Consider the following 114,213-nt stretch of genomic DNA (forward strand, 5'->3'; position numbering starts at 1 on the left):
GCGCTCGGCCTCGGCTGGCTGATCGCCTACGGCTCGCGCAAGTTGACCCCGGCGGAGTCGAAGTGGGCCGTCCTCGTCCTGCCGGGACTGTCCGCCACGGCCGGGATCGTCTGGCTCTGGGGCCGTTCGAACGGCCGCTGGGGCACCCCCGTCGCCGAGGGCCACATGAACGAGGCGATGGCCCAGACCTGGCCCTTCGTCGTCCGCGGCGCGGCGATCGCCTCGGCCCTCTACCTGGTCTGGCGCTCCCAGCGCACCCGCTGAGGCCCGGCACGGTCCCTGACCCGGGTTCCGGCGAAGGCGCTCGGCGCCGCCCCGGCGAAAAGGCCTGGACCGGTCCCCCGGCGGCCTGGGCACAATGGCCCATATGACCTCACCTGCGCTGACCGTCGGCTTCGACCTCGACATGACCCTGATCGACTCCCGCCCCGGGATCCACGCCTGCTTCACGGCGCTGTCGGCACGGACCGGGACGTCCATCGACGCCGATCTCGTGGTCACGCGGCTCGGGCCGCCGCTGGAGGAGGAACTCGCCCACTGGTTCCCGGCCGAGCGGATAGAGGAGATGACCGGCCTCTACCGCGAGATGTACCCCGAGTACGCGATCACCGGCTCGCTCGCGATGCCCGGCGCGCGCGAGGCCGTCACGGCGGTGCGGGCGGCGGGCGGCCGCGCGGTCGTCGTGACCGCGAAGTGGGAGCCCAACGCCAGGCTGCACCTGGGCCACCTGGGCATCGACGCGGACGAGGTCGTCGGCAGCCTGTGGGCCGAGCAGAAGGCGGTGGCGCTGCGCGAGCACGGCGCGAGCGTGTACGTCGGCGACCACACCGGCGACGTCCGCGGGGCACGCACCGCGCGGGCGTACAGCGTGGCCGTGGCGACCGGGCCGTGCGACGCCGACGAACTGCGCGCGGCGGGCGCGGACGTCGTCCTCGCCGACCTCACGGAGTTCCCGGCGTGGCTGGAGAACCACCGCTGAGGGCACGGCGGTTCCCGGCGGGGCCCGCCGCGGCGCGTGCCGTCGGCGACGGCCCCGCGGGACGAGCGCCCTCCGTGGCGTCCTCCGTGGCGTCCGCCGTCAGGAACGGGCGGCGCGGGCCCGGCGGCGGCCCTCGGCGGCGGACCGGAGCACTCCCGCCGCGGCCAGCAGGAATCCGACGCCCATGAGCATGCTCAGACCGAACATGTAGAACGGAAAAGGTTTCGTACCGAGGAACAGCGGTGCCACGGTGACCAGTGTGGCCAACGTTCCGATGAAGAAAACGATGGCACCGGCACGGATCAGCCGGTCGCCGGCTTCAGGGGAATTCGCTTGGGTTTTGTCACGCACTCCACCAGGGTAGTTCCCTGCCCGAAGGAACAATCCAGCGACGTCTTGTCACGAGCCGACGGACCATTAGCCTTGGTACCGGCGGGTCGGCTGACCCGCTGTAGTGCTATCCAGAGGCGTTTCCCGGACAGTTGCCGCCGCAACCGCCCGAGCCGTTCCCAGAGAAGTTTCCGACGAGTACGAGGACGAGGACAGACGTGCCCACCGGCAAAGTCAAGTGGTTCAACACTGAGAAGGGCTTCGGCTTTCTCTCCCGTGACGACGGCGGCGACGTCTTCGTCCATTCCTCGGTCCTGCCCGCCGGAGTAGACGCCCTCAAGCCCGGCCAGCGTGTCGAGTTCGGTGTCGTCGCCGGTCAGCGCGGCGATCAGGCCCTCTCGGTGACCCTTCTGGAACCGACCCCCTCGGTCGCGGCCGCCCAGCGCCGCAAGCCGGACGAACTGGCTTCCATCGTCCAGGACCTGACGACCCTCCTCGAGAACATCACGCCCACCCTGGAAAAGGGCCGCTACCCCGAGAAGACCTCCGGCAAGAAGATCGCGGGCCTGTTGCGCGCGGTCGCCGACCAGCTCGACGTATGACCGGCCGTCAGCGGCCGGAGGCCACCGTGTCCCGGTGGAATCCGGCCGGGCCCGGGCGGGAACCGGACATCAGGGAAACGCCAGCGCGTCCGGCCCGAGGGGCGGCACCAGCCCCTCGGCCGCCGCACGCGTGAGCAGTCCGCGGACCGCCGCGTATCCGGGCTCGCCCAGATCGGCCGTGAACTCGTTGACGTACAGGCCGATGTGCTGGTCCGCGACACGCGGGTCCATCTCCTGGGCGTGCTCCAGGACGTAGGGGCGGGAGGCCTCCGGGTCGTCCCAGGCGGCGCGCACCGAGGCGCGGGCGGCCTCGGCGAGCTCCAGGAGCCGCTCCGCTCCCAGCGACCGCCTGGCGATGATCGCGCCCAGCGGGATCGGCAGCCCGGTGGTGTGCTCCCAGTGCTCGCCCATGTCGGCGAGCTTGTGCAGTCCGTAGTCCTGGTACGTGAAACGCGCCTCGTGGATGACGAGCCCCGCGTCGACCTTCCCGTCCCGCACGGCCGGCATGATCTCGTGGAACGGCATGACCACGATCTCGCCGACCCCGCCGGGAACCATGTCCGCGGCCCACAGCCGGAACAGCAGATACGCCGTCGACCGCTCGCTCGGCACGGCGACGGTACGGCCGACGAGGTCGGCCCCCGCCTCCCGCGTCAGCACGAGGGGACCGCAGCCCCGCCCGAGCGCGCCGCCGCAGGGCAGCAGCGCGTAGTCGTCGAGGACGTAGGGCAGTACGGCGTACGACACCTTCAGCACGTCGAACTCGCCGCGCTCGGCCATGCCGTTGGTGATGTCGATGTCCGCGAAGGTCACGTCCAGCGAGGGCGCGCCCGGGACGCGGCCGTGCGCCCAGGCGTCGAACACGAAGGTGTCGTTGGGGCAGGGCGAGTAGGCGATCCGCAGGGCTTCGGCGGAATCAGTCGGTGCGCTCATGAGTGTTCCAACTCTCCAGGAGGGGCCCCAGCTTCCCGAAGGCGTCCGTGAGGGCCGCGAGGGCGTCGCCGATGCGCCACGCGGCGCGGTCGCGCGGGCCGACGGGATTGGACACCGCGCGGATCTCCAGCACCGGCACACCGTGCGCGCCGGCCGCCTCGGCGACCCCGAAGCCCTCCATCGCCTCGGCGAGGGCGCGCGGGTGCCGGGTACGCAGTTCGTCCGCGCGTGCGGCGCTGCCGGTCACGGTCGACACCGTGAGGACCGTTCCGACGCTGCCGCCGGTGACGGCGGCGACTTCTCGTACGAGTGATTCCGGAGGCCGGTGGCTGACGGTCCCGAAGCCGAGTTCGGTGACCGGCAGGAACCCCTCCGGCGCCTCGGCGCCCAGGTCCGCCGCGACGATGTCGTCGGCGACCACGAGCGATCCCACGGGCGCGCCGGGCTGGAATCCGCCGGCGATGCCCGCGCAGACGACGAGGCCGTAGGGCGTGCCGTTGAGGGCGGCCCTCGTCAGCGCGGCGGAGACGGAGGCGGCGGCGAGGGCGGGGCCGACACCGGCGGCGAGCAGATCGAGCCCGCCGGTCCGGTGGAGCGTCGCCCCCGGAAGCCGTATCTCCCGCGCCGTGCCGGACGACGCCGCGGCCACCGCTTCCCTCTCCGCGGAGACGGCGGTGGCCACGAGCACCCTCGGCCCGGCGGCGGCGATCAGTTGTCCGAGTCCTTCTTGAACTTGAAGGACCACAGCCCCTTGACCGTCTTGTCACCCATCTTGACGGAGATGACGTTCGAGGTGGCGTTGGCGCCGTACTGCTGGTTGAAGAAGACGCTGCCCGGAATCGTCAGGTAGGTCTTGTCGCTGTACGTGGGGAGCAGCTGCTGCCCGTTCATCAGGATCGTCCACTTGCTGTCGGCGATCTTCGGGTCCACGCCGAACCGGACGGTCTCGTCGGGGTCGATGGTGATGGACTTGATGTCCTTGGACCGCAGGCAGCTCGTCAGGTCCGCGGTCTTCACCGGGTCGCCGTCGTTGTAGCAGCCGGCCTCGGAGCTCACCGACTTGGTTCCGACCGTGACGGTGGCGATCGGGGTCGGCTTGTCACAGGCGGACAGGGCGAGGAGTCCGGCGGAAACGGCGCCGACCGTGGCGACGGCGCGGCGACGGCGCGCAGCGCGTTGTCCATTAGCGGCTCTGCCGCGGGGCAGGGAGGTCATGACCGAAGGCTATCGGGCACGCCCACCCGTGCCCTCACGTGGGGTGCGGCGTGCCGTGCGAGGCCCCCGCGCGGCTCAGGAGACGCGGCCGCGGGCCGATCCGCCGCGCCGGGCCACGAGGAGCAGTCCCCGTACGGTCGTCAGCCACCCGACGGCGACGATCCCGGCGGCCACGGAGAGGCCGAGCGGGCCGTTGAGCGGCATCGCGATGCCGATGGCGCCGCCGAGGACCCAGGCCATCTGGAGCAGCGTCTCGGAGCGGGCGAAGGCCGAGTTCCGGACGAGTTCGGGGACGTCGCGCTGGATCAGGGCGTCCAGGGACAGCTTGGCGAGGGCCTGCGCGAAACCGGCGATCGCCGCGAAGGCCGCCACCATCAGGGTGCCGAAGAACAGCGCCGCCGTGATCGCGGCGGCCAGCACGCACGCCACCACCGTCACGATGATGATCTCCGGTGCGCGCTGCTTCAGCCAGGCGCCGACGGCGGTGCCGAGCGCGTTGCCGACGCCGGCCGAGACGACCACCAGGCCGAGCGAGACCGCCGCGCTCTTGCCGGTGAGCGGGTGCTCGCGCAGCAGGAAGGCGAGGAAGAAGATCAGGAAGCCGGACAGGCAGCGCAGCGAGGCGTTGGCGCCGAGCGCGTGGGTGACGGCCGTGCCCACGGTCCGCAGCCCGGGGCGCGGGGGTTTCTTCAGGTGCGGGCCGTGCAGATGGTCCGCGTCGGCGGCGAGCAGCGCCGTGTCCTCACCTTTGGCGGAGTCGACCTTCGGCGGCAGGGAGAACGACAGGAACGTACCCGCGATGAAGATCGTGAAGGCGCCGTAGAGCGGATAGCGCGCGCCCGCCGACTGGAGCAGGGCGGCGATCGGCCCGGCCACACCGGTGGCCAGGAGTCCGCCCAGAGTGACCCGGGAATTGGCTTTGACCAGGGAGAACGTGGGTGGCAGGAGCCGGGGTACGACGGCGCTGCGCACCACGCCGTACGCCTTGGAGGCGACGAGCACGCCGAGTGCGGCGGGATACAGCTCGAAGGTGCCGGTGACGACGGCGCTCGCCAGAATCAGCGCGAGCATCGCCCGTGCGAGCATCGAGCCCGCCATCGCGGCCCGGCGGCCGTGCGGCAGCCGGTCGAGCAGCGGGCCGATCACCGGGGCGAGGACGGCGAAGGGCGCCATCGTGATGCCCAGGTAGAGGGCGACCCTGCTGCGGGCCTCGTCGGTCGGCACGGAGAAGAACACGGTGGACGCCAGCGCCACCGTGATCATGACGTCGCCCGCGCCGTTCACCGCGTGCAGTTCGATCAGTTTCCCGAGGCCCGACTCGCCCGCTCCGTGCGCGTGGGTCGCCTTGCGGATGCCGCGCGCGGTCTTGCGCACCGGGAAGTGCAGGGCACGTCCCACCGCACGGACGGACCCGGTCAACCGGCCCGATCCGCCACTCCGGTTGCTCCCCTTGGAGCCACCGACACCGGTTGCTCCCTGGGGTGACCTTGCGGACGCCACTCCGTCATAGTGCCCCGAGTTCGGGGTGCGTAGTGCGGTTACCGCGCGTACGGGGTCCGAGGGAGGGGCCGAGTGGGGGTGCCGGGGGAGGACCGGGGGATCTTCGGAGGACCGGGCGGATCGCCGTGCGACCGGGCGAGTCGGGGGGCGAGCGGGAAAGGATTTTTCGCGGAGCGGCGGGGAACGGGTGCCGCTGAGCGGCAAAGATCCCGGCGCGGGGCGGCGAAGACGGCCGCCGGTGTGGGCCCAGGCGCCAGGAGAAGGTAGCGTGCGTAACGCGCCTGCGGCGATTGTTCCCGGCCGCGCGCCTCTCGGCCATCCCGCAGAATGGATGGCGTAGGTGCGCCCGAGTGCGATCGGGCGCGGACGTCGACGCGGCCCACCGGTCCGCTCCGTCCGCACCCCCGCCGAGGAAGGGCGCACCCGTGAGACGGCGTAGGAGAGAAGCGATACCTGTGAGCGCAGCGACAACGCGAAGCCGCACCCCAGACCGTCTGTGCGCCGAGGCCGTCGACCTCGCCCGCGCGGCCGCCGAGGAAGCCGCCTATCCCGGCGTCGTCGGCGAGCATCTCGGACTGGTCTCCGAGGGGGACCGCGTTGTCACGCACTACTTCGAGTGCAAGGAACCCGGGTACCGCGGCTGGCGCTGGGCGTCGACCGTGGCCCGCGCCTCCCGGGCGAAGATCGTCACCCTCGACGAGACGGTGCTGCTGCCCGGCACGGACGCGCTGCTGGCCCCGGAGTGGGTGCCGTGGAGCGAGCGGCTCCGCCCCGGCGACCTGGGCCCCGGGGACCTGCTGCCCACGGACGCCGAGGACCTCCGGCTGGAGCCGGGCTGGTCCGGCGAGGACGAGCCCGCGCCGAACTCGGCGGTCTCCGAGGACATGGCCGAGCTGGCGGAGGCGGAGGACGCGGAGGTGACCGCGGGGACGCCCGCGAACCTGCCGATGGCCCCGCGCCGGGGTTCGATCGCCGCCGTGGCCGAGGAGCTGGGGCTGCGCCGGGCCCGGGTGCTCTCCCGGTACGGGCTGCATGTCGCGGCCGACCGCTGGGAGGACTCGTACGGGGCCAAGACCGCGATGGCGCAGGCCGCGCCCGCGACGTGCGTCAGCTGCGGCTTCCTGAACCGCATCGGGGGCTCGCTCGGACAGGCGTTCGGTGTCTGCGCGAATGAGTTCTCGCCGGCGGACGGGCGTGTGGTGTCTCTCGCGTACGGGTGCGGGGGGCACTCGGAGGCCGCGGTCATGCCGAAGCCGCCGCGGCCGCCGCTGCCGGTGATCGACGAGACCCAGGTGGACCCGTTCCCGCTGCGGCCGTCCCCCGACTCGGGGTCGGTCCCGGCGACCACCGACGAATCCCAGGCGGAGCTGGGTCACTCGTAGGGCCCGCCGTCCCGCGGGGCGGGTGACCGGTGCCGGCACCCTCCCCGGCACGGGGCGCGCCCCCGAGCCTTCTTTCGCCCTCTCCGCCCCTACCCTTCCCGTACCCGGGGCTCCGCCCCGGACCCCGCTCCTCAAACGCCGGAGGGGCTGAAAATCGCACCCGCAGCCGGGTACGCGCGGGAGGGGCCGCGCCGGTACATCACATGCCCGTCGCCACCGACGCCCACCTCTCGTCCGACGGCGACGGGCGGATGTACCGGCGCGGCCCCGACCCCCCACCGGACCGCACCCGGTGACGTCAGCGCGAGCGAACCCGCGCGGTACCTTCGTGCCGCGACCCGGTGCAGCATTCGCGGTCGCGCCAGGCGAGAGGGAGAGTGAACCCGTGAGTAAGTTCGTGCGGCCGGCTGCCGAGGGTGCGGACCCGTTCGGCACGGCGCGCCTGCGCCGCGGAGTACTGGACGCCTGGGCGGCCAGCCCGGCCAGGTTCCGCGAGGACGCCAACGCCGAGGAGGACCTCGTCCTCGGCGGGTACCGCGACCGCCTCGTCGTGGAACTCGCCCAGAACGCCGCCGACGCCTCGGCCCGCGCGGGCACCCCGGGCCGGCTGCGCCTCACGCTCCGCGACGGCGTCCTGGTGGCGGCCAACACCGGCGCCCCCCTCGACGCGGTCGGCGTCGAGTCCCTCGCCACCCTCAGGGCCTCCGCGAAGCGGGACGCCCCGGACACGGCCGTGGGCCGTTTCGGCGTCGGCTTCGCCGCGGTCATCGCCGTCACCGACGAACCCGCCGTCGTCGGCCGGAGCGGCGGCGTCCGCTGGGCGCTGGCCGAGGCCCGCGACCTCGCCGCCGGCACCGCCGCGGACAGCCCCGGCCTCGGTGACGAGATCCGCCGCCGGGACGGCCATGTCCCGCTGCTGCGGCTGCCGTTCGCGGCCGAGGGCACCGCCCCGGCCCCGTACGACACCGCCGTGATCCTGCCGCTGCGCGACACCGCAGCCGAGGATCTCGCCGAGCGCCTCCTGCGGAGCGTCGACGACGCCCTCCTGCTGGCCCTCCCGGGCCTGGAGGAAGTGGTCGTGGAGATCGGCGACGCCGAGGTCCGCACCCTGCGCCGGACCGCCGCCGAGCACGGCACCGTCATCGACGACTCCCGCGACGGCACGACCCGCTACCGCACCGTCGACGCGCACGGCCCCCTCGACCCCGCGCTGCTCGCCGACCGCCCGGTCGAGGAGCGGCTGCGTCCGCGGTGGTCCGTGACCTGGGCCGTCCCGGTCGACGCCGAGGGAGCCCCGGCCCGCCCCCGTACCAGCCCCGTCGTGCACGCGCCGACGCCGAGCGACGAGGCCCTCGGCGTGCCCGCGCTCCTCATCGCCTCGTTCCCGCTCGACACCACCCGCCGTCACGCCGCCCCCGGCCCGCTGACGGAGTTCCTGGTGGAGCGCGCGGCGGACGCCTACGCCGAGCTCCTCGCCTCCTGGCGGCCGGTGGACGCCGGGATCATCGACCTGGTGCCCGGTCCGCTCGGCAAGGGCGAGCTCGACGGCGCGCTGCGGCAGGCGATCCTGGACCGGCTGCCGCGCACCGCGTTCCTGCCGCCCGCCGCCCCGCCGGACCGGCTGCCGGCGGTCGACGCCCCCGAGGACTGGCCCGCGAGCAGTACGGCGGAGAACCCCGCCGCCCTGCGGCCGCGGGACGCCGAGGTGGTGGAGGGCGCGGGCGCCGAGACCGTCCGGGTGCTCGCCGAGGTGCTGACCGGCCTGCTGCCCGCCGGGCTCGAACGGCGGGTGGAGCTGCGCACGCTGGGCGTCGCCCGGGTCGCGCTCACCGAGGCCGTGGACCGGCTGGCCGGCCTGGAGAAGGACCCCGAGTGGTGGTACCGGCTGTACGACAGCCTCGCCGGGGTCGACCCGGACCGGCTGTCCGGACTGCCGGTGCCGCTCGCCGACGGCCGTACGACGATCGGGCCCCGCCAGATCCTGCTGCCCACCGCCGAGGGCTCCCTGGTGGCCCCCGGCACGCTCGCCCGGCTCGGCCTCAAGGTCGCGCACCCGGACGCGGCCCACCCGCTCCTGGAGAAGCTGGGAGCCCTCCCCGCCTCGCCGCGCGCGGTGCTCACCACCCCGCAGGTGCGGGCCGCGGTGGCCGCCTCGCTCGACGACGAGGGCGGGGCCTGGGACGAGGACACCCTGGACGCGGAGGAGCTCGCGGACACCGTCCTCGCGCTGGTGCGTGACGCCGCGCTCGAACCCGGCGACGAGCCCTGGCTCGGCGCGCTCGCCCTGCCGGACGAGGAAGGCGAACTCGCGCCCGCCGGTGAACTCGTGCTGCCCGGCAGCCCGTTCGCCGAGATCATGCGCGAGGACGAACTCGCCTCCGTGGAGTCCGAGTTGGCCGAGCGCTGGGGCGAGCAGCCGCTCGCCGCCTGTGGTGTCCTCGCCGGCTTCGCCCTGGTGCGCGCCACCGACGTCGTCCTCGATCCGGACGAACTGGAGCCGCGCGACGCGGACTTCGCCGAACCCGACGACGCGGGCCTGCTGGACGCGGTGGACGTGTGGTGCGAGGACGTCCTGGACCGGCTGCCCGACTCGCCGGTGCCGCCCGTCGCCACGGAGATCGTGGCCGTACGGGATCTGGACCTGGTGGACGACGACCGGTGGCCGCAGGCACTCGCGCTGCTCGCCCGGCCACCGCTGCGGGACGCGATCATCCAGCAGGTGCGCATCCTGCTCCCGGACGGCACGCACGAGATCGTCCGGCCGTACACGGCGTGGTGGCTGCGCGGGCATCCGGTGCTCGACGGGCGCCGGCCGGCCGGTCTGCTCGCCGCCGGCGGCGATCCGCTGCTGCGCGGCCTGTACGACGAGGCCGACGCGACCGGCTTCGAGGACGAGCAGGTGCTGCGGGCGCTCGGCGTCCGTACGTCCGTGGCCGCCCTGCTCGACGAGCCGGGCGGCGCGGCCGAACTGCTCGGCCGGCTCGCCGACCCCGGGCGCACGGTCACCGGAGCGCAGCTGCACGCCCTGTACGGCGCGCTGGCCGATCTCGACCCCGAGCAGGTGACGCTGCCGGACGAGCTGCGGGCGGTCGTGGACGGCGAGGTGCGGGTCGTGGACGCGGCCGACGCGGTGGTCGTGGACTCACCGGACCTGCTGGCCTTCACCGCCGGGGTACCACTGCTGCCGGTGCCGCCGTCGCGGGCCGCCGAGCTGGCCGAACTGTTCCAGGTACGGCGGCTGAGCGAGTCCGTCACCGGCGAGGTGACCTCCGAGGGCGCCGAGCACGACGTACCGGAGTCCGTACGGGTCCTGCTGGGCCCCGCGACCCCCGCCTCGTACGTCGAGCACGAGGAGCTCGTGGTCGACGGCACCGAGCTCGACTGGCGCCGCACCCGGGACGGGGTGCTGCACGCCGCCACCCTGGAGGGTGTCGCCGCCGGACTCGCCTGGTCGGCGGGCCAGTGGCCGCGCCGCTTCGAGGTCGCCGCGCTGCTGGAGGACCCGTCCCGCACGGAGGAGCTGGCCCGGGACCGCTGGTTCGACTGACCGGATCAGGCGCCGGTTGTCCCGACCGGTTCGGGTACCGGCCGGCCGGGCCGGAGGTTCGGAACGGCCGGGCCGGAGGCCTGCGCAATGGCACGTTTCGCCCGGTCCCGGGATTCCCGGGACCGGGCCTTTCCCCGTGTTTCCCTCTGTGTTTCGCCATCCCCGCGTAACGCGAACCTAAAAACTGAGGTTCCTCCCACCCCACCCGTACAACCGTGCGCACCCCTCACTAATCTCACCCCTTGAGTCAACAGACTCACCGATCACTTGGGTCCCGCGCAGACGACGAGCCGTGAGGAACGACCACCGCCGGGACCCCCTTTCTCCACTTGGGGAACCCCATGCGCATACGAGCCACCGTGGCCGCCGTGACCGGCGCCCTGGCCCTTTCCGCTCTCGCCGTGCCGGCCGCGCAGGCCGCAGGCAACCCGGTGTCCGGCGTCACCTTCTCCAACGTCGTGATCAACAGTGGCAAGAACATCGTGGTCGGCGTCTCGGCGACGGTCACGGTCGGCGCGACCTACACGGTCACGCACCCCTCCAGCGTCAGCCTGAGCTCCTTCGACAACGGCCCGATGCTCTACCGCGGCACCTCGGTCACCTCGCCGACCGACGCCATCTTCGGTGACGACCCCGGCACCTGCACCGCCGTCTCCTCCACGGTGGCCAACTGCACGGCCAAGATCCAGTTCCGTCCGGCCTCCTCCGACGACACCTTGGACCTGTACGACGCCCAGGCCGGTGCCTGGAAGGTCGGCGCGCTCGCCGTCGACGGCAGCGACAACGCCAAGTGGCAGGGCGACCTGGGCACCCAGAACGTCCAGCGCCTGTCGAAGCTGACGGTCGACGCCGCGCCCGAGCCGGTCAAGAAGGGCAAGACCGTCACGGTCACCGGCGCGCTGACCCGCGCGAACTGGGACAACGGCAAGTACCAGGGCTACACGGGCCAGTCGGTGAAGCTGCAGTTCCGCAAGGCGGACAGCACCACCTACACCACGCTCAAGACGGTCACCACGGACAGCAGCGGCAAGCTGTCGACGACCACCACGGCCACCGCCGACGGTTACTTCCGCTACAGCTTCGCGGGCACCTCGACCACCCCGGCCGTCAGCGCCGCGGGTGACTACGTCGACGTGCAGTAACACCTGAACATCCGGCAGCACCAGAACGTCCGGCAGCACCAGAACGTCCGGTGAGCGCCGGAACGCCGGTAGCGCCCGATGTCGCAGGAGATCCCCGGTCCCAGGGCCGGGGATCTCCGTCTTTCCTGCCCCGGTCGTCCTGCCGCGGAAATATGTTCGTCTCGCGTACAACTATTGGGCCGCCCGGGTGATCTTCTCCAGTGGGTCATCAGACTCCACCGTCATCTGGGCCACTGCGGTCGCGGACCGCCAGGACCGACCACCGTCGGGGCCCCTGTCTCCACGTGGGGATCGCATGCGCATTCGTGCCACCGTGGCCGCCGTCTCCGGCGCCCTGGCTCTCTCCGCCTTCGTCGTGCCGGGAGCCCACGCCGCCGACTCCTCCTCGTACCGCGCCGACGTCGCCAAGGTGCAGGAGGCCGCCCGCGCCGCCTCGGGCAAGACCCCGTACACCGGTTCCACCGGCGCTGTCGACGGCGTTCCGTACGACCTGAACGTCTCCTTCTCCAACTTCAAGGTCAACGGCGGCAAGGCCATCACCGTCGGTGTCAGCAACCACGTGACCGTCCCGGTCACCTACACCCTGACGCACGGTGCCGACGTCGACATCACCGCCGACGACTTCCTGAACGGCCCGTACCTGTACAAGGGCTCGTTCGACGAGCCGGCCAACACGCTCTTCGGCAACGCTCCGGGCACCTGCTCCGCCACCTCGGCGACGGCCGCCTCCTGCAAGGCCGTCATCGACATCTACCCGGCCGAGGGAGAGCTCCTCAACTCGGACGCGGGCGCCTGGAAGGCGGCCGGCCTGGCCATCGCGTACAACGGCGAGGACCCGTCCAGCGAGGACATCGACCTGAGCAAGGTCGGTGTCGCGGACCAGGGCGGCTTCACCTCGCCCAACGTCCAGCGCTACTCCAAGCTGACGGTCAACGCTTCGCCGGAGCCGGTGAAGAAGGGCAGGACCGTCACGGTCACCGGCAAGCTCTCCCGCGCCAACTGGGAGGACAACGCCTACCACGGCTACACGGGCCAGTCGGTGCAGCTGCAGTTCCGCAAGAAGAACAGCGACACGTACACCACGCTGAAGACGGTCAAGACGGACGGCACCGGCAACCTGAAGACCACCACGACGGCCACCGTCGACGGTTACTTCCGCTACAGCTTCGCGGGCACCTCGACCACCCCGGCCGTCAAGGCCACGGGCGACTACGTCGACGTGCAGTAACACCCGGACGGTTCGAAAGATCCCGAATCCCCGGCCCTCGGGCCGGGGATTCGCGTCTGTCCGCCCCTTCGTCTCCGGCTTTCGTGAAAAAAAGTTCACCTCGCGTACAACTTTTCGCATGCGTGGTCGATCTTCTCTTCCGGGTCAACAGACCCGACCATCACTTGGGCCCCACGACCGCGAGCCGTCAGGACCGACCACCGTCGGGGCCCCCTGTTTTTCACGTGGGGATCGCATGCGCATACGTGCCACTGTGGCCGCCATCTCCGGCGCCCTGGCTCTCTCCGCCCTCGCCGTGCCTGCCGCGCAGGCCGACGAGGTCAGCGGGGACACCACGATCTCGAGCGTCGTGGTGAACGGCGGTACGCCGGTCGTCGTCGGCGCGACCGCCAAGAAGACCATCAAGGTCAGCTTCACCGCCAAGGACGCGTCGGGCGTCGACTGGGCACAGGCGATCCTGTACCACGGCGCGAGCATCGAAGCGGCCGACAGCGGTGCCGTCGCCAACAGCAGCGACGGCCGTGCCACCTGCACCAAGGTCAGCACCACGACCTCGACCTGCACGTCGACCTTCGACATGGAGCCGGGCGCCAACCTGATCGACTCCGTGGCCGGCGGCTGGAAGGTCTGGGCCATCGCGGCGGGCAAGGACGGCGACTACACGCAGAAGGACAACGCCAAGGGCTTCCAGGTCCAGCGCCTGTCGAAGCTGACGGTCGACGCCGCTCCGGAGCCGGTGAAGAAGGGCAAGACCATCACGGTCACCGGCGCCCTGACCCGCGCGAACTGGGACAACGGCAAGTACCAGGGGTACACGGGCCAGTCGGTGCAGCTGCAGTTCCGCAAGAAGAGCAGCACCACCTACACCACGCTCAAGACCGTCAAGACGGACGGCACCGGCAAGCTGAAGACCACCACGACGGCCACCGTCGACGGTTACTTCCGCTACAGCTTCGCGGGCACCTCGACCACCCCGGCCGTCAAGGCCACGGGTGACTACGTCGACGTGCAGTAACACCCGGCGCGGTCCGGCATCGGCGTGACCTGAATCCCGGGCCCCAGGGCCGGGGATTCAGGTCGGTTCGGCGGGGCTTCACAAAAACTTCACCCCGCGTACAACCTTTTGCGCGCCAGGGCGATCATGTCTTCCGAGTCAACAGACTCCATGATCACTTGGGCCCCTGCGAGCACGAGCCGTCAGGGCCGACCACCGTCGGGGCCCTTTCTCCATATGGGGATCGCATGCGTATTCGTGCCACCGTGGCCGCCGTCTCCGGCGCCCTGGCCCTCTCCGCCCTCGCCGTACCCGCCGCCCAGGCGACGGGCGGCCACTCGTACAGCCACGACGACGTCCAGAAGGCCGCGCAGGCCGCGCGCGAGGCCACCGACGGCAAGTCGGCCTACACCGGCTCCACGGGCGAGGACGCCGAGCCGTACCCGCTGGACGTCACCTTCTCCGCCGTGAAGGTCAACAACGGCAAGCCGATCGCGGTGGGCGTCAGCAACAAGGTCACGGTCCCCGTCACCTTCACCGTGACGCACTCCGAGGACGTCGACATCCACGCCGACGACACGTACCTGGACGTCGAGCTCTACCGCGGCGACTACGAGACGCCGGACAACTGGCTGGTCGGCCCGGACTGGCCGGTCTGCCACGACGTCTCCGCGACGAAGGCGAACTGCACGAGCACCATCGAGGCCGACCCGACCTGGGACATGGTGGGCAACGAGGACGCCACCACGTGGAAGGCCGACGGTTACCTCCTCGACTTCAACGACCAGGACCCGCTGGGCGAGGACATCGACTGGAGCCAGGTCGGTTTCGCCGGGGCCGACAACCTCGGCTCCGTCAAGGTCCAGCGCTACTCCAAGCTGACGGTCAACGCCGCTCCGGAGCCGGTGAAGAAGGGCAGGACCGTCACGGTCACCGGCAAGCTCTCCCGCGCCAACTGGGACGACTTCGCGTACCACGGCTACACGGGCCAGTCGGTGCAGCTGCAGTTCCGCAAGAAGAACAGCGACACGTACACCACGCTGAAGACGGTCAGGACGGACGGCACCGGCAACCTGAAGACCACCACGACGGCCACCGTCGACGGTTACTTCCGCTACAGCTTCGCGGGCACCTCGACCACCCCGGCCGTCAAGGCCACGGGTGACTACGTCGACGTGCAGTAGCCGATGACGTAGCCCTACGCGGGAACGCGGCGGTCGGCCCGCCTCCACAGGAACTCCAGGACGGCCGCCGCGATCACCGAGATCAGCACCGCGATCCACGGCATCGTCGTGCCGACCAGCTTCAGCGCGAAGAAGTGCTGCAGCCTCGGCACCACGAGCACGAGCAGGAACGCCCCGCCCATCGAGGCGACGAGGCAGATCCGCCACCAGGTGTAGGGCCGGGCGATGATCGCGAGCACCCACATCGAGACCAGGAACAGCGTCAGCGTCGCGGCGCTCGTCTCCGCCTCCAGCGAGCCCTCACCCGTGTAGTAGTGGCGCGCGATCAGATACATCACGAAGGTCGCCGTGCCCGCGACGACCCCGCCCGGGATCGAGTACCGCATCACCCGCCGTACGAAGTGGGGCTGGGCGCGCTCCTTGTTGGGGGCGAGGGCGAGGAAGAACGCCGGGACGCCGATCGTCAGGGTGGACAGCAGGGTCAGGTGGCGCGGCAGGAACGGGTACTCGACCTGCCAGCACACCACCAGCACGGCCAGCAGCACCGAGTAGACCGTCTTCACCAGGAACAGCGTCGCGACCCGGGTGATGTTCCCGATGACCCGGCGGCCCTCCCCGACCACCGAGGGCAGGGTCGAGAAGCTGTTGTTCAGCAGCACGATCTGGGCCACCGCGCGGGTCGCCTCGGAGCCCGAGCCCATGCTCACCCCGATGTCCGCGTCCTTCAGGGCCAGGACGTCGTTCACGCCGTCGCCGGTCATCGCCACCGTGTGCCCGCGGGACTGCAGGGAGCCGACCATGTCCCGCTTCTGCTGCGGGGTGACCCGCCCGAAGACCGTGCCCTTCTCCAGGGACTCGGCCATCTCCTCGGGCTCGTCCGGCAGCCGGCGCGCGTCCACGACCTCGCCGGTGAGCCCCAGCTTTCCGGCGACCGCGCCCACCGACACCGCGTTGTCCCCGGAGATGACCTTGGCCTTGACGTCCTGCTCGGCGAAATAGCGCAGGGTGTCGGCCGCGTCCGGGCGCAGCCGCTGCTCCAGCACGACCAGCGCGGCGGGCCGCGCGGCCTCCGCGACGCCGGGGTCGCCGAGGTCCTTGGTGGTCCTCGCGAGCAGCAGCACCCGCAGCCCCGCCTCGTTGAGCCGCTCGGTCTCGGCGAGCGCCGCGTCCCCGGCGGGCAGCAGGACGTCGGGGGCGCCGAGCAGCCAGGTGCTCGACTCGCCGTTGCCCTCGCTGAAGCCGGCGCCGCTGTACTTGCGGGCGGAGGAGAAGGGCAGGGACTGGGTGCAGCGCCACTCCTCGCTGTCCGGGTAGGCGGCGATGATCGCCTGGAGGGAGGCGTTCGGCCGGGGGTCGGACTCGCCGAGTGCGCCGAGGACCTTGTGCAGATACCTTTCGTCGGTGTCGTGCAGGGGACGCAGCTCGGTGACGTCCATGCCGCCCTCGGTGAGGGTGCCGGTCTTGTCGAGGCAGACGGTGTCGATGCGCGCGAGGCCCTCGATGGCGGGAAGCTCCTGCACGAGGCACTGTTTCCGGCCGAGGCGGATGACGCCGATCGCGAAGGCGACGGAGGTGAGCAGGACCAGCCCCTCGGGGACCATGGGCACGATCCCGCCGACGGTCCGCGCGACGGAGTCCTTGAAGCCGTGCTGCTTGACGATCAGCTGGCTGATGATCAGACCGATCGCGGTCGGGATCATCATCCACGTCACGTACTTGAGGATCGTGGAGATACCGCTGCGCAGTTCGGAGTGGACCAGCGTGAACCGTGAGGCCTCCTCCGCCAGCTGTGCCGCGTACGCCTCCCGGCCCACCTTCGTCGCCGTGAAGGCGCCGCTGCCGGCGACCACGAAGCTGCCCGACATCACCGGGTCGCCGGCGTGCTTGACCACGGGGTCGGCCTCACCGGTGAGCAGCGACTCGTCGATCTCCAGCCCGTCGGCCTCCGCGCAGGTGCCGTCGACGGCGACCTTGTCGCCCGGCCCGATCTCGATGAGGTCCCCGAGCACGATCTGCGACGATCTCACCTCGGCGGCGACCCCGTCCCTGCGGACGGTCGGTCTCACCTCGCCGATGACCGCGAGCGAGTCCAGTGTCTTCTTGGCCCGCCACTCCTGGATGATGCCGATCCCGGTGTTGGCGATGATCACGTAGCCGAACAGGCTGTCCTGGAACGGCGCCACGAACAGCATGATCAGCCAGAGCACTCCGATGATCGCGTTGAACCGGGTGAACACGTTCGCCCGGACGATCTCGCCCACGGAGCGGCTGCTGCGGACGGGTACGTCGTTCACCTCGCCGCGTGCGACCCGCTCGGCCACCTCGGCGGCCGACAGCCCCTCGGCCCGCCGCGAGGCGGGTATGGGCACGGGGTGAACGGGATCGAGTCCGGCGCCCGCGTCGGTGTGGGTCATGCCTTCGACGGTACGTGCGGATATGCCGCTTCACCCGCCGAGTGGGCCGAAGTTCCGACTTGGGGAGGAGCCGCGGCGGCGGGTCGTGCTGCTGTGGGTGGAGAAGGGGCCGTTACTCCGTCACGGGGGTGGCGGAGGAGTCGGCCGCCAGGGCGCGCTTGATCGCCGCGTCGCGCTTGCGGACGTACCAGATGCCGATCAGTCCGAGGCCCGCGCCGGCCAGACAGGTCCACAGCCACCACAGGTGTCCGTGGTCGTCGAACCAGCCGTAGAACGGCAGCTGCACCAGGAAGAGGACGAACCAGAGGATCGTGCCGCCCGTGATGGTGGCGACGACGGGGCCCTCCAGGGGCTCCGGCGCCTCGTGCTTGGGGGTCCACTTCGCCATGTGCACAGCTTACGAGGGCCGGCGACCGGTTGTGTTCGCACCCGGCCTCCCCAGACGCGGCAAGGGTCTACGCGCGGAGATAGCGATTTGAGACTCATATGTTCATACTGAAACGGTCCGAGTCTGGCCAGTTGTATTCGTATGAAACACCAATAGTGGCCTGGGGGAACCTGTTGGTGAGCGACCACTGACCAGGCTCGATCACGTCCCGTCCCCCTGCACGTTTGAGGACCCGCATGTCCACCTCGGCCGCCACCAAGGCCCCCGCTCCGCAGGAGCCGGATTCCCGGCCCGCGCAGAGCGCCCTCGACCGCTACTTCAAGATCTCGGAGCGGGGTTCCAACCTCTCGCGCGAGATCCGCGGCGGGTTCGCCACCTTCTTCGCGATGGCGTACATCATCGTGCTGAACCCGATCATCCTGGGCAGCGCGAAGGACATGTACGGGCACCACCTCGACAACGGTCAGCTGGTCACCGCGACCGCGCTGACCGCGGCCTTCACGACGCTGCTCATGGGCGTCATCGGCAACGTGCCGATCGCGCTCGCCGCCGGCCTCGGCGTGAACACGGTCGTCGCCCTCCAGCTCGCGCCCCGGATGTCCTGGCCGGACGCGATGGGCATGGTGGTCCTCGCGGGCTTCATCGTGATGCTCCTGGTCGCCACCGGTCTGCGCGAGCGCGTCATGAACGCGGTGCCGCTCGGCCTGCGCAAGGGCATCGCGATCGGCATCGGCCTGTTCATCATGCTGATCGGCCTGGTCGACTCCGGCTTCGTCACGCGCATCCCGGACATCGCCCAGACGACGGTCCCGCTCCAGCTCGGCACCGACGGCCACCTGCACGGCTGGCCCGTCCTGGTCTTCATCCTCGGCACCCTGCTGACCCTCGCGCTCATCGTGCGCAAGGTGCCCGGCGCCATCCTCATCTCGATCGTCACCATGACGGTCGTCGCGGTGGTCATCAACGCCGTCACCACCATCCCGTCCTGGGGTCTGACCACCCCGAAGTGGCCCGGCAACCCGGTCGCCAGCCCGGACTTCGGGCTCATCGGCCAGTTCAGCCTCTTCGGCGGCTTCAGCAAGGTCGGCGTGCTGACCGGCATCCTCTTCGTCTTCACCGTGCTGCTGTCGTGCTTCTTCGACGCGATGGGCACGATCATGGGCATCAGCGACGAGGCCAAGCTGACGGACGCGCAGGGCAACATGCCCGGCATCAACAAGGTCCTCTTCGTCGACGGCATCGCCGTCGCCGCGGGCGGCGCCTCCTCCTCGTCGGCCACCACCTGCTTCGTGGAGTCCACGGCCGGCGTCGGCGAGGGTGCCCGCACGGGCTTCGCGAACGTGGTCACCGGCGCGCTCTTCGCCGTCGCCCTCTTCCTGACCCCCGTCGCCACGATGGTCCCGTCCCAGGCGGCCACCCCCGCGCTGATCGCGGTCGGCTTCCTGATCATGTCCCACTCGGTCAAGGAGATCGACTGGGCGGACTACACGATCGCCATCCCGGCCTTCGTGACCATGATGATGATGCCGTTCACCTACTCGATCACCAACGGCATCGGGATGGGCTTCATCACCTTCGTCGTGCTGCGCCTGGCGGCGGGTCGCGGCCGTGAGATCCCGGTCGCCATGTACGTGGTGTCCGCGGTGTTCACCTTCTACTACCTCATGCCGGCTCTCGGTCTGACCTGAGCGGCGTCAGCCCGAGCGGCATCACCGGCCTCGGCCGGGTGCGGGGTCATGTGACCCCGTAGAACTTCTCCGTCTCCTCGACGGCGGTCTGGAACCGCTCGTCGAAGTCGTCGCGAATGAGCGTCCGGACCACATAGTCCTGGACGCTCATTCCGCGTTTCGCGGCATGGTGACGGAGCCGTTCGAGCAGCTCCCCGTCGATACGCAGGCTGAGCACGCTGGTCCCCATGCAGTCGAGGGTCGCCGCTTCCCGACCGGATTCGGGTCACTTTCCGGAGCGATCTCACTCATATGAGTGATCCCCGCGGCGAATGGCGCGTTTCACGGCCACCCCATTGTTCTTTAGCGAGAGTAATGAGTTACGCTAAAGAACATGCCTGACCTCACCCATGGCGACGACGAAGCCGCCGTCAACGCCTTGCGCTCCGCAGTGATGCGGTTGTCACGTCGACTCAAGCACCAGCGGGTCGACGAGTCGCTGAGCCCCACCGAGATGTCGGTGCTCGGCACCCTCGCCCGCTGCGGCAGCGCCACGCCGGGCGAGCTCGCCCGCAAGGAGCACGTGCAGCCGCCGTCGATGACCCGCATCGTCGCGCTGCTGGAGGCCAAGGAGCTCGTCAGGCTGGAGCCGCACCCCGAGGACCGGCGCCAGAAGGTGGTGACGCAGACCGACAAGGCGGAGGCCATGCTCGAAGAGAGCCGCCGCAGACGGAACGCGTTCCTGGCCGGACTGGTCGAGGCCCTCGACGAGGACGAGTGGGCCAAGCTCCGCGAAGCCGCTCCCGTCCTGGAGAAGCTCGCGCACATCTGACCGTCGGCGGCCCTCTTTCGCTCCCCGATCCCGGCCGGGATCATCGGTCTCGGTCCGGATCACTGATGCCGGTCGGGATCACCGGTCTCGGTCCGGATCACTGATCTCGGCCCGGATCACCGGTCACGGACTGGATCACTGATCTCGGCCCGGATCACCGATCACGACCTGGATCACTGATCTCGGTCCGGATCGCCGATCTCGGCCCGGACCACCGCTCATGATCCGGATCACCGGTCACGGAGCACGGAGGGTCCGCCCTTCCCCACAAGCGCCGACGCCCCCCATGACGCCGACGTCCACGATCGCACTGGAGGCGAGCCCTTTTGAGTACGGGACCCGGAGCACACTCCGCCCCCGCACCAGCCACCCACGACTCCACAGCCACCCGCGACTCCCCCCGCTCCTCCTCGATGTTCAGCTCGCTGAAGATCCGGAACTACCGTCTGTTCTTCCTGGGCCAGGTCGTCTCCAACACCGGCACCTGGATGCAGCGCATCGCCCAGGACTGGCTGGTGCTCAGCCTGACCGGCTCCTCCGCCGCTGTCGGTATCACCACCGCCCTCCAGTTCCTGCCGATGCTGCTCTTCGGCCTCTACGGCGGTGTCCTCGTCGACCGTCTCCCCAAGCGCCCCACGCTGCTGGTGACCCAGACGGCGATGGCCCTCACCGGCCTCGCGCTCGCCTTCCTCACCCTCTCCGGCCACGTCCAGGTCTGGCACGTCTACCTCGCGGCCTTCGCCGTCGGCATGGCCACCGTCGTCGACAACCCGGCCCGCCAGTCCTTCGTCTCCGAGATGGTCGGCCCCGGCCAGCTGCAGAACGCGGTCAGCCTGAACTCGGCCAACTTCCAGTCCGCGCGCCTGGTCGGACCCGCCGTCGCGGGCCTGCTGATCACCGGCGTGGGGACCGGCTGGGCCTTCCTGCTCAACGGCCTGTCGTTCGTGGCCCCGCTGGCGAGCCTGCTGCTGATGCGCTCCCGTGAACTGCACGTCGTCGAGCGGGCGCCGCGCGCCAAGGGCCAGCTCCGCGAAGGCCTCCACTACGTCGCCGGCCGGCCCGAACTGATCTGGCCGATCGTCCTCGTCGGCTTCATCGGCACCTTCGGCTTCAACTTCCCCGTCTGGCTGTCGGCGTACGCGGACGACATCTTCCACGCGGGCGCCGGGGCCTACAGCCTCTTCAACACGCTGATGGCGCTGGGCTCGCTGACCGGAGCGCTGCTCGCCGCCCGGCGCGGCACGGCCCGGCTGCGCGTGCTGATCGCGGCGGCGATCGCCTTCGGAGCGCTGGAGGTGGTGGCCGCCACGGCCCCCACGCTCTGGCTGTTCTCGCTGCTGATGGTCCCCATCGGCATCTTCGGGCTGACGGTGAACGTCACCGCGAACACCTCGGTCCAGATGGCCACCGACCCGGCCATGCGCGGCCGGGTCATGGCGCTGTTCATGATGGTCTTCGTGGGCGGCTCGCCCCTGGGCGCGCCGCTGATCGGCTGGGTCACCGACGTCTACGGCCCCCGGGTGGGCTTCGCGCTCGGCGGACTGGTCTCGATGGCCGCGGCGACGGCGATCGGTCTGGTGCTGGCCCGCCTCGGCGGTCTGCGGGTTTCCCTCGGGTGGCATCACGGCCGCCCCCGGATCCGCTTCGTCCCGCGCGTACGGACCGAGGAGCAGCTCGCCACCGCGGTGTGACCGGACGGCTCGGGGGCGGCCGGCCCACACACGCGGCCGGCCGCCCCGGCCGTACTTCCAGCCGCTTCCCGCGCCCCTCTGCCGCCCCTCTGCCGCCCCCGCGCCCCTCTGCCGCCCCCGTGCCCCTCGGGCGGTCCCGGGTGCCTCTCCGGCGGTCCCGCGTGAACCCTGGGCCTGCCCGCCCCCCCCAGCGCCTCTCCGGTCCGTCTCCCGCGCCCCTCGGGAGGCGGCCGGTGCCGGCGGAGGCCTCGCACACTCCCGTGTGCTGATCGGAGTTCCCTGGAAGGCTGGCCCCATGAGACTCTTCGCGGCGGTACTGCCCCCGGCCGATGTGGTGCGTGAACTGGCCCTGGAAGTGGACGTGTTGCAGCGGATGCCGGGCGCGGACGCGTTGCGCTGGACGGGCCGGCCCGGCTGGCACTTCACCCTCGCGTTCTACGGGGAGGTGGCCGACGAGACCGTCCCGGATCTCGCGGAACGGCTGCTGCGGGCCGCCCGTCGCACCGACCCGTTCCCGCTGTCCCTGCACGGAGGCGGCCACTTCGGCGACCGCGCCCTGTGGGTCGGCGCCGCGGGGGACAGGGAGACCATGCGGCTGCTGGCGGACCGGGCGGGGGCGGCGGGCCGCAAAGCGGGCGTCGCGATGGAGGAGCACCGCCGTTACCGGCCGCATCTGACGGTGGCCCGCAGTCGCGCCTCCGCGGACTTCAAGCCGTACGTCGCCGCCCTGGACACGTTCGCCGGGACTCCCTGGACGGTGGGTGAGCTGTGTCTCGTCCGCAGCAACCTGCCGACCTCGGGAGTGCCCCGTGAGCAGCCCCGATACGAAACGGTGGCGAGCCGGCCGCTGGGGGCGGGCGACGGGAGGTGACGAGCGGGCGGTTAACCTCGATGGCGTGAACCCCAAGACCCGCAACCGCATCATGGCCGGTGTGCTCGTGCTGATGTTCTTCGTCGTCGCCATGGCGGCGGCGGTCAGATAGCGACCGCCATCGCCGGACCGCCTCACTGCCGGGCGAGACCGCGCTTCTCCAGCGGATCCTCGTACGCCTGGATCCGGGCGCGTAGGGCCGTGCCGGCGAGCGCGTGCTCTCCTGGGCCGACGGGGTCCCGAAGCCCCGAGTGGCACCCTTGCCTCGAGCGGGCTCGAAGGCGTTGGCTGGGGTTTCATGAAGTACACGCAGCTCGGACGCACGGGACTGAAGGTCAGCAGGCTGGTCCTCGGGACCATGAACTTCGGACCGCAGACCGACGAAGCCGACAGTCACGCGATCATGGATGCCGCGCTGGACGCGGAGCTGAATTTCTTCGATACGGCCAATGTCTACGGGTGGGGTGAGAACAAGGGCCGTACGGAATCGATCATCGGGAACTGGTTCGCGAAGGGCGGTGACCGGCGCGACAAAGTCGTCCTGGCCACCAAGGTGTACGGGAACATGGGCGCCGAGGGCGCTCCGTGGCCCAACCAGGACAAGCTCTCCGCGCTGAACATCCGACGGGCGGTCGACGCCAGTCTGAAGCGCCTGCAGACCGACTACATCGACCTCTACCAGTTCCACCACGTCGATCGGAACACTCCCTTCGAAGAGATCTGGCAGGCCATCGACGTCCTGGTGCAGCAGGGCAAGATCCTCTATGCGGGGTCCAGCAACTTCCCCGGTTACAAGATCGCCCAGGCCAACGAGATCGCCGCCCGCCGGGGCGGAACCATCGGCCTGGTCAGCGAGCAGTGCCTCTACAACCTCGCCGAGCGCCGCGCCGAGATGGAGGTCATCCCGGCCGCCGAGGAGTACGGGCTCGGTGTCATCCCCTGGTCGCCGCTGCACGGCGGACTGCTGGGCGGTGTGATCAAGAAGGAGGTCGAGGGCGGCCGCCGGGCGAGCGGCCGGTCCGCCGACGCCCTCGCCAGCACGGCCGTACGCGCCCAGATCCAGGCGTACGAGGATCTGCTGGAGAAGCACGGTCTGGAGCCCGGAGAGGCCGCGCTGGCCTGGCTGCTGACCCGTCCCGGGGTCACCGGCCCCATCGTGGGTCCGCGCACGGCGGAACAGCTCGGATCGGCGCTGCGCGCGGTGGAGCTGGAGCTGTCCCAGGAGGTTCTGGAGGGTCTCGACGAGATCTTCCCGGGCCCGGGTCCGTCCCCCGAGGCGTTCGCCTGGTGATGTCCTGAAGGCGGGTGTCGCAGGGCTGGATCCCCCCGGGCACACGACGAAGGGCCGGTTCGGAGGAGTGGTCCTCCGAATCGGCCCTTCGTCGTGATCACGGCCGTGCCGCGTCGGTCACGGTGAAACGGCGGTCACGGTGAAACGGCGGTCAGGCCGTTGTGGTGACCCAGCTGTCACAGTGCTCGAGATAGGTGCCGTCGGAGTGACCCCGGCATGCGCGGAACTTGAGCTTGTAGCCTTCCGCGAAGTCCTTGTTCTGCCACCGGGACTCGCCGGCCCCCAAGCTCATCCACACGGTTCCGCCGCGCACGAGCGTGCCACTGGGGTTGTAGAGATACCATTCGGCGACACCGGAAAATCCGTCCGCCCTGTTGTCGGAGACGAAGAACCAGTCGCCGTTCTCCTGGAATGCCGCACTCGCGTCTTCGTTGGGGCTGTAGGACCAGACGGCCGACCCGCTGGAGGACGGGCTGAGACCGGTGGCGAAGTCCTTTTCCCACGTGATGGCGGACGCCTGAGTGGAAAAGAGCATGAAAGCCCCCGCTGTGGCTGCAATGGCCGCCGCTATGCGCCTCTTGCGCATACACCCTCCCCGTGTGAATTTATTATCGACGTAGATAATTCTAGCGCGTACAGGGAGAAGGGTGTCAAATGGATTGAGTAATGCCGATGCCACCCCTGAAATATTCCGAATAATCCGGCATTGCTCGCCTTGTGCACGAATCCCTCGCGGCGGAAACCATGACTCTTCCTCGAGTCGCGCCCAGAAAATTCGTCATTTTATTGAAACGGGTGGAATCGGCTCGTCATGTTGGGAATCCGGTCACCGGCCAGTGGTCTTCTTCATGAGGGCGCGGGGTTCCTGGAAGGTGCGGGGGATGCTCGGTCGCGGGAAACACGCCCGTCCCCACGGTCAGGCCGACTGGGCCGTGTACGGCTCGCCCAGGTCCCACGCCTGGTGCATCGCCTCCGCGAAACCCTCCGCGATCCTGTGCTCGCCGCTCGCGTTCGGGTGGGTGCCGTCGTACGTGTCGAAGTCGATGTCGTACGAAGCCGGCGGGGACGCGAGCAGCAGGGGGGAGCGCGGTTCGTCGAGGTCGGCGACCGTCTTGGCGAGGAGCTCGTTGAACGCGGCCACCTCGGCGGCGAAGGGGGCGTCGTCCCGGGCCCGGACGTTCGGTATCACCGGGAGCAGGACCATGCGGACGCGCGGGTTCGCGGCGCGGGCCTCCTCGACGAAGAGGCGGACGTTGTCGGCGGTCTGGACGGCGTTCGTGTAGAAGCCGAGGTCGATGAGCCCGAGCGAGACCAGCAGGACGTCGGCGCGCTGCCTGCGGACGCTCTCGCGGATCAGCGGGGCCATGTGCAGCCAGCCCTCGCCCCAGCCGGCCAGGTGGGCGCGGGGGAACTCCGGGTCCGCGTACTCGTAGGAGTCGGGGGAGTCCGTCGCCTTGTCGTAGAGCGTCTCGCGCGGACCGACGATCTTGAACGGGCCCCCGTACGTCGCGCGCAGGTGCTGCCACATCCGGTAACGCCATGTGTGTTCGCCCGCGCTACCGATCGTCATGGAGTCGCCGACGGGCATGAACCTGAGCATCCGATCATCATGGACGATCGGCCCGGGTGCCATGGGCCCGGACGGTGTGAAGCTGGACACGCGGGCGCGCGGTCCGGGGCGGTGTACGGGGCCGGGCGGGCGCGAGGGCCGGGCGGCGGGCGTTCCGACGGGCGGCGGCGACGTGAACGGGCTTGCGGGATGGCAGGCTTGGGGCATGCGCCGATCGCCCTCGTTCGTGTCCGGAGCCGCCGCCGGAGCCCTTGCCGGAGCGGCCCTCGTCCTCGCCCTGGCGGCGCCCGCCCTCGCCGACGGCGGGGACGGGGGATTCACCATCAAGGACCCCCGGATCAAGGAGTCCAGCGGACTCGCCGCCTCGCGCATCCACCCGGGCGTCTACTGGACCCACAACGACAGCGACGACGGGCCCTACCTCTACGCGGTCGACAGCAGGACCGGCCGGACCGTCGCCACGGTCACCATGAGCGGGGTCGGCGCGCCCCGGGACGTCGAGGCGATCTCGCTGGGCCCCGACGGCGACCTCTACGTCGGTGACATCGGCGACAACCTCGGCGGCAAGTGGGACCACGTGTGGATCTACAAGCTCCCCGAGCCGAAGGTGCTCAAGGACCAGACGGTCCGCGCCACCCAGTACGTCGTGAAGTACGCGGACGGTCCCCGTAACGCGGAGGCGCTGATGGTGCATCCGAAGACGGGGCGCGTCTACATCGCCGACAAGAACGAGGACGGCGGTCACCTCTACGAAGGACCCGCCGAGCTCTCGGCCACGGCCACCAACGTCTTCAAGCCCGTCGCCACCGTCGACCTGTGGGTCACGGACGGCGCGTTCTCCCCCGACGGCCGGCAGCTCGCCGTGCGCGGCTATTTCGGCGGCATCGCGTACGCCTGGAACGGTGGCCGGATCAAGCGCCAGGAGCGCCTGAACGTGCCCCTCCAGGGCCAGGGCGAGTCGGTCACCTACACGCCCGACGGATCGAAGCTCATGTACGGCAGCGAGGGCGCGGACAGCCCCGTGGAGCCGGAGGACGCCCCGGGTGCCCCGGGGTCCGGCGCCGACTCGTCCGCCAAGGGCGGCGGTTCGGCCGCCGGGGGCGCGAGCGGCGGCGGAACGAGCGGTCAGGTGAAGGCCGGCGCCATCGCGGTCGCGGCCCTCTTCGCCGTGGTCTTCGGCATCAGGCGCCTGCGCCGCCGCTGACCCGCGGACGAAGGCCGTGGAAACGGCCGAGGGGCGCCCCGCACGCTCGCGCGCCGGACGCCCCTCGGTCCCGTCCCGGGAACGGTTACAGCTTCTCGATCACGTAGTCGATGCAGTGCGTCAGCGCCTCGACGTCCGCCGGGTCGATCGCCGGGAACATGGCGACGCGCAGCTGGTTGCGGCCGAGCTTGCGGTAGGGCTCGGTGTCGACGATGCCGTTGGCGCGCAGCACCTTGGCGACGGCGGCGGCGTCGATCTCGTCGGCGAAGTCGATCGTGCCGATGACCTGCGAGCGCTTGGCCGCGTCCGTCACGAACGGGGTGGCGTACTTGCTGTCCTCGGCCCAGCGGTACAGGCGGGTCGAGGAGTCCTTCGTGCGGGCCGAGGACCAGGCGAGGCCGCCCTGGCCGTTGATCCACTCCAGCTGCTCGTTGAGCAGGAAGATCGTGGCCAGCGCCGGGGTGTTGTACGTCTGGTTCTTGCGGGAGTTGTCGATCGCCGTGGGCAGCGAGAAGAACTCCGGGATGTGCCGGCCCGAGGCGTGGATCCGCTCGGCGCGCTCGATCGCGGCCGGGGAGAACACGCCGATCCACAGGCCGCCGTCGGAGGCGAAGGACTTCTGCGGGGCGAAGTAGTAGACGTCGGTCTCGGCGATGTCGACCGGGAGACCGCCGGCGCCGCTCGTCGCGTCCACGAGGACCAGCGCGCCCTCGTCGGCGCCCGCGACCCGCTTGATCGGGGCGGCGACACCGGTGGAGGTCTCGTTGTGGGTGAAGGCGTAGACGTCGGCGCCCGCCTCGGCGACCGGCTCGGGGTGCGTGCCCGGGTCGGAGGAGACCACGGTCGGCTCGGCGAGCCACGGGGCGAGCTTGGCCGCCTTCGCGAACTTGGAGGAGAACTCGCCGAACGTGAGGTGCTGCGACTTGTTCTCGATCAGGCCGTGCGTCGCGACGTCCCAGAACGCGGTGGAGCCGCCGTTGCCGAGGACGACCTCGTACCCGTCGGGCAGGGAGAACAGCTCGCGCACGCCCTCGCGTACCTTGCCGACCAGGTTCTTGACCGGGGCCTGGCGGTGGGATGTGCCGAGCAGGGAGGTGCCGGTCGCGGCCAGCGCGTCCAGTGCCTCCGTCCGCACCTTGGAGGGGCCAGCGCCGAATCGTCCGTCGGCGGGCTTGATGTCAGCGGGGATCTGGATATCAGCCACGCCAGGAGCCTAGCCGTTCCGGGAAACCTCGGTGAAACGTCGTCCGTCGGCTGAGACGGGGCGTGTTGACGGAACGTGCTGACGGCGCGAGTGCCGGAGGGGCCGTGGCGGCCCCTCCGGCGGTCTGCGGCCGGTCCGTTCAGTTCACTCGGCTCACTCGGCTCACTCGGCGGTGAGCCGGACCGGCAGTTCGAACAGGTCGTTCTGCGTCACCACCGGCTTGTTGCGCAGCTCCGACACCGGAACGGCCAGGTCCAGGGCCGGGAAGCGCTCGTACAGGGCGGGCAGGGCGACGCCGGCCTCCAGGCGGGACAGGGCCGCGCCGGGGCAGACGTGGGGGCCGTGGCCGAAGGAGATGTGCCGGTTCTTGCCGGTGCGCGCGATGTCGAACTCGCCCGCGGTGGGTCCGTGGGCGTTCTCGTCGCGGCCGATCGCGCCGTACGACACGATGAGCGCGTCGCCCGCCGGGATCACCTTGTCGCCGACCGGGACGTCCTCCGTGGCGAAGCGGATGAGGACGTGGGAGGTCGGGGTGGCGAAGCGCAGGGTCTCCTCGACGACCGCGGACCAGTCCGCCTCGCCGGACAGGACGAGGGCGCGCTGGTCGGGGTGGGCGGAGAGGTTGACGACCGCGTTGACGATGAGGGAGATCGTCGTCTCGTGGCCGGCCGCGACCATCAGCTGGAGCGTGGAGACGATCTCGGCGTCGGTGAGGTGGTCGCCGTCCTCGGAGGCCAGGATCAGCGCGCTGGTCAGGTCGTCGCCGGGCTCGGCCCGCTTGGCCGCCACCGTCTCGGCCATGATCCCGGCCAGTTCGGTGAGGGTCGCGATGACCTCCGCGGGCGGGGTCTGCGTCGAGAAGAACTTCTCGAACAGCTCCTTCAGGCGGGGCAGCCGCGACTCCTCGATGCCCATGAGGTCGGCGATGACGTACATCGGCAGGGGGTAGGCGAAGTCGGCCTTCAGGTCGACGACGTCCCCGGTGAGGTCGTCGAGCAGACTCTCCGTCAGTTTCGAGATCCGCTCGCGCATCTGCTCCACCCGGCGCGGGGTGAGTGCCTGCGCGACCAGGGTGCGCATCCGCCGGTGGTCCGCGCCGTCCACGGTGAGCATGGAGCGGCCGGGGTTGGCGAGCCCGATCAGCGGCCAGTCGGGGGCGATCTCGCCGCGCTGCCAGGCGCCCCAGACGTTGATGTCCTTCACCAGACGGGGGTCCGTGAGCAGGGCGCGCGCCTCGGCGTGGTGGGTGACGGCCCACACCGGGACACCGCCGGGCAGTTCGACGGCGGCGAGCGGCCCCGCGGCACGCAGCGCGGCGCTCTCGCCGTCCAGGTCGGTGACGAAGGGGTCCAGGACTATGCGGTTCTCTTCGGTACCGGTGGTCATGCGGGGGTGCCTCCAAGGGCTGGGGTGGGGGTGAAGCGTTTTCCCCGGGGGCATGGGGACAGCCCCGGGCCCCGGCCGGGCGGGGTGCGTCGGCCGGGTGCATGGGGGGTCTCAGAGGACGGGTACGGGCGTGAACCGTACGGGCAGTTCGCTCAGGCCCCGCAGCCACGGGGAGGGGCGCCGGGTCAGCGACTTCGCGGGTACGGCCAGGTCGATGTCCGGCAGCCGGTCCAGCACGACCTCGATGCCGGTCCGCGCGATGACCTCGGCGACCTCCTGGGCCGGGAACGGGCAGCGGTGCTCCCCGTGGCCGAAGGAGAAGTGGGCGTTGTTGCCCCCGGTGAGCGCGGAACTGTCGGTGCGGACCTGGGGGTCGGAGTTGGCGCCCTGCAGACCGAGCAGCAGCAGGTCGCCGGCGCGGATGCGGCGGCCGCCCAGCTGGGTGTTGCGGGAGGCCCAGCGCCCGGCCACGTTCTGGGTGGGGGTGTCCTCCCACAGGACCTCGTTCATGGCCTCGGCGACGCTGTGCCGGCCGCCGAACAGGGAGGCCGCGAACCGCTCGTCGGTGAGCATCAGACGCAGCGAGTTGCCGATCCAGTCGGCCGTGGGCTGGTGGCCGGCGGCCATCATGACCATCAGGTCCTGGACGATCTCCATGTCGTCGAAGCCCGCGGTGTTCGCGAGCATCCGCGAGACGACGTCGGCGGCGGGCGACTCCTTGCGGTCCGCGATCAGCCGGGCCATGGAGGCGGCGAGGTGCTGCTGTCCGGCCAGCGCGCCCTCGCGCCCGTTGATCATGTCGTTCAGGGCGGTGACCAGACCCGGGCCCTGCTCGTCCGAGAAGCCGTAGAGCGTCGCGAGGACCCGTACGGGCAGCAGGGCCGCGTAGTCGCCGATGAGGTCCGTCTCGCCCTTGGGGCAGATCGCGTCGATCAGCTCGTCGGCGAACTTCTCGGTCTGGGAGCGGAGTTGGAAGGGGTCGACGGCTTCGAGGGCGTCGCTGATCATCGCGGCGCGCTCGCGGTGGCGCTCGCCGACGGTGTAGAGGATGGAGGGCTGCCTGCGGCCGATCATCGGCAGCAGCGGCCAGTCGTCGGGGATGCGGTCCCACTGGCTCCACAGTTCCGAGTCCCGGCTGAACAACTGCGGGTCGCCGGTGACCTGGTGCAGCTCGCGGTAGCCGAGCACGAGCCAGGCCGGGACGTCGCCGTCGAGGACGACCGGGACGACGCTGCCGTGGTCGCGCCGCATCTCCCGGTACAGCTCGGCGGGTTCGGTCTGGAACCGCGGCCCGCCGAGGGGGACGGGCGCGGATGCGGAGGCGGGGGTCACAGCACGGGCTCCGGTGATTGAAGGGCGCCTTCCGCGGCAGCGGCGCCGTGACGGGCGTGGAGGGACTGGAGGTGCTCCACCAGCGTGATCAGCACCCGCTTGCTGGACTCCCGGGAGCGGGCGTCGCAGTCGAGCAGGGGGACGTGCGGGTCGAGGTCGAGGGCCTCGCGGATCTGCGCGGGGGTGTGCGGGGGCCCGCCGAAGTCGTTGCAGGCCACGATGAAGGGCGTGCCGTGGTGCTCCAGCCGGTCGATGGCGTACCAGGACTCGTCGATGCGGCGGGTGTCGACCAGGACGATCGCCCCGAGCGTCCCGGAGAACAGCCGGTCCCACAGGAACCAGAACCGCTCCTGCCCGGGCGCGCCGAACAGGTACAGGATGTTGTGCGTGTCCAGCGTGATGCGTCCGAAGTCGAAGGCGACGGTGGTCGCGGACTTGCCGCGGACCTCGCTGATGTCGTCGACGGCCTCGCCGGCCTGCGTCATCGTCTCCTCGGTGTTGAGGGGACGTATCTCGCTGACCGAGCGGACGAGGGTCGTCTTGCCGACACCGAAGCCGCCCACGATCACGATCTTGAGGCCGTTGTCGGCGGACGCGGACAGGGGCGCACGAGCGTCAGAGGTTACGGAGTCCAACGAGCACCTGCTCCAGGATGTCGGGATCGGGAAGACCGGAAGGAACAGTGGTGTGCGGGTGACGGGCGCTGACCCGGCCCGTGGAGAGCAGGTCGGAGAGCAGGACCCGGGTGATCGACACCGGCAGTCCCAGCTCCGCCGCGATCTCCACGACCGCCGTCGGCCGTTCGCACAGCCGCAGGATCGCGACGTGCTCGGACTGCATGCCCGCCACCGGGTCGCACTCGGCGACCACCAGGGTCACGAGGTCGAAGGGGGTGTCGGGGCCGGACCGGGTGCGCCCTTGGGTGAGGGTGTACAGCCGGTCGGGCGCGTCGTCCCTGCCCGGACGGCTCATGACGACCGGGGCGGCGCGGTCAGGTGCTCGCCGAGTTGTTCCACGAGTTCGCTCATGTTGTGTCCCACCAGTCCGGCGTCGGCGTCCTCGGCGGTGACGACGGCGAGGTGCGCGCCGTCGCCCGCCTCCACGATGAACAGCACCCCTCCGTAGAACTCGGCCATCGCCGAGCGCACGCCCCCGCTGCCGTCGCCGAACTCCACGGAGGCCCCGTGGGACAGCGACTGGATGCCGGCGGCGATGGCGGCGAGCTGGTCGGCCTGGTCGACCGACAGCTCCGGAGTGCGGCACAGCTTCAGTCCGTCGCGGGAGAGTACGAGCGCGTGCCGTGCGCCCGGGGTGCGCTCGAGGAGGCCCTCGATGAGCCAGGTGAGCTTCTCGTCGGCGGTGAGGGTGCCGGTCATGGGGTGGTGTCGCCTTCCGGGAGCGCGTGCGCGGTGGGGGTCGTGGGGGTGGGAGTGCCGGTGGGTGCGGGGGTGTGGTCCTCGGGCCGTGCCGGGACCTCGGCCGGCGGCGGACCGTCGGCCGCCCCGGCTCCGGGGGCGCCCGGCGCGGTGCCGCGTACCGCCTGGCGGAAGGTGCCGAAGCGGGCGGCCGACCGGTTCTTGGGGTCGTCGCCGGTCCGGGGTTCGGGGGCGGCCGGGGGCGTGGCGTGCGAGCGGCTGCGCTCGGCGTGGGCGAGGGTGCGTCCGCGGCGGCGCTTGGGGAGACCTCCGGTGGAGGCGGGGCCCTGCTCGTGCCGGGGCGAGTCGTGGGTCGGGACCGGGTCCGGGTCGAGGTCACCGGCCGCGCGGGCGGCGGCGTACGACACGGGAGCCACGGGGGACGCGGCGGATTCCCGGGGCGTACGGGACTCCTGCGAACCCGGCGACCGCCGGGGCTCCGGCGCGCTCTCGCCGTTCGGGGACGCCGGTGCGGACGTGTGGCCGCCGACGGTGGTCGGGGCCGGTGCGACGGGCTCGGGTCCGGCCGTCAGCGGGGCCGCGACGGGGGGAAGGTTCGGCTGGGTGAGGATGTCCTGCGGGATCAGGACCAGGACGCCGGTGCCGCCGCGGGCGGAGGGCCGGAAGGACACCTTCAGGCCGTACTTGCGGGCCAGCCGGCCGACCACCGCGAGGCCGAGGCGGGTGCCGGTGAGGCCACCGAGATCGGACGCGTTCACGATGTCCCCGGCGACGGCGCGTTCGGCGCGCCGCAGCTGCACGTCGCCCATGACCAGGCCGCTGTCCTCGACGGACACGATGACGCCCGCGGGGACCTCTTCGACGTACACGTGCACTTCGGCGGTGGGCGGCGAGAAGGTGGCGGCGTTGTCGAGGAGTTCGGCGAGCGCGTGCATGACGCCCTCGGCCGCGTGTCCGGCGACGGCGGCCTCGCTGGCGGAGTGGACGCGCACCCGCTGGTAGCCGCCGATGCGGCCCATGGCGCCGCGCAGGATCGACTCCATGACGATCGGGCGGGCCCAGCGGCGTCCCGAGCGCGCGCCCGTCAGGACGGCGACGGAGTCGGCGAGACGGCCGGCCTGCGCGGTGCGGTGGTCGAGGTGGAGGAGGTCGGCGAGGACGTCCTCGTCTGAGTGCCTCTCCTCCATGGCCCGCAGGTCGGCGAGCATGCCGGTGGACAGTGCCTGCATGCGTCCGGCCGCGTTGGCGGTCGCCGCGACCGCGGCGGTCCGGTTGCTGTCGGCCTGCCGGGCGCGCTCGGAGAGTTCGGCGTTGTGCTCGGCGAGCCGGTCGCGGTCGCCGGTGAGCAGGTCCCGCTCCTGGGTGAACCGCGCGGTGAGCAGGTCCCGTTCCTCGGCGAACTCCGCTGTGAGGCGGGCGCGTTCGCGGGCGGCCTCCTCGGTCAGGCGGATCCGCTCCTGGGTCGCGGCCTCGGCCGCGCGGGCGCGTTCCCGGGCGGCGTCGCCGGTGAGGCGGGCCCGTTCCTGGCCGAACTCCTCGGCCGCGCGGGCGCGTTCCTGCAGCAGCCGGCCGACGTCCTTCGTCACGTCGTCGAGGCGCCGCAGGGCAAGTCGCCTGGCCTGTACGGCGTGGGCGGCCACCGCGACGGCGGCGCACAGCAGTAACGCGGCGGTGCCGGTGCCCCAGGCGAGAGGGACGCGGGTCGGTCGGGGGGCCGCCAGGACGGCGGCCACCACCGCGGCGGCGGCCGGGACGGCGGCGATCAGCGCGGCTTTCGCCGTGGTGCGCGGGGTGGGTCGTTCGCCGGACGGCAGGGGCGGGGTCATCAATCGGTCCTCGGTCGTGTTCTGGGGGGAGAACGTGTCCTCGGTCGTGTCCTCGGTCGGTCCTGGGCGAGAAGCGACACATGATGCTCAACTCGCCGTCACTATATGAGAGTTCGTGATCCGATTGGGAAGCTTCGGGAAGCGGTTTCATGATCGCTCCGGCATTTCGGGGCCTTTCGGGTGCACGTCCGCCGGGCCGTCACCGGTGCCCGGCGGCATCCTGGAGACATGACGGATCTGGGTGGACGGCCGGAGGGACACACGGACGAGGGGCTCGCCGGACGGCTCCGGTCCGAGCTGGCGCGGGCCGTGCGCGGCGAGGTCTCCTTCGGCGCGACGGCACGGGCGCTGACCACCATGGACGCCTCCAACTACCGGCGCGTACCGCTCGGTGTGGTGGCCCCGCGGGACGCCGGCGACGTCGCCGCCGCCCTCGCGGTGTGCCGCTCCCACGGCGTGCCGGTCGTGGCGCGCGGCGGCGGCACCTCGATCGCCGGACAGGCCACGGGCACCGGTGTCGTCCTGGACTTCACCCGCCACATGAACCGGATCCTCGCGCTGGACCCGGACGCCCGTACCGCCGTCGTCCAGCCCGGCGCCGTCCTCGACCGCCTCCAGGAAGCCGCCGCCCCGCACGGGCTGCGCTTCGGCCCCGACCCCTCCACCCACAGCCGCTGCACCCTCGGCGGAATGATCGGCAACAACTCCTGCGGTTCCCACTCGGTCGCCTGGGGCACCACGGCGGACAGCGTCCGGGGGCTCACGGTCGTCGGCGCCGACGGGAACACGCGCCGTCTCGGCCGCGACGGGCAGGGCGCCCCGGACGGCCTGAAGGCCCTGGTCGAGAGCGAGTTGATGCTGCTGCGCACCGGCTTCCCCGATCTCCCGCGGCGGATCTCCGGGTACGCCCTCGACGCGCTGCTGCCCGAGCGCGGCGCGGACGTGGCCCGCGCGTTCTGCGGCTCCGAGGGCACCTGGGGCCTGCTCACCGAGGCGGTCGTCCGCCTGGTCGAGGCACCCGGGGCGACGGCACTGGCCGTCCTCGCCTATCCCGACGAGAGCGCTGCCGCGGACGCCGCGGCCGGCCTGCTCGGGCACGGGCCGCTGACCGTGGAGGGCATGGCCGCCGACCTCGTGCCCGCCGACGCGGGGCTGCCGCGCGGCGGGGCCTGGCTGTTCGTGGAGACGGGCGGCGGATCGCCGGCCGAGGCACGCGCGCACGCGGACACGATCGTGCGGGCGGCGGACGTGCGGGACGCCCTGGTGGTCACCGACCCGGCGGGGCAGCGGGCGCTGTGGCGGCTGCGGGAGGACGCCGCCGGCACCGCGACCCGGATGCCGTACGCCGGTGACGGCTCCCCGCCCGGCGCCGGCCGCGGACTCGGTGCCGAGGCCTGGCCCGGCTGGGAGGACTGCGCGGTGCCGCCCGCCCGACTCGGCGCGTATCTGCGGGACTTCCGGGCCCTGCTCGCCGCCCACGGCCTGCGCGGCACCCCGTACGGGCACTTCGGCGACGGCTGCATCCACGTCCGCATCGACTTCGACCTGATCTCCGCGGCGGGCGTCACCCGCTTCCGGCGCTTCTCGGAGGAGGCGGCCCGTCTCGTCGTCTCCCACGGGGGCTCGCTGTCCGGCGAGCACGGGGACGGGCAGGCGCGCGCGGAACTGCTGCCCGCCATGTACGGCGCCGAGATGGTCCGCCTCTTCGAACGGGCGAAGGACCTCTGGGACCCGGACGGCCTGCTCAACCCCGGCATGCTCGTGCGCCCGCACCGGCTGGACCAGAACCTGCGGTTCGCCGTGCTGCCGAAGCGCCCGGTGGACGTGGAGTTCGGCTATCCGGCGGACGGCGGCGACTTCTCGGCGGCGGTGCGCCGCTGCGTGGGCGTCGCCAAGTGCCGTACGGCATCGGCGCCGGGCGGCGCCGAGGTCATGTGCCCCTCCTTCCGGGCCACCGGCGACGAGGCCCACTCCACGCGCGGGCGGGCCAGACTGCTGCACGAGATGCTCGCCGGTGAGATCGTCACCGACGGGTGGCGCTCGACGGAGGTCCGCGACGCGCTGGACCTGTGCCTGTCCTGCAAGGGGTGCAGGTCCGACTGCCCGGTCGGCGTCGACATGGCCACCTACAAGGCGGAGTTCCTGCACCACCACTACGCCGGCCGCCGTCGTCCCGCCGCCCACTACACCCTGGGACGGCTCCCCTTCTGGCTCGCCGCGGTGACCCGCACCCGCTCGGCCCGGCTCGTCAACTCCCTCGCGTCCCTGCGCCCCTTGGCCGCCGTCGCCAAGCGCCTCGCCGGTGTCGCCCCCGGACGGGACATCCCGCGGCTGGCTCCGGAGACGTTCAGCCGGTGGTGGTCGGCCCGGTTCCGGGACCGGGCGCGGGCGTACGTGCGCGAGCGGCGCCGGAGCGGGGAGGACGGCCCGGGGGGTCCGGGCGGTCCCGGTGGGGCGGAGAGCGGGGTGCGGCGGGGTGGGGGCGGGCTCTTCCCGGGCTTCGCCGGGAAGACCGTCCTCCTGTGGCCGGACACCTTCACCGAGCATCTGGAACCCGCCGTCGGACAGGCCGCCGTACGGGTCCTGGAGGCCGCCGGACTGGCCGTGCTGCTGCCGCCGAGGACGCCCTGGCGGCACGGGCCCGTCGGAGACGGGGTCACCCGGGGCCCCCTGCGCCTCACCACGCTGCTCCCGCGGTGCCGCCGGCGCGTCTGCTGCGGACTGACGTACGTCTCGACCGGCCAGCTCGACCGCGCCCGCGCCGTCCTGCGCCGCACCCTCGCCCTCATGGAGCCCTACCTCGCCATGGACGGCCTCCCCGTCGTCGTGCTGGAGCCGAGCTGCGCCGCGGCCCTGCGCACGGACCTGCCCGAGCTGCTGCCCGGCGACCCGCGCGCGGCGCGGCTGGCGGCGGCGGTGACGACCTTCGCGGAGGCACTGGAGAGGTACGCGCCGGACTGGACGCCGCCCCGCCTGGACCGCCCGGCCACCGGCCAGACGCACTGCCATCAGCACGCGGTCCTCGGCGACGCGGCCGAACGACGGCTGCGCGAGGCGGCGGGCCTGAACGGCACCCTCGCCGGCGGCTGCTGCGGCCTCGCGGGCAACTTCGGCTTCGAGAGGGGCCACGAGGAGGTGTCGCGGGCCTGCGCGGAGGAACAGCTGCTCCCGGCGGTCCGCGCGGCCGACGACACCGCGGTGGTCCTCGCCGACGGCTACTCCTGCCGCACCCAGCTGGCCCAGCTGTCCGGCCGCCGGGGCCGCCATCTGGCGGAGGTGCTGGACGCGGCGCTGGACGACGGCCCGCGGACGGACGGATCCGCGGGAATCCCGTAAGTACGCTGGGATTTCACCGGCCGACGGACTTCGAGGAGCCACGCGCATGACCCTCCGCCTGCAGGCGATCACCCGTGACGAACACCTCGCGTTCGTCCGCTCGCGGCCCTCGGCCAGCCATATGCAGGTGCCGTCCTGGGGGGACGTGAAACCGGACTGGCGTGCGGAGAGCCTCGGCTGGTTCGACGCGGACGGCCGCCTCCGGGGCGCCGGTCTCGTACTGCTGCGCCCGCTGCCGAAGCTCAAGCGGTACCTCGCGTACCTGCCCGAGGGGCCCGTCATCGACTGGCACGACCCGGACCTCGCCGAACGCTGGCTCCGGCCGATGGTCGCGCACCTGAAGTCACGCGGCGCGTTCACCGTGAAGATGGGTCCGCCCGTGGTCGCGCGCCGATGGAGCGCGGACACCGTCAAGACGGCCATCGCCGATCCGGCGGCGCGGCGCCTCGGCGAGGTGACGGCGACCTCGTACGAGCCCGGTGCCGCGGAGATCGCCGGCCGGCTGCGGGGCATGGGCTGGAAGCGGACCGAACCGGGCGGCGAGGACGGCTTCGCGGCGGGACAGCCGCGCTACGTCTTCCAGGTCCCCTTCGCCGGACGGTCCCTGGAGGAGATCCACAAGGGCCTCAACCAGCAGTGGCGGCGCAACATCAAGAAGGCCGACAAGGCCGGCGTCGAGGTGGTCCGCGGCGGCTACGACGACCTGCCCGCCTTCTACGAGCTCTACGCGGAGACGGCGGAGCGGGACCGCTTCATCCCGCGCCCGCTGCCCTACTTCCAGCGGATGTGGACCTCGCTGACGGCCGAGGACCCCGACCGCATGCGGCTCTACCTCGCCCGCCACGAGGGCGACGTCCTCGCCGCGGCCACCATGCTGACCGTCGGCACCCATGTCTGGTACTCCTACGGCGCCTCCACCGGCCGCAAGCGCGAGGTCCAGCCCAACAACGCCATCCAGTGGCGCATGATGACCGACGCCCACGCGCTGGGCGCCGCCGTCTACGACTTCCGCGGCATCACCGACACCCTCGACGAGAGCGACCACCTCGTCGGCCTCCTGCGCTTCAAGGCGGGCGCGGGCGGCGAGGCCGCGGAGTACCTCGGCGAGTGGGACTTCCCCATCAACCGGCTGCTGCACAAGGCCCTTGACGTCTACATGACCCGGCGCTGACGTCATTCTCAGCGAACCTCGGAAACACCCAGCTTTCCCCAGGGTATTCACAGCGCTCCTTTGCCATTTTTGCCGTCGTGGGGAGCTGGGGCGCGTGTAGGTTCATTGATGTCGGGAGCCGGACGCGGAATTCCCGGACCAATGGACCGTCGAACACGAGGAGTCGGAAATGAGCTTCAGGAAGCTTGCCCCGCTGCCCCCCAAGCCCAAGTCGAAGCAGCTCCCCCCGCCCCCGCCGCCGAAGCCGAGGAAGCGGGCGCACAAGCCGCTGCCCAAGCCGCTGCCCGGCCACGACGGCTGATCCGTCGGTGAACGCGTGAGGGGGGTCGATGGTGCACCGTCGGCCCCCCTCGCGCGTTTCCTAATTCAAGGGCGACCGGATTTCGGTGACGGAAAGCGAGGGGAATGTGAAATGGGTGACGAGGAAAGCGGGAACATTGAACCCGAATCCGAATCCGAACTCGAAGGCGAGGAAACCCCGGCCATTTCGGCCCGTGCCGCATTTCGCCGTTTCTGGCCGCTGACCAGGGGACTGCGCCGCCCGCTGCTGATCGTCTGGCTGTGCACGGTGCTCGCCGCGCTGGCCGAGACCGAGGCCGTCCTGCTCTTCGGCGACCTCACCGACCACGCCCTGCAGAAGGGTTCCCTCGACGCGTTCTGGAGTCCGGCCGCCCAGTGGCTGGGCATCGCCGTCGTCGGCGCGATCGTCGCGTACGCGGGCAACTCCCTGGCCGCCTGGGCGACGGAGCGCTTCGTGATGCGGCTGCGCGAGCACGTCTTCGACCATGTGCAGCAGCTGCCCCCGCACTTCTTCCAGCGCCACCGCCAGGGCGATCTGCTCTCCCGCCTGACCGGTGACGTCGAGGCCATCGAGACGATGGTCGTGTCCGGTCTCGTGGGCGCCGCCTCGGCCGCCTTCAGCGCGCTCTTCTACGCGGCCGCCGCCTTCTGGCTGCGCTGGGACCTCGCGGCCGCCGCCTTCGTCCTCGCCCCGCTGTTCTGGCTGGCGGCCCGGCGTTTCTCCGGCTCCATCAAGGACGTCTCGCGCGCGGGCCGGGTCGCCGACGGCGCGATCACCTCCGTCGTCGAGGAATCCCTCGGCAACATCGTGCTGACGCAGGCCTACGACCGCCGGGACGCGGAACGCCGCCGGCTGGGCGAGGAGGCGAACGCCTGGTTCAGGGCCGCCGTCCGCTCGACGCGCCTCAACGAGGCGTACGAGCAGCTCGTCCAGGTCATCGAGACGGTGTGCGTCCTCGCCGTGATCGGCATCGGCGCCTGGGAGATCTCCACCGGCCGGATGACCCTCGGGCAGCTCCTCGCCTTCTCCGCCTTCCTCGGCTACCTCTACCCGCCCGTGCGCGGCCTCGCCCAGCTGGGCCTCACGGTCACGGCGGCGACGGCGGGCGCGGAACGGCTCATCGAGATCCTCGACGTGAAGCCGTCGGTCACCGACCCCCGGCACGGCACGGAGACCGGCCGCCCCGACGGCGCGGTGGAGGTCCGGGACGCGGTGTTCGGCTACCCCGGCGCCGAGGCCACCGCCCTGCGGGGGCTCTCCTTCGCGGTCGCCCCGGGCGAGCTCGTGATCATCACGGGGCCGAGCGGCGCGGGCAAGTCCACGGTGTCCAAGCTCCTCCTGCGCTTCTACGACCCCGACGCGGGCGAGGTGCTCCTGGACGGCGTACCGCTGCGGGACTTCCCGCTGGCCCGGCTGCGCGAGTACGTCACCCTGCTCCCGCAGGAGACCCTCGTGCTGCACGACACGGTCCGCGCGAACATCGCCTGCGGCCGCCCCGGCGCCAGTGAGCGGGCGATCGTCGAGGCGGCGAAGGCGGCCGACGCGCACGACTTCGTCGAGCGGCTGCCCGACGGCTACGACACCAGGATCGACCCCGGCTCGGCCCGGCTGTCCGGCGGCCAGCTCCAGCGCCTGGCCATCGCCCGCGCGATCCTGCGCGACGCCCCGGTCCTGGTCCTGGACGAGCCGACGACCGGCCTGGACGCGATGGCCGCGCGCCGGGTGGTCAAGCCGCTGCGCCGCCTGATGGCGGGCCGCACGACGATCATGATCACCCACGACCTCAACCTCGCCCCGGACGCCGACCGCATCCTCGTCGTCGACCGCGGCCGGATCGTCGAGACGGGCCGCCACGAGGAACTCCTGGCCCGCGGCGGGGCGTACGCCCGGCTGCACCGCTCGCAGAACGACACCGCGATGGACACCGCCGAGCTGCGGCTGCCGCTGTTCGAGGAGCGGGAGGCCGCGGCGCAGCCGTACGCGTACGCACCCGGGTACGCGTACGCACCCGAGTACGCGTACGCACCCGGGTACGGCCATGCACCCGGGTACGGGCACGCACCCGGGTACGGGCATACGTACGCGTACGCGGCCGGGCCGGGCGGTGGCGGTTCGCCCGAGCCGTACTCCGCCGCCCCGTCCGGGACCGCGCCGGCCCCCGAGGCGTACGGAACCGTCCCCGCCGCGCTCCCGGACGGCCGCCCGCTGTTCCGCGACGAGGGCCCCTGGCCGGGCGTGCCGGGCAGCTGAGTCTCAGCATCCAGGACAGCTACATAAGCGGTTCACACTCCTGACGAAGTCCACTACCCTGGACTCGGTAGTGCATCGTGATGAACACCCGACCGAGCCAGCCCCCAGGACCGCCCGTGAGCACCCCCAGCGCCACCACCCCGTCGCCCGCGCCCGCCGCCGGGACGGACCACGTTCCCGTGTCCGCGGGCGGCGCACCCGGTCGTCTCGGTTCCCTCGGGCCCGTCGGGCTGGTGCTGGCCGGGGGCATCTCGGTCCAGTTCGGCGGCGCCCTCGCGGTGACCCTCATGCCGCGGGCCGGCGCGCTCGGCGTGGTGACCCTGCGTCTGCTCGCCGCCGCGGTGATCCTGCTCGTGGTCTGCCGCCCCCGGCTGCGCGGCCATTCGCGCGCCGACTGGGGGACGGTCGCCGTCTTCGGCATCGCCATGGGCGCGATGAACGGCCTCTTCTACGAGTCGGTGGCCCGCATCCCCCTCGGCCCCGCCGTCACCCTGGAGGTGCTCGGCCCCCTCGCCCTCTCGGTGCTGGCCTCCCGCCGCGCGGTCAACGCCGTGTGGGCGGGCCTCGCCCTGTGCGGGGTCTTCCTGCTGGGCGGCGGAGGGTTCGGCGACCTGGACCCGGCGGGCGTCGCCTTCGCGCTCGGGGCGGGCGCGATGTGGGCGGCGTACATCGTCTTCAGCGCTCGTACGGGCCGCCGGTTCCCGCAGGCCGACGGCCTGGCGCTGGCCATGGGGGTGGCGGCGCTGCTGTTCCTGCCGCTGGGGATCGTCTCGTCCGGCACCCGGCTGCTGGACCCGACCACGCTGGCCCTGGGCTCGGCGGTGGCGGTGCTGTCCTCGGTCCTCCCGTACACCCTCGAACTCCTCGCCCTGCGCCGCCTGCCCGCCTCCACCTTCGCGATCCTCATGAGCCTGGAGCCCGCCATCGCGGCGACGGCGGGCTTCCTCATCCTCCACCAGTCCCTGTCCGCCATCCAGGCGGCGGCGATCGCCCTGGTCATCGGCGCGAGCATGGGAGCGGTGCGGACGCAGGTGGGGCGGGGGAAGGCGACGGTCCCGGTCGACGCGCCCTGACACCGGCCCGGTGCGGGGCTCGTGGCCGGGCGTCCAGGCGTGAGCCGCCGACCTCGCGGTGCGAGGCCCGGACACCCACGCCCACCGGGCGCCTCCTGACACCGGCCGGTGCGGACGCAGGTGGGGCGAGGGAAGGCGACGGTCCCGGTCGACGGCCCCTGACACCAGCCCGGTGCGGGGCTCGTGGCCCCTCGGCCCTGCGCGAGCCGCCGACCTCGCGGTGCGAGGCCCCGACAACCCGCGCCCACCGGGCGCCCCCGACGGCCACGCCCACCCGGCACCCTCGGTGCGACGCCCCCGGCGTCCGCGACGTCCACGCGCCCCGGCGGCGGCCGGGGCGCGCCCGGCTCAGGAAGCCGTCTCCAGCCACTGCGCGAACGCCGGGCCGGTCAGCCGGGCGTCCGCCCCCGGGAGCAGGCCGCCGTTCTCGAACAGGTCCCGCTCCGGATTGCCCGGATCGCTCACGGCGACCACCTTCACGGCCGGGTCCCGGCGGGCCATCAGCAGCCGGGCCGCCTCCTCCAGGCTCTCCTCGCGCGGACCGGCCACCTCCGGGAACGGGGCCCGCGCCCCCGGTGCCTCCTCCGCCTCCGCCAGCTCCACCAGTGCCTCCGCGACGGCCCGCGCCGCCACCAGCTGCGTGCGCATCCTCGGCACGTGGACCGTGTCGCCCTGGCGACCCCACTGCGTGAACTGCTCCACGAGCTCGTGGAACTGCGCCGCCCGCAGCACCCGCACCGGCACCGGTCCGGCCAGCACGGCGCGCTCGTGCTCCAGCTTGGCCGCGTTGTAACCGGCGGCCGAGGCGTCGATGCCGATGATCGACACGACCACCAGCCGGCCGACCCCGGCCTTCTGCCCGGCCTCGTGCAGATTGCGGGCCGCGGCCGTGAAGAACTCCGTCGCCACCTCCTGGTCGGGCGAGGGCGTGCTGGACGCGTCGATCACGACGTCCACACCCTCCAGCGCCTCGGCCAGTCCGGCGCCGGTGACGATGTCGACCCCGGTGGCCCGGGACATCGGTACGACGGTGTGCCCGCGCTCCGTCAGCACGTCCACGACATGCCGCCCGAGCCGTCCGGTCGCCCCGGCCACCGCGATCTTCTTGGTCTCGCTCATGCTCACGTCTCCCTCTGCGTCCCTCTTGTCGCCTCGTCATCGGTATGACGGACCGGGGACGGGGGATGTGACGGGTTCGGGGCGGGCCGCGGGGAAATAAATTGATGCAAGCATGCTTGATTGTTTCTGGGGGCGCTGACATGCTCCCCCCATGTCCGATCCGACGCCCGTGTTCGACGATCTGCGTGACGAAAGCGAAGAACTCGACCGGCTCGTGGCCGAGTTGAGCCCTGACCGGTGGGCACTCGCCACGCCCGCCCCCGGCTGGACCGTCGCCCACCAGATCGCCCACCTCGCCTGGACCGACCACTCCGCCCTCCTCGCCGTCACGGACGCCGACGCCTTCCACGGCCTCGTCGAGAAGGCGCTCGCGGCGCCCGGGACGTTCGTGGACGAGGGCGCCGACGAAGGGGCCCGGCTGCCGTCCGCCGAACTGCTCGCGCGGTGGCGCACGGGGCGCGCCGCGCTGGACTCGGCCCTGCGTGCGTCCGTGCCCGGCACCCGCTTCCCCTGGTACGGCCCGCCCATGTCCGGCGCCTCCATGGCCACCGGTCGGCTCATGGAGACCTGGGCCCACGGTCAGGACGTCGCCGACGCCCTGGGTGTGGTCCGTACCCCCACCGACCGCCTTCGGCATGTGGTCCGCATCGGTGTGCGGGCACGGGACTTCGCCTTCGGCGCGCGCGGGCTCGCCGCGCCCGCCGAGGAGTTCCGGGTGGAGATCCTCGCCCCCTCCGGCGACACCTGGGCCTACGGTCCAAAGGACGCCCCCCAGCGTGTCACCGCCCCCGCCCTCGACTTCTGTCTGCTGGTCACCCAGCGGGCGCACCGCGCCGACGTCGCCGTGAACGCCGAGGGGCCCGACGCCGACCGCTGGCTCGACATCGCCCAGGCCTTCGCGGGCCCGCCCGGTGAGGGACGACCGCCGAAGGGGGAGGCGGAGTGACGCTGCGCATAGGCAATGCCTCCGGCTTCTACGGCGACCGCTTCGACGCGATGCGCGAGATGCTCACCGGCGGCGAACTGGACGTCCTCACCGGCGACTACCTCGCCGAGCTGACCATGCTGATCCTGGGCCGGGACCGGCTGAAGGACCCCGCCGCCGGATACGCCCGTACCTTCCTGCGCCAGCTGGAGGACTGTCTCGGCCTGGCGCACGAGCGGTCCGTGAAGATCGTGACGAACGCCGGGGGCCTCAACCCGGCCGGACTCGCGGACGCGGTGCGCACGCTGGCCGGACGCCTCGGCATCCCGGTGCGCGTCGCCCACGTCGAGGGCGACGACCTGACCGCCGCGTTCCCCCGAGCTCTCGACTCCGCTCGACCAGGGGGGACCCCCATGGGCAGCCTCGCCGCCCACGCCTACCTCGGGGGCTTCGGCATCGCCGAGTGCCTGTCGGCGGGCGCGGACATCGTGGTCACCGGCCGGGTGACCGACGCGGCCCTGGTCACCGGGCCCGCCGCCGCCCACTTCGGCTGGCGGCCGGGGGAGTACGACCGGCTCGCGGGAGCCGTCGTGGCCGGGCACGTGCTGGAGTGCGGCACCCAGGCCACCGGCGGCAACTACTCCTTCTTCGGCAGGGGTGACGTACGCCGGCCCGGGTTCCCGCTCGCGGAGATCCACGAGGACGGCACCTGCGTGATCACCAAGCACCCCGGCACCGGCGGGTTCGTGGACGTCGGCACGGTCACCGCGCAGCTGCTGTACGAGACCGGGGGCGCCCGGTACGCGGGACCCGACGTCACCGCCCGCCTGGACACCGTACGGCTGAGCCAGGACGGCCCGGACCGGGTGCGGATCGAGGGTGTGCGCGGCGAGGCCCCGCCCCCCACCCTCAAGGTCGGCCTCAACAAGCTCGGCGGCTTCCGCAACGAGGTGACCTTCGTCCTGACCGGACTCGACATCGAGGCCAAGGCCGCGCTCGTGCGTGAGCAGATGGGCGACGCGCTCGCCAAGTCGCCGCCCGCACAGGTGCGGTGGGAACTGGTGCGCACCGACCGGGCCGACGCGGACACCGAGGAGACGGCGAGCGCCCTGCTGCGGCTCGTCGTCCGCGACCCCGACCAGGCCGCCGTGGGGCGCGCGCTCAGCGGAGCCGCCATCGAGCTGGCCCTCGCCAGCTACCCCGGCTTCCATGTGGTGGCCCCACCGGGGAAGGGCGCGCCCTATGGGGTCTTCGAGGATGTGTACGTCCCCCAGGGCGCCGTCGACCATGTGGCCGTCCTCCACGACGGGAGCCGCCTCTCGGTGATCCCGGCCCAGGACACGCTCGTACTGGAGACGCTCGAAGAACCGCCCCTGCCCGAGCCGTTGCCCGCGGGGCCGACCCGGCGGGTCCCTCTCGGGCTGGTCGCGGGCGCCCGCAGCGGCGACAAGGGCGGCAACGCCAACGTCGGCGTCTGGGTCCGCACCGACGAGGCCTGGCGCTGGCTCGCCCACGAGCTGACGGCCGACCGCTTCCGGGAGCTGCTGCCGGAGAGCGCGGGTCTGACCGTCGTCCGGCACCTCCTGCCCCACCTGCGCGCCCTCAACTTCGTGGTCGAGGGGATCCTCGGCGAGGGCGTCGCCTCCCAGGCCCGCTTCGACCCGCAGGCCAAGGCCCTCGGCGAATGGCTCCGCTCCCGTCACCTCGATATTCCGGAGGTCCTGCTATGACGGTCCTTTCGTCCGCCCTGGACGCGGGCGGCCAGGACTACCGGGCGAACCGCGAGGCCATGCTCGCGAGGCTCGCCGACCTGGACACCGAACACGCCAAGGCCCTCGCGGGCGGCGGGGAGAAGTACGTCGAGCGGCACCGGGGGCGCGGCAAGCTGCTCGCCCGCGAGCGCATCGAGCTGCTCCTCGACCCGGACACCCCCTTCCTGGAGCTGTCCCCGCTGGCCGCCTGGGGCAGCGACTACACCGTCGGCGCCTCCCTGGTCACCGGCATCGGGGTGGTCGAGGGCGTCGAGTGCCTGATCACCGCCAACGACCCGACCGTGCGCGGCGGCGCCAGCAACCCCTGGAGCCTGAAGAAGGCGCTGCGGGCCAACGACATCGCGCTGGCCAACCGGCTGCCCTGCATCAGCCTCGTCGAGTCCGGGGGCGCCGACCTGCCCTCCCAGAAGGAGATCTTCATCCCCGGGGGCGCGATCTTCCGCGACCTCACGCGGCTGTCGGCGGCCGGGATCCCCACGGTGGCCGTGGTCTTCGGGAACTCCACCGCCGGAGGCGCGTACGTCCCCGGCATGTCCGACCACGTGATCATGGTCAAGGAGAAGGCGAAGGTCTTCCTGGGCGGTCCGCCGCTGGTGAAGATGGCCACGGGCGAGGAGAGCGACGACGAGTCGCTGGGCGGCGCGGAGATGCACGCGCGCGTGTCGGGCCTCGCGGACTACTTCGCCGTCGACGAGCGGGACGCGCTGCGCCAGGCCCGCCGGGTCGTCGCCCGGCTCAACCACCGCAAGGCGTACGGCGATCCGGCCCCGGCCGCGCCGCCCAAGTACGACGAGGACGAGCTCCTGGGGATCGTCCCGGGGGATCTCAGGCATCCCTTCGACCCGCGCGAGGTGATCGCCCGGATCGTCGACGGCTCGGACTTCGACGAGTTCAAGCCGCTGTACGGGACGAGCCTCGCCACCGGCTGGGCGAGCCTGCACGGCTACCCGGTCGGCATCCTCGCCAACGCCCAGGGCGTGCTGTTCAGCGCCGAGTCGCAGAAGGCCGCCCAGTTCATCCAGCTGGCCAACCAGCGCGACATCCCGCTGCTCTTCCTGCACAACACCACCGGCTACATGGTCGGCAAGGAGTACGAGCAGGGCGGCATCATCAAGCACGGCGCGATGATGATCAACGCGGTGAGCAACTCGAAGGTGCCCCACCTGTCCGTGCTGATGGGCGCCTCCTACGGAGCGGGCCACTACGGGATGTGCGGGCGGGCCTACGACCCCCGGTTCCTGTTCGCCTGGCCCAGCGCCAAGTCGGCCGTGATGGGGCCGCAGCAGCTCGCGGGCGTCCTGTCGATCGTCGCCCGGCAGTCGGCCGCGGCGAAGGGCCACCCGTACGACGACGAGGCCGACGCGGCGCTGCGCGCCATGGTGGAGCAGCAGATCGAGTCCGAGTCGCTGCCCATGTTCCTGTCCGGGCGGCTGTACGACGACGGGGTCATCGACCCGCGCGACACCCGCACCGTCCTCGGCCTGTGCCTGTCCGCGATCCACACGGCGCCCTTCGAGGGCGCGCGCGGTGGCTTCGGCGTCTTCCGGATGTGAGGGATCACGTGATTTCGAGTCTGCTGGTCGCCAACCGGGGCGAGATCGCCTGCCGGGTCTTCCGCACCTGCCGCGCGGCCGGGGTGCGTACCGTCGCGGTGTATTCGGACGCCGACGAGAACGCCCTGCACACGCGGGAGGCGGACGCGGCGGTGCGGCTTCCGGGGTCGACGCCCGCCGAGACGTATCTGCGGGGCGACCTGATCGTGCGGGCCGCGCTGGCGGCGGGCGCGGACGCGGTGCACCCGGGGTACGGCTTCCTGTCGGAGAACGCGGCGTTCGCGCGGGCGGTGACCGACGCGGGTCTTGTGTGGGTCGGGCCGTCTCCCGAGGCGATCGAGGCGATGGCGTCCAAGACGCGGGCCAAGAAGCTGATGGGGCTCGAACCGCTGGAGCGGGTCACCGCCGAGGACCTGCCGGTGCTGGTCAAGGCCGCCGCGGGCGGCGGCGGGCGCGGGATGCGGATCGTCCGCGAACTGGCCGATCTGGACGCCGAGTTGGAGGAAGCCCGGGCCGAGGCGCTGAGCGCCTTCGGTGACGGCGAGGTGTTCGTCGAGCCGTACGTGGAGGGCGGCCGGCACGTCGAGGTGCAGATCATGGCCGACGCGCACGGAACGGTCTGGCCGCTCGGCACCCGGGACTGCTCCCTCCAGCGCCGCCACCAGAAGGTGATCGAGGAGGCGCCGGCCCCCGGACTCGGGGACGAACTCACGCGCACGCTGTACGAGTTGTCGGTGCGCGCCGCCCGCGCGGTGGACTACGTCGGCGCCGGAACGGTCGAGTTCCTGGTCGCGGGCGAAACCGCGCACTTCCTGGAGATGAACACCCGGCTCCAGGTCGAACACCCGGTGACGGAGGCCGTGTTCGGGGTCGACCTGGTGGCCCTGCAGCTGCGGGTCGCGGAGGGGGAACGACTGGAGGGCGAGCCCCCGCCCGCGCGGGGCCACGCGGTGGAGGCCCGGCTGTACGCCGAGGACCCGGCGGGCGCCTGGGCGCCCCAGACGGGCACCCTGCACAAGATCGCCGTCCCGGACGGCGTCCGGCTGGACACCGGGTTCACCGACGGAGACTCGGTCGGCATCCACTACGACCCGATGCTCGCGAAGGTCGTCGCGCACGGCGCCACCCGCGCGGAGGCGGTGCGGAAACTGGCCGGCGCCCTGGAGCGGGCCACGGTCCACGGCCCGGTCACCAACCGGGACCTGCTCGTACGGTCGCTGCGGCACGAGGAGTTCACCGGAGCCCGGATGGACACGGGCTTCTACGACCGTCACCTCGCGGCTCTGACCGAGCCCGCCCCGGACCCCTGCGCCCCGCTGGCCGCCGCCCTGGCCGACGCGCACGGGCGGTCGCGGTTCGGCGGCTGGCGGAACCTGGCCTCGCAGCCGCAGACCAGGCGCTACCGCGTGCACGGCGCCGAGCACGAGGTCCGCTACCGGCACACGCGCGAGGGCCTCGCGGTCGACGGGGTGCGCGTGCTGCACGCCGACGCGGGCCGCGTCGTCCTCGAAGTGGCGGGTGTGCGGCGGACGTTCGAGGTCGCGCGGTACGACGGCGGCCAGGTCTTCGTGAACGCGACCGCGCTGACCGAGCTTCCCCGCTTCCCCGATCCGACCGCCGACCGGGCTCCGGGCTCGCTGCTCGCGCCGATGCCCGGCACCGTGGTCCGGGTGGCCGAGGGGCTGGCCGAGGGCGCCGCCGTGCGGGCCGGGGAGCCGCTGCTGTGGCTGGAGGCGATGAAGATGGAGCACAGGATCTCGGCACCGGCGGCGGGGACGCTCACCGCTCTGCACGCCGTCGTCGGACAGCAGGTGGAGGTGGGTGCGCTGCTGGCCGTCGTGACGGAGGAGGCGGTGCCCGGCCGGGCACCGGAGGACGACGCCGGATGAGAGGGCGCCCCGCTCCGGGGCGCCCGGCCGCACCCCCGCGCACACCGCTCCGGGGCGCCGGACCGTAGTGCCGCGAACGGTTCCGCCGCGCGGCCCGACAGCTATGCACAGGCCGTATTTTCCGTACTCTCCGTACCGAGGAGCCCTCATGAGCCCTGTCACAGAGACCGACGAACACAAGGCGCTCCGTTCCGCGGTCGCCGCGCTCGGCAAGCGCTACGGCCGCGCGTACCTCACCAAGGCCGTCGCCGAGGGCGGTCACCCCGACGAGCTGTGGGCCGAGGCGGGCAAGCTCGGCTACCTCGGGGTGAACCTCCCGGAGGAGTACGGCGGCGGAGGCGGCGGCATCGCCGAACTGTCCATCGTTCTGGAGGAGTTGGGCGCGGCGGGCTGTCCGCTGCTGATGCTCGTCGTCTCGCCCGCCATCTGCGGCACGGTCATCGCCCGCTTCGGCACCGAGGAGCAGAAGCGGGCGTGGCTGCCGGGCCTGTCGGACGGCACCCGCACCATGGCGTTCGGCATCACCGAGCCCGACGCCGGCTCCAACTCGCACCGCATCACCACCACGGCCCGCCGCGACGGCACCGACTGGGTCCTGACCGGCCGCAAGGTGTTCATCTCCGGCGTCGACATCGCCGACGCGACGCTCATCGTGGGCCGCACCGAGGACGCGCGCACCGGCAGCCTCAAGCCCTGCCTGTTCATCGTCCCGCGCGACGCCGAGGGCTTCGGCCGACGCCAGATCGACATGGAACTGGCCAGTGCCGAGAAGCAGTTCGAGCTCACCCTGGACGAGGTGCGGCTGCCGGCCGACGCGCTGGTCGGCGACGAGGACGCGGGACTGCTCCAGCTGTTCGCCGGGCTCAACCCGGAGCGGGTGATGACGGCCGCGTTCGCGATCGGCATGGGCCGTTTCGCGCTCGCCAGGGCCGTCGAGTACGCGCGCGAGCGGACCGTCTGGAAGGCGCCGATCGGCGCCCACCAGGCGATCGCCCACCCGCTCGCGCAGGCCCACATCGAACTCGAACTGGCCCGGCTGATGATGCAGAAGGCCGCGTACCTGTACGACGCGGGGGACGACATCGGGGCGGGGGAGGCGGCCAACATGGCCAAGTACGCGGCCGGGGAGGCCTGTGTACGGGCCGTCGACCAGGCGGTGCACACCCTCGGGGGCAACGGCCTCACCCGGGAGTTCGGCCTCGCCTCCCTGATCACGGCGGCGCGCGTGTCTCGTATCGCACCGGTCAGCCGGGAGATGATTCTCAACTACGTCTCCCACCAGACCCTGGGTCTGCCCAAGTCGTACTGAGCGCTCTAGGAGGAACCGTGTTCCGCAGCGAGTACGCAGATGTCCCGGCCGTCGAGGAACCCATCCACGACGCAGTCCTGGGCCACGCAGCCGAGCGGGGCGAGGCCCCCGCACTCGTCGACGGCGTCGACGGCACCACGCTCACCTATGCACAGGTCGACCAGTACCACCGGCGACTGGCCGCCGCGTTCGCCGAGGCGGGGCTGCGCAAGGGCGACGTGCTCGCCCTGCACAGTCCCAACACCATCGCGTTCCCGGTGGTGTTCTACGGCGCCACCCGGGCGGGGGCGTCGGTCACGACCGTGCACCCGCTCGCCACGGCGGAGGAGTTCGCCAAGCAGTTGCGGGACTCCTCGGCCCGCTGGATCGTGACCGTCTCGCCCCTGCTGGACACGGCCCGTCAGGCCGCCGAACTCGCGGGCGGCATACGGGAGATCTTCGTCTGCGACCAGGCGGAGGGCCACCGGTCCATGGCCGACCTGCTCGGCAGCACCGCCCCCGAACCCCAGGTCGACATCGACCCCGTCCAGGACGTGGCGGCGCTCCCGTACTCCTCGGGCACCACGGGCGTCCCCAAGGGGGTGATGCTCACCCACCGTTCCATAGCCACCAACCTCGCCCAGCTCTCCCCGGCCATGCCGATGGACACGGACGACCGCATCCTCGCCGTGCTGCCGTTCTTCCACATCTACGGGCTCACCGCCCTGATGAACGCGCCGCTGCGGCAGGGCGCCACCGTCGTCGTGCTGCCCCGCTTCGACCTCGACACCTTCCTCGCCGCCATCCAGAAGCACCGCATCACCGGCCTGTACGTGGCGCCGCCGATCGTCCTGGCACTCGCCAAGCACCCGGCCGTCGCGCAGTACGACCTGTCGTCCCTGAAGTACATCCTCTGCTCGGCCGCGCCCCTGGACGCGGCGCTGGCGGCCGCCTGTTCGGCCCGGCTCGGGCTGCCGCCGGTGGGCCAGGCCTACGGCATGACCGAACTGTCGCCCGGCACGCACGTCGTCCCGCTGGACGCCGAGAACCCGCCCCCGGGCACGGTCGGCAAACTCGTCGCGGGCACCGAGATGCGCATCGTCTCCCTCGACGACCCGGACAAGGACCTCGGCGTCGGAGAGCGCGGCGAGATCGTCGTCCGGGGACCCCAGGTCATGAAGGGCTATCTGGGCCGCCCCGACGCGACCGCCGCGATGATCGACCCGGACGGCTGGCTGCACACCGGGGACGTCGGCCATGTCGACGAGGACGGCTGGCTGTTCGTCGTGGACCGCGTCAAGGAACTCATCAAGTACAAGGGCTTCCAGGTCGCCCCCGCCGAACTCGAGGCGCTGCTGCTCACCCACCCCGGCATCGCCGACGCCGCCGTCATCGGGTCCTACAACGAGGACAACAACGAGGTCCCGCACGCCTTCGTGGTGCGCCAACCATCGGCCGCCGACCTGTCCGCGAACGAGGTCATGCTGTACGTCGCCGAGCGCGTCGCCCCGTACAAGCGGGTCCGCATCGTCACCTTCATCGACGCCGTCCCGAGGGCCGTCTCCGGGAAGATCCTGCGCCGCGAACTGCGAGGCCTGTCATGACCGTCGTCCGCACCGCCCACGAGCGCGGCATCACCACCCTCACCCTCGACTCGCCCCAGACCCGCAACGCCCTGTCGGCCGCCCTCGTGGGCGAACTGGCCGACGCGCTCACCCGCTGCGGCAAGGACGGCGACGTGCGCGCCGTCGTCCTGACCCACACCGGGAACACCTTCTGCGCGGGCGCCGACCTGCGCGACCCCCCGCCCCCGGAGGCCTTCGTCGGCCTGCTGCGGCGGATCGTCGAGCTGGGCAGGCCCGTCGTGGCCCGGGTGGAGGGACACGTCCGGGCGGGCGGCCTCGGGCTGCTCGGGGCCTGTGACATCGCGGTGGCCGGCCCGGCGGCGAGCTTCGCCTTCACCGAGGTACGCATCGGGGTCGCCCCCGCCGTCATCTCGCTGCCGCTGCTGCCCCGCGCCGACCCCCGCGCACTCACCCGCTACTACCTCACCGGAGAGCGCTTCGACGCCGCCGAGGCCGTGCGCACCGGGCTCCTCACGGCCGCCGGGGACGACGTGGACGCCGTCCTCGCGCCCGTCCTGGACGGACTGCGCCGGTCCGCCCCCGAAGCCCTCGCCGAGACGAAAGCGCTGCTCACGGCTAAGGTGCTTCAGACCTTCGACCGGGACGCGGCGGACCTGACCGCGCTCTCGGCCCGGCTGTTCTCCTCCCCGCAGGCCCGCGAGGGGATGACGGCCTTCCTCGAACGACGGGATCCCGCATGGGTGGTGTGAGCGCGACGGAACACGCGGCACGTACTCCGCACGTCCCCAAACAGGACCGCAGCCGGGCCACCCGGCAGCGGCTCCTGGCCGCCGCCGTGGCCTGCCTCGCCGAACACGGCTGGGCGGGCTCGACGGTGCTGGTCGTCGCGGAGCGCGCCGGTGTGTCCCGGGGCGCCGCCCAGCACCACTTCCCCACCCGTGAGGACCTCTTCACCGCGGCGGTCGAGTACGTCGCCGAGGAACGCTCCACCGCCCTGCGGGACCTCTTCCCCGACGGCCCCGCCGACCGGCGCGCCGTCGTCGAGGCCCTCGTCGGCCTCTACACCGGGCCGCTGTTCCGGGCCGCCCTGCACCTGTGGGTCGCGGCCTCGAACGAGGACCAGCTCCGCGCCCGGGTGACCGAGCTCGAAGCCCGCGTCGGCCGCGAGAGCCACCGCATCGCGGTGGACCTGCTGGGCGCGGACGAGTCCCGGCCCGGGGTGCGCGAGACCGTGCAGGGGCTGCTCGACATGGCGCGCGGTCTCGGCCTGGCGAACCTGCTCACCGACGACACCGTGCGCCGGGAGCGGGTCGTGGCGCAGTGGGGGACGATCGTGGAGGAGGCGCTCGGCTGAGCCGCGCGTCCCGTCCGGGCGCCGAGCGGCCCGGGTCCCCCGGTCAGGGGCTGAGCCGCTCGATCCGCCAGCTGCCGTCGGGCTCGGCCACGTAGCGGAGCCGGTCGTGGAGGCGGTTCTCGCGGCCCTGCCAGAACTCGACCGTCTGCGGGGCGACCCGGAAACCGCCCCAGTGCGGCGGCACCGGCACCTGCTCCCCCTCCGGGTAGCGGGTGCTCAGCTCCGCGTACAGGACGTCCAGTTCGTCGCGCGAGGAGATGACCGCGGACTGCGTGCTCGCCCAGGCGCCCAGCTGCGAGCCGTGCGGGCGGGTGCGGAAGTACGCGGCGGTCTCGTCCCGGCCGGTGCGCCGCGCCGTCCCCGTGACGATGACCTGCCGGGCCATCGGGTGCCAGGGGAAGAGCAGCGAGATGTACGGGTTCCGGGCCAGTTCGAGGGCCTTGCGCGAGTCGTAGTTGGTGTAGAAGACGAAGCCCTGGTCGTCGTAGGCCTTGAGCAGCACCGTGCGCGAGCTGGGCCGGCCCTCGGCGTCCGCCGTGGAGACGATCATCGCGTTCGGCTCGTGCACGAAGCCGTGCACCGCGGCCTGCGCCGCCTGCTCGAACCAGTGGGAGAACTGCTCCATCGGGTGCGCCGCGACATCGCCCTCGTCGAGTCCCTCGGCGCGGTAGTGCGCCCGCATGGAGGCCGGGTCGGCGGCGATCTCCTCGTGCGCGGCCTCGGCGGCCTCGGCCGCGGCCTGGATGAGGGGTTCGGTCGTGGATTCGTCCGGGAAACGATCGTTCACGCGGTCATCCTGCCGTATCCGGGCCCGCCCGCGCGGCGGGTGGGCGTGCAGGTGTGCTTCGTCACGCGATGGCACTCAGTGCCGCGTACTCTCCCTAAAGATGGCACTCGGGGATATCGTGCTGATGCCGTTCCGGTTGGAGGACCGGCCGTACGGGGCATCACCGGGGTGACCGCTTTCGGACCGCGAGTCGGCGGAGACCGACCGAGGAACATTCGGGAGTCTTCGCGGATGACCGTGGAACCGGCCGGCGCAGCACCTCACCGTCGACCGTCACCCCCACAGGGGCGCAGGGTCACCACAACCCCGACAACACCATCCGTCGCACACATCACGAGGAGCCGCCTGATGTCCGACTTCGTACCCGGACTCGAAGGAGTCGTCGCGTTCGAGACGGAGATCGCCGAACCCGATAAGGAGGGCGGCGCTCTCCGGTACCGGGGCGTCGACATCGAGGACCTCGTCGGCCACGTCTCCTTCGGCAACGTGTGGGGACTCCTCGTCGACGGCGCCTTCAACCCCGGTCTGCCGCCCGCCGAGCCGTTCCCGATCCCCGTCCACTCCGGCGACATCCGTGTCGACGTGCAGTCCGCGCTCGCCATGCTCGCGCCCGTCTGGGGCCTCAAACCCCTCCTCGACATCGACGCCGAGCAGGCCCGCGACGACCTCGCCCGCGCCGCCGTCATGGCCCTGTCGTACGTCGCCCAGTCCGCCCGCGGCCAGGGCCTGCCCATGGTCCCGCAGAGCGAGATCGACAAGGCCCACTCGGTCGTCGAACGGTTCATGATCCGCTGGCGCGGCGAGCCCGACCCCAAGCACGTCGCCGCCGTCGACGCCTACTGGACCTCGGCCGCCGAGCACGGCATGAACGCCTCCACCTTCACCGCGCGCGTGATCGCCTCGACCGGTGCGGACGTCGCCGCCGCGCTCTCCGGGGCGGTGGGCGCCATGTCGGGCCCGCTGCACGGCGGCGCCCCCTCCCGCGTCCTCGGCATGATCGAGGAGATCGAGCGCACCGGCGACGCCGACGCCTACGTCCGCCAGGCCCTCGACAAGGGCGAGCGCCTGATGGGCTTCGGCCACCGCGTGTACCGCGCCGAGGACCCGCGCGCGCGGGTGCTGCGCCGCACCGCGCGCGAGCTGGGCGCCCCCCGCTTCGAGATCGCCGAAGCCCTGGAGAAGGCCGCCCTCGCCGAGCTCCACGCCCGCCGCCCGGACCGCGTCCTCGCGACGAACGTCGAGTTCTGGGCGGCCATCGTCCTGGACTTCGCCGAGGTCCCGGCGCACATGTTCACGTCCATGTTCACGTGCGCCCGTACCGCGGGCTGGTCGGCTCACATCCTGGAGCAGAAGCGCACCGGCCGTCTGGTGCGCCCCTCCGCGCACTACGTGGGCCCCGGCTCGCGCGGCCCCCAGGAGATCGAGGGATACGCGGACATCGCGCACTGACCGCGTGCGACGGCCCGCGCGGGCCGCCCGTCGTCACGCGGGAGCGAGCAGCTCCGCGTGGTGGCGGGCGGCGGCGAGCGGGTGCGCCCGCAGCTTGCCCTTGAGCTCGTTGAAGCCGTACTCGGCGAACAGCGGATTCGACGGGTCGTCGGTGACGCCGGGCGCGCCGGAGGCGTGAGGGAAGGGCAGCGGCTCGATCCGGGCGTCGAGGCGCGGGTTGTAGAAGAACGGCACCGAGAACCGCTCGGTGGCCCCGGCCGGGCTCACCACCCGGTGGTTGGTCGCCAGGAGGTACCCGTTCGTGGCGACCTCCAGGAGCTCGCCCAGGTTGACCACGAAGGCGCCCGGCAGCGGCGGCACGTCGTGGAAGCGGCCGTCCTCGCGCTCCACCTGGAGCCCGCCGATCTCGTCCTGGAGCAGCAGCGTCAGGAATCCGTAGTCCTTGTGCGCGCCCACGCCCTGACCGGCTCCGTCGTCGGAGCTCCCCGGATAGCGCACCAGTTTCAGGTGCGGGTGCGCCCGCTCGCCGAACACCGGGTCGTAGAAACCGGCGGGCGCCCCGATGGCCGTCAGCAGCTCGCGCAGCAGCCGGGCCGCGACCTCGCTCAGCCGTTCCATCCAGGTCAGCGCGGCGGTCCGCAGCTCCGGCAGCGCGGCCGGCCACTGGTTCGGCCCCTGGAGCCACCAGTACGCGGGCTCGCCGGGGCGAGGGGGCCGCGCGGGCCGCTCGGCGCCTATGTCGAGCTGGTCCCGCCAGTCCCGGCTGCCGCCGGTGCGCTCGTCACCCGTTCGGGTGTATCCGCGGAAGTGCGGTGAGCCGACGTTGTCGAGGGCCAGCCGGTCGGCCTCGGGGAGCGCGAAGAACCGGCGCATGGCCCGCAGCAGCGCGTCGGTCTCGGCCTCGGTCACTCCGTGCCCGACGAGCTGGAAGAAGCCCACGTCGTGGGCGGCACTGTGGAGCTGCGCGTGCAGCAGCGCCCGTGCCCGGGGGCCGCGGTCGGCCGCCGAGAGGTCGATGATCGGGAGCTGGCGGTACGAGGGGAGCTGCCGCCCGTTCTGGGCAGCCGGGAAAGACGTGTTCGTCGTCATGAGGTGCGTCCGCGGGGTGTACGGGTACCCGGACGGCCGCCAGGGGTGGGGCGGGGTCCACGGGTGCCGGATGAAGGAAGGAGCGGTACGAAGGGCCGGGTCAGGCGGAGCGCCGACAGCCCATGCTCGTGACGCGCAGGAAATCCACGTGGCGGCGTCGGACGAGCATCGGAAGCATGGCCCCAGCGTACTGCGACCCTCGCGATCCACCTGTGACCCAGGTCACCTCAGGGGTCTGCCCGGAAGCGGGCGCGGGCCGGAAGCGGGCGCGGGCCCGAGAACGTGCACGGGCCGGAAGCGGGCGCGGCCCGGAACGCAGACGACCCGCGAGCTCGGGTCCCTCCGCCTCGCGGCGACGGGGCCGGCCGGACGCACCGGCGAGCTCACGGGTCGGGTGACTGCGTTGGATTGGGCCGGCTGCACGGGCATCACCCGTGCCGGTCCGGCGCCGAACCGAGTCCGACAACGGGCCGTCAGCCCGCAGCCACCTCGTATGTCCGGTTTTCCGTCATGAGCCGAACCACCTCCTCTCCTACGTGAGAACAACTCTAGGAACACATCCCGGAGGCCTCAACCGATTTATCGGGAGGCGTCCGACCGGGACTGCTGGGGCGGGTGGTGCGGAAATCCGGCGTACAGGGATTTCCCCCAATCTTCGGGGAACGAGGTGTGGGCTGGGTCACGTTCGAGTTGAATGGTGACGACTGAGTGAACTGTCGCGTCGACACACGGACGCAGCCTGCAGGGGGTCCAGGTGAGTGCTTCCCGGCGTAGTGGGACCACCGACGAGCTGGGGCCGGACGAGCCCGAGCGGGACGGCTCGGATCTGCTTGCCGCGCTGCTGGACGGCATGGACGCGGCCCTGTGCGCCTTCGACGCCGACGGCGTCCTCACCCACTGGAACCGCGAGGCCGAGCGCATTCTCGGCTGGACGGCGGCCGAGGCCGTGGGGCGGCGCGGATTCGCCGGCTGGGCCGTGCGGACCGCGGACGCCGAGGAGGTCGAGGGCCGGCTGATGTCGGCCATGGAGGCCCCCGGCCGCCAGGTGCACGAGTTCGCGCTCCTGACCAAGGACGGCGGCCGGGTGCTCGTCCGCACCCAGTCCGCCGCCGTACGCGGCCCGGACGGCAAGCCCGCCGGGGTGTACTGCGCCTTCAGCGAGGTGCACACCCAGATCGACCTGGAGCGGTCGATCGCCCTGAGCGAGGCGCTCTTCGAGGACGCCGGCTGGGGCGTGGTGCTGGTCGACGCGGACCTGCGGCCCGCCGTGGTCAACGCGCACGCCGCGGGGGCCCTCGGGACCGGACGCAGCTCCGTCCTCGGCCGGCCCCTGGGCGACCTGCTCTCCCAGGGCGTCGAGGAACTGGAGAGCGCCCTCACCCACGTCCTGTCCGAAGGCGCGCCGCCGGCCCCCGCGGAGATGTGGGTGAGCGTGCGCACGCCGGAGGGAGACCGGCGGCGGTGCTGGCTCAGCGGCTTCGTGCGGCTCGCCTCGCCGCTCGCGGAGGAACCCGTGCCGCTCGGCGTCGGCTGGCTCTTCCAGGACGTGACCGAGGCCAAGCAGACCGAGCAGGAGGCGGCGCTGCTGCGCTTCCGGGCCAACCAGCTGCATCGCGCCGCGCGGGCCGCGGCCGAGTGCGAGAACCCGGGCGAGGCCGCCGCCGTCCACCTCGACTTCGCCCTCGCGGGCTTCGCCGACCACGCCCTGGTCGACCGGGTGGCCCAGGGCGGACCGGCGGACGAGCAGACGCCCCTGCGGCTCGTCCGGACGGTCGCCACGCCCGCCGGGTCGCCCGGACCGAGCCACATCACGGGGAAGGCCGGACTGCCCTTGCGCTACGGGGAGGGGCACCCCGCGCTCCAGTGCGTGGAACGCGCCGGTTCGGTGCGGGCCGACGCGGCCGCCGCCGACCCCGAGCAGGCGCGCGAGTGGGCTCTCGCCCGGCAGTGGCCGCGGGACTCCGTGCACGCCCTGTGCGCGGTGCTGCGCAGCCGCGGGCGGACGCTGGGCGTCGTCACGTTCCTGCGGAGCGCGGGCCGCAGCCGGTTCGAGCGCACGGACGCGATGTACGCGGAGGACGTGGCCGTACGGATCGCGATGGCCCTGGACCTGGAGGAGCTGGCGGAGAAGCCCTGAGGGCGCCCCTGAGCGCCGCAGTCCTTCGCACCACAGCCCTCCGCACCGTAGTCCTCCGCACCGTAGTCCTCCGCGCCGCAGCCCTCCGCGTCGCAGTCCTTCGCGCCACAGTCCTCCGCACCGTCGCTCGCGGCGCTGCGGCTCTCAGCGCCGGTAGAAGATCCGGTCCCCGTACTCCGTCATGACCCGGCTGTTCCACTCGTGGCCGCCGTCGACGTTGCCCGAGCGGAGCAGGGGCGGTTCGACGCCGCGGTCCGCGAGGGCGCCGGCCGCGGTGGCCATGACGGCCTGGAGGAGGGCCGAGGTGACGACGGTCGAGGCGGGGGCGAAGGGGGCCGCGATGGAGTCCAGGGTGAGCTCCGCGTCGCCGATGGGGATCCGCGAGTCGAGGACGATGTCGCAGTGGTCCTTCAGGTAGGTGCCCGACACGTGCCGCGACGACGTCTCGGTGGCGTAGGCGACGGACGTGACGCCGATGACCTTCACGCCCAGGGCGCGGGCCTTCATGGCCATCTCCACGGGAAGCGCGTTGCGCCCGGAGAGCGAGATGATCACCAGCAGGTCGCCGGAGCGCAGCGGGCTGCAGTCGAGGACCGCGCTCGCCAGACCGTCGACCCGTTCCAGGGCGGAGCCCAGGGTCGCGGGCATCACGTCGACGCCCACGACTCCCGGTACGGCGAGCAGGTTCATCAGGGCGAGACCGCCCGCGCGGTAGACGATGTCCTGCGCGGCGAGCGAGGAGTGACCGGCGCCGAAGGCGAAGAGCCGGCCGCCGTCGACGACCGTGTCGGCGATCAGGGTCCCGGCCGCCTCGATCTCCCCGGCGTCCTCGTCCCGTACCTGCCGCAGCAGGCCGATCGCGGCGTCGAAGAACTGCCCGGCCAGCTTGCTGTCGCTCATCGGCGAAGCCCCTTAGAAGTCTCGTCGGCGTGGACGTCCCGTCGGCGCCCGGTCGGCGCGGGGCGGGCGGGACGGCCGGACCGGTCGCCCGGTGCGGCCGTGCTCCCGTCGTGTCGCGGATCACGTTGCGGTCTGGACCACTGCCCTGTCAATACGGCTTCCGGGGGTGCTCGGGGGCGCTTCGGGGGGCGCCGGCCGGGGCACTCGCGGGTCGCCGGGCCGGCGTGTCCGCGGTGATCGCGGGGAGATCGGTGCCAAGCGGTTCGAACGGCGAGGCACGGTTGTCAGTGCTATGCGTCAGAATTGGGTCCAGGGCCAGCGCACACGCCGGTGGGCCATCGAGTCTCCGGCAGAGCTAATCGAGGGGCACGAATGTCCGGACTGATCGACACCACGGAGATGTATCTCCGCACCATCCTCGAGCTGGAGGAGGAAGGCGTTGTCCCCATGCGCGCCCGGATCGCGGAGCGGCTCGACCAGAGCGGTCCGACGGTGAGTCAGACCGTGGCGAGGATGGAGCGCGACGGTCTGGTGGCGGTGGCGAGCGACCGGCATCTGGAACTCACGGACGAAGGGCGTCGGCTGGCCACGCGCGTCATGCGCAAGCACCGCCTCGCCGAGTGCCTGCTCGTCGACGTCATCGGCCTGGAGTGGGAGCAGGTGCACGCGGAGGCCTGCCGCTGGGAGCACGTGATGAGCGAGGCGGTGGAGCGGCGCGTGCTGGAACTGCTGCGTCACCCGACCGAGTCGCCGTACGGAAACCCGATCCCGGGTCTGGAGGAGCTGGGGGAGAAGGACGGCGCGGACCCGTTCCTGGACGAGGGCATGGTGTCCCTGTCCGAGCTGGACCCGGGTCCGGACGGCAAGACCGTGGTCGTACGGCGGATCGGCGAGCCGATCCAGACGGACGCCCAACTGATGTACACGCTGCGGCGGGCGGGCGTGCAGCCCGGTTCCGTGGTCAGCGTGACCGCGTCGGCCGGCGGGGTCCTCGTCGGCAGCGGCGGCGAGGCCGCGGAGCTGGAGGCGGACATTGCCTCGCATGTGTTCGTCGCCAAGCGCTGACGCATCTTCCGGTGCCCGCGAGGGGCAGTTCCCGGGCGCCGACCGAGGGGTCGGCAGTCGCTGACCTCCACGTCGGCGTCCGGGAGCACGCCGGACACCGTGGGACGCACCCGGTCCGCACCGTCCCGGGCGTGTCAACTGCTGTGAAGGCAGGGGCAGTTGTTATGTTTTCGCGACCTTGTCGAAAGCAAGATTCAGTGTGCCGAATCGCAGCGCCGGGACCGTTTGCGTGCGAGGCTGTCGCGTGAGGCATATGACCTGAGGGCTCTTGACCGTGTCCGAGAGCGATGGTGCGCGGTCGGGGAGGGGGCGTAAGGATGTGCCGCAGATGCGGAGAGGGCCCCGGCGCCTTACGGCGCCGGGGCCTGTCCTCCCCTGTGCTGACCCGGAGCCCCGAGCTCCCAGGGTCATTCCCTTCGGACCGTTTTCCCCGAGCGGTCCGCCTCCCGCAGAAGATCTCCCCCGGGTGACGACGGTCAATCCTGACGGGCGGTCACTCGATCGAGGGGTGTTGCGGCCGGAGAGGCCATTTTCGAAACCCCATTCGATAACGTGACGGTGTGGCGGGAGGACGCGAGGGCATCGACCGGCACGACGGGGACAGCGGCAGGAAGCGGTACGGGTGGACCGGCCGGGAAGAGCGGGAGCGAGCCGGTCCGAGCGAGCTGAGGGGGTGCCATTACCGATGGTGCGGCGCATCGACGTGACAGGAGCGGGCGGTGTACGCCTCGCTGCCTGGGAGTATGCCGACCCCCCGAAGAACGACGAGGGGCCGAGGGCGTCCGAGGTGCCCGGCGTGCTGTTACTGCACGGCCTCATGGGCCGCGCCTCGCACTGGGCGTCCACCGCCCGCTGGCTCTCCGAGCGGCACCGTGCCATCGCCCTCGACCAGCGCGGCCACGGCCAGAGCGACAAGCCCCCGGAGGCCGAGTACACCCGTGAGGCCTACGTCGAGGACGCCGAGGCCGCCCTCGACCAGCTGGGTCTCGGACCGGCCGTCGTCGTCGGCCACGCGATGGGCGCGCTGACCGGCTGGCAGCTCGCCGCCAAGCGCCCCGATCTCGTCCGCGCCCTGATCATCTGCGACATGCGGGCCTCGGCGCTCGGCGCCGCCTCCCAGCGCGAGTGGGAGGACTGGTTCAAGGCCTGGCCCGTCCCCTTCGCCACCCTCGCCGACGTGCGGAAGTGGTTCGGTGAGGACGACCCCTGGGTGGAGCGCCGCAATCCCTCCCGCGGCGAGTTCTACGCCGAGGTGATGCACGAGTCCCCCGACGGCTGGCGCCCCGTCTTCGAACCGGAGCAGATGCTCAAGTCCCGCCAGACCTGGGTGTACGACGCCCACTGGGAGGAGCTCGCCCAGGTCCGGTGCCCCGCTCTGGTCGTACGCGGCCTGGACGGCGAGCTCGGCCGGGCGGAGTCCCAGGAGATGGTCCGGGTGCTGCCGCGCGGCCAGTACGCCGAGGTCGCGGAGGCCGGCCACCTCGTGCACTACGACCAGCCCGAAGCGTGGCGCGCCGCGATCGAGCCGTTCCTGGACGGCGTGCTCACCGGCTAGGGCGCCCGGTTCCGCGCGGGTGGCGCGAGAGACCGGAATTAGTGCTTCCGTGTCGAGATGTGATACTGCCGGGCGTCACAAAATGATCACGAACATTCATAGGATCTTCATCTTCAGTTCACGTGCTGTGTCAAATGGCACCGGCGGTGCGGCGCGCTGTCTCGGCCGCTCAGCCGATTGTCAGGAGACGCGCGCCGACACGCCGCAAGAACGCCGCGCGCGCCGACATGCCGTCAGAGCGCCGCGCGCGTTCACCCTTTGCTGACCGCCGCCAGGATCTCCGGCAGCCGTCCCGCCGTCCGGGGGGCCGCGAGCTTGAGCCCCAGCAGGGTGATCAGCGCTCCGTAGGCGGCGCCGACGGGCAGCAGCAGCCAGGTCCAGCGGTCGCCGTCGGCGCTCACGTTCAGCCAGATCGTCAGGGCGATGACCGGGGCGGCGAGCAGGGCGGCCGAGATCATGCCGCCGAAGATGGCGATCCAGGCGAGACCGGCCTGACCCGGGGCCACGTTCTTGTAGCCCTCCTGGGGGATGGAGTACGGGAAGCGGGCCGAGGACCAGGCACCGGTCGCCAGCATCGCGCCGAGCAACGCGAAGGACAGGCCGAGGACTTCGGGCAGTTTCTGCCACGCGCCGAGCAGCCCGCTCGTCACCACGGTCACGAGCGTCGCGTACGGCAGGGTGATCAGCAGCAGGGCCAGCGCCCGCCCGCGCAGTTCGACGTAGGCGTCACGGGGCGAGGAGATCGTCAGCGCGACCATCCAGAAGGCGGACGTGTCCTGTCCGAACTGGTTGTACATCTGGATTCCGAGCATCCCGGCCGCGAAGCACGCGAAGTAGACCGACCCGGTGCCCTGGAGCGCGTTGAACACCGGCACGATCAGACCGATGGCCAGCGAGGTCACCCAGGCCGCCTTGGTCTTCGGATCGCGCCACACGTATCGCAGACTGCGCTCCATGACCGTGCCGGTCCGGCCGGCCGGCAGCAGCCGGGCGAGCCCCGACGAACCGCGCTCACGGCCCGCGGGTTCCGCGGCCTGGAGCGTGGACCCGTCGGGCGAGGTCATCAGCCGTGTCAGATGACGGGACCACAGCGCCAGCAGCCCCGCCAGCGCGGCGGCGCACAGCGCGAGCTGGACGGTCCCGGACCCGTACGACCCCTCGCTCACCGAGTCCACGGCGCCGATCGCCGACGCGGGCGGGATCCAGCGCAGCACGTCCGTCACCGGGTCCAGCTCCGACAGCCCGCCCGCCGAACCGAGCCGCTGCGCGCCGAAGTTGACCAGCTGGGCGCCGACCGCGACGACCAGTCCGCTGAGCACCGCGAGATCGCGGCCCTTGCGGCTGGACAGCAGCCGGATGTTGGCGGCCGCGACGGCCCGGGCGAGGGCCACGCAGACCAGCAGGGCGAGTGCGAGCGCGATCACCGCCGTCGCGTACGCGGCCGCCCCGTGTGCGACCGAGATCACCGCGCCGAGCAGCAGGCAGAACGTGAAGAGCGGCCCGACACCGACCAGGGAGGCGGCCAGCAGAGCCCGGACGAGCGGCCGCGGCCGCAACGGCAGCATCACCAGCCGCGTCGGATCGAGCGTCTCGTCGCCGCCGGGGAAGAACAGCGGCATCACGGTCCAGCCGAGCGCCAGGACCGCCACGAGCAGGACGCCGACGCCGGCGGCGTGCGCGTTGCCGCGCAGCGCGATCAGCCCGAGCAGCTGGAGCACGGCGAACAGCAGCACGAGCACCGTGGAGAGGACGAACGCGGCCCGCCGGCCGGCGGACTGCCGCAGCCCGTTGCGCAGGAGCGACAGCTTCAGCCGTACGACGACGGGGGTGATCGAGGCGGCGGAGACGCCGGTGCCGGCGCTCACCGGGGGGTCCCGCCGCCCAGCCAGTCCAGGTCGGTCGTGGCGCCGCGGCCGTGCGCGCCGACCAGTTCCAGGAAGGCCTGCTGGAGCGAGGGCGCGCTCCCGCGTACCTCGGCGAGGGGACCGTGCGCGCGGATGCGGCCGGCGGCCATGACGGCGACCCAGTCGCACAGCGACTCGACCAGCTCCATCACGTGCGAGGAGAAGACGACGGTGGCGCCCGACGCGGTGTACCGCTCCAGCACGCCCCGGATGGTCTGCGCGGAGACCGGGTCCACCCCCTCGAACGGCTCGTCCAGGAAGAGGATCTCGGGGTTGTGCAGGAGCGCGCAGGCCAGACCGATCTTCTTGCGCATGCCGGTCGAGTAGTCGACGACGAGTTTGTGCTGCGCGCCCGCGAGGTCGAGGACGTCGAGGAGCTGGGTGGCGCGCTTGTCGACCTCCGCGCCGGGCAGACCCCGCAACCGGCCGGTGTACGCGAGCAGTTCGCGCCCCGAGAGCCGCTCGAAGAGCCGGAGTCCCTCGGGCAGTACGCCGATCCGGGCCTTCACCTGGGCCGGGTCGCGCCACACGTCGTGACCGACGACCTCGACGGTGCCCTGATCCGGTCTGAGCAGCCCGGTCAGCATCGACAGGGTGGTGGTCTTGCCGGCGCCGTTCGGCCCGACGAGCCCGATGAACCGCCCCGCGGGAAGCTCCAGATCGATCCCGGCCACGGCGACCTGCTCACCGAACCGCTTCCAGAGCCCCCGCACACGTACGGCGGGCGCGCCGCCGTCCTTCGCTCCCTCGCTCATACCGGCACCCTACGGGCCCCCGGCCGCCCGCCACCCGTCCCTGCGAAGTCCGGTCGATCCACAGTCCCCGCCGGCCCCACAGGCCTGTGCCGACCTTCACCGGGCTCCGCGGAACCCGGTCGGCCGCTACCGGTCCCGTCCGCAGGCGTAGGCGAGCGGGGAGATCAGCTCCTCCGCGTCCGGCAGCCAGCGGTTCGCGGGCGTCGGACGGCAGGCCCACTGGACGGCACCTCGGGAGCCGACCCGGGTCGGCGGCGCGGCCACGTAGGCCCCCTCGCCGAGCGTGGTCAGACCGAGCGAGGCCGGCGGCCAGCCCAGCGCCCGGACCAGATCGGGGATCTTCGCCGCCGCTCCGGGGAGCACGAAGAAGTGCATGCGACGGTCCGGGGTGCACGTCACCGGGCCGAGGGTGAGTTCCATCCGCCGCATCCGGGCGAGCGCCAGGAACCCCGCCGTCTCGGGCACGTCGATCGCGTCGAACGCACGCCCCGTGGGCAGCAGGATCGACGCCTGCGGCCGCAACGACCAGAGCCGGCGCGCGACGGTCGCGCTGCCCGTGGCCTGGGCCGCCCAGTCCGAACGCGCCGGATGCGCGCCGGGCGCGGCGCAGGCGGGATCGCCGCAGGAACAGAGCTGCACCCCGCCGGCCGGTTCGAGCCAGGTGCCGGGGAACACGTCCCAGTGGCGTTCCTCGGCATAGCGCACGGCGGTCTCCCCCAGCGACTCGCCACGCTGCTGGGGGATCAGTGCGGACTCGGTTCCTGTCATGGTCTCTTCCACATCGGTCTCAACTCCCGCGTCCACCCAGGGTTACGGGGACACGCGCGCGGGGGAGGAGCATCGATTCCCCGGCCGGGGCGCATGGATGCACGTGTGGGGGCGCGCGGGGGGAACGGCAGCTGGTGGCGGGTAACCAGGGAGGGGGTCGGGCGACCGCCTTTACCCCGGCAATCCTCGCATGTCTCGCATCTTCGGCATGTCTGCGGGGCATCGATCTTCCTGGCCGGTCGCTCGGGCGACCGGCAGGTGAGGACACGTCAACCCGGTGCGTGGGCAGGCACCGCAGCCACAGGGGGTACGCCATGGCCGCAAGGCCTCTGATCGCCAGGCAGCCGAACGAACGACTGCAGGCACTCATCCAGGAAGCGGGCTGCTCGAACGCCGGACTGGCCCGCCGGGTCAACATGTGCGGCGCGGAGCACGGACTCGACCTGCGCTACGACAAGACGTCCGTGGCGCGCTGGCTGCGCGGCCAGCAGCCCCGCGGGCGGGCTCCGGCGATCATCGCCGAGGCGCTCGGCCGCAAGCTCGGCAGGACGGTCACGATCGACGAGATCGGCATGGCCAACGGCAAGAACCTGGCGTCCGGCGTCGGCCTCCAGTTCTCGCCGACGATACTGGGCGCCATCGAGCAGGTCTGCGAGCTGTGGCGCAGCGACGTGGGGCGGCGTGACTTCCTGTCCGGGTCGTCGGTCGCCGCCTCCGCGCTCGTCGAGCCGAGCCGCGACTGGCTGATCTCGTCGCCGGACTCGCAGGTGGCCCGCTCGGCGGGGCCGCGCGTCGGGCTCTCGGACGTGGCGGCGGTCCGCGCGATGACCCAGGCACTCGTCGACCTGGACCACCAGTACGGCAGCGGGCACGTGCGCCCGGTCGTGGTGCACTACCTGAACAGCGTGGTCTCCGGGCTGCTCGCCGGCTCCTACCGGGAGGCGGTCGGACGCGAACTGTTCGCGGCCGTGTCCCGGCTGACGGAGCTCGCCGGCTACATGGCCATCGACACCGGCCAGCCAGGGCTCGCCCAGCGGTACTACATCCAGGCGCTGCGGCTCGCGCAGGCGGCCGGCGACCGCGGTTACGGCGGTTACGTCCTCGCCGCGTCCATGAGCCACCTGGCCGCCCAGCTCGGCAACCCGCGCGAGATCGCGCAGCTGGCGCGCGCGGCCCAGGAAGGGGCGCGCGGGCGGGTGACACCGCGGGCGGAGTCGATGTTCCACGCGGCCGAGGCGCGCGGGCACGCGCTGATGGGTGACGTGCGTGCCGCGCAGGTGGCGTCCGGGCGGGCCGTCACGGCCCTGGAGAACGCGGACGCGGCCTCCGGGGACGACCCGACGTGGATCGCGCACTTCGACGAGGCCTACCTGGCCGACGAGCTGGCCCACTGTCACCGGGACCTCGGCCAGGCCGAGGCCGCCGCGCGGTGCGCCGAGCAGTCCCTGGCCGGCCATCCCGAGTCGCGTGCCCGCCGCCGGGCCATCGGCTATGTCCTGCTGGCCACGGCACAGGTCCAGCAGCGCGAGGTGGAGCAGGCCTGCCACACCGGTCTGCGCGCCGTCGAACTCCTCGGCACGCTCCGCTCCAACCGCGGCGCCGAGTACCTGGAGGACCTGCAGCAGCGCCTGGAGCCGTTCCAGGACGAGGCCGTGGTGCGGGAGTTCGGGGCACGCATGGAGCTGCAGGCGGCGGCGTGACCGTACGCGGGGCGGGAACGGGGGCGGGGGCCGCCGGTGCGCGGGTGTGATCATTTTTCTTCCGCGTCCGGTGGGTCCGCCGCTCCCGCGCCCGTGAACATATGGCCCGTACGGGCGTGAACGCCGGGAAAACGAGGGCGCTGTGCGGGAACGGAGTGAGATACAGCGCATTCGGGGGCGGATTCGTTACCCGTGTCACAAGGCGCGGTGGTGACCGCAGGTGCTGCGTAGCAGCGGGTTGTGGGGACCCGGTAGCGTGAGCCGATGATTCCGAAGGTCCCCCATTCGTAGGAGTCCCGGTGACGCAGAGTGGACAGGGCGAGGAGCCCTCGGCGCGGCCCGCGCGCGAAGGCATCGTGCTGCCCTCCGACGGTAGTGAGCCGATGCCGCCGGGTACGACGGGTGACCGGGTGACCCCGGCCGGCGGCCCGGCCTGGGGCGGGCAGTGGGGCCCCGACGCGTCGGCCGGCCAGGCCCCGCAGTCCGGTGACGGCTGGGGCGCGCCGGTGAACGCCACGTCGTCCTGGAGCGCCTCCGCGCCCGACGGGGGCCAGGGCTGGCCGACGGCCGACCCGCACGGCGCACAGCAGGCGCAGGGTTTCGCCCAGCCGGGATCCGGTTCCGGACCGCTGCCGCCCGAGAGCGCGCCGTCCTCGGCATACGGCGCCCAGAACGGCTATGCGCCGGGGGCGCACGGCTCGCACGCCGCGGCCGGCTACGACGGCTACGGCGCCTACGGGTCCCAGGAGCAGCACGCCGGGCAGGGCGCTCCGACGCCGCCCGGCGGCGAGGACGGCGCCACCCAGTACATTCCGTACATACCGGCCGCCCCGGGTGCCGACGAGGGGGCGACGCAGTTCATCCCGCCGGTCCCCGCCGCGCCCGGCGAGGGCGCCACCCAGTTCATCCCGCCGGTGGGACCCGGCGCGCTGCCGCCGGAGATCGGGGCCGGTGCCCCGCAGTACCTGGGGCAGGCGACGCAGGGCGGTCACGGCGCCGGATCACCGGCGCCCGCCGGTCCGGACGCCGACGCCACGCAGTACATCCCGCCCGTGCCCGCGCAGCCGTCCGGATCCTTCGGGATGCCGGCGGGCGGGCCGGAGGAGCGCCAGCCCCCGGCGGAGTTCGACAGTCTCTTCCGCAGCGAGCCGGAAGCGGCCGGAGCGACGCAGATGCTGCCCCGTATCGACGGAGGAGCCCCGCAGGCCCCGTACGGCGCCGGTGACTCCTACGGCACCGGCGACCCCTACGGCGCCCAGTCCGCGCCCGGCGGCCGGGCCGCCGGGCGACGCGGTGGCCCGGCGGACGGCGACGGAGGGGGCGGCGCCCGCAGCCGCTCGCGCGTCCCGGTGATCGCGGCGGTCGGCATCGGCATCATCGTGCTCGGTGTCGGCGCCGGCGCCCTGCTCAGTGGCGGCGGCGGTGGCGACGACGGCAAGGACGACACCGGCAAGACGGTGGCCGCGACCGCGCCCGCCACCCAGGGCTCGTCGTCGGCGGCGGCGGCCGACCCGGTGAAGGCGCAGGCCGTCGAGCTGGACAAGCTCCTCGCCGACAGCAGCAACAGCCGCGGCTCGGTGATCAACGCCGTGGCGAACGTGAAGGCGTGCAACAACCTCGGCCAGGCGGCCGGTGATCTGCGGGACGCCGCCAAGCAGCGAGGCGAGCTGGTCACCCGGCTCTCCACCCTCGCCGTCGACAAGCTGCCGAACCACGATCAGCTGTCGACCTCCCTCACCAATGCCTGGAAGGCCTCCGCGGCGGCCGACAACCACTACGCGGCCTGGGCCGACCAGGTCGGCAACGGCAAGAAGGGCTGCCACAAGGGCCACGCCCGCACCACCGGGCAGACCCAGGCGGGCGACGTGGCCAGCGGCACGGCCTCCGCCGAGAAGGAGAAGGCCGCGCGGCTCTGGAACTCCATCGCGTCCAAGTACGGCCTGACGCAGCGGACCCGCACCCAGCTGTGACCCGCACCCAGCTGTGACCCGCACCCAGCGATGACCCGTACGAAAGCCCGGCCCCCTCGCCGAACGGAGAGGGGGCCGGGCTTCGTCGTGAGCACTGCCGGTGGTCCGGCCGGGTGCGGGTCCGTTGTTCCTCCGGCCCGCGTCGGCCCGCGCCTTCCGGTTCCAGTCCGCTTCTAGTCCGCGTTGGCCAGTGTCTTCGTCATGTTGACGAACCCGCTCCGCTGCGAGGTGAGCCGGCCGTCGCGGATGACCTGGAAGGTGACGTCGGCGTTGACCAGGCGCGGGAAGTCGGCGGCCGCTGTCTGTGCGTCGAAGCGCCAGCTCAGGGTCGGCGTGACCCCGCCCGTGGTCACCTTGAGGCCGTTGTCGAGCTCGCGCCGGATGGTGAGCGGCGAGACCTCTCCCGCGCCGAGGGACTCGATGACCTTCCTCAGCACGGTGTAAGCGATCCAGGTCGTCTGCACCCCGGAGTCGGCGGGGTCGATCCGGTTGTCGCCGAAGGCCTGCTCCTTGATCACCGCGCGCATCGGGTTCCAGCGCGAGTCGTCGGCGGTCGGGTACCAGCCGGTGACGTACGCACCCTCGTACGGGCCCGACTTGCCGCCGCTGGCATCGATCTGCGACTGGTCGATGCTGCCGATGACCGTACCGGTGTGCACCTTCCGGTAGTCCGAGCTGTCGCGCCGGAAGGAGTCCATGAAGGTGTTCGTGCGGTCACCGAGCGCGGGGACCACACAGCCCTGCAGGCCCGGCTGGGAGGTCGCGTGCTGGAGCGCGAGCTGGGTCGGCCGGGAGTACTCGGTGGCGTCCTCGGGTGCCCGCTGGTCCACGGCCCGCGCGTGGCCCAGCGCCTTCAGACCGGCGTCCAGCAGGACCGGCAGCTCGTCACCGGCGATGGTGTCGGGACGTATGAGCGAGACAGGTCCGCAGTTCTTGCCGAGCTGCTCGCCGAGGCCCGCCAGCAGGACGCCCTGACCGCCGTTGACGGGATAGGAGACCGGGCTGGAGAACTCGTCGTCGGTGACGCCGAAGCCTCCGATGTAGGGGATGCCCGCGCTCTCCAGCGGGGAGAGGAAGTTGCGGCTGTGCTGGCTGTAGGAGCCCACGACCGCGACGACCTTCTCGTCGGCGGCCCGCTCGGCGCAGTGCGCGGCGGCGACCGAGTCGTTGTGGTCGTTGCAGGTGAGGACCTCCAGCCGACGGCCGTTGATGCCGCCGTGGGCGTTGACCCAGCGTGCGTAGGCCTTCGCCAGCGCCGGCATCCCGGGCTTGTTCGTCGCGTTGGTCTTCTCGGGGGCCCAGGTCATCACCTTGACGGGGCCATCCCCGGAGCCCCCCGTGGCACCAGGGATGGCCCCGCATCCGACAGCGACCGACGCACAGGCGATTAACGCGCTCGCGTACAGCAGCTTGGCCTTGCGGGGCCGGGGCGTAGTGGGGGAGGTGGTGCGAGTACGTCGCCTACCGGTCATGGGCATGCACGATTCCCCCACATCAGAAACCCTTGTGTGACCCGTGGTCGACATGGGGTGACGTAGAGGTGAATTCCAGGGGCCGATGAACTGTTTTTCACAGAGAACGTACGATCGGTGACCGTGCAAGACTCGGAGAACTCTTCCCGCCGCGGCCGTCGCTCATCCACCATGGGCGGTATGCCACTGAACGACATGCCGTGGTGGCGCTGGCGCAGCAATGTGCGCTCCGCGCTGCACATGCTTTCCGACCCCGTTTTCCAGAGAGACGTCTGGCTCGCCGGCGTCGACGGATACGGCGACGTCACCGACGCCGTGTACCGCCTGGTCGAGGACACCTGGCTGGACAACTGGTCGGCCGAGAAATACGTCGGCACGATCTTCCGGGACTCCCAGGAGGCCGCCCTCGTGGACAGTGCCGTCCTGCGGGTCCTGCGGATCATGCACCAGGTCGGACCCGACGCGCCGGTCTCCGCCTATCTCGACCACCAGGGGTGGCCGGACGCCCTGCAGGCCGCGCGCGCCGCGCACGTACGGCTGGCGTCGAGCGACGGCGAGGACCCGGACGCACCGCCGCGCACCCTCGAGGTCCTGCGCATCCTGACGCGGTCGGCATAGCCGTCGGCGCAGGAGTCGGTACGGCGGTCGGCGCGACCGGCGGCACAGCCGTCGGCCCTGCGGTCGGCCCTGCGGTCCGGCGGCCGTGACGTGCCCCGCGGGGCGTCCGCGTGGCGGGACGGCACTCCTGCGCTGGCCCCTGGTGTGAAAGCCTGTCCCGCATGAATGAGCCGTCCGTCCGCGGGGCCGCGCCCGCCGCCGAGCAGTACGTCCTGACGCTGTCCTGCCCCGACAAGCAGGGCATCGTGCACGCCGTGTCCAGCTACTTGTTCATGACCGGCTGCAACATCGTGGACAGCCAGCAGTTCGGCGACCAGGACACGGGTCTGTTCTTCATGCGCGTCCACTTCTCGGCGGAGTCGCCGGTGACCGTGGAGAAACTGCGTGCGAGTTTCACGGCGATCGGTGACGCCTTCCACATGGAATGGCAGATCCACCGGGCCGAGGACCGGATGCGGGTCGTGCTGATGGTGAGCAAGTTCGGCCACTGCCTGAACGACCTGCTCTTCCGCGCGCGGATCGGCGCGCTGCCCGTCGACATCGCCGCGGTGGTCTCCAACCACACGGACTTCGCGGAACTGGCGGGGTCGTACGACGTCCCCTTCCACCACATCGCGGTGACGAAGGACACGAAGGCCGAGGCCGAGGCGCAACTGCTGGAGCTGGTGCGCGAGAAGGGCGTCGAGCTGGTCGTCCTCGCCCGCTACATGCAGGTCCTCTCGGACGACCTGTGCAAGCAGCTCAGCGGCCGGATCATCAACATCCACCACTCGTTCCTGCCGAGCTTCAAGGGCGCCAAGCCCTACCACCAGGCGCACGCCCGCGGGGTCAAGCTCATCGGCGCCACGGCGCACTACGTCACCGCCGACCTCGACGAGGGCCCGATCATCGAGCAGGAGGTCGAGCGGGTCGGCCACGACGTCACCCCCGACCAGCTCGTCGCCATCGGCCGGGACGTGGAGTGCCAGGCGCTGGCCCGTGCCGTGAAGTGGCACGCGGAGCGCCGCATCCTCCTGAACGGGCGCCGGACGGTCGTTTTCGCCTGACCGCCTGACCGCCTGACCGCCTGACCGCCTGACCGCCCGACCGCCTGACCGCCCGACCGCCTGACCGCCTGACCGCCCGACCGCGCCGGGCTACATCCGGCTCAGCGAGGCGGCCGCGAACAGCACGTCCCTGATGACCTCGCGGTCGCCGTCCTGTCCGGCGGCCGCCTCCTCGGGGGACACGTGGCCCGCGGCCAGGCGGCAGAACTCCACCCCGTCCAGCGCGACATGGGCCACCTCGTGCTCGGCGGAGCCGACGGCGCCGGGCGAGTCGAGCGGGATGAGCCACTCGCCGCCGCCGGAGCCCTCGATCTCCAGGCGCAGGCTGCGCCCCGGGGCGCCCGCCGCGACGAGATGCCGGACCGACCGGTCCGCCAGCCCGGCCCGGCGCCGCTCGGCGAGCGAGACGGGCAGCATCCGCGCGGCCAGGTCGATCATCCGGTGCAGATGCCGGGGAGCGGGCGGTTCGTACGGGTAGTCCACCGCGTCGGCGATGTCCCCCGCGTGCACCCAGCACTCGAAGGCCCGGTCCAGCATCGAGTCGCTGAGCGGCAGTTCGAAACCGCCGTAGGCCACGGTGAGCCGCCCGGAGGCCTCACCGCCCGCGACCCCGCCGGCGGGCGGGGCGCCCTCCTCCACGAACGACACCGACCGGACGATGCCGTGGCTCTGTTCCCGCCAGGGTCCGCGCACGGACCGGGTGGGCGGGACGCGCGAGGCACGCCAGTACGCCTCGGTGCGGTCCTGAGGTGTCGCCCGCTCCGCGTCGGCCCCGCCGAGCGGATCGTCCAGACCCAGCGCGACGGCGACCAGTCCGTCGACGCTCAGCAGATGGGCTATGACCCCGGCGACGGTCGTACGACGGCTCACGGGCCTGTCGCCCTCGAACCAGCGCAGCCGGACGGGCGCGTGCCATTCGGAGCCGCCGATGTCCTGGAGCAGGGCGTCGAGCCGGGCGGTCTCCGCGTCGTAGGGAGCGGCCCACTCGGGTACCGGGATGCGCGGCGGGCGCCGGTCCAGGCAGCTCGTCAGGACGCGGGTGCGCAGTGCCGGGTCCAGGTCGAGGCTTTCCGCCGGGTGCAGCAGTCCGACCGCCTCGCGCAGCCGCAGCGCCTCGTCCGCGCACGAGCCGCAGTACCCGAGGTGGTCCTCGACGGCACTCGTCTCGTCCGCCGAACAGGCGGCCAGTGCCCACGCGCCCAGCAGCGACTTCAGGACCCGGTGTTCGAGGACCAGCGGCGCCGGCCCGGGGGCGGCGGCCGCGTCGGGCAGCGGCTTCGGTTCGGGCAGCGGCAGCCCGGTGTCCTCCACGGAGGCACGGGGCGGCGGTATGCGCGGCGGCCCGTCCGGCCGTGGTCCCGCGCCGCCGCCCGCGTCCTCGTGCCCGTCCTCCCGCATGCCGCTGTGCCCGTCCTCGTTCAAGTCCATGTTCCCGTGCACGTCCTCGTGCCCGTCCTCGGGCCCCTCGTCGTCGGACGACGGGAACCGGCCGGATTCCTCGCTCACCGCGCACCCCCGTGTTCCGGTGGTGCGCCCGCGGGCCCGGCGTCGTGGGCGGTGGAGAGGAGCTGGAGGCCGAGGCGGAGCCGGCGGCGGGCCTCGTCCTCGGTGACGCCGAGGTCGGCGGCGGCCTGGCGGTAGTCACGGCGCTGGAAATACGCCAGCTCCAGAGCGGTCCGCAGCGGGGTGGGCATGGACGTGACGATGTAGTCCGCGCGGGCGGCGACGGACGCGCTGCGCACCTTGCGCTCCAGCTCCTCGGCGGTGCCGTCGCCGCCCTGGGCGAGAGCGGCGGTCTCGGTGGCGCGCAGGCGCTGCACGGCCAGACGATGGGTCAGGCCGGCGACCCAGGAGCGCAGCGGGCCCTGCTTGGGGTCGTAGGCGTCGGGGTTCTCCCAGACATGGGTGAAGACCTCGCGGGTGATCCCGTCGGCGGCCCGCTCGTCCCCGAGCACGCGATGGGCGAGACCGTGCACGAGCGAGGCGAACCGGTCGTAGAGCTCGCCGAGCGCGGCCGCCTCACCGCGCGAGAGCCGCTGCTGCATCTTGCGGTCCCAGCGGGGCGGTGCGTCCTGCGTCGCCATACGGCCCCCTCACCCCTGGTCGTGACCGGCGCCCGTCCATGCGTCCGGCCGGTGTTCCGGCCATGTCCCCTGTCGCTGTCCTGCCCCGCGGTGCTGCGGTCCAGCCTGTCCGCATCCGCTGTCTTGAATGTAGTCGGCACGTCGGACAACGCACGCCCCTTTGCGTCAATGTGCGCCCCTGGGCGGGCCGTAGATGGTAGAAGCGCGCCCCTTCCACCCCCGTAGCCGACCGCAACAGGCCGTATACGACCGAAAGAGAACCCTCGTGAAGCATTTTCGACCGTAGACAGGCCTTTCTTCCTGACGGGATCCGTGTTTCATGGAACTACGGCGGGGCAGCCGCGCTGGAAGGAAGCGTACGAAGTGCTTCCGTTTCTGCTGGGCGAGGCGAGCGAGAGGCGTGGCGGTGACGCTCAAGGTGACCCACGTGACCGACGTGGCCGACGTGACCGACGGCGAGAGCGGCGCGGACGGCGCGGGGAGAGGGAGTGCGGGCGGTTCGGGCGCCCTGCGCCGCCACGAGGACGGGTGGGCCGTGCTGCGGGTGTCGGGCGAACTCGATCTCGTCACGTCACCGTCGCTGCGCCAGAGCGTCCACGACGTGGTGGCCGCGGGTCGGCACAGCGTCGTCCTGGACCTGTCCGGGGTCGTGTTCTGCGACTCCAGCGGTGTCGGCGTCCTGATCGCCGCCCGCCGTCTCATGCGCTCCTGCCGGGGGCGTCTGCGGCTGATCCTGCCCGCGCAGGGAGCGGCCGACGGCTCCCACGTCAACCGGGTCCTCGGGGCCCTCGGCGTGCGCCGGCTCTTCGACGTGTACCCGGACGTCGACGCGGCCGTGGACGAGGAGTCCCGCCCGCTGTCGGCCTGACGCCCCGGTCACGGCCCCTCCCGTTCCCCTTCCCCGTCGTCCCCGTTCCCGTCGTCCCGTTCCCTCCCGGCGGCCGCCCCCGCGCCGCGAGCGGCACCCCTGATCGCCGCGCGGCACACCAGCACGCCGTTGTCCCGGAATTCTTGCGGTCTTGGCACAACCGTCGCTTTCCGGCACTCCGGGCGGTCCGGGCGACGTACGCTCCGTCCCAGATGAACCGCAGTCCGGCCGAGGCCGGCTGAGAAGTGAGGCGGGCCGAGCACCCATGGTCAGTTCCGATTACGAGCGCAGGATCGCCGCCCGGTTCGCCGGCTTCGACCAGGACGGCAACGGCTACATCGACCGGGAGGACTTCAACGCCGCGACCAAGGCCGTGCTCGCCGAGTTCGGCACCGCGGCCCGGTCGGACAAGGGCCAGGCCCTCTACATCGGGGCCGAGGCGTTCTGGCAGGGCATGGCCGGGATAGCGGACCGGGACGGCGACCAGCGGATCACGCGCGAGGAGTTCGTGAGCGGCGCCGTGAAGCGGCTGCGCGACAACCCCGAGCGGTTCGCCGAGATCGCCCGCCCCTTCCTGCACGCGGCCCTCGCCGTGGCGGACACCGACGGGGACGGCGCGGCCACGGTCGAGGAGACCACGCGCGTCCTCAGGGCGCTCGGAGTGGGCGAGGCCGTCGCCGCCACCGTGGCCGCCGCCCTCGACGTGGACGCCGACGGGCGGATCGGCGAGACGGAGATCGTGAGCGGGTTCGCCCGCTACTTCACCGTTCCGGAGTAGGCCCGGCAGTGCGTTCCGGCCTGCTCCGGGGCCCGTCCGCCGGACCGGCCCCGGAGCAGGCCTTCGGACGGGACACCCCGGAAGCCGGACGGGACCTCACCCCGAGAAGCGCTCCCTGAGCCGGTACTTGAGCACCTTCCGCAGCGTCTCGTTGCGCGGAAGGGCGTCCACCACCTCCAGCTGCTCCGGCAGCTTGTGCACGGACAGCCCTTCCCCGCGCAGATACGCCGTCACCGCGGCCAGCGTCAGCTCCGGAGCCCCCGGCGGCTGCTCCACCACCGCGCAGACGCGCTCCCCGCGCTCGGCGTCGGGCAGTCCGATCACGGCGGCGTCGCCGACCGCCGGGTGCCGGTGCAGCAGGTCCTCGATCTCCTTCGCGGAGATGTTCTCGCCCTTGCGGATGATGATGTCCTTCACCCGGCCGGTGAGGACGAGGTGACCGCTCCCGGTCAGATGCCCCACGTCCCCGGTGATCAGGAACCCGTCCCCGTCGAACGCCTCCGCGGTCTGCGCCGGGTCCAGATATCCCTGGCACACGGCCTCCCCCCTGAGCCGTACGTCTCCTTCGGCACCGGCCGGCAGGGGAGCGCCCGTCGCGTCCACGACCCGGATCTCCATGCCCTCGGGGGGCCTGCCCTCGGTGCCGGCCAGGTTCTCGGCGGTGTCGTCCGGCGCGCCCATCGTGATCATCGGGACCTCGGTCATCCCGTACCCGTGGGTGAGCTGGACGCCCATCTCCCGGACCACCGAGTGGTAGACCTCGGGCGGCTTCGGGGCCCCGCCGCCCGCGAGCAGCCGCAGCGAGGGAATGACCGGCTCCCCGGGCCGCTTGCGCTGTTCGGCGAGGAACATCGAGTAGAACGCGGTCGACCCGCCCGCCACCGTCACGCCGTGCCTGCGGTACTCCGCCAGGGCGGCGGGCAGCGCGAAGTGCTCGAACATCACGGCCGGGAAGCCGTACAGCAGCAGCATCACCGTGTAGTCGGGCCCGGCGATGTGCGCGTACGGGAAGGCCATCGAGCCCACGTCGTCCGCGGACAGGCGCAGCGCGTGGGCGAGACAGGAGCCGCCCGCGATCAGTGAACGGTCGGTGTGCAGCACGCCCTTGGGGTCGGAGGTGGTGCCCGAGGTCCAGTAGATCCAGCGGACGGAGGTGCCGTCGGAGGGCGGGGCGGGCAGGACGGCGGGATCGCCGTCGGGCAGCGCGTCGTACGCCTCGAAGACGTTCTTCGCGCCGAGCCGGCGGGCCATCGCGGTGTGGTCGAAGCCGCGCCACTCGCCCGGTACGGCGAAGTACTCGGCCTTCGACTCCCGCAGCGCGAAGCCGACCTCGCGGTCGCGGTAGAAGGGGATGACCGGTGACTGCACGGCGCCGAGACGGGCCAGGGCGAAGGACAGCAGGGCGGTCTCGATCCGGGTGGGCAGCTGCCAGGCGACCACCGTGCCGGGCCGTACGCCCCGGTCGTACAGGCCCGCCGCGACCCGCTCGGCACGGTCGCGCAGCTCGCCGAAGGTCAGGGAGCGGTCGCCCTGGAGGAGGACGGGCCGGTCGGGGGTGAGGCCGGCCCGGCGGTCGGCCAGTTCCCACAGCGTGCGCGCGGAGCTCAGGGCGTGTGCGGTGTCGTTCACTTCGGTCACCCTGCGATCGGTCATCTCGGCCCCCTGTGATCGGTCGTCTCGGCCTTCCGCCCGCCGGTCGCTCCGGTCCGCGCGGTCGGCCGCTCCGTCCCCCGCGGCCCCTCGCTCCGGCATCCATGGCTGACGGGCAGTCAGATCGTGGGCAGAGCGTAGGGCCCGGCGCCTTGTCGGTCCATAGGGGCGGGGCTAGCCTGCTTGTGCAGAAGAATCTGACGGACCATCAGAAACATGTGCCAGGCGGAGGGGACCATGACCGAACTGCCCCGCATCATCAGCGTCGACGACCATGTGATCGAGCCCGCGCACCTCTTCGAGACCTGGCTGCCGCGGAAGTACCACGACCGGGGACCGAGGCCGCTGACCGCCGGCATCGGTGAACTCGCCTACGTCGGGGGAAAGTACCGGATCACGATGGACCCGGACGGCCCCCCGACCGACTGGTGGGCCTACGAGGACCTCAGGTTCCCGTACAAGCGCAACATCGCCGCCGTCGGCTTCGACCGGGACGAGATGACGCTGGAGGGCATCACCCGCGCGGAGATGCGGCGCGGCTGCTGGGACCCCGTCGAGCGCCTCAAGGACATGGACCTCAACCACGTCGAGGCCAGCCTCTGCTTCCCCACCTTCCCGCGCTTCTGCGGCCAGACCTTCGCCGAGGCCCACGACAAGGAGGTCGCCCTGGCCTGTGTGCGGGCGTACAACGACTGGATGGTCGAGGAGTGGTGCGGCGACAGCGGCGGCCGGCTGATCCCGCTGTGCCTGATCCCGCTGTGGGACATCGATCTCGCGGTCGCCGAGATCCGCCGCAACGCCGCCCGGGGCGTGAAGGCCGTCACCTTCTCGGAGATCCCCACCCACCTCAGGCTGCCCTCCATCCACTCCGGTTACTGGGACCCGTTCTTCGCGGTCTGCCAGGAGACCGGGACGGTCGTGAACATGCACATCGGCTCGTCCTCCCAGATGCCGGCCGCGTCCCCCGACGCGCCCCCCGCCGTCCAGGCCTCGCTGTCCTTCAACAACGCGATGGCCTCGATGATGGACTTCCTGTTCAGCGGCGTCCTGGTGAAGTTCCCGCGCCTCAAGCTGGCTTACTCCGAAGGCCAGATGGGCTGGATCCCGTACGCCCTGGAGCGTGCCGACGACGTCTGGTCCGAGCACCGCGCCTGGGGCGGGGTCCGGGACCTGATCCCGGAGCCCCCGTCCACGTACTACTACCGGCAGATCTTCTGCTGCTTCTTCCGCGACAAGCACGGAGTCGCGTCCCTCGACGTGGTCGGCCGGGACAACGCCACCTTCGAGACCGACTACCCGCACGTCGACTCGACCTTCCCGCACACCAAGGAGGTCGCCCTCGACCACGTGAAGGGCCTCGACGACGAGACCGTCCACAAGCTGATGCGGGGCAACGCCATCCGCATGCTGGACCTGGACCTGTAGTGGACCTCGGCCTCACCCCCGAGGAGGAGGAGTTCCGGGCCCGGCTGCGGACCTGGCTCGCCGGGGTCCTCCCGACGCTGCCGCCGAAGCCCTCCCCGCACGACTGGCCCGCCAGGCGGTCGTACGACCTCGGCTGGCAGCGGATGCTGTACGACGCCGGGTACGCGGGCCTGCACTGGCCCGTCGACGCCGGGGGCCGGGGCGCCACGCCGACCCAGCACCTCATCTACCTGGAGGAGACCGAGAAGGCGGGCGCCCCCTACGTAGGAGCCAACTTCGTCGGGCTGCTGCACGCCGGGCCGACCATCGCCTCCGAGGGGAGCGCGGAGCAGCGGGCCCGCTGGCTGCCGCCCGTGCTGCGCGGCGAGGAGGTCTGGTGCCAGGGCTTCAGCGAACCGGACGCCGGCTCCGACCTCGCGGCGCTGCGCACGCGCGCGTGGCGCGACGGCGACGACTACGTGGTGAGCGGGTCCAAGATCTGGACCTCCCACGCCGAGGTGGCCGACTGGTGCGAGCTGCTGGTGCGCACGGACCCGGACGCGCGCAAGCACCGGGGCATCACCTGGCTCGCGATGCCGATGGACGCGCCCGGGATCACCGTCCGCCCGCTGCGCACGCTCGCGGGCTCCACCGAGTTCGCGGAGGTCTTCCTCGACGAGGTGCGCGTCCCGGCCGCCAACCGCGTCGGCGCCGAGAACGACGGCTGGCGCGTGACCATGGTGACGCTCTCCTACGAGCGCGGCACCGCCTTCGTCGGCGAAGTCGTCGCCTGCCGCCGCGTCCTGTCCGAGGTCGCCCGCGAGGCGCGCAAGAACGGCCGCTGGGACGACGCCGTCCTGCGCCGCCGCCTCGGCAGGCTCAACGCCGAGTTCCGCGCGCTGTGGCGGCTCACCCAGTGGAACGTCAGCGAGGCGCAGGGAACCGGGGGTGTGCCCGGTGTCGGCGGTTCGGTCTTCAAACTGAGTTACTCGCACGCCCGCCAGGAGCTGTTCGACGCCGCCGCGGAGGTGCTCGGCCCCGAGTCCCTGGACCTGGGACGGGAGTGGACCCTGGACCGGCTGTCGTCGCTGTCGTACACCATCGCGGCGGGCACCTCGCAGATCCAGCGGAACATCGTGGCCGAGCGGATCCTCGGCCTTCCCCGGGGGAGGTGAGCTCGACCGTGGACTTCCGGCTCACGGACGACCAGCGGGCTCTGCGGCAGGGCGTACGCGACCTGCTGGCGGGCCGGTTCGGTCGGGACGCGTTGCGCGCGGCCCTGGACCGGGCGGACCGGAAGGGCGCCGGCGGGGGGAGAGCGGACGGGAAGGACGCCACCGGCGGGAGAGCGGACGGGTGCGTCCTCGACCGGGGGCTGTGGCGCGAGCTGGGCGCGGCGGGGTTCTTCGCGCTCCGCCTGCCCGAGGCCGGGGGCGGCGTCGGACTGGGCCTCCCGGAGGCCGTGCTGGCCTTCGAGGAGGCGGGACGGGTCCTGCTCCCCGGCCCGTTGATCGCCACCCATCTCGCCGCGGGCGCCGTGCCCGGGGCGGCCACCGGAGAGGTGGTCGTGACCTCCGCCGACGGGGGACCCGCCGACGGGGGACTCGTGGAATGGCTGGACGAGGCCGATGTCGTCCTCGGTGACGCGGGCGGGGCCGAGCCGCTGGTCCCGGTGGACCCGCTGACCCCCCTGCACCGGTTGCCCGTGACCTCCGGCCGGCCGCCCGGAAACGGCGCGCTCCGGGCCGCCCGGACGCCGGACCGGCTGCTCGCCTCGCTCCTGACCGCCGCCGAACAGCTCGGCAGCGCCGCCCGAACCTGCGAGATCGCCGTGCAACACGCCCGGACCCGCGAACAGTTCGGGCGGCCGATCGGCGCCTTCCAGGCGGTGCAGCACCTGTGCGCGGACATGCTCGCGCGGGTCGAGCCGGCCCGTGCGGCCGTCTACGCCGCCTCGGTCACCGCGGACCCGGCGGACATCGCGGCGGCCCGGCTGCTCGCCGACGAGGCCGCCGTGCGCGGCGCCCGCGACTGTCTCCAGGTGCACGGCGGCATGGGCTTCACCTGGGAGTCCGACGTCCATCTGCACCTGAAACGGGCATGGGTGCGCACACAGCGCGCGGGTGGCGCTACACAGAGCGAGGAGGAGCTGGCGGACGATCTGGTGGCCGGAACGGCGTAGCGGGGCGCTGTCCTGGGGCTCCGCGGGAGGAACGCGGACGGATGTCGCGGATCGTGGCGAAACGGGATCACGGAGCGTTGAGACCGGGTTGTGTCCTAGGCGTGACTTGTCACGGCCTGGAGTCGGCGCCGGGCTCCGGTACCTTGTGTGGGATGCGAGTGGTTCTGAGGCTGAGCCATCCCGGTGTTGCCCCAGGGGCCGCGCCGGACCCGGCGATGCGCGCCGCTCGTACGGCAGGGCGGACCCCCGCACCTGCCTGTTCGACTCCCCATGGCGAGCGTCGCACAGTATGCCGCACGCGTACTCCTTCGCGCTGGAATATGCCCGAAGCGCTTGTTGGGGTGACTGTACGTCAACCATGCTGTCTCGCAAGGGAATCACGTTCCGTGATCCTTGTTCTGGCCATGCAGAAAATGGCTACGATCGTGGCCCTTGTGAGGCGCGAGGCGATGTGTCCGCCGGTTCGGATGGTGTGAGCGGTGCAGGTGCTTCAAGTGCAGCTGGAGATCCGGCCCGACCCCGCAGAGGTGGGGCGAGCCCGGCGGTGGGCCCGTTCGAGGCTCGCGGGGTCCGGGATAGACGCCGATGAACCACTCGCCGAGACGCTGATCCTGCTCGTCTCCGAGCTCGTCACCAACGCCGTGGTGCACACCGGGTGTCCGGCCGTGCTGCGCCTGTGTCTGCCGGGCGGTGCCGGGGCCGCCACCGTCCGCCTCGAAGTGGCCGACTCCAGCGCCCGGCCGCCGATGCCCCGGCACGCGGACGGCGACGAGACCAACGGCCGCGGCCTGGAACTGGTCGACGGCCTCGCGGACCGCTGGGGCTGGAACCCCGAGGGCGCCGGCAAGCGCATCTGGTGCGAGCTGGACCGCTGCGCCTCGGGTGCCGCGCAGGACTCCCCGTACGGCGCCTACGGCGGCTTCGCGTACGAGGCGGTCTAGGGGTCCCGGGGCGTCTCCCCGGAACCCCTCGGCGGATCACGCCGGGGACGCGGGGCCTGGCGCGGCCGTCCGGGCCGCATCCCCGCGGCTGCGGGCCGACGTCCGGCTCGGGGCGCGTGCCTCTGCTCCGCCCGCGGGCCGTCCGGGCCGCCGGGGTGATCCCGTCTTCCGTGCGTACGCCCCCGCCTCGCGGTTTGTGCATGTATGCACGAAACCGCTGTACATGGCCGCCGTCGTGGCCGAATGCGCCGGGTCGTGCTTCCGTACGCGCTGCCTCAAATAGGGTGTAACACCGTAAATCCCCGATCGGGTGTTGACGTGGCGTGTCCGTTTGATCACGCTTGTGTTCAGCGATTCGCCGCGAGGGGACGGCGAGGGTTCCGGTGACGGGAGCCCTCGGCGAGTGTGGGTCGCGATTCGGCGCCGGCTCCCCCACGGCCAGGGGAGGCAGGGCGGGTGCGCCGGAGGCGGATGGCGGCGCGCGATGCCGTGCCCGGGACGAGGTGGGGACCTTCCGGCCGGGCGCAGTCGAGAGTGGGGGAGGCGCGCCGCCAGCCGGCCCGCGGCCGGACGGGCTTTCGCGGCCGGCCTCCGGGCGGGCGGACGGGCGGTCAGAGGATCGCCACGGGTGCCACCGGGGTGCCGGTGCCGCCGACGAAGGGTTCCGGCATCGCCGACAACAGGAAGGCGTACCGGCCTTCTTGTCCACAGGCTGTGGACAACTCTTCGAGATTCCAGTTCTGTCCCTGCAGCATCCCCATCTCGACCAGGTCGAGCGCGTGCACGGGCAGCCACAGGTCCTCGATCTCGGGCGGGAAGATCTCGAAGGTCAGGGTGTCGTTCGCGACCGCCGCCACATCGCGCGCGTGGAACCACTCGGGCGTGCGCACCGACAGCCCCGGCGACGGGTACGCGTACCCGTGCTTGTCGCCCGCCAGATACACCTGGATCTGCCCGGTCCGCACGAGCACGATGTCGCCCGCCCTCACCCGCGTGCCCGCCAACTCCTCCGCCGCCTCCAGGTCTTCGGGGGTGACGGCGTGCCCTCCGGCCAGCCGGTGCTCGCCGCGCGCCCGCGCCACGTCGAGCAGGACACCGCGCGAGACGATGTGCCGGGGCTTGTCGATCCCGCTGAACTCGGCGCCGCCGTGCGGGGTGACGGTGGACGCCGGCCGGCCGTTGTAGAGCCGGCCGGAGTGCGAGACGTGGGGCAGCGCGTCCCAGTGGGTGGCCGCCTGGAGGCCCATGGTCACGGCGTCGTCGCTGCACGCCACCGTGCCGGGCCCGAAGATCTCCTGGTTGATCTGCACCATCGCGTGCAGCGGATTGACCCGCCCCGGGATCATCCCGGTCTGCACGCCGTCCTGCTGGAGCGGCAGGGCGAGCGGCACCCGGCGCCCCGTCCGCACGGCTTTGGCGGCCTCCCGCACCACCTCGTCGGTGATGAGGTTCAGCGTCCCGATCTCGTCGTCGTCCCCCCAGCGCCCCCAGTTGTTGACGCGCTTGGCGATCTCGTGGAACTCCGGACGGAGCGACGGCTGCGACATGAGTCCTCCCCGGGGGCTTGTCTCCAGGTGTCTGACGGGTCGTAGAATCCACAGTGAATCTAACGGACCGTCAGAAACTGCGGGAAGGGGCCGGGCATGGGGAACTTCCTCGCGGGCAAGGTCGTCGCCGTCACGGGCGCGGGCCGGGGGATAGGCCGGGCGGTCGCCCTCGCCGCGGCCGCCGAGGGCGCCCGCGTCGTCGTCAACGACTACGGGGTGTCCGTCGAGGGCGCCGAGCCCACGAGTTCGGTCGCCGACACCGTCGTCAAGGAGATCGAGGCGGCCGGCGGGGAGGCCGTCGCGGTGGCCGACGACATCTCGACGATGGCGGGCGGTCAGCGGGTCGTCGACACCGCGCTCGCGTCGTACGGACGGATCGACGGTGCCGTGTGCGTGGCCGGCATCCTGCGCGAGCGGATGCTGTTCAACATGTCCGAGCAGGAGTGGGACCCGGTGGTCGCCACCCATCTCAAGGGCACGTTCACGCTGTTCAGAGCCGCCTCGGCTGTGATGCGCAAACAGGGCTCGGGCACGCTGATCGGCTTCACCAGCGGCAACCACCAGGGGTCGGTGGCGCAGGCCAACTACAGCGCGGCCAAGGGCGGGATCATCTCGCTGGTGCGCAGCGCGGCCCTCGGACTGCACAAGTACGGGGTCACCGCGAACGCCGTCGCGCCCGTCGCCCGTACCCGCATGTCGGCGAACGTCCCGATGGAGCTGAAGGAGATCGGCGAACCGGAGGACGTGGCCGCGCTCGTGGTCTACCTGCTCTCCGACCGGGCCCGCGAGGAACGCATCACCGGGCAGGTCTACACGATCGCCGGACCCAAGATCGCCGTATGGGCGCAGCCGCGCGAACTGCGCGCCGGATACGCCGAGGGCGCCTGGACCCCGGAGAGGATCGCCGACTTCCTGCCCGGGACCGTCGGCGTCGATCCGATGCCGCTGCTGGAACAGCTGGAGGCGATGGCGCGGGCGGCGGCGGACAAGGCACGCCCCAACGCCTAGCCGTACCCGGTCCGGTGGCCCCGGGTCCGGGTTGGGAGGAGAGCGCGTGGATTTCGCATTCGGTCCCGAGGACGAGGTCTTCCGGCGCGAGGCGCGGGCCTGGCTGGAGGAGCACCTGACCGGCGCCCCCGCGCGCCGCGACTGGGAGCGGGAACTCGGGAAGGGCGGCTGGATCGGACTCGGCTGGGCCGAGGACGGGTACGGCAACCGGCGCGCGGACCTGACCCGGCAGGTCGTGTGGGCCGAGGAGTACGCCCGCTCGAAGGCGCCCGCCCGGTCCGGGCACATCGGCGAGAACCTGCTGGCGCCGACGCTCATCGCGCACGGGAGCCCGGAACAGAAGCGCCGCTTCCTGCCCCCGATCGCCCGCGGGGAGGAACTGTGGTGCCAGGGCTACAGCGAACCCGGGGCCGGCTCGGACCTGGCCGGCATCCGCACGACCGCCGTACGGGACACGGGGGCCGGCCCCGCGGGGGCTCGCGGGGACACGGTGACCGGCCCCGCGGGGACGTACCGGGTCACGGGCCAGAAGATCTGGACCTCGCTCGCCCACGAGGCCGACTGGTGCTTCGTGCTCGCCCGCACGGAGCCGGGGTCCGTCCGCCACCGCGGTCTGTCCTTCCTCCTCCTCCCCATGGACCAGCCCGGCCGTATCGAGGTCCGTCCGATCCGCCAGCTCACGGGCACGAGCGACTTCAACGAGGTCTTCTTCGACGGGGCGGTGGCGGCGGCCGGGCACGTGGTCGGCGGCGAGGGCGAGGGCTGGAAGGTCGCCATGAGCCTGCTCGGTTTCGAGCGCGGGGTCTCCACGCTCGCCCAGCAGATCGGATTCGCCGAGGAGTTGGGACGCGTGCTGCGGACGGCCGTCGCCACGGGAGCGCACCGGGATCCCGTCGTACGCGAGCGACTGGTCCGGCTCTGGGCCGAGTTGCGCGCGATGCGCTGGAACGCCCTGCGCACCCTGGGCGGTTCGGCGAGTCCCGGGGGCGCGGGCGCGCCGAGCGTGGCGAAGCTGCTGTGGGGCGGCTGGCACCGGCGGCTCGGCGAGGTGGCGGTCCAGGTGCGGGGGGCCGCCGCGGCGGTGGGCCCGGGGGACTGGTCGGCCGCGCGGCCGTACGAACTGGACGCCGCCCAGCACCTGTTCCTCTTCAGCCGGGCCGACACGATCTACGGCGGCTCGGACGAGATCCAGCGCACGATCGTCGCCGAGCGCGTGCTCGGCCTGCCGAAGGAGCCCCGGGGCGGGCCGTGACCGGTCCCGGCATCGTTCGGCAGCCTCCGGGAAGAGCCGGGTCCGGCCACGTGCGGCTGTGGCCACGGCTCCGGTGGAGACGGAGGACACCCAGGTACGGCGCGAGAACGGCCCGGCACGGCCCGGGAACAGGCCAGGAGCAGCCCGGGGTGGCCCGGGAAGAGGGGAGCCGGCGCGATGCGAGGCGTGATCTTCGACGGGAAGAGGACCCGGGTCGTGGACGACCTGGAGCTACGGGATCCGGGGCCCGGAGAGGTCCAGGTGGCGATCTCCGCGGCGGGGCTCTGCCACAGCGACCTCTCCGTGGTGGACGGAACCATCCCCTTCCCCGTTCCCGTGGTGCTCGGCCACGAGGGCGCGGGTGTGGTGGAGGCCGTGGGCGCGGGCGTCGCCCATGTCGTGCCCGGCGACCACGTGGCGCTGTCCACCCTCGCCAACTGCGGGACCTGCGCGGAGTGCGACCGGGGGCGGCCCACGATGTGCCGCAGGGCGATCGGCATGCCGCAGCGGCCGTTCGCGCGCGCCGGCGAGCCGCTGTACCAGTTCGCCGCCAACTCCGCCTTCGCGGAACGCACGGTGGTCAAGGCGGTCCAGGCGGTCCGGATCCCGCGGGACATCCCGATGGCCTCGGCCGCGCTGATCGGCTGCGGGGTCCTCACGGGTGTCGGAGCGGTCCTGAACCGGGCCCGGGTCGAGGCCGGCGACACCGTCCTGGTGATCGGCACGGGCGGTATCGGCCTCAACGTCATCCAGGGCGCCCGGCTCGCGGGCGCGCCGCGGATCGTCGCCGTCGACTCCAATCCGGCGAAGGAGGCCGTGGCCCGTCGGTTCGGCGCGACGCACTTCCTGACCTCGATGGACGGGGTGAAGGACGTCCTTCCCACCGGCGCCCAGCACGCCTTCGAATGCGTCGGCCGCGTCGAACTCATCCGCCGGGCCGTCGACGCGCTCGACCGGCACGGCCAGGCGATCCTGCTCGGCGTCCCCCCGGCGACGGCCGAGGCCTCCTTCCTCGTCTCCTCGATGTACCTCGACAAGTCCATCCTGGGCTGCCGCTACGGCTCGTCCCGCCCCCAGCGCGACATCGCCCGGTACGCCGGGCTGTACCGCGAGGGCCGTCTGCTCCTGGACGAACTGGTGACGGCGACGTACCCGGTCGAGGACTTCGAGCGAGCGGCCGAGGACGCGCACGCGGGGAAGGTGGCCAGGGCGGTGCTCACGTTCTAGGGGCCGGTCTCCCGGAGCGGTCGCCGGGGGTCAGCGGCCGGTTTCGGTGCCGGATCTGAAGGTGCGCCGGTAGGCGGTCGGGGTGACGCCGAGGGTCGCCTGCAGGTGCTGGCGCATCGACTGGGCCGTGCCGAAGCCGGCGTCGCGGGCCACGTGGTCGACGGGCAGGTCGCTGGACTCCAGGAGATGGCGGGCGTGCTCGATGCGCTGCTGCGTGAGCCACTGGCCGGGACTGACGCCGACCTCCTCGCGGAAGCGCCGGGTGAAGGTGCGTACCGACATGGACTCCTGCTCGGCCATGGCGCGCAGCTGGATGGGCTCATGGAGGCGGCCGAGCGCCCAGGCGCGGGCGGCGGTCGTGCCGGCCGACCGCGCCTCCGGGACCGGGCGCTGGATGTACTGTGCCTGGCCGCCGTCGCGGTGCGGCGGTACGACGGTCCGGCGGGCCACCTCGTTGGCGACGGCGGCGCCGTGGTCACGCCGTACGAGATGCAGGCACAGGTCGATGCCGGCCGCGACCCCGGCGGAGGTGAGGACGTCGCCGTCGTCGACGAAGAGCACGTCCGCGTCGACGTCGATCCGCGGGAAGAGCCGCTGGAAGTGCTCGGCGTGCATCCAGTGCGTGGTGGCGGGCCGGCCGTCGAGATACCCGGCGGCGGCCAGGACGTAGCCGCCGGTGCAGATGGAGACGAGGCGGGTGCCGGGGCGGATGTGCGCGAGGGCGGCCGCCAGCTCCGGGGTCAGGACGCCCTCCCGCTGGACGGGGCCGAGTTCGTACGAGGCGGGGACGACGACGGTGTCGGCGCCGGCCAGTGCCTCGGGCCCGTTGCCGACCACGACCGAGAAGTCCGCGTCCGTCTCGACGGGGCCCGGCGGCCGGACCGAGCAGGTGACGACCTCGTACACCGGGCGCCCCTCGGCGTCCCGGGCCTTGCCGAAGATGCGCTGCGGAATGCCCAGCTCGAAGGGGATCAGACCGTCGAGCGCGAGGACGACGACGCGGTGCGGGGGCGGCGTACCGGGAGTGGCCATGGCCCGATCCTAACGAAGGCTGTCCCTCGGGCCAGTGGTTCACCGGCGTACGTTCCCCGAAGCTCTATGTCGTGACCCAGACAACCGAAGCCGCGCAGGTCCCGGAGGACTCCCGTCCCGTCCGCCCCGCCCCCTCCCACCGCATCCACCGCGCCTGGTTCGTCGCCGCCGTCACCTTCGTGACGATCATCGGCGCGGCCGCCTTCCGGTCGCTGCCCGGACTGCTGATCGACCCGCTGCACCAGGAGTTCCACTGGTCGCGCGGCACGATCGGCGCGGCCGTCTCGATCAACCTCGCGCTGTACGGACTCACCGCGCCGTTCGCGGCGGCGCTCATGGACCGCTTCGGCATCCGCCGCGTGGTGGCGGTCGCCCTGACCGTCATCGCGATCGGCTCCGGGCTGACCGTATGGATGACGACGGCCTGGCAACTGATGCTCTGCTGGGGCCTGTTGGTGGGTCTGGGCTCCGGTTCGATGGCACTCGCCTTCGCGGCCACGGTCACCAACCGCTGGTTCACCGAGCGCAAGGGCCTGGTGACGGGCATCCTGACGGCCGCCTCGGCCTCGGGCCAGCTGATCTTCCTGCCGCTGCTGTCCTGGATCGTCACCGAGCACGGCTGGCGTCCGGCCGCGGTCACCGTGTCCCTCGCGGCCCTAGCCGTCGTCCCCTTCGTCTGGCTGCTGCTGCGCGACCACCCGGCCGACGTGGGCCAGATGCCGTACGGGGCGACGGAGTTCGTGCCGAAGCCCGAGCCGGTGCGGGGGGCTGCCCGGCGCGCGGTGACCGTGCTGCTCTCCGCCGTCCGCACGGGCCCGTTCTGGCTGCTGGCCGGGTCGTTCGCGATCTGCGGGGCCTCGACGAACGGCCTGGTCCAGACGCACTTCGTGCCCGCGGCCCACGACCACGGCATGCCCGTCACCGCGGCCGCCTCGCTCCTCGCGGTCATCGGTGTCTTCGACGTGGTCGGCACGGTCGCCTCGGGCTGGTTCACCGACCGCTTCGAGCCGCGCCGCCTGCTGGCGGTCTACTACGCCCTGCGCGGCATCTCGCTGCTCTTCCTCCCGGTGCTGCTCGCCCCGTCCGTGCACCCGCCGATGATCTTCTTCATCGTCTTCTACGGCCTCGACTGGGTCGCCACCGTCCCACCCACCCTGGCCCTGTGCCGTGAGCAGTACGGCGAGGACAGCGCCATCGTCTTCGGCTGGGTCCTCGCCTCCCACCAGGTCGGCGCCGCGCTCGTCGCCTTCCTCGCCGGCGTCGCCCGTGACCACTTCGGCCGGTACGACGTGGTCTGGTACGCCTCGGGCGCGCTGTGCGCGGCGGCCGCGCTGATGGTCCTGGTGATCCGCCGCCGTCGTCCGGCGGTCCCGGCGCGGGCCGTGGCGGGGTCACCGGCGGCGGCGTGACGGACGGGCCCGCACCACGTCCGGTGGGGCGGGCCCGTTTTGCGGGAGGGGGGCGTGCCTCGTCCCGGGCCGCCGGGCTTCGGTGCGCAGGCCTCGTCCAGGGCCGCCGGATTTCGGTGCGCGGCCGGCGACTCGTCCCCGCGTCAGGTGAGGAAGCGGCCCTTGTGGAAGAGCAGCGGCGGCACGTCCGTGCCCTCGTCGCCGCTCGCGCCGAGGGCGTCCACCCGGCCCACCACGATCAGGTGGTCCCCTCCCGTGTGCACGGCGTGGATCGTGCAGTCGATCCAGGCCACCGTGCCCGCGAGACGCGGGGATCCGGAGACCGGAGCGGCGTCGTACACCACCCCGGCGAACTTGTCCGCGCCGCTCACCGCGAAGCCGCGGCACACGTCGCCCTGGTGCGCGCCGAGCACGTTGACGCAGAAGACCCCGGCGCGGGCGATGCGCGGCCAGGTCGTGGACGTACGGCCGACCATGAAGCAGATCAGCGGAGGGTCGAGGGAGAGCGAGGCGAACGACTGGCAGGCGAAGCCGGCCGGGCCCGCCGGGTCTCCGGCGCCGGTGGCCGGGTCCCCCGCACCGGTGGCCGGTGCCGTCACGACGGTCACCCCGGTCGCGAAGTGCCCCAGTACGCGCCGGAACCGGGCCGGATCGACCGGCGCCCGCTCGTCCTCGCCGACCGCGCGCAGGTCCGGGCGCGGCAATGCCTCGACGGGCCCCGCGACGGTGGGGGCCCCGGCCGACCTGAGGTAGCGGACGGCTGCGGCGGCCATCCCTGCGTGTCCCATCACACTCGCCATTGAAGCTGACGATGTGTCAGATAGGAAGGGGTTCGCGAGGCCCGGAGTCCGGTCCGCGCGACCGTCCGGGACGGCGTCCCGGCGAGACCTGCCGGAGCGGCCCGCGACGGCCCATCGCGGCGCGTCGTGTTTCGCCCGCGTATCTTTCGCCCCATGGGGTCGGGAAACTCCGGGAGGCCCACGAGCGCCCGGTCGGCATGGACCGCGGCGGAGGTGAACCTCGCCGCGGCGGTCTGCGCCGCGCAGTTCGCGGTCGCCGCCGCGGTCTGGTGGGTCGGGACGTTCGACGACGACGACCACGGCGCGGGCCTCGGCGGCGGACTCGCCGCCGTCGGGCTGCTGTGCCTGCTGGTCTTCGGACCGCCCCTGCTCGCCGGTCTGGGCCTGCTGCACGCGGTGACGTACACGATGCCGGCGGCCACGCTCGCCCGGTCGGCGCGCCGCCGCGCACCCGGCTCCGAGGCTGTCCGGCACCTGGTCCTCGTCCTGCTGATCGGCACGTTCTGGGCCGTGCTCGCGGTCGTCCTCCTCGGTCTCCCGCCCACCGGCGCCAAGGCCCTGGCGCTCGCCGTGTCCGGTGTCCCGCCCACGCTGGCCGTCGCCCGGGCGCGGTGGCGCGAGGGCGTCACCGGACGCCCGCCGGAAGGCCGGCGGGTCTGGCTCCGCTCGATGCTCGTGGCCCTCGGGCTGTGCGCGCTGGTCGTGGCGGCGGGCACGGTGGGCCTGGCCACGGGACTCATCCGGGAGTACGAACCCCCGAAGCTCGGCGCCGACCGGCTCACCGGCGTCTGGCGCGGCGACCACGGAGCCGTGCTGAGGTTGCGCGCCGGCGGCCGGGCCGAGCTCTCGGCCGTGCCCGCCCAGCCCGAGTTCGGGGACGTGACCACCAAGGAGTTCACGCGCTGCGACGGCGTCGGCGAGTGGTTCCTCGACACCGCGGGCCGCTACGACCCGTACGCCGACGGGCCCGTCTCCGGGCGGCGGAACGGCGTGGTCGTCCGCGTGGGCGACTGCGGCCACGACACGTACTGGACCATCGGCGGCACCGAGGCCCACCCGGAACTCTTCGTCCTCTTCGGCGACCCGGACGCGGGCGACCTGCGCATACTGCGACAGGGCTGAACCGGCCGGGCGGTCGGCCGGGGACCGTGTTGTCAGCGGCCCTCGTAGCGGGGGGTGCGCCGGTCCACGAAGCTCGCCACCCCCTCGGCGGCGTCCGCCGTCGTCATGTTGATCTCCTGCGCCGCCGCCTCCGCCGCGAAGGCGGTGCCGCGGTCGGCGTCGAGGGAGGCGTTGACCAGCTGCTTGGTGAGCGCGAGGGCACGGGTGGGACCGGCGGCGAGCCGCTCCGCCCACGCGCGGGCCGTCTTCTCCAGCTCGTCCGGCGCCACGACCTTGTTGACGAGCCCGATCCGCTCGGCGTCCGCGGCGCTCAGCGCGTCGCCGAAGAACATCAGCTCCTTGGCCCGCTGCGGACCGACGAGGCGGGGCAGCAGATAGGCCCCGCCGCCGTCCGGTACGAGACCGCGGCGCACGAACACCTCGATGAACCGCGCCGGTTCGGCCGCGATGACCAGGTCGCACGCGAGGGCGAGGTGCGCGCCGATCCCGGCCGCCGTGCCGTTGACCGCCGCGATCACCGGCTTCTCGCAGTCGAGGACGGCGGCGATCAGGCGCTGCGCGCCCAGCCGGATCGTGCGGGCGACATCGCCCGGCACCCGTTCTCCCGCGGGCGGGCCGCCCCGCAGGTCCGCTCCCGCGCAGAACCCGCGGCCGGTGGCGGTGATGACCACGGCCCGCACCCCGGGATCGGCGGACGCCGCCGTGAGCAGGCCGATCACGCGCTCGCGCTGGTCCCGGGTGAGCGCGTTCATCGCCTCGGGCCGGTCCAGCGTGATCCACGAGACGGCGTTGTCAGTGGTGTGGCGTATCAATGAGCCGAGGGACTTTTCGGCTGTTTCAGGGGATTCGGGAGCTTCACGGGACACACGGGGGGAGTCGGTCATGAGGGTGCTCCGTTGCGTACGAGGGGTGCGGGCGAGGTTCGTACGAGGGGTGCGGGAGAGGCCGCCCGGCCGGGCGCGGGACCTGGCCGGAGCGGGTGCCGGCCTCGGCTCAGCGGCACATCACCAGCGCGTCCAGGGCCACGGCCCCCTGTCCGCGGGGCAGCACCATCAGGGGATTGATGTCCAGCTCCGAGATCTCGTCCCCGAGTTCGAGCGCCATGCGCTGGACCCGGATCACGACCTCGACCAGCGCGTCCACGTCCACCGGCGGACCTCCGCGCACCCCGTCGAGGAGCGCCCGCCCCCGCAGTTCGGAGAGCATGGCCCGCGCCTGGTCGTCGCCGAACGGGGGCACGCGTACGGCGGCGTCCCGCAGCACCTCGACGAGGACCCCGCCGAGCCCCACGGTGACGGTCGGCCCGAAGAGATGGTCGTGCGTGACACCGACGACCATCTCGACGCCCCGCTCGACCATCTGGCAGACCAGGACCCCGTCGAGGGAGATGCCTTCGTAGCGGGCGATGTCGGTCAGCTCGCGATAGACGTCACGGACCTGGCTGGCGGAGGTCAGCCCGATCTTGACCAGGCCGAGCTCGGTCTTGTGGGCGATCTGCGCGCCGGAGGCCTTCATGACCACCGGGTAGCCGACCTGGCTCGCCGCCCGCACGGCCGCCGCCGCGCTGGTCACCAGCTGCTCGCGCGGTACGCGGATCCCGTACGCGCGCAGCAGCTGCTTGGCCGCGTGCTCGCTCAGCTGCTGCCCCGGACGCATCAGGGCCTGGGCCTTGCGGAAGGAGGGCGACGGGGTGCGCGGGGCCTCGTCGAAGGGCGAGCGGTAGGCCGCGGTGAAGCGCGCGTGGTCGAGGTGGGCGCGGACGGCGGTGATGCAGTTGGCGAACGTACGGAAGGTGGCGACCCGGGACGACCCGAGCAGCGTCTCGCGGTACGCCGCCTCCGTGCCGACCGGCGATCCCCACACCACGCACACCAGCTTGTCCGTCTCCTCCGCCGCGTCCACCAGGTCCTGCGCCAGCTTGTCGCTCATGGGCGGGAAGGGCCCGGTGATCGGACAGATCAGCACGCCGACGGCGGGATCGGCGAGGATCGCGTCGATGATCTTCCGGCCGCGCCAGTCGCCGACCGGGTGCCCGCCGTTGTCTACCGGGTTGGCGACGTTCAGGTAGTCCGGTATCCAGGTGTGCAGTTCGGCCTGTTTGGCCTCCGAGAGGACCGGCAGGTCGAGGCCCGCCTCGCTCGCCAGGTCCGCGAAGTGCGCGCCCGTGCCGCCCGAGATCGAATAGACGACGACCCCGTCGGCCTGCGGTGCGCGGGCCCGCGCCAACAGGGCCGCGGTGTCCTGGAGTTCGTCGAGTCCGTCGACGCGGATCACGCCGTACTGCCGCATCGCCGCGTCCACCACGGTGTCGGCGCCGGTCAGCTTGCCGGTGTGCGATGCGGCGGTGCGGGCGCCGGTCTCGGTGCGGCCGACCTTCACCGCGACGACGGGCACCTTGCGGCGGGCGGCGCGGTCGGCGGCGAGCAGGAAGGAGCGGCCGTCCTTGAGTCCCTCGACGTAAGCGGCGATGGCGCCGACCTCGGGCCGCTCGGAGAAGTAGGAGATGAAGTCCGCGGTCTCCAGGTCGGCCTCGTTGCCGGTGGGCGCCCAGTGGGACAGGCGCACCCCCAGCTGCTGCATCGCGAACACCGGCCGGCCCTGGTGGCCGGACTGGGTGATGAGGGCGACCGCGGGGCCGTCGAGGTCCTCGCGGAAGTGCTCGAACGCGTTGAGGTTGGTGTTGGGTCCGAGCAGCCGCAGGCCGGAGCCGCGCACGGCGGCGGCGAGCCGGGCCTGGGCGGCGGCGCCGTCGGCCCCGGTCTCGGCGAACCCGGACGCGAACGCGACCGCGAACTTCACCTTGGCCTCGGCCAGTTCCCCGATCACCGGGAGGGGGTCGCCGACGAGGAGCACCGCCAGGTCCACCTGCTCCGGCAGGTCCGCGACGGAGGGGAAGCAGGGGAGGCCGAAGACCGTGCGGCGGGTGGGGTGCACCGGGTGGAGCCGGGCGCCGACCCGTTCGGCCCAGGCGATGAGCTGGCGGGTGATCCCGGTGTTCGGCCGCCCCTCGGCGTCCGAGGCGCCGACGACGGCCATGCGCTCGGGACGGAAGAAGCGGTCCAGATCGGGTACGGCGGCGTACAGCGGGCGACCGCTGACGTCCAGGTCGTCGACCTCGGCCGGCCGGCCGTGCACGACCGGCGAGGGCTGCTCGCCGCAGGCGATGACCCTGGCCCGGCGGGAGTCGGTGGTGAGGGTGCCGTGGGTTGATCCAAGCATCGGTCCGCCCGCTCCTGTGTGACAGCCAATGGTTAACTGACGCAGTGTCAGATTACTTAACTGACGTCGTGTCAGGAACCGTTGTGCAGGCAAAGGCTGTGGCGGAGGGGGGCTTTTGCTTCGTACCCGCCGTACGGGGGTGGGGAACCTGGCCGGGTCGCTCGCGCTGGCGTCGCGGGTCCGGTTCGGTGGGTGGGTCGGGGCCGTGCCGGTACATCCGCCCGCATCCGAACGGATCCCACCGGTGTTGTGAAGTGGGCGTGGGTTCTGATCCGTCCGGCCTGCGGGCATCTGATGTACCGGCACGGCCCCTCCCGTGCGCGGCCGACTGCGGGTGCATCGTGGTGACCGATGCCATGTCCCTCCCGCGCGTACCCGGCTGCAGGTGCGCCGTGGTGGCCCCGGGTGGCCTCTCCTGTGCGCGGCTGGCTGCGGGTGCGTCGTGGTGGCGCCAGGTGGCCTCTCCCGTGCGTACCCGACTGCGGGTGCGCAGTGGCTTGGGCGCGACCCCTTTCGTGCGTACCTGGCTGCGGGTGCGTCGTGGTGGCCCCGGGCGGTCCCTCCGCCGGGTCCCGGCTGCGGGTGATCCGTGGGGCGCCCGCATTCCAGCTCCGGCCGGGGGAAGTTCAGCCCCTCCGGCGTTTGAGGAGCGGGGGCCGGGGCGGAGCCCCGGGGTGGGTCGGGTAGGGGCGGAGGGGGCGAGAGACGCTTGTGGGCCGGGGGGCGTCAGCTGGTGAGGCCGGGCTTGGACGTGTGGCGGGCCACGGCCTTCGCGATCTTCTCGGCGTCGAGGGCGAGCTCGCGGAACATGCCGCTGATCGGGTTGGTGAAGCCGGTGAAGTACAGGCCGGGCGCGTTCTTCGGGGTGTGTCCGCCGTGCACGACCGGGTGCCCGCGGCCGTCGAGCACGTCGAGGTGTCCGACCATGCCCTCCAGCGCTCGCGTGTATCCGGTCGCGGCGATCACCACGTCCGGGTCGATCCGGCTTCCGTCGGCGAGGACGGCCTTGCTGTCCTCGAAGCCCTCGACCGCGGCCACGATCTCGACCTTCCCCTTGCGGACGGCGTCGATGATGCCGACGTCCTGGACGGGGATGGAGCCCTCGTTGACACGGGAGTAGAGCCCGGTGTCGGGGCGGGGAAGGCCCTGCGCCGCCAGGTCGGGCACGCTCAGCCGGCACACCGGCCCGGCCAGCGCGTCCACGAGGCGCACCGGCAGCCGTCGTACGGCGATGCCGGTGAACTGCGCGGCCCAGCCCGCCGTCGAGCGGCGCAGGATGTGCGGCGCGGTGCGGACGGCCAGGCGTACGCGCCGGGCGCCGCCCTCGACCAGGTCCACGGCTATCTCGGCGCCGGTGTTGCCGATGCCGACGACGAGGACGTCGCGGCCCGCGTAGGGGGCCGGGTTGCGGTACGCGCCGGCGTGCAGCAGCGTGCCGGTGTAGGTGTCGCGGCCGGTCCAGTCGGGGATGCGCGGGGTGTGGTTGTAGCCGGTCGCGACGACCACCGCGCTGCCGGTCAGCTCCCGTCCGCCGGTGGCGTGCAGCAGCCAGCCGTCGCCGCCGGGGGCGGGCTCGATGCGGGAGACCTCGACGCCGGTGACGATCTCCAGGCCGTGGTGCTCGGCGTACTTCTCCAGGTAGCGCACCACGTTGTCGCGTGCCACCCACCGGCCGAACGAGCGCGGCATCGACAGCCCCGGCAGCGCGGACAGCCGCCGGGTGGTGTGCAGGCGCAGCCGGTCGTAGTGGTTCCGCCAGGACGCGCCGACCTGGTCCGACTTCTCCAGCACGACGGCTCGTACGCCCTGGGCGCGCAGCGCGTACGCCGCCGCGAGCCCTCCGGGGCCGCCTCCGATCACGTACACGGGGCGGTCCTCGTGGGAGGGCACCGTGCGGGGGGTCGTGGAAGCAGTCGAGTCGGCCATAGCGCGAGCGTAATCACGACTTTGCTTGATAGGTCTCGGTCAAGAGGGGAATCGGTTGCGAACCGGTCACGACTGTGGGAGGGGTGGGTGGGGTCGGTGGCGTAGGTCACTTCGGTGTGGTGGGGATGTGCGAAAAGCGCGTTGTCTCCGCAGGTGAGCGCCGGGGCGTACGTCTTTTGCGGGAGCGCGGGAGCGGCTCCGTGCGCGCCCCCTGGGAGGGGCGGAGCGGGGGTGAGGGGGTGTGTCCGTCACCTCCTCCCGGCCGGCCTCTTGTGCGGGCGTCGCCTAGAGTCGAAACTGACGTTCCGTCAGATACGGCTCCTCTGCGGGAGGTTCGGCCTTGGACACGATCTGGCTCGACGGGGCGGAATGGCTGGCCGTGCTCCGTATCGGGCTCGGGCTGTGGTGGCTCGAGAGCTGGCGGCACAAGGACAAGAAGGGCTGGTTCGAGCGCGGGACCGGCATCGCGTGGGCGGCGGACGTCGCCTCCAGACACCGGTGGAACGCCGTGCGGTCCGGGTTCGACACGATCGTCGCACCGCGGCCCAGGGTGATGGCGTACGTCGTCGTGTACGCGGAGCTGGCACTCGGTCTCGGACTGGTGGCCGGACTGCTGACTCCCGTCGCGCTGGTCGCGGGCCTGCTCCTCAACGTCCTCTACTTCACCCTCATGATCCACGACTGGGCGGAACAGGGGCAGAACGCGATGATGGCGCTGGCCTCGGCCGTCGCCCTGTTCGCGATGTCCTGGCAGACCTGGTCCCTGGACGACGCCCTCGGACTCTTCCGGTGAGCGGGACGCCGGCCGGCGGCGCGGGGACGGCGGGGCCGGGCGGCGGGTACGACGTGCCCGAGGCGGACGCCTTCACCCGGCCGTACTGGGACGCGGCGGCCGAGGGGCGGCTGCTGATCCGGTACTGCGCCGCCTGCGACCGCGTCCACCACTACCCCCGGGAGTTCTGCCCGCACTGCTGGAGCGAGGACGTGAGCTGGCGCCCCGCGAGCGGACGCGCCACACTCCACACCTGGTCGATCGTCCACCGCAACGACCTGCCGCCGTTCGGCGGGCGCGTGCCGTACGCCGCCGCCGTCGTCGACCTCGCGGAGGGGCCCCGGATGATGACCGAGGTGATCGGGTACGAGGAGTCGGCGCTGCGGATCGGGATGGAGCTGGAGGTGGTCTTCCGAGAGGGGATTCCCGTGTTCCGGCCCGCGTCACCGGCCGGTGGCTGACCGTCTCCGGTCGTCTCCTGCCGTGCCCCCGCTCTCCCGGACCCCGTGCGCCCCTGGTTCCCGGGTTCGCCCGCGCTACCCGGCGGACGCCGGCTCCGGGTCCGTCGCCAGCCGTCCGTGCAGGTGCACGTCGCGGAACGCGTCATGGCGGCCGGCCTCGAACATCGCGCCGCGCAGGGTCCCCTCCTGCCGGAACCCGCAGCGCTCGGCGACACGGCAGGACACCTCGTGGCCCACGGCGTGGCCGAGGTCGAGGCGGTGCAGGGCCAGGTCGGTGAAGCCGAAGCGGGCCGCGAGGGTGAGGGCCCGGGTGGCGACCCGGCAGCCGCGGGACTCCGGGAGGACCCAGTAGCCGACGCGGGCGCAGCTCATGACGTGGTCGATCTCGTTGAGGCCGATGTGGCCCAGGGTCGCGCCGGTCTCGGCGTCGGTGACGCAGAAGGAGAACCCGGTGCCGCTGGTCGCCGCCGCGACACGGGTCCGCAGCGCCTCACGGGCGGAGTCGATGTCCCGGACGAACCTGAGCGGGGTGTTCCAGCGCTGGAACTCGGGATCGGCCAGCCCGCGCAGATACGCCGACACATCGGCGTCGGACTCCGGTTCCCAGGGGCGCAACCGCAGCCCCAGGCCCGTCAGCTCGGGGGCGGGCTGGACGGAGAACTGCAGACGGGCGTCGGCCATCCAGCCATTCAAACCCCTCCAGGCCCACCGGTCACTCCCATCCACCGAAATTCGGAGGCGCGGCGCCGGGGCCGCACGGGAGCATCGGACATGACCTCCGTGACGCACGACTGGCAGCTCACCCACGACCTCGACGCGTTTCTCGCCCGGGCCGGAGACTTCCTCCGGTCGCGGCCCGCGCAGCACACCGTCGCGCTGACCGTGACGGACGGGCTGCGCAGACGGGGGATGAGCCAGTACGGCAAGAGCGCGCCGGTCTTCGGAGCCCTGGAGCGGGACGGGGCGGTCCGCGCGACCTTCTTCCGTACGCCGCCGTACCGGCTGAACCTCACCCCGCTGGACGAGCGGGACGCGCAGGCGCTCGCCGCGCTGCTCGCGGACGCGGAGACCGAGGTGCCCGGGGTCTTCGCCGACACGGACACCGTCGAGGCCTTCGCCCGGGCCTGGGGGCGGCGGACCGGCGCGCGGACCGTGCCCCTGCGCGGCGAGCGGCTGTACCGGCTCGGCGAGCTGTCGGTGCCCGAGCCCGCGCCGCCCGGCCGTCCCCGGGTCGCCGACGAGGGCGACCGGGACCTGCTCGCCCGCTGGTACGCGGAGTTCGCCGAGGCCATCGGTGAAGCCGCGCTCCGCGACCCCGGTGCCTGGGCCGACGACCGGATCTCCTACGGCGGCATCACCCTCTGGGAGACCCCCGACGGCACCCCGGTCGCCATGGCGGGCGCGACCCCGCCGGTCGCCGGACAGCTCCGGATCGCCCCCGTCTACACCCCGGCCCACCTGCGCGGCCGGGGTTACGCCGGTGCCGTCACCGCCGAGGTGAGCCGCGCCGCGGTCGCCTCCGGTGTCCGGGAGGTGCTGCTCTTCACCGACCTCGCCAACCCGACCAGCAACGGCCTGTACCGGCGCATCGGCTACCGCCCCGTCTCCGACTTCGCGACGTACGACTTCACGTACGACGGGTAGGACCGGCCGTGCGGAGCCGGATGTCCGGGGCGGGGCGGGGCGGGGCGTGCAGGGCGGCCTCGGGGCGTCGCGTCCGCGGGCGCCGCCGGTGTCAGGGCCACAGCAGTTCGGTGGTCCAGCCGGTCTCCGTACGCCGGTAGACGAGGCGGGCGTGGCGGCGGCGGGCGTCGCCCTGGAAGAACTCGACCTCGTCCGGGCGCAGGCGGTAGAGGGTCCAGGTGGGGGCGGGGGAGTCCGGGGCGCTCTCGGCCCGTTCCCAGGCCGCGTCCGAGGCCCGGTCCAACTCGGCCAGGGAGGGCAGGACGTCGCTCTGCCGGCCCACCAGGGCGGCGGCCAGCGCCCCGGTGGAGCGGGCGTGCAGGTCCGCCTGGCTCTCCTCGGGCGACGCGGTGGTGACCGGGCCGCGGATCCGGATCTGGCGTCCCTGCGCGGGCCAGTAGAAGCCGAGAGCGGCGTACGGCCGCTCGGCGAGCTGGCGTCCCTTGCGGCTGGTGGCATGGCTGGCGAAGGACCACCCGTTCTCGTCCGCACCGTGCAGCATCACGATCCGGGCGTCGGGCAGGCCGTCCTCGTCCGCCGTCGCCAGCGACATCGTGTGCGGTTCGGTCTGTCCCGCCGCCACGGCCCGGGTGAACCACTCCGTGAACAGCGCCAGTGGTTCGGCGGGCGCGGACGCCGGGTCGAAGGACGGCAGCTCGGCGTCCCACACCCGCAGTGACCTCAGCACGTCGTGCAGATCTGTTCCCATGCCCCGAGTATCACGCGGGGAGCCGGCGGAGTCGTTCGCCGAGCCTCCCGGCAGGCAGTACGTTGATCTCCGGGCCGGGAGCAACTCGGCCTACTTTTCGGTCTGTTCGACTGTTCGGCATGCCGAGGGCTCAGGGGCTCACACGCGGGGGAGTCCGGGGACCTCGTCGAGGGGAAGGCGGGGCCATCCGTTGAGGCGTTCGACCGGTGCCGCCGTTCTCGGTGTCGTGCTGCTGTTTCCGCTCGTCGGATGCAGCTCCGCCACGGGACGCGGCTCCGTCCCGGAGCCGAAGTCCGGGATCACCGCCCCCGAGGTCTTCTATCTGCGCCCGCACGGCGACAAGACCGGGTCCAAGGCCAAGGTGCCGTTCCACGTCGAGGCCGAGGACGTCGGGGCGGTCCGTACCTCCGTGGCGCGGGACCACCGGCTGACCGCCGACGTGCGCGGGTCCGAGAGCGTCGTGCGGCTCAAGAAAGGCTCCCGGTGCGACGGCGACACGGTGCGGGTCACCTGCGAGGTCGCGGGCAATTACAACAACTGGTCGGACCTGGATCGCGTGTACCCGGTCGCCGCGAAGGGCAGCAGACCCGGTGACACGGGCGTCGTCCGCTTCACCTTCACGACGAAGGACGGGAGGACGATGACGACCCGCACACGGGTCGTGGTCGGCGAGCCGGTGGTGAAGGTGCGGGCTCTCGAGGTCATCGACGGCGTCCGCCCGGGTGCCGACGTCACCGTCCCGCTCGTCGTCCGCAACGACGGCGAGGTCCCGGTGAAGGGTCTCGCCCTGAAAATCGGCTCGGATTACATGGACTTCCGGCATCTGTACGCCAACTGCCGCTACCCGGACCCGAGCCACGGACGCATGGTGATCTGCCGCTTCCCCCGGCTGCGCATCCCGCCGGGCGGGGCCGTCGTCCTGAGTCCCGCGCTGCGTCTGCGCGCGTCGAGCACACGGATGCACACCTCGTTCAGCCAGGAGGCCTGGCCGCTGGACCTGGGGCCCGGCCAGAACACCGTGACGCCGACGGACGGTGAGCTCGGCGACGGGCCGGCCCTGAAGGCCGAGGTCACGTCCGCGCGCGACACGGACGGCACCTTCGCCGAGGGGATCGTGTCCACCGACGTGCGCCTGGACATCGACGTCGACTACGAGGTCTTCGGCGTCGAACTGCACGGCAGCCCCGGTGCGAGGCGTTCGCTGCGGCTGAAGGTCCGCAACAACGGTCCCGGCAACCCCGGTTACGCCATGAGACTTGTGTTCACTCCGCCGCCCGGTGGCGTGCTGAAGGAGCCCATGAGGGCGATCGACGTGGACGTCTACGATCCGCTCTGCGACTCGGCCGACGGGACGTACAGCTGCCCGGTGGACGCGCTCGGTCCGGGCGAGAGCCAGGACTTCGAGTTCATCCTGCGCCTCGACGGGCCGGGGGAGGGCAGCGTGACCGTCGCGTACAACAGGCCGTCGACCGGCCGCCACGACGCGAACCCCGGCAACGACGCGGCCGCCGTCACCGTCCTGCCCTGACCGGCCGTCCGCCGTCCGGGCCCTACCGTCCCAGCACCACCGTCCCCGAGGAGCAGAACCAGCCTCCCGTCCCGGACGCCACCGCCAGTTCGGGCAGGGTGCCGTCGGGGCGCCGTACCTGCCGCTCCTCGGGAAGCTCGCCCCGCAGCTGCCGTACGGCCTCCACGAGCAGGAACAGGCCGCGCATGCCCGGGTGCTGGGCCGACAGCCCGCCCCCGTCCGTGTTCACCGGCAGTTCCCCGTCCACCAGGAGCCGCCCCTTCGCGGCGTCCACGAAGGCGCCGCCCTCGCCCTTGGCGCAGAAGCCGAGGTCTTCCAGGGTCACCAGGGTCATGTAGGTGAAGGCGTCGTAGATCTCGGCGAGGTCGATCTCGGCCGGGCGGACTCCGGCGCGCTCGAAGGCGAGCCGGCCGCTCACCGCCGCCGGGGAGACGGTGAAGTCGGCCCACTCGGACAGGGTGGTGTGGGAGACGTGCTCGCCGGTTCCCAGCACCCACACCGGGACCGTACGGCAGTCGCGCACGTACTCCTCGGCCGCCAGCAGCACCGCGGCGCCGCCGTCGGAGCGGATGCAGCAGTGCAGCTTGGTGAAGGGGTCCGCGATCATCGGCCCCGACAGGACGTCGTCGACGGTGACCGGGGCGCGGAACATCGCCTCCGGGTTGCGGGCCGCGTTCGCGCGGGCCTGGACGGCCACCGAGGCGAGCTGTTCGAGCGTGGTGCCGTACCTGTGCATGTGGCGGCGCGCGGCCATCGCGTACTTGGCGACGAGCGTGTGACCGTACGGGACCTCGAACTGCAGGGGGCCCCGGGCGCCGAAGGAGAGGTTGCCGGTCCGGCGCCCGGCCTTGATGTCGGCGCGGGCGGTGGAGCCGTACACGAGCAGGACGGCGTTCGCGTGACCCGCCGCGATGGCGTCGGCCGCGTGGGCCGCCATGACCTCCCAGGTGGAACCGCCGACCGAGGTCGAGTCGACCCAGGTGGGCCGCAGCCCCAGATAGTCGGCCACCTCGGCGGGCGCGAGGACGCCGAGCCCGGCTGACGCGAATCCGTCGATCACCGAGCGGTCCAGGCCGGAGTCGGCCAGCGCGCGGCGCGCGGCCTGGGCGTGCAGTGCGTACGGGGTCGCCTCGTCCACGCGGCCGCAGTCGGACAGGGATATGCCGACGACGGCGACCTTTCGACGGCTGTGCCCCGGGGTGGCATGAGTCATGAATCTGACGGTACATCAGATAACTGCCCCGTCGGGAGGTCGTCGCGCCCCTGTGCATCTGGGACCCTCCGCCCTAACATGACGGCCCGTCAGATCGGCTTGCCGGATCAGCCCCCCGACGAGGGAGGAGCGCGCCCATGGATGCCCATCTCACCGCGGAGCAGGAGGAGATCCGCCGCACGCTGCGGGAGTTGCTGGCGAAGCGGTGCGGCCCGCAGGAGCTGCGGGCCGCCGAGCTGACCCCCGCCGGCTACGACCCGGCGCTCTGGGAGACCCTCGCGCAGCGCCTCGGGCTGCCCGGACTCGCCCTTCCCGAGGCGTACGGCGGCGTCGGCTGCTCGATGACGGAACTCGCCCTCGCCTGCGAGGAGTCGGGCCGCGCCCTCACCCCCTCGCCGCTGCTGTCCACCGCCGTCCTCGCCGCCCCGCTGATCCTGGCCCTCGGCACGGAGGCGCAGCGCGCCGCACTGCTGCCGTCGCTGGCCTCGGGCGCGCTGACCGCCGCCCTCGCGGTCCCCGGTACGGGCCTGGCGACCGCCCTGGGGCTGACCGGCGACAACCGCGGCGACTGGGCCGGCGGCGGTCGCGCCGGGGGCGTCCAGGCGCGCCGGGCGGACGGCGCGTGGCGGCTCTACGGGCAGGCGGCGCAGGTGCTCGACGGACACAGCGCCGGGCTGCTGGTGGTGGCCGCGCACACCGGCGGGTTCGCGCGGTCGCGGACGCTGCTGTTCCTGGTGCGGGACGACGCCGACGGGCTCGTCCGCGCACGGCAGACCTCCCTCGACCCGACCCGGCCGCAGGCCAGGATCGAACTGCGTGATGTGGAAGCCGAGTTGCTGGGGGACGACCAGGCCGACGTGCCCGCGGCGCTGGCCGCCGCCGGGGACGCAGCCGCCGCGGTCCTCGCCGTGGAGGCGGTGGGCGCCGCCGACCGGGCGCTGGAGCGCACCGTCGAACACGTCGGCCGGCGTGAGCAGTTCGGGCGGGCGATCGGCTCCTTCCAGGCGGTCAAGCACCGGCTCGCGGACGTGTACGTGGGCGTGCAGTCGGCCCGCTCGGCGGCCTACTACGCGGCCTGGGCCACCGGGACGGGCGGCGAACGCGTGGGCGCCCTCGCGCTGGCCCAGGCGCTGGAGGCGCTGCGCACCGCCGCCTCCGAGGGCATCCAGCTCCACGGAGGCATCGGCTTCACCTGGGAGCACGAGGCCCATCTCTCCTTCAAGCGCGCCTCCGGCGACGAACTGCTCTTCGGTTCCGTCCACCGGCTGCGCGCGCACGCGGCCGACGCGGCGCGGCTCTTCGACGGTGGAGAGGTGACGGTCTGATGGCGCCGTCCGGGCGTTCGCGTACGGGGAGCGGTACGGGAGCCGACGGAGACGGGAGGACGGGAGCCTGCGGGGGCGGGAAAGCGGGAGCCGGTATGGGTGGGAAGCCGGGAGCCGGCGAGGACGGGAACGTGGGAGCCGACGGAGACGGGAGAACGGGAGCCTGCGGGGGCGGGAAAGCGGGAGCCGGTATGGGTGGGAAGCCGGGAGCCGGCGGGGGCGGGAAAGCGGGAGCCAGCGAGGACGGGAACGTGGGAGCCGGCGGAGACGGGAGAACAGGAGTCGGCGGGGGTGGGAACACGGGAGTCGGCGGGGACGGGAGGACGGGAGCCGGCATGGGTGGGAAGGCCGGGACGGGGACCGGGGCGAGGAGGATGCCCGGGGTGCGGCTGGTCCAACGGGTCTCCTCCACCCGGACGTTCGCCCGGGTCGCCCCCCGCCTCGTACCGGCCCTCGACCGGGCCGTGCACCGGCTCACCCGCGGGAAGGTGCTGCTCAGCGCCCAGATGCTGCCGGGGGTCGTCCTGACCGCGCGCGGTGCCAGGAGCGGTCTGGAGCGCCGCACCCCGCTGGCCTGCATGCCGGAGAGCGGCGCGGCGGGCACGACGGAGGGGTCCGGCACGGGCGCCGCCCGGCGTGCCGCGGAATCCGGCTGGATCCTCGTCGGGTCCAACTTCGGCCGTACGGATCATCCCGCGTGGACCGCGAACCTGCTCGCCTCTCCCGACGCCGTCATCAACTGGAAGGGCGAGGACATTCCCGTGACCGCCCGGCTCCTCACGGGCGAGGAAAGGGAAACGGTCTGGAGGGCGGTGCTGGCGTTCTGGCCGCCGTACGCCACGTATCAGGCCCGGGTGGACCGGGAGATACGGCTCTTCAGGATCGTGCGCCGGGCGGTCCCGGCCGAGTCCGCGGAGGGAGAGGCCCGCTCCGGCTGAGGGGAGGTCCGGGCCGGCTCGGCGGACGGGCCGGCCGAGCGGACGGGCCGACCGGACGCGGTACGGAAGAGCGGACGCGGTATGGGAGAGCGGACGGGCCGCGGCGAGCCGCCTCGGCCGGTCCCCGGAACCCGTACAGCGCAGCGGGCGGCAGCCCGCCGGAATGTTCCTCCGGCGCGAACTGCCGCCCGCATGACAGGAGCTGGGGCGTGGGGACGCGGAAAGCTACTTCGTCGGCTTCTTCCCGGTCACGCCCAGATACACCAACAGCGCGAGATTCGGCTTGAGTTCGGCCTGCTTGACGCCCCAGGTCTGGAACCCCTTCTGGTGCGAGGCGACCGCGGCGAGCATGGCCACGAGGGAACCGGCCATCGCGGCCGGGTTCACGTCCTTGTCGATCTTTCCCTTGGCCTGGAGTTCGGTGACGGAATCCGTAAGGGAGTTGTTCACGGAGTTCAGGATCTTCATGCGGATCTTGTAGAACCGCTTGTCGCCCTCGGCGGCACCGAGATCGACGACGCGCAGGATGGCGTCGTGCTTGCGCCAGAACTCCAGGAAACCTTCCACGAGTTCCTGCGCGGTCTGCCATCCGGCCTTGCCGACCCAGGAACGGCCTTCGAGCAACTGGGTCAACCCGGCGCCCTCGGCGGCCATTTCCTCGGCGATCTCCAGGACGGCGCCTTCGACGTCCGGGAAGTACTGGTAGAAGGTCGCCGGTGAAGTGCCCGCCTTCCGGGCGACGTCAATGACTTTGACGTCCCGGTAGGGCGATGAGCTGAGCATCTCGCTGAGGCAGTCGAGCAGCTTCTGCCGGGTCGCCTGCCCACGTCGTCCGGCCACGCGGCCGTCGACGGTACGCACTTGTCCTGTCATGCCGTCAGCTTACCGAGGGGTGATCGGAGCGCGATTCGGCCGACTGCAAATGGGGTGCGGCCGTACGGCGCGGGGGTTCCACGGGGGTTCGGACGGGGTTCGGCGAGGGGTTCACCAGGGCTTCCGCGGGTCCTGCCGGTGCTCCCGGAGGAGCGCGAACCCGTGCGAACCGGCGCGAACTCCGGGCGACGGGTGACGGGTGACGCGGGAAGGCGGCTCGCATTCCCGGGTGCCGGGCAATCGGCGCCCGCGTTCCGTACGGCCCCGGGTAAATCGGCGCCCGCGTTCCGCACGGCTTCCCGAAACGCCGTTTCCGTTCCCGCGCGGTCCCCGGAATCGAAGCGCGAATTGCGTGCGTCTCCCGTCCCGAAAGGCGCCCGGATTCGCCCGCGCCGGGCCCCTGAGCAGGGACGGGACGTCACCGGAGCAGGTGCGCACGCTCTGCGGGATGCCGGAAGGGCCGTTAGCTTGGCCGCATGGCCGAATCAGCCGCTGTCGCCGAGTTCTCCGAGGGTGTGCCCTGCTGGATCGACGCACAGCTCCCCGACGTGGAGGCGGGCAAGCGTTTCTACGGCGAGCTCTTCGGCTGGACGTTCCCCGAGGAGTCCGGGCCGGAGGGCTGGGCGGAGCTGGACGGCGAGCCGGTCGCGGCCCTGACGCCCAAGCTGGACGGGCGGATGCCCACCGTGTGGACGGTGTACTTCGCGACGCCGGACGGCGAGGCGCTCACCCGGCGGATCGTGGCGGCGGGCGGCGGGATCATCTCCGTGCCCACGGCGGTGGGCGCCTCGGGCGAGCTGGGCACGGCCGCCCTCGCCACCGACCCGGAGGGCGCCGTCTTCGGCCTCTGGCAGCGCGGCACCCACACCGGCTTCGCCAAGCGGCACGAGCCGCGCACGTTCTGCTGGGCCGAGCTCTACGCGCGCGACACCGCGACGGTCGACCGTTTCTACGGCGCCCTGTTCCACGACGCGCTGTTCGGGCCCGACGCGACCCCCGATTTCGGCCGCGTTCCCGTCACAGGTGTCTTTCCGGCCGAGATGCCGCCCCATTTCCTGGTTCACTTCGGGGTCGAGGACTGCGAGGAGACACTCGGGACGGTGAACAGGCTCGGCGGCCGTGTCCAGGTGACACCCTTCGACACGTCGTACGGGCGGGTGGCCGTCGTCACGGACAATCAGGGTGCGTCGTTCGCCCTGCTCGAACGGTGACGCCGCCGCGACCAGGCGTGACGTCGTGCCGGCGGTGCCGGTGCTCCGCCGCAGAAAGCCGCCGGTGAGGATCCTGCGGCAAAGGCCGAAACGCTTCTGCGGTGAGGTGTACGGCATTTCGACGTGAGGGACGGCACTTCCGGGGTGCGGAGCGGGGTACTTCTGGGGTGAGGGGCGCATTTCGGCCCTGAGCCGTGGCGCCCCGGCTGCCGTACTTTTGTCGGGGCGGCTGTTTTGTCACGAGACACCCCGATCCGCCCCCGGGTTCGCAACCGGGGGCTCGGCCAGGAAGAATCGGGGTGCGTGCCGCCATGGCGGTGCGGTGGTGAGACGCTGCACTGGGCCGCGTTCATACGTGGATGACGCGACCCGTACGGGGAGGTGGCAGGCAAGTGGTGGATCAGCTGACGCAGCACGATCCGCGCCGGATCGGGCCGTTCGAGGTGCTGGGCCGGCTGGGGGCCGGCGGCATGGGGCTGGTCTATCTCGCGCGCTCGGCCTCCGGCCGGCGCGTGGCGATCAAGACGGTCAGGACCGAGCTCGCCGAGGACCAGTTGTTCCGGGTCCGTTTCTCGCGCGAGGTCGAAGCGGCCCGCGCCGTGTCGGGCTTCTACACGGCGGCCGTGGTCGACGCCGACGCCCGTGCCGCGGTGCCGTGGCTGGCCACCGCCTACGTGCCCGCGCCCTCGCTCGAAGAGATAGTGAACGAGTGCGGGCCGCTCCCGGCCCAGGCGGTGCGCTGGCTGGCGGCCGGTGTCGCGGAGGCGCTGCAGTCGATCCACGGAGCGGGACTCGTCCACCGTGACCTGAAGCCCTCGAACGTCCTCGTGGTCGAGGACGGACCGCGCGTGATCGACTTCGGCATCGCGTCCGGCGTCTCGAACACCCGTCTGACCATGACCAATGTCGCCGTCGGCACCCCCGCCTACATGTCGCCCGAGCAGGCGAAGGACTCGCGCAGCGTCACCGGCGCGAGCGACGTCTTCTCGCTCGGCTCGATGCTCGTCTTCGCGGCCACCGGACACGCCCCCTTCCACGGCGCCAACCCGGTCGAGACGGTCTTCATGCTGCTCCGCGAGGGCCCGGACCTCGAAGGGCTCCCCGACGAGCTGCGCCCGCTCATCGAGTCCTGCATGCAGATGGACGCCACGGCCCGTCCCAACCCCGCCGACCTCCAGGCCCAGCTCGCCCCCCACCTCTTCGGCTCCGGCTCCGACGACAGCGGTACGGCGTCGGCGTGGCTGCCCGAGCGCGCGGTGACCCTGATCGAGACGCGCCGCGGCGGCCGTCCGCCGGTCCAGCAGCCGGCCTCGGGCGGCGGACGCAGCGGCGGGGGCCGCCCGGCGCTGCCGCCGCCTCCCTCGCACGCCCCGGCGCTGCCCGTGGGGGCGCCCGACACCGGCCCCGTGCGCCTCGCGGGCGCCCCGGTGCCCATCGGTCCCGGCCCGCGGGTCCTCGACGCCCGCGCGGCGGCCGTGAAGGCGCCGCCCCCGGAGGCCGGGCTCGCGGCGTCCTGGTCCCGCCCGCGCGTCGGCGTGAACGGCGCCGAACCGGCGTCGGCGGTCCAGCCCCCGGTGCCCGACGTGCCCGCGGGCTGGCGCCCCTGGCGCTTCCGCATGTCGAACGACGTCTGGGGCACCCCCTCGGTCGCCGACGACCTCGTCTACGTCACCTCCTTCGAAGTCCACGCCCTCGACGTCGCGACCGGCCGGCGCCGGTTCAAGACCCGGGACGTGGCCTGGTCGATGGCGGTGGCGGACGGCCGTATCCACGCCTCCGACGGGCCGACGCTGTACGCGCTCGAAGCCCGGGAGGGCGCGGACCTGTGGCGGCTGTCGACGGACGCCTGGGTCTACTCCCTGCAGGCCGACCGCGGCACGGTCGTCACCGGCACGCGCGGCGGCGGCGTCCAGGCGTGGGAGGCCGCGAACGGCCAGAAGCTCTGGGAGATCAGCGGCGCCCAGACGGACTTCGAGTCCCCTGAGGCCGGTCCGGCGATCCACGACGGCACGGTGTACGTGTGGAAGGACGCGCGGCTGCGCGCCCTGGAGGCCCGCACGGGCGAGGAGCGCTGGTCGTACCCGATCGGTGACGCGGCCTCCTGCGGCGGCGTACCGGTCCGGATGACCCACGCGCCCGACGGCTACGTCTACATCTGCGCGGGCACCCGCGTCCTCGCCATCGACGTGGCCGGCGGTCACGTCCGCTGGCACTTCGAGGCCCCGGCCGTCTTCCTCAGCCCGCCCACCTTCGCCCCGGGCCCGGCGGTGACGGGCGGCGGCGTCTACCTCGCCGACTACCTCGGCACGGTCTACGCCCTCGACGCCACCGACGGCCGCGACCGCTGGCGCATCGCCACCGAGTCCCGCGCCTCCACCGAGCCGGTCCTCGTGGCCGCCGGACACGTCCATGTGGGCAGCGGCAAGGGTCTGTACACGCTGGACGCCGTCACCGGCACCCCGAAGTGGCGCTTCCAGGCCGGGGGCGACCTGGTGGGCGCCCCGGCGGTGGCCGAGGGCCGTATCCACTTCGGCTCCACGGACCATCTCCTGTACACCCTGAAGGCCGACGACGGGCGCCTGCGCTGGAAGCTGGCCACCGGCGGCGAGATCACCGGGGCGCCCGTGGTCAAGGACGGCGTCGTGTACGCCTGCAGCAAGGACCGCTGCGTGTACGCGCTGGACGCGGAGAAGGGCACCGGGACCGCCCGCACCGCGTGAGACGGGCGGGCCTCCCCCGGCCGGCCGCTGCCGTCCGGACCGGGCCCGCCCCCTTCGCCCGGTGTGAGCCGGGCGGCGGGCCGGGGGCCGGAACTTCCGCGACGGCCGCCGTACCGGGCACGGAAGGGTCTCCGGACGGCGGCCGTCGTTCGCGCAGACGGCCTGCGGAAGCCGCTCCGGCTGCGAGGCTACGCCCGGAGTGACCGGCCCGCCACACGGAGCGAGGCCCGGCCCCGCCACACGGAACGAGGGTTGGCCCGGCCACACGGAGCGAGGGTCGGTCGGCCCGCTCCTGCCCGCCTCGGGGGTTCCTCCGGCCCGGGTGGGACCCGCGTTCGGCCGAGTCCCGTCCGGAGCGCCCTCAGCGCAGCCGGAACCCCGGCCGGCGGGCGGCGAACAGCGCCGCCTGCCGTTCGCCCGGCAGGTTCCCGAGGGAGACGAGCTGCGGGGCGTGCGCCAGGGCCGCCGCACGGGTCGCCTCCTGCGCCGACCACAGCGCCCGCACGGTCCCCTGGACGGCTTCGGGCGGGTAGGACGCGATGACCGCCGCGCATGCCACGGCCGCCGCCAACGCCTCGCCGGGTGCGGTGAGTTCGGACACCAGCCCCACCTCGTACGCCCGCCGCGCGGAGACCCGCTCGGCGGTCCCCAGCAGTGCCATCCGCGCCACCTCCCCGAACGGCATCCGCTGCGCGAGGTAGACGGACTCGTACGCGCTGACCATCCCGTACGTCGTGTGCGGGTCGAAGAAGGTCGCCTCCTCGTCGGCCACGACGAACTCCGACTCGCCCAGCAGGTAGAAGGCGCCGCCGCAGGCGATCCCGTTCACGGCGGCGATCACCGGCTTCCACAGGTCGTTGGCCTTCGGTCCGATCGCGGCGAGCGGATCGTCCACCATGTAGGGGGAGTCGGGCTGCGGAACGTCGGCGGTGCGGTCGATCCCGGTGCAGAAGGCCCGCCGTCCGGCGCCGGTGACGACGATCGCCCGTACGGTGTCGTCGAAGCGGAACGCCCGCCAGGCGGCGGCCAGTTCGGCGGCGGTCGCGAGGTCGACGGCGTTGAGCCGGTCCTGCCGGTCGAGCGTGAGGACGGCGACCCCGGTGTCCTTGTCGACGCTCACCGCGAGCCCGCCGCCGCCCGGCTCCCCGGTCACGCCCGCTCCAGGACCCAGCGCGGCACGGTCATGCCGTTCACCTCGGTGAACACCGCCTGCACCCGGGCCCCGATCCGGATCCGCCGCGGCGGCACCGAGTCGATGGGCTCGTCCGGCCCGCTCACCAGGTTCCCGGCCAGCCGGATCCGCGGCGCCTCGTCCAGCTCCACCACGATCGCGTTGTACGGGGCCAGCGCCGCGTAGGCGGGAAGGAGCGGCGGATGCGGGACGACGTACGACCAGATCCGGCCGCGCCCGCTCATCCTTCGCCACTCGCCCGCGAAGGAGTGGCAGTGCGGGCAGCAGGGGCGCGGCGGGAAGCGGAGCTCGCCGCAGTCGGCGCAGGCCTGGACACGGAGTTCGCCCCGGGCCGCGTACTGCCAGAAGGGCGCCCCGTCGTCGTCGGGGACGGGGGAGAGGAGCGGTTCTTTCACCTGCTCCGTCCCGCCGGTCCCGGCATTCCCGGCGGTGCCGCCGTTCCCGGCATCCCTGGTTGCCTCAGCCGCCTCAGCCGCCTCAGCCGTCCCGGCCGTCCCGGCCGTCCCGGTCATGTCGGCCATGTCAGTCATCCCGTCCCCTCAGTTCCTCAGCAGGAGTGCGGAGGTGGGGACCCCTTCCCCCGCCGTGACCAGACAGGTCGCCGCCCCCGGCACCTGTGCCGTACTCGTGCCCCGCAACTGCTTCACGCCCTCGTTGATGAGGTTGAAGCCGTGCACGTAGGCCTCGCTGAGCCCGCCGCCCCCGGTGTTGACCGGCAGCCGTCCGCCGATCTCCAGCGCGCCGCCCTCCGTGAAGGCCGCGCCCTCCCCGCGCCCGCAGAAGCCGTATCCCTCCAGCGAGAGCGGTATCAGGGGCGTGAACGCGTCGTAGATCTGCGCCACGTCCACGTCCTCGGGGGTGAGGTCGGCGTGCTTCCACAGGTGCCGGGCTGCGGTCCAGGCGGGTCCGGTGAGCGGGTCGTCGTTCCAGTAGTTGACCATCCCGTGGTGCTGGGCGGGCAGGCCCTGGGCGGCGGAATGGACGTAGACGGGCCGCTGCCGGCAGTCGCGGGCCCGCTCGGCGGACACGATCACGCAGGCGAGCGCGCCGTCCGTCTCCAGGCAGTTGTCGAAGAGGCAGAGGGGCTCGCTGATCCAGCGGGCGGTCATGTACATCTCGCGGGTCAGCGGGCGGTCGTACATCATCGCGGCCGGGTTCTGGTTGGCGCGGTTGCGGCAGGCGAGGGCCACGTTGAAGAGGTGGTCGCGGGTGGCCCCGTACTCGTGCATGTACCGGCGCGCGAGCATCCCGATCTCGTCGGCGGGCCTCAGCAGCCCGAAAGGCCGGGTCCACTGGGCCGGGGTGGGGAGCTGGACGGCCGTGTTCCTCCAGGGGCGCGGCCCGCTGCCCCGCTTGCGCGAGCGCCAGGCCACGCCCACCGTCGCCTGGCCGGCGGCGACGGCGGCGGCCAGGTGCGCGACGGTGGCACACGAACCGCCGCCCCCGTAGCCGACCTTGCTGAAGAAGGTGAGGTCGCCGAGCCCGACGGCCTTGGCGACCTCCACCTCGTCGGTCTCCTCCATGGTGTAGGAGGCGAGAGCGTCGACCTCGGCGGGCGCGATGCCCGCGTCGTCCAGGGCGGCGAGGACCGCGCGGCAGGCCAACGTCTTCTCGGATTCCGGGAGTTGCTTCGCGAAGGCGGTCTGTCCGATTCCGACGACGGCTGTGGCGTCCTTGATGCCTGGCATGGGTGGCCTCCGCACACGGTCCCGGCTGCTGACAGGCCGTCAGGCTACAGCTAATCTGACGGACAGTCAGCTAGTGCTGCTTCGGCGGGAGGTGCTCGATGCGCGGTGACCTGGAGTGGGGCGGCGTCCCGGGGCTGGTGCGGTGGGCGGCGGACCGCTTCGCGGACCGCGAGGCCGTCGTCGAGGGCCGGACGCGCATCCCCTACGGGGAGTTGGGCGCCCGTGTGGAGCGTGCCGCGGCGGCCTGCATGGCGAGCGGGGTGCGCGCGGGCGACCGCGTCGCCATCTGGGCCCCGAACACCCTCGACTGGATCGTCTCCGCCCTCGGCGCGGTGTCCGCGGGAGCGGTCCTGGTCCCCCTCAACACCCGCTTCAAGGGCGCCGAGGCCGTTTATGTGCTGGCCAGGAGCCGGGCGAAGCTGCTGTTCGTGACGGGAACGTTCCTCGGCACGTCGTACGTGGCGGCGCTGCGCCGGGCGGCGGGGGAGCCCGGAGGAACGGACCCCGCCCCCGCCCCAGGCACCGGCCCCG

Annotated in this window: 97 protein-coding genes (2 of these 97 only partly in view); 56 read left to right on the forward strand and 41 right to left on the reverse strand. The window is 72.5% G+C overall.

What is annotated here, in order from left to right; translation table 11 throughout:
* Both ACH4S8_RS21310 and ACH4S8_RS21315 read left to right on the forward strand, forming a co-directional pair.
* Window positions 1-264 carry the 3' portion of an HAAS signaling domain-containing protein gene (locus tag ACH4S8_RS21310; RefSeq protein WP_398396216.1) on the forward strand. The gene continues 741 nt to the left of window position 1, outside the view, so only the last 264 of its 1,005 coding nucleotides appear in the window; its start codon lies beyond the left edge, outside the window; the stop codon is at window positions 262-264.
* A gap of 94 nt (window positions 265-358) precedes the next feature.
* The gene (locus ACH4S8_RS21315; RefSeq protein ID WP_398396218.1) at window positions 359-979 is read left to right on the forward strand and encodes an HAD family hydrolase; all 621 of its coding nucleotides are present in this window, start codon (window positions 359-361) and stop codon (window positions 977-979) included.
* Between the two features lie 99 nt (window positions 980-1,078).
* Here ACH4S8_RS21315 and ACH4S8_RS21320 read toward each other — a convergent pair whose 3' ends face one another.
* Window positions 1,079-1,330 (reverse strand): hypothetical protein, encoded by a 252-nt coding sequence (locus ACH4S8_RS21320; RefSeq protein ID WP_398396222.1) that lies wholly within the window; start codon window positions 1,328-1,330, stop codon window positions 1,079-1,081.
* Between the two features lie 197 nt (window positions 1,331-1,527).
* Between ACH4S8_RS21320 and ACH4S8_RS21325 the strand changes: the two genes are divergently transcribed.
* Window positions 1,528-1,911 (forward strand): cold-shock protein, encoded by a 384-nt coding sequence (locus ACH4S8_RS21325; RefSeq protein WP_398396224.1) that lies wholly within the window; start codon window positions 1,528-1,530, stop codon window positions 1,909-1,911.
* A 69-nt stretch (window positions 1,912-1,980) separates the two neighbouring features.
* Here ACH4S8_RS21325 and ACH4S8_RS21330 read toward each other — a convergent pair whose 3' ends face one another.
* The 4 genes from ACH4S8_RS21330 to ACH4S8_RS21345 form a co-directional block, all read right to left on the reverse strand.
* Window positions 1,981-2,844, reverse strand: coding sequence for a 1,4-dihydroxy-6-naphthoate synthase (locus ACH4S8_RS21330; RefSeq protein ID WP_398396226.1), 864 nt, complete (start codon window positions 2,842-2,844; stop codon window positions 1,981-1,983).
* Window positions 2,828-3,589: a futalosine hydrolase gene (locus ACH4S8_RS21335; protein ID WP_398396228.1), complete on the reverse strand. Its 762-nt coding sequence runs from the start codon at window positions 3,587-3,589 to the stop codon at window positions 2,828-2,830. The genes ACH4S8_RS21330 and ACH4S8_RS21335 overlap by 17 nt, the downstream gene beginning before the upstream one ends.
* Window positions 3,553-4,059, reverse strand: a complete 507-nt coding sequence (locus ACH4S8_RS21340) for a DUF2771 domain-containing protein (protein ID WP_398396230.1) — start codon at window positions 4,057-4,059, stop codon at window positions 3,553-3,555. Before ACH4S8_RS21340 ends, ACH4S8_RS21335 begins: the two co-directional genes overlap by 37 nt.
* Before the next feature lie 75 nt (window positions 4,060-4,134).
* Entirely contained in the window at window positions 4,135-5,559 is a 1,425-nt protein-coding gene (locus ACH4S8_RS21345) for an MFS transporter (protein ID WP_398396232.1), read from the reverse strand.
* Window positions 5,560-6,014: 455 nt separating this feature from the next.
* On the opposite strand from ACH4S8_RS21345, the gene ACH4S8_RS21350 reads away from it, so the two are divergent.
* From ACH4S8_RS21350 to ACH4S8_RS21375, 6 genes are all read left to right on the forward strand, one after another.
* Window positions 6,015-6,941, forward strand: coding sequence for a DUF3027 domain-containing protein (locus tag ACH4S8_RS21350; protein WP_398396234.1), 927 nt, complete (start codon window positions 6,015-6,017; stop codon window positions 6,939-6,941).
* Between the two features lie 385 nt (window positions 6,942-7,326).
* Window positions 7,327-10,488 (forward strand): sacsin N-terminal ATP-binding-like domain-containing protein, encoded by a 3,162-nt coding sequence (locus tag ACH4S8_RS21355; RefSeq protein ID WP_398396236.1) that lies wholly within the window; start codon window positions 7,327-7,329, stop codon window positions 10,486-10,488.
* A gap of 341 nt (window positions 10,489-10,829) precedes the next feature.
* Window positions 10,830-11,630 (forward strand): hypothetical protein, encoded by an 801-nt coding sequence (locus tag ACH4S8_RS21360; RefSeq protein WP_398396238.1) that lies wholly within the window; start codon window positions 10,830-10,832, stop codon window positions 11,628-11,630.
* Between the two features lie 295 nt (window positions 11,631-11,925).
* Window positions 11,926-12,858, forward strand: coding sequence for a hypothetical protein (locus ACH4S8_RS21365; RefSeq protein WP_398396240.1), 933 nt, complete (start codon window positions 11,926-11,928; stop codon window positions 12,856-12,858).
* Between the two features lie 235 nt (window positions 12,859-13,093).
* Window positions 13,094-13,873 (forward strand): calcium-binding protein, encoded by a 780-nt coding sequence (locus ACH4S8_RS21370; protein ID WP_398396242.1) that lies wholly within the window; start codon window positions 13,094-13,096, stop codon window positions 13,871-13,873.
* Window positions 13,874-14,100: 227 nt separating this feature from the next.
* Window positions 14,101-15,036, forward strand: a complete 936-nt coding sequence (locus ACH4S8_RS21375) for a hypothetical protein (RefSeq protein ID WP_398396244.1) — start codon at window positions 14,101-14,103, stop codon at window positions 15,034-15,036.
* Window positions 15,037-15,050: 14 nt separating this feature from the next.
* Here the strand turns inward: ACH4S8_RS21375 and ACH4S8_RS21380 are convergent, their stop codons facing one another.
* Entirely contained in the window at window positions 15,051-17,450 is a 2,400-nt protein-coding gene (locus tag ACH4S8_RS21380) for a cation-translocating P-type ATPase (RefSeq protein WP_398396246.1), read from the reverse strand.
* 112 nt (window positions 17,451-17,562) lie between these two features.
* Window positions 17,563-17,838 (reverse strand): DUF2530 domain-containing protein, encoded by a 276-nt coding sequence (locus tag ACH4S8_RS21385; RefSeq protein ID WP_398396248.1) that lies wholly within the window; start codon window positions 17,836-17,838, stop codon window positions 17,563-17,565.
* A 236-nt stretch (window positions 17,839-18,074) separates the two neighbouring features.
* Between ACH4S8_RS21385 and ACH4S8_RS21390 the strand changes: the two genes are divergently transcribed.
* Complete coding sequence (locus tag ACH4S8_RS21390; RefSeq protein WP_398396250.1) at window positions 18,075-19,526, forward strand: NCS2 family permease; 1,452 nt, start codon at window positions 18,075-18,077, stop codon at window positions 19,524-19,526.
* Window positions 19,527-19,572: 46 nt separating this feature from the next.
* Here ACH4S8_RS21390 and ACH4S8_RS21395 read toward each other — a convergent pair whose 3' ends face one another.
* Complete coding sequence (locus ACH4S8_RS21395) at window positions 19,573-19,755, reverse strand: ribbon-helix-helix protein, CopG family (protein WP_015659639.1); 183 nt, start codon at window positions 19,753-19,755, stop codon at window positions 19,573-19,575.
* Between the two features lie 144 nt (window positions 19,756-19,899).
* On the opposite strand from ACH4S8_RS21395, the gene ACH4S8_RS21400 reads away from it, so the two are divergent.
* From ACH4S8_RS21400 to ACH4S8_RS21415, 4 genes are all read left to right on the forward strand, one after another.
* Window positions 19,900-20,337, forward strand: coding sequence for a MarR family transcriptional regulator (locus tag ACH4S8_RS21400; RefSeq protein ID WP_339130041.1), 438 nt, complete (start codon window positions 19,900-19,902; stop codon window positions 20,335-20,337).
* Between the two features lie 326 nt (window positions 20,338-20,663).
* Window positions 20,664-22,028, forward strand: coding sequence for an MFS transporter (locus tag ACH4S8_RS21405; protein WP_398396253.1), 1,365 nt, complete (start codon window positions 20,664-20,666; stop codon window positions 22,026-22,028).
* A 295-nt stretch (window positions 22,029-22,323) separates the two neighbouring features.
* Window positions 22,324-22,899 carry an RNA 2',3'-cyclic phosphodiesterase gene (gene thpR / locus ACH4S8_RS21410; RefSeq protein WP_398396255.1) on the forward strand — a complete coding sequence of 192 codons (576 nt, stop codon included), beginning with the start codon at window positions 22,324-22,326 and terminating at the stop codon, window positions 22,897-22,899.
* Between the two features lie 298 nt (window positions 22,900-23,197).
* Complete coding sequence (locus ACH4S8_RS21415; protein ID WP_398396257.1) at window positions 23,198-24,190, forward strand: aldo/keto reductase; 993 nt, start codon at window positions 23,198-23,200, stop codon at window positions 24,188-24,190.
* 151 nt (window positions 24,191-24,341) lie between these two features.
* Here the strand turns inward: ACH4S8_RS21415 and ACH4S8_RS21420 are convergent, their stop codons facing one another.
* Entirely contained in the window at window positions 24,342-24,776 is a 435-nt protein-coding gene (locus ACH4S8_RS21420) for a hypothetical protein (RefSeq protein ID WP_398396259.1), read from the reverse strand.
* A 330-nt stretch (window positions 24,777-25,106) separates the two neighbouring features.
* Window positions 25,107-25,790 (reverse strand): SGNH/GDSL hydrolase family protein, encoded by a 684-nt coding sequence (locus ACH4S8_RS21425; protein WP_398396261.1) that lies wholly within the window; start codon window positions 25,788-25,790, stop codon window positions 25,107-25,109.
* 175 nt (window positions 25,791-25,965) lie between these two features.
* Between ACH4S8_RS21425 and ACH4S8_RS21430 the strand changes: the two genes are divergently transcribed.
* The gene (locus ACH4S8_RS21430) at window positions 25,966-26,964 is read left to right on the forward strand and encodes a WD40 repeat domain-containing protein (protein ID WP_398396263.1); all 999 of its coding nucleotides are present in this window, start codon (window positions 25,966-25,968) and stop codon (window positions 26,962-26,964) included.
* Window positions 26,965-27,049: 85 nt separating this feature from the next.
* On the opposite strand, the gene serC is transcribed toward ACH4S8_RS21430, so the two are convergent.
* From serC to ACH4S8_RS21465, 7 genes are all read right to left on the reverse strand, one after another.
* Window positions 27,050-28,168: a phosphoserine transaminase gene (serC, locus tag ACH4S8_RS21435; RefSeq protein ID WP_398396265.1), complete on the reverse strand. Its 1,119-nt coding sequence runs from the start codon at window positions 28,166-28,168 to the stop codon at window positions 27,050-27,052.
* Between the two features lie 162 nt (window positions 28,169-28,330).
* Window positions 28,331-29,554 carry a cytochrome P450 gene (locus ACH4S8_RS21440; protein ID WP_398396267.1) on the reverse strand — a complete coding sequence of 408 codons (1,224 nt, stop codon included), beginning with the start codon at window positions 29,552-29,554 and terminating at the stop codon, window positions 28,331-28,333.
* A gap of 111 nt (window positions 29,555-29,665) precedes the next feature.
* On the reverse strand, window positions 29,666-30,886 hold the full coding sequence (locus ACH4S8_RS21445) for a cytochrome P450 (RefSeq protein WP_398396269.1): 1,221 nt from the start codon (window positions 30,884-30,886) through the stop codon (window positions 29,666-29,668).
* Window positions 30,883-31,521, reverse strand: coding sequence for a GTP-binding protein (locus tag ACH4S8_RS21450; RefSeq protein WP_398396271.1), 639 nt, complete (start codon window positions 31,519-31,521; stop codon window positions 30,883-30,885). The genes ACH4S8_RS21445 and ACH4S8_RS21450 overlap by 4 nt, the downstream gene beginning before the upstream one ends.
* Window positions 31,502-31,858 carry a DUF742 domain-containing protein gene (locus tag ACH4S8_RS21455; protein WP_398396273.1) on the reverse strand — a complete coding sequence of 119 codons (357 nt, stop codon included), beginning with the start codon at window positions 31,856-31,858 and terminating at the stop codon, window positions 31,502-31,504. Before ACH4S8_RS21455 ends, ACH4S8_RS21450 begins: the two co-directional genes overlap by 20 nt.
* Window positions 31,855-32,262: a roadblock/LC7 domain-containing protein gene (locus tag ACH4S8_RS21460; RefSeq protein ID WP_339130030.1), complete on the reverse strand. Its 408-nt coding sequence runs from the start codon at window positions 32,260-32,262 to the stop codon at window positions 31,855-31,857. Before ACH4S8_RS21460 ends, ACH4S8_RS21455 begins: the two co-directional genes overlap by 4 nt.
* Window positions 32,259-34,088, reverse strand: a complete 1,830-nt coding sequence (locus tag ACH4S8_RS21465) for an ATP-binding protein (RefSeq protein WP_398396276.1) — start codon at window positions 34,086-34,088, stop codon at window positions 32,259-32,261. The genes ACH4S8_RS21460 and ACH4S8_RS21465 overlap by 4 nt, the downstream gene beginning before the upstream one ends.
* A 228-nt stretch (window positions 34,089-34,316) precedes the next feature.
* Between ACH4S8_RS21465 and ACH4S8_RS21470 the strand changes: the two genes are divergently transcribed.
* The 5 genes from ACH4S8_RS21470 (at window position 34,317) to ACH4S8_RS21490 (ending at window position 42,219) form a co-directional block, all read left to right on the forward strand.
* Window positions 34,317-37,424, forward strand: a complete 3,108-nt coding sequence (locus tag ACH4S8_RS21470) for an FAD-binding and (Fe-S)-binding domain-containing protein (protein ID WP_398396278.1) — start codon at window positions 34,317-34,319, stop codon at window positions 37,422-37,424.
* Window positions 37,425-37,470: 46 nt separating this feature from the next.
* Window positions 37,471-38,595, forward strand: coding sequence for a lipid II:glycine glycyltransferase FemX (locus ACH4S8_RS21475; protein WP_398396280.1), 1,125 nt, complete (start codon window positions 37,471-37,473; stop codon window positions 38,593-38,595).
* A gap of 169 nt (window positions 38,596-38,764) precedes the next feature.
* Entirely contained in the window at window positions 38,765-38,896 is a 132-nt protein-coding gene (locus ACH4S8_RS21480; RefSeq protein WP_398396282.1) for a hypothetical protein, read from the forward strand.
* Window positions 38,897-39,007: 111 nt separating this feature from the next.
* A complete protein-coding gene (locus ACH4S8_RS21485) occupies window positions 39,008-41,146 on the forward strand; it encodes an ABC transporter ATP-binding protein (protein ID WP_398396284.1) in 2,139 nt (712 codons plus the stop codon).
* Between the two features lie 116 nt (window positions 41,147-41,262).
* Window positions 41,263-42,219 carry an EamA family transporter gene (locus ACH4S8_RS21490; RefSeq protein ID WP_398396286.1) on the forward strand — a complete coding sequence of 319 codons (957 nt, stop codon included), beginning with the start codon at window positions 41,263-41,265 and terminating at the stop codon, window positions 42,217-42,219.
* A gap of 348 nt (window positions 42,220-42,567) precedes the next feature.
* Here the strand turns inward: ACH4S8_RS21490 and ACH4S8_RS21495 are convergent, their stop codons facing one another.
* Entirely contained in the window at window positions 42,568-43,338 is a 771-nt protein-coding gene (locus ACH4S8_RS21495) for an SDR family oxidoreductase (RefSeq protein WP_398396288.1), read from the reverse strand.
* A 151-nt stretch (window positions 43,339-43,489) separates the two neighbouring features.
* On the opposite strand from ACH4S8_RS21495, the gene ACH4S8_RS21500 reads away from it, so the two are divergent.
* The 8 genes from ACH4S8_RS21500 to ACH4S8_RS21535 all read left to right on the forward strand — a co-directional run bounded on the left by ACH4S8_RS21500 (window position 43,490) and on the right by ACH4S8_RS21535 (window position 53,705).
* Entirely contained in the window at window positions 43,490-44,284 is a 795-nt protein-coding gene (locus ACH4S8_RS21500; protein WP_398396290.1) for a TIGR03084 family metal-binding protein, read from the forward strand.
* A complete protein-coding gene (locus ACH4S8_RS21505) occupies window positions 44,281-45,993 on the forward strand; it encodes an acyclic terpene utilization AtuA family protein (RefSeq protein WP_398396292.1) in 1,713 nt (570 codons plus the stop codon). The genes ACH4S8_RS21500 and ACH4S8_RS21505 overlap by 4 nt, the downstream gene beginning before the upstream one ends.
* A complete protein-coding gene (locus ACH4S8_RS21510; RefSeq protein WP_398396294.1) occupies window positions 45,990-47,588 on the forward strand; it encodes an acyl-CoA carboxylase subunit beta in 1,599 nt (532 codons plus the stop codon). The genes ACH4S8_RS21505 and ACH4S8_RS21510 overlap by 4 nt, the downstream gene beginning before the upstream one ends.
* Before the next feature lie 8 nt (window positions 47,589-47,596).
* On the forward strand, window positions 47,597-49,477 hold the full coding sequence (locus ACH4S8_RS21515; protein ID WP_398396296.1) for an acetyl/propionyl/methylcrotonyl-CoA carboxylase subunit alpha: 1,881 nt from the start codon (window positions 47,597-47,599) through the stop codon (window positions 49,475-49,477).
* 148 nt (window positions 49,478-49,625) lie between these two features.
* Window positions 49,626-50,786, forward strand: coding sequence for an acyl-CoA dehydrogenase family protein (locus tag ACH4S8_RS21520; protein WP_398396298.1), 1,161 nt, complete (start codon window positions 49,626-49,628; stop codon window positions 50,784-50,786).
* A 17-nt stretch (window positions 50,787-50,803) separates the two neighbouring features.
* Window positions 50,804-52,369, forward strand: coding sequence for a 4-coumarate--CoA ligase family protein (locus ACH4S8_RS21525; RefSeq protein WP_398396300.1), 1,566 nt, complete (start codon window positions 50,804-50,806; stop codon window positions 52,367-52,369).
* The gene (locus ACH4S8_RS21530) at window positions 52,366-53,100 is read left to right on the forward strand and encodes an enoyl-CoA hydratase family protein (RefSeq protein ID WP_398396302.1); all 735 of its coding nucleotides are present in this window, start codon (window positions 52,366-52,368) and stop codon (window positions 53,098-53,100) included. The genes ACH4S8_RS21525 and ACH4S8_RS21530 overlap by 4 nt, the downstream gene beginning before the upstream one ends.
* Complete coding sequence (locus ACH4S8_RS21535; RefSeq protein ID WP_398396304.1) at window positions 53,088-53,705, forward strand: TetR/AcrR family transcriptional regulator; 618 nt, start codon at window positions 53,088-53,090, stop codon at window positions 53,703-53,705. Before ACH4S8_RS21530 ends, ACH4S8_RS21535 begins: the two co-directional genes overlap by 13 nt.
* Window positions 53,706-53,748: 43 nt before the next feature.
* Here ACH4S8_RS21535 and pdxH read toward each other — a convergent pair whose 3' ends face one another.
* Complete coding sequence (gene pdxH / locus ACH4S8_RS21540) at window positions 53,749-54,387, reverse strand: pyridoxamine 5'-phosphate oxidase (RefSeq protein ID WP_398396700.1); 639 nt, start codon at window positions 54,385-54,387, stop codon at window positions 53,749-53,751.
* Window positions 54,388-54,840: 453 nt separating this feature from the next.
* Here pdxH and ACH4S8_RS21545 point away from each other — a divergent pair, with 453 nt between their 5' ends.
* Window positions 54,841-55,941 (forward strand): citrate synthase 2, encoded by a 1,101-nt coding sequence (locus ACH4S8_RS21545; RefSeq protein ID WP_398396306.1) that lies wholly within the window; start codon window positions 54,841-54,843, stop codon window positions 55,939-55,941.
* A 33-nt stretch (window positions 55,942-55,974) separates the two neighbouring features.
* On the opposite strand, the gene ACH4S8_RS21550 is transcribed toward ACH4S8_RS21545, so the two are convergent.
* On the reverse strand, window positions 55,975-57,030 hold the full coding sequence (locus tag ACH4S8_RS21550; protein WP_398396308.1) for an isopenicillin N synthase family dioxygenase: 1,056 nt from the start codon (window positions 57,028-57,030) through the stop codon (window positions 55,975-55,977).
* Window positions 57,031-57,784: 754 nt separating this feature from the next.
* On the opposite strand from ACH4S8_RS21550, the gene ACH4S8_RS21555 reads away from it, so the two are divergent.
* Window positions 57,785-59,167 (forward strand): PAS domain-containing protein, encoded by a 1,383-nt coding sequence (locus ACH4S8_RS21555; RefSeq protein ID WP_398396310.1) that lies wholly within the window; start codon window positions 57,785-57,787, stop codon window positions 59,165-59,167.
* A 144-nt stretch (window positions 59,168-59,311) separates the two neighbouring features.
* Here the strand turns inward: ACH4S8_RS21555 and ACH4S8_RS21560 are convergent, their stop codons facing one another.
* Window positions 59,312-60,067 carry an SIS domain-containing protein gene (locus ACH4S8_RS21560; RefSeq protein ID WP_398396312.1) on the reverse strand — a complete coding sequence of 252 codons (756 nt, stop codon included), beginning with the start codon at window positions 60,065-60,067 and terminating at the stop codon, window positions 59,312-59,314.
* A 372-nt stretch (window positions 60,068-60,439) separates the two neighbouring features.
* Here ACH4S8_RS21560 and ACH4S8_RS21565 point away from each other — a divergent pair, with 372 nt between their 5' ends.
* Complete coding sequence (locus ACH4S8_RS21565) at window positions 60,440-61,132, forward strand: metal-dependent transcriptional regulator (protein WP_398396314.1); 693 nt, start codon at window positions 60,440-60,442, stop codon at window positions 61,130-61,132.
* A 685-nt stretch (window positions 61,133-61,817) separates the two neighbouring features.
* Window positions 61,818-62,687: an alpha/beta fold hydrolase gene (locus tag ACH4S8_RS21570; RefSeq protein ID WP_398396316.1), complete on the forward strand. Its 870-nt coding sequence runs from the start codon at window positions 61,818-61,820 to the stop codon at window positions 62,685-62,687.
* A gap of 251 nt (window positions 62,688-62,938) precedes the next feature.
* On the opposite strand, the gene ACH4S8_RS21575 is transcribed toward ACH4S8_RS21570, so the two are convergent.
* The 3 genes from ACH4S8_RS21575 to ACH4S8_RS21585 form a co-directional block, all read right to left on the reverse strand.
* A complete protein-coding gene (locus ACH4S8_RS21575; protein ID WP_398396318.1) occupies window positions 62,939-64,552 on the reverse strand; it encodes a transporter in 1,614 nt (537 codons plus the stop codon).
* Window positions 64,549-65,346: an ABC transporter ATP-binding protein gene (locus tag ACH4S8_RS21580; protein WP_398396320.1), complete on the reverse strand. Its 798-nt coding sequence runs from the start codon at window positions 65,344-65,346 to the stop codon at window positions 64,549-64,551. The genes ACH4S8_RS21575 and ACH4S8_RS21580 overlap by 4 nt, the downstream gene beginning before the upstream one ends.
* A gap of 126 nt (window positions 65,347-65,472) precedes the next feature.
* On the reverse strand, window positions 65,473-66,126 hold the full coding sequence (locus ACH4S8_RS21585) for a bifunctional DNA primase/polymerase (protein WP_398396322.1): 654 nt from the start codon (window positions 66,124-66,126) through the stop codon (window positions 65,473-65,475).
* Between the two features lie 302 nt (window positions 66,127-66,428).
* On the opposite strand from ACH4S8_RS21585, the gene ACH4S8_RS21590 reads away from it, so the two are divergent.
* Together ACH4S8_RS21590 and ACH4S8_RS21595 are read left to right on the forward strand one after the other, a co-directional pair.
* On the forward strand, window positions 66,429-67,814 hold the full coding sequence (locus tag ACH4S8_RS21590) for a transcriptional regulator (protein WP_398396324.1): 1,386 nt from the start codon (window positions 66,429-66,431) through the stop codon (window positions 67,812-67,814).
* A gap of 299 nt (window positions 67,815-68,113) precedes the next feature.
* Entirely contained in the window at window positions 68,114-69,784 is a 1,671-nt protein-coding gene (locus ACH4S8_RS21595) for a hypothetical protein (RefSeq protein WP_398396326.1), read from the forward strand.
* A gap of 173 nt (window positions 69,785-69,957) precedes the next feature.
* Here the strand turns inward: ACH4S8_RS21595 and ACH4S8_RS21600 are convergent, their stop codons facing one another.
* A complete protein-coding gene (locus ACH4S8_RS21600) occupies window positions 69,958-71,256 on the reverse strand; it encodes an ABC transporter substrate-binding protein (RefSeq protein WP_398396328.1) in 1,299 nt (432 codons plus the stop codon).
* Window positions 71,257-71,373: 117 nt separating this feature from the next.
* Here ACH4S8_RS21600 and ACH4S8_RS21605 point away from each other — a divergent pair, with 117 nt between their 5' ends.
* On the forward strand, window positions 71,374-71,874 hold the full coding sequence (locus ACH4S8_RS21605; RefSeq protein ID WP_365482389.1) for a hypothetical protein: 501 nt from the start codon (window positions 71,374-71,376) through the stop codon (window positions 71,872-71,874).
* A gap of 161 nt (window positions 71,875-72,035) precedes the next feature.
* On the forward strand, window positions 72,036-72,920 hold the full coding sequence (gene purU / locus ACH4S8_RS21610) for a formyltetrahydrofolate deformylase (RefSeq protein ID WP_398396331.1): 885 nt from the start codon (window positions 72,036-72,038) through the stop codon (window positions 72,918-72,920).
* 90 nt (window positions 72,921-73,010) lie between these two features.
* Here the strand turns inward: purU and ACH4S8_RS21615 are convergent, their stop codons facing one another.
* Window positions 73,011-74,318, reverse strand: a complete 1,308-nt coding sequence (locus ACH4S8_RS21615; RefSeq protein ID WP_398396702.1) for an MDMPI N domain containing protein — start codon at window positions 74,316-74,318, stop codon at window positions 73,011-73,013.
* A 104-nt stretch (window positions 74,319-74,422) separates the two neighbouring features.
* Entirely contained in the window at window positions 74,423-75,004 is a 582-nt protein-coding gene (locus ACH4S8_RS21620) for a sigma-70 family RNA polymerase sigma factor (protein WP_398396333.1), read from the reverse strand.
* Between the two features lie 508 nt (window positions 75,005-75,512).
* Here ACH4S8_RS21620 and ACH4S8_RS21625 point away from each other — a divergent pair.
* Both ACH4S8_RS21625 and ACH4S8_RS21630 read left to right on the forward strand, forming a co-directional pair.
* The gene (locus tag ACH4S8_RS21625) at window positions 75,513-75,872 is read left to right on the forward strand and encodes an STAS domain-containing protein (RefSeq protein ID WP_398396704.1); all 360 of its coding nucleotides are present in this window, start codon (window positions 75,513-75,515) and stop codon (window positions 75,870-75,872) included.
* Window positions 75,873-76,137: 265 nt separating this feature from the next.
* Window positions 76,138-76,650 (forward strand): EF-hand domain-containing protein, encoded by a 513-nt coding sequence (locus tag ACH4S8_RS21630; protein WP_398396335.1) that lies wholly within the window; start codon window positions 76,138-76,140, stop codon window positions 76,648-76,650.
* 96 nt (window positions 76,651-76,746) lie between these two features.
* On the opposite strand, the gene ACH4S8_RS21635 is transcribed toward ACH4S8_RS21630, so the two are convergent.
* A complete protein-coding gene (locus ACH4S8_RS21635) occupies window positions 76,747-78,279 on the reverse strand; it encodes a class I adenylate-forming enzyme family protein (protein ID WP_398396706.1) in 1,533 nt (510 codons plus the stop codon).
* Between the two features lie 258 nt (window positions 78,280-78,537).
* On the opposite strand from ACH4S8_RS21635, the gene ACH4S8_RS21640 reads away from it, so the two are divergent.
* The 4 genes from ACH4S8_RS21640 (at window position 78,538) to ACH4S8_RS21655 (ending at window position 82,827) form a co-directional block, all read left to right on the forward strand.
* Window positions 78,538-79,725, forward strand: coding sequence for an amidohydrolase family protein (locus tag ACH4S8_RS21640; RefSeq protein ID WP_398396337.1), 1,188 nt, complete (start codon window positions 78,538-78,540; stop codon window positions 79,723-79,725).
* Complete coding sequence (locus ACH4S8_RS21645; RefSeq protein ID WP_398396339.1) at window positions 79,725-80,879, forward strand: acyl-CoA dehydrogenase; 1,155 nt, start codon at window positions 79,725-79,727, stop codon at window positions 80,877-80,879. The genes ACH4S8_RS21640 and ACH4S8_RS21645 overlap by 1 nt, the downstream gene beginning before the upstream one ends.
* A gap of 8 nt (window positions 80,880-80,887) precedes the next feature.
* Window positions 80,888-81,886, forward strand: coding sequence for an acyl-CoA dehydrogenase family protein (locus ACH4S8_RS21650; protein ID WP_398396708.1), 999 nt, complete (start codon window positions 80,888-80,890; stop codon window positions 81,884-81,886).
* A gap of 479 nt (window positions 81,887-82,365) precedes the next feature.
* On the forward strand, window positions 82,366-82,827 hold the full coding sequence (locus ACH4S8_RS21655; RefSeq protein WP_398396341.1) for an ATP-binding protein: 462 nt from the start codon (window positions 82,366-82,368) through the stop codon (window positions 82,825-82,827).
* Between the two features lie 611 nt (window positions 82,828-83,438).
* Here the strand turns inward: ACH4S8_RS21655 and ACH4S8_RS21660 are convergent.
* On the reverse strand, window positions 83,439-84,374 hold the full coding sequence (locus ACH4S8_RS21660) for a cyclase family protein (RefSeq protein WP_398396343.1): 936 nt from the start codon (window positions 84,372-84,374) through the stop codon (window positions 83,439-83,441).
* 96 nt (window positions 84,375-84,470) lie between these two features.
* On the opposite strand from ACH4S8_RS21660, the gene ACH4S8_RS21665 reads away from it, so the two are divergent.
* From ACH4S8_RS21665 to ACH4S8_RS21675, 3 genes are all read left to right on the forward strand, one after another.
* The gene (locus ACH4S8_RS21665) at window positions 84,471-85,382 is read left to right on the forward strand and encodes an SDR family oxidoreductase (protein WP_398396345.1); all 912 of its coding nucleotides are present in this window, start codon (window positions 84,471-84,473) and stop codon (window positions 85,380-85,382) included.
* Window positions 85,383-85,428: 46 nt separating this feature from the next.
* A complete protein-coding gene (locus tag ACH4S8_RS21670; RefSeq protein ID WP_398396347.1) occupies window positions 85,429-86,634 on the forward strand; it encodes an acyl-CoA dehydrogenase family protein in 1,206 nt (401 codons plus the stop codon).
* A 177-nt stretch (window positions 86,635-86,811) separates the two neighbouring features.
* On the forward strand, window positions 86,812-87,861 hold the full coding sequence (locus tag ACH4S8_RS21675; RefSeq protein WP_398396349.1) for a Zn-dependent alcohol dehydrogenase: 1,050 nt from the start codon (window positions 86,812-86,814) through the stop codon (window positions 87,859-87,861).
* Between the two features lie 30 nt (window positions 87,862-87,891).
* Here the strand turns inward: ACH4S8_RS21675 and ACH4S8_RS21680 are convergent, their stop codons facing one another.
* Entirely contained in the window at window positions 87,892-88,893 is a 1,002-nt protein-coding gene (locus ACH4S8_RS21680; RefSeq protein ID WP_398396351.1) for a GlxA family transcriptional regulator, read from the reverse strand.
* A 71-nt stretch (window positions 88,894-88,964) separates the two neighbouring features.
* On the opposite strand from ACH4S8_RS21680, the gene ACH4S8_RS21685 reads away from it, so the two are divergent.
* Window positions 88,965-90,302 (forward strand): MFS transporter, encoded by a 1,338-nt coding sequence (locus ACH4S8_RS21685; protein WP_398396353.1) that lies wholly within the window; start codon window positions 88,965-88,967, stop codon window positions 90,300-90,302.
* Between the two features lie 143 nt (window positions 90,303-90,445).
* Here ACH4S8_RS21685 and ACH4S8_RS21690 read toward each other — a convergent pair whose 3' ends face one another.
* On the reverse strand, window positions 90,446-91,090 hold the full coding sequence (locus ACH4S8_RS21690; RefSeq protein WP_398396355.1) for a flavin reductase family protein: 645 nt from the start codon (window positions 91,088-91,090) through the stop codon (window positions 90,446-90,448).
* Window positions 91,091-91,255: 165 nt separating this feature from the next.
* On the opposite strand from ACH4S8_RS21690, the gene ACH4S8_RS21695 reads away from it, so the two are divergent.
* Window positions 91,256-92,224 (forward strand): hypothetical protein, encoded by a 969-nt coding sequence (locus ACH4S8_RS21695; RefSeq protein WP_398396357.1) that lies wholly within the window; start codon window positions 91,256-91,258, stop codon window positions 92,222-92,224.
* 32 nt (window positions 92,225-92,256) lie between these two features.
* On the opposite strand, the gene ACH4S8_RS21700 is transcribed toward ACH4S8_RS21695, so the two are convergent.
* The 3 genes from ACH4S8_RS21700 to ACH4S8_RS21710 form a co-directional block, all read right to left on the reverse strand.
* Window positions 92,257-93,108, reverse strand: coding sequence for an enoyl-CoA hydratase/isomerase family protein (locus tag ACH4S8_RS21700; protein ID WP_398396359.1), 852 nt, complete (start codon window positions 93,106-93,108; stop codon window positions 92,257-92,259).
* A 109-nt stretch (window positions 93,109-93,217) separates the two neighbouring features.
* The gene (locus tag ACH4S8_RS21705) at window positions 93,218-95,443 is read right to left on the reverse strand and encodes an acetate--CoA ligase family protein (RefSeq protein ID WP_398396361.1); all 2,226 of its coding nucleotides are present in this window, start codon (window positions 95,441-95,443) and stop codon (window positions 93,218-93,220) included.
* Between the two features lie 726 nt (window positions 95,444-96,169).
* Window positions 96,170-97,369, reverse strand: coding sequence for a flavin-containing monooxygenase (locus ACH4S8_RS21710; protein ID WP_398396363.1), 1,200 nt, complete (start codon window positions 97,367-97,369; stop codon window positions 96,170-96,172).
* 340 nt (window positions 97,370-97,709) lie between these two features.
* Between ACH4S8_RS21710 and ACH4S8_RS21715 the strand changes: the two genes are divergently transcribed.
* Both ACH4S8_RS21715 and ACH4S8_RS21720 read left to right on the forward strand, forming a co-directional pair.
* Window positions 97,710-98,162, forward strand: a complete 453-nt coding sequence (locus ACH4S8_RS21715) for a DoxX family protein (protein WP_398396365.1) — start codon at window positions 97,710-97,712, stop codon at window positions 98,160-98,162.
* A complete protein-coding gene (locus ACH4S8_RS21720) occupies window positions 98,159-98,602 on the forward strand; it encodes a Zn-ribbon domain-containing OB-fold protein (protein WP_398396367.1) in 444 nt (147 codons plus the stop codon). The genes ACH4S8_RS21715 and ACH4S8_RS21720 overlap by 4 nt, the downstream gene beginning before the upstream one ends.
* A gap of 75 nt (window positions 98,603-98,677) precedes the next feature.
* Here the strand turns inward: ACH4S8_RS21720 and ACH4S8_RS21725 are convergent, their stop codons facing one another.
* Window positions 98,678-99,283 (reverse strand): GNAT family N-acetyltransferase, encoded by a 606-nt coding sequence (locus tag ACH4S8_RS21725; protein ID WP_398396370.1) that lies wholly within the window; start codon window positions 99,281-99,283, stop codon window positions 98,678-98,680.
* A 90-nt stretch (window positions 99,284-99,373) separates the two neighbouring features.
* On the opposite strand from ACH4S8_RS21725, the gene ACH4S8_RS21730 reads away from it, so the two are divergent.
* Window positions 99,374-100,246: a GNAT family N-acetyltransferase gene (locus ACH4S8_RS21730; protein WP_398396372.1), complete on the forward strand. Its 873-nt coding sequence runs from the start codon at window positions 99,374-99,376 to the stop codon at window positions 100,244-100,246.
* A 91-nt stretch (window positions 100,247-100,337) separates the two neighbouring features.
* Here ACH4S8_RS21730 and ACH4S8_RS21735 read toward each other — a convergent pair whose 3' ends face one another.
* Window positions 100,338-100,994: a pyridoxal 5'-phosphate synthase gene (locus ACH4S8_RS21735; protein WP_398396374.1), complete on the reverse strand. Its 657-nt coding sequence runs from the start codon at window positions 100,992-100,994 to the stop codon at window positions 100,338-100,340.
* A gap of 190 nt (window positions 100,995-101,184) precedes the next feature.
* Between ACH4S8_RS21735 and ACH4S8_RS21740 the strand changes: the two genes are divergently transcribed.
* A complete protein-coding gene (locus ACH4S8_RS21740; protein WP_398396376.1) occupies window positions 101,185-102,522 on the forward strand; it encodes a hypothetical protein in 1,338 nt (445 codons plus the stop codon).
* A 22-nt stretch (window positions 102,523-102,544) separates the two neighbouring features.
* Here the strand turns inward: ACH4S8_RS21740 and ACH4S8_RS21745 are convergent, their stop codons facing one another.
* Entirely contained in the window at window positions 102,545-103,735 is a 1,191-nt protein-coding gene (locus tag ACH4S8_RS21745; protein WP_398396378.1) for a thiolase C-terminal domain-containing protein, read from the reverse strand.
* 137 nt (window positions 103,736-103,872) lie between these two features.
* Here ACH4S8_RS21745 and ACH4S8_RS21750 point away from each other — a divergent pair, with 137 nt between their 5' ends.
* Both ACH4S8_RS21750 and ACH4S8_RS21755 read left to right on the forward strand, forming a co-directional pair.
* Window positions 103,873-105,060 carry an acyl-CoA dehydrogenase family protein gene (locus tag ACH4S8_RS21750; protein WP_398396380.1) on the forward strand — a complete coding sequence of 396 codons (1,188 nt, stop codon included), beginning with the start codon at window positions 103,873-103,875 and terminating at the stop codon, window positions 105,058-105,060.
* A gap of 374 nt (window positions 105,061-105,434) precedes the next feature.
* The gene (locus ACH4S8_RS21755) at window positions 105,435-105,998 is read left to right on the forward strand and encodes a nitroreductase/quinone reductase family protein (protein WP_398396382.1); all 564 of its coding nucleotides are present in this window, start codon (window positions 105,435-105,437) and stop codon (window positions 105,996-105,998) included.
* 225 nt (window positions 105,999-106,223) lie between these two features.
* Here ACH4S8_RS21755 and ACH4S8_RS21760 read toward each other — a convergent pair whose 3' ends face one another.
* Entirely contained in the window at window positions 106,224-106,871 is a 648-nt protein-coding gene (locus tag ACH4S8_RS21760; RefSeq protein WP_398396384.1) for a TetR family transcriptional regulator, read from the reverse strand.
* A gap of 476 nt (window positions 106,872-107,347) precedes the next feature.
* Here ACH4S8_RS21760 and ACH4S8_RS21765 point away from each other — a divergent pair, with 476 nt between their 5' ends.
* Window positions 107,348-108,082 (forward strand): VOC family protein, encoded by a 735-nt coding sequence (locus tag ACH4S8_RS21765; protein ID WP_398396387.1) that lies wholly within the window; start codon window positions 107,348-107,350, stop codon window positions 108,080-108,082.
* 392 nt (window positions 108,083-108,474) lie between these two features.
* Window positions 108,475-110,802: a PQQ-binding-like beta-propeller repeat protein gene (locus ACH4S8_RS21770; RefSeq protein WP_398396389.1), complete on the forward strand. Its 2,328-nt coding sequence runs from the start codon at window positions 108,475-108,477 to the stop codon at window positions 110,800-110,802.
* 361 nt (window positions 110,803-111,163) lie between these two features.
* Here ACH4S8_RS21770 and ACH4S8_RS21775 read toward each other — a convergent pair whose 3' ends face one another.
* The 3 genes from ACH4S8_RS21775 to ACH4S8_RS21785 all read right to left on the reverse strand — a co-directional run bounded on the left by ACH4S8_RS21775 (window position 111,164) and on the right by ACH4S8_RS21785 (window position 113,682).
* The gene (locus ACH4S8_RS21775; protein WP_398396391.1) at window positions 111,164-111,955 is read right to left on the reverse strand and encodes an enoyl-CoA hydratase/isomerase family protein; all 792 of its coding nucleotides are present in this window, start codon (window positions 111,953-111,955) and stop codon (window positions 111,164-111,166) included.
* Window positions 111,952-112,389, reverse strand: a complete 438-nt coding sequence (locus ACH4S8_RS21780; protein WP_398396393.1) for a Zn-ribbon domain-containing OB-fold protein — start codon at window positions 112,387-112,389, stop codon at window positions 111,952-111,954. Before ACH4S8_RS21780 ends, ACH4S8_RS21775 begins: the two co-directional genes overlap by 4 nt.
* Window positions 112,390-112,533: 144 nt before the next feature.
* Window positions 112,534-113,682 carry a lipid-transfer protein gene (locus ACH4S8_RS21785; RefSeq protein WP_398396397.1) on the reverse strand — a complete coding sequence of 383 codons (1,149 nt, stop codon included), beginning with the start codon at window positions 113,680-113,682 and terminating at the stop codon, window positions 112,534-112,536.
* 98 nt (window positions 113,683-113,780) lie between these two features.
* On the opposite strand from ACH4S8_RS21785, the gene ACH4S8_RS21790 reads away from it, so the two are divergent.
* Window positions 113,781-114,213, forward strand: partial view of a fatty acid--CoA ligase family protein gene (locus ACH4S8_RS21790; RefSeq protein WP_398396399.1) — the 5' portion only. Its footprint extends 1,208 nt past the window's final position; the window shows 433 of its 1,641 coding nt (coding positions 1-433); it begins with the start codon at window positions 113,781-113,783; its stop codon lies off the right edge, out of view.

Source organism: Streptomyces sp. NPDC021080 (genome assembly GCF_044333225.1).
Taxonomy (GTDB): domain Bacteria; phylum Actinomycetota; class Actinomycetes; order Streptomycetales; family Streptomycetaceae; genus Streptomyces.

What these genes read in the sequence shown, in the direction of transcription:
- ACH4S8_RS21315 (WP_398396218.1), top strand. Translation starts at nt 359, where the DNA reads ATGGCCCATATGACCTCACCTGCGCTGACCGTCGGCTTCGACCTCGAC.
- ACH4S8_RS21330 (WP_398396226.1), bottom strand. Translation starts at nt 2,844, where the DNA reads ATGAGCGCACCGACTGATTCCGCCGAAGCCCTGCGGATCGCCTACTCG.
- ACH4S8_RS21340 (WP_398396230.1), bottom strand. Translation starts at nt 4,059, where the DNA reads ATGACCTCCCTGCCCCGCGGCAGAGCCGCTAATGGACAACGCGCTGCG.
- ACH4S8_RS21360 (WP_398396238.1), top strand. Translation starts at nt 10,830, where the DNA reads ATGCGCATACGAGCCACCGTGGCCGCCGTGACCGGCGCCCTGGCCCTT.
- ACH4S8_RS21365 (WP_398396240.1), top strand. Translation starts at nt 11,926, where the DNA reads ATGCGCATTCGTGCCACCGTGGCCGCCGTCTCCGGCGCCCTGGCTCTC.
- ACH4S8_RS21370 (WP_398396242.1), top strand. Translation starts at nt 13,094, where the DNA reads ATGCGCATACGTGCCACTGTGGCCGCCATCTCCGGCGCCCTGGCTCTC.
- ACH4S8_RS21375 (WP_398396244.1), top strand. Translation starts at nt 14,101, where the DNA reads ATGCGTATTCGTGCCACCGTGGCCGCCGTCTCCGGCGCCCTGGCCCTC.
- ACH4S8_RS21380 (WP_398396246.1), bottom strand. Translation starts at nt 17,450, where the DNA reads ATGACCCACACCGACGCGGGCGCCGGACTCGATCCCGTTCACCCCGTG.
- ACH4S8_RS21385 (WP_398396248.1), bottom strand. Translation starts at nt 17,838, where the DNA reads ATGGCGAAGTGGACCCCCAAGCACGAGGCGCCGGAGCCCCTGGAGGGC.
- ACH4S8_RS21390 (WP_398396250.1), top strand. Translation starts at nt 18,075, where the DNA reads ATGTCCACCTCGGCCGCCACCAAGGCCCCCGCTCCGCAGGAGCCGGAT.
- ACH4S8_RS21395 (WP_015659639.1), bottom strand. Translation starts at nt 19,755, where the DNA reads ATGGGGACCAGCGTGCTCAGCCTGCGTATCGACGGGGAGCTGCTCGAA.
- ACH4S8_RS21400 (WP_339130041.1), top strand. Translation starts at nt 19,900, where the DNA reads ATGCCTGACCTCACCCATGGCGACGACGAAGCCGCCGTCAACGCCTTG.
- thpR (WP_398396255.1), top strand. Translation starts at nt 22,324, where the DNA reads ATGAGACTCTTCGCGGCGGTACTGCCCCCGGCCGATGTGGTGCGTGAA.
- ACH4S8_RS21415 (WP_398396257.1), top strand. Translation starts at nt 23,198, where the DNA reads ATGAAGTACACGCAGCTCGGACGCACGGGACTGAAGGTCAGCAGGCTG.
- ACH4S8_RS21420 (WP_398396259.1), bottom strand. Translation starts at nt 24,776, where the DNA reads ATGCGCAAGAGGCGCATAGCGGCGGCCATTGCAGCCACAGCGGGGGCT.
- ACH4S8_RS21425 (WP_398396261.1), bottom strand. Translation starts at nt 25,790, where the DNA reads ATGCTCAGGTTCATGCCCGTCGGCGACTCCATGACGATCGGTAGCGCG.
- ACH4S8_RS21430 (WP_398396263.1), top strand. Translation starts at nt 25,966, where the DNA reads ATGCGCCGATCGCCCTCGTTCGTGTCCGGAGCCGCCGCCGGAGCCCTT.
- ACH4S8_RS21440 (WP_398396267.1), bottom strand. Translation starts at nt 29,554, where the DNA reads ATGACCACCGGTACCGAAGAGAACCGCATAGTCCTGGACCCCTTCGTC.
- ACH4S8_RS21455 (WP_398396273.1), bottom strand. Translation starts at nt 31,858, where the DNA reads ATGAGCCGTCCGGGCAGGGACGACGCGCCCGACCGGCTGTACACCCTC.
- ACH4S8_RS21460 (WP_339130030.1), bottom strand. Translation starts at nt 32,262, where the DNA reads ATGACCGGCACCCTCACCGCCGACGAGAAGCTCACCTGGCTCATCGAG.
- ACH4S8_RS21465 (WP_398396276.1), bottom strand. Translation starts at nt 34,088, where the DNA reads ATGACCCCGCCCCTGCCGTCCGGCGAACGACCCACCCCGCGCACCACG.
- ACH4S8_RS21470 (WP_398396278.1), top strand. Translation starts at nt 34,317, where the DNA reads ATGACGGATCTGGGTGGACGGCCGGAGGGACACACGGACGAGGGGCTC.
- ACH4S8_RS21475 (WP_398396280.1), top strand. Translation starts at nt 37,471, where the DNA reads ATGACCCTCCGCCTGCAGGCGATCACCCGTGACGAACACCTCGCGTTC.
- ACH4S8_RS21480 (WP_398396282.1), top strand. Translation starts at nt 38,765, where the DNA reads ATGAGCTTCAGGAAGCTTGCCCCGCTGCCCCCCAAGCCCAAGTCGAAG.
- ACH4S8_RS21485 (WP_398396284.1), top strand. Translation starts at nt 39,008, where the DNA reads ATGGGTGACGAGGAAAGCGGGAACATTGAACCCGAATCCGAATCCGAA.
- ACH4S8_RS21495 (WP_398396288.1), bottom strand. Translation starts at nt 43,338, where the DNA reads ATGAGCGAGACCAAGAAGATCGCGGTGGCCGGGGCGACCGGACGGCTC.
- ACH4S8_RS21500 (WP_398396290.1), top strand. Translation starts at nt 43,490, where the DNA reads ATGTCCGATCCGACGCCCGTGTTCGACGATCTGCGTGACGAAAGCGAA.
- ACH4S8_RS21510 (WP_398396294.1), top strand. Translation starts at nt 45,990, where the DNA reads ATGACGGTCCTTTCGTCCGCCCTGGACGCGGGCGGCCAGGACTACCGG.
- ACH4S8_RS21520 (WP_398396298.1), top strand. Translation starts at nt 49,626, where the DNA reads ATGAGCCCTGTCACAGAGACCGACGAACACAAGGCGCTCCGTTCCGCG.
- ACH4S8_RS21530 (WP_398396302.1), top strand. Translation starts at nt 52,366, where the DNA reads ATGACCGTCGTCCGCACCGCCCACGAGCGCGGCATCACCACCCTCACC.
- ACH4S8_RS21535 (WP_398396304.1), top strand. Translation starts at nt 53,088, where the DNA reads ATGGGTGGTGTGAGCGCGACGGAACACGCGGCACGTACTCCGCACGTC.
- pdxH (WP_398396700.1), bottom strand. Translation starts at nt 54,387, where the DNA reads ATGCGGGCGCACTACCGCGCCGAGGGACTCGACGAGGGCGATGTCGCG.
- ACH4S8_RS21545 (WP_398396306.1), top strand. Translation starts at nt 54,841, where the DNA reads ATGTCCGACTTCGTACCCGGACTCGAAGGAGTCGTCGCGTTCGAGACG.
- ACH4S8_RS21550 (WP_398396308.1), bottom strand. Translation starts at nt 57,030, where the DNA reads ATGACGACGAACACGTCTTTCCCGGCTGCCCAGAACGGGCGGCAGCTC.
- ACH4S8_RS21560 (WP_398396312.1), bottom strand. Translation starts at nt 60,067, where the DNA reads ATGAGCGACAGCAAGCTGGCCGGGCAGTTCTTCGACGCCGCGATCGGC.
- ACH4S8_RS21565 (WP_398396314.1), top strand. Translation starts at nt 60,440, where the DNA reads ATGTCCGGACTGATCGACACCACGGAGATGTATCTCCGCACCATCCTC.
- ACH4S8_RS21570 (WP_398396316.1), top strand. Translation starts at nt 61,818, where the DNA reads ATGGTGCGGCGCATCGACGTGACAGGAGCGGGCGGTGTACGCCTCGCT.
- ACH4S8_RS21580 (WP_398396320.1), bottom strand. Translation starts at nt 65,346, where the DNA reads ATGAGCGAGGGAGCGAAGGACGGCGGCGCGCCCGCCGTACGTGTGCGG.
- ACH4S8_RS21590 (WP_398396324.1), top strand. Translation starts at nt 66,429, where the DNA reads ATGGCCGCAAGGCCTCTGATCGCCAGGCAGCCGAACGAACGACTGCAG.
- ACH4S8_RS21600 (WP_398396328.1), bottom strand. Translation starts at nt 71,256, where the DNA reads ATGACCGGTAGGCGACGTACTCGCACCACCTCCCCCACTACGCCCCGG.
- purU (WP_398396331.1), top strand. Translation starts at nt 72,036, where the DNA reads ATGAATGAGCCGTCCGTCCGCGGGGCCGCGCCCGCCGCCGAGCAGTAC.
- ACH4S8_RS21615 (WP_398396702.1), bottom strand. Translation starts at nt 74,318, where the DNA reads ATGCGGGAGGACGGGCACGAGGACGCGGGCGGCGGCGCGGGACCACGG.
- ACH4S8_RS21620 (WP_398396333.1), bottom strand. Translation starts at nt 75,004, where the DNA reads ATGGCGACGCAGGACGCACCGCCCCGCTGGGACCGCAAGATGCAGCAG.
- ACH4S8_RS21630 (WP_398396335.1), top strand. Translation starts at nt 76,138, where the DNA reads ATGGTCAGTTCCGATTACGAGCGCAGGATCGCCGCCCGGTTCGCCGGC.
- ACH4S8_RS21640 (WP_398396337.1), top strand. Translation starts at nt 78,538, where the DNA reads ATGACCGAACTGCCCCGCATCATCAGCGTCGACGACCATGTGATCGAG.
- ACH4S8_RS21660 (WP_398396343.1), bottom strand. Translation starts at nt 84,374, where the DNA reads ATGTCGCAGCCGTCGCTCCGTCCGGAGTTCCACGAGATCGCCAAGCGC.
- ACH4S8_RS21665 (WP_398396345.1), top strand. Translation starts at nt 84,471, where the DNA reads ATGGGGAACTTCCTCGCGGGCAAGGTCGTCGCCGTCACGGGCGCGGGC.
- ACH4S8_RS21675 (WP_398396349.1), top strand. Translation starts at nt 86,812, where the DNA reads ATGCGAGGCGTGATCTTCGACGGGAAGAGGACCCGGGTCGTGGACGAC.
- ACH4S8_RS21680 (WP_398396351.1), bottom strand. Translation starts at nt 88,893, where the DNA reads ATGGCCACTCCCGGTACGCCGCCCCCGCACCGCGTCGTCGTCCTCGCG.
- ACH4S8_RS21690 (WP_398396355.1), bottom strand. Translation starts at nt 91,090, where the DNA reads ATGGGACACGCAGGGATGGCCGCCGCAGCCGTCCGCTACCTCAGGTCG.
- ACH4S8_RS21695 (WP_398396357.1), top strand. Translation starts at nt 91,256, where the DNA reads ATGGGGTCGGGAAACTCCGGGAGGCCCACGAGCGCCCGGTCGGCATGG.
- ACH4S8_RS21700 (WP_398396359.1), bottom strand. Translation starts at nt 93,108, where the DNA reads ATGACCGACTCCCCCCGTGTGTCCCGTGAAGCTCCCGAATCCCCTGAA.
- ACH4S8_RS21705 (WP_398396361.1), bottom strand. Translation starts at nt 95,443, where the DNA reads ATGCTTGGATCAACCCACGGCACCCTCACCACCGACTCCCGCCGGGCC.
- ACH4S8_RS21710 (WP_398396363.1), bottom strand. Translation starts at nt 97,369, where the DNA reads ATGGCCGACTCGACTGCTTCCACGACCCCCCGCACGGTGCCCTCCCAC.
- ACH4S8_RS21725 (WP_398396370.1), bottom strand. Translation starts at nt 99,283, where the DNA reads ATGGCCGACGCCCGTCTGCAGTTCTCCGTCCAGCCCGCCCCCGAGCTG.
- ACH4S8_RS21730 (WP_398396372.1), top strand. Translation starts at nt 99,374, where the DNA reads ATGACCTCCGTGACGCACGACTGGCAGCTCACCCACGACCTCGACGCG.
- ACH4S8_RS21735 (WP_398396374.1), bottom strand. Translation starts at nt 100,994, where the DNA reads ATGGGAACAGATCTGCACGACGTGCTGAGGTCACTGCGGGTGTGGGAC.
- ACH4S8_RS21745 (WP_398396378.1), bottom strand. Translation starts at nt 103,735, where the DNA reads ATGACTCATGCCACCCCGGGGCACAGCCGTCGAAAGGTCGCCGTCGTC.
- ACH4S8_RS21750 (WP_398396380.1), top strand. Translation starts at nt 103,873, where the DNA reads ATGGATGCCCATCTCACCGCGGAGCAGGAGGAGATCCGCCGCACGCTG.
- ACH4S8_RS21755 (WP_398396382.1), top strand. Translation starts at nt 105,435, where the DNA reads ATGCCCGGGGTGCGGCTGGTCCAACGGGTCTCCTCCACCCGGACGTTC.
- ACH4S8_RS21760 (WP_398396384.1), bottom strand. Translation starts at nt 106,871, where the DNA reads ATGACAGGACAAGTGCGTACCGTCGACGGCCGCGTGGCCGGACGACGT.
- ACH4S8_RS21765 (WP_398396387.1), top strand. Translation starts at nt 107,348, where the DNA reads ATGGCCGAATCAGCCGCTGTCGCCGAGTTCTCCGAGGGTGTGCCCTGC.
- ACH4S8_RS21785 (WP_398396397.1), bottom strand. Translation starts at nt 113,682, where the DNA reads ATGCCAGGCATCAAGGACGCCACAGCCGTCGTCGGAATCGGACAGACC.